Source organism: Bacteroides sp. 41_26 (genome assembly GCF_949740115.1).
Classification (GTDB): Bacteria; Bacteroidota; Bacteroidia; order Bacteroidales; family Bacteroidaceae; genus Bacteroides; species Bacteroides nordii.
Genome location: NZ_CATJGZ010000065.1, coordinates 1 through 101585, shown reverse-complemented (window position 1 = coordinate 101585; position 101585 = coordinate 1). Strand labels below are relative to the sequence as shown.

Here is a 101585-nt window from a genome sequence, read left to right as displayed (position 1 = left end):
CTGCTTTCCTTGGTTAACTTGTTTTAACTACAAAGATAATATTTCAACCTCTATTTATTATGATGCAAATCTAAAGGATAAACGCAGATTAAAAGACTGTGGATCTTTATTATCTATTTGTTTCTCTTTGCGAAAATCTGCGTTCATCTGCGTTTCAATAAATCATCGCTTAGTGTACCTCCCCGTGCGGGAAGTACTCATGTCTATTCAGATCCGAATCAAATAGTATACTAATCTGCATGATTATGGCAAAATAATCATGTATATTTGCGCAAACTAATTATAAGAACAATATGGCAAAATACAAAAGAATCCTGTTGAAGCTCAGTGGTGAGAGCCTGATGGGAGAAAAAAAGAGTGGAATCGACGAGAAAAGACTCGCCGAATATGCAGCACAGATAAAAGAAATTCATGAACAAGGTGTACAAATAGGCATCGTCATAGGTGGTGGAAACTTCTTCCGTGGGCTCACAGGAGCCGGCAAAGGTTTCGACCGTGTAAAAGGCGATCAAATGGGTATGCTGGCAACAGTTATGAATAGCCTTGCCCTTAGCTCAGCCCTCGTTGCCGCCGGTGAAAAGGCCCGCGTACTGACAGCTATCCGCATGGAGCCTATCGGCGAATTCTATAGCAAGTGGAAGGCGATTGAATATATGGAAGCCGGTGAAATCGTTATCATGTCTGCCGGAACAGGAAATCCGTTCTTCACAACCGATACCGGTTCTTCTCTGCGCGGCATCGAAATAGAAGCCGACGTAATGTTGAAAGGTACCCGTGTAGACGGGATATACACCGCTGATCCGGAAAAAGATCCTACTGCTACAAAATTCGATGATATCACTTATGATGAAGTGTTGAAACGCGGTTTGAAGGTGATGGACCTTACGGCTACTTGCATGTGCAAGGAAAATAATCTCCCGATTGTAGTATTCGATATGGATACAGCAGGAAATCTGAAAAAAGTAATCAACGGAGAAGAAATTGGCACGGTGGTACACAATTGACAATATATGTATAAACAAGATAGAAAAGAGGATGTATCCGGAAATTGGACACATCCTCTTATTCTTTACTTATACAAACATGTATATAACTTCTTCTTGAAGATGTTTATTCTTTAACTACCTTGAATGACTTCACATCTTTACCGCCTTTGGTTACTCGTACGTAATACATACCTTGTTCACCTACGGAAAGTTGTTTTATATCACCCATAACAGCATCAACACCTAATGTTTTCACAAGTTGCCCTGCGCTCGTATAAACATATACAACATAATTTCCGCTTTCTGCAAAAACCAGATTAATTACGTCTTTAAATGGATTCGGATACATTCTAAGTTGTACGGTTCCGGTCTCTTCTATACCTGACCCGCCAGTACCAATAACCACACAATCAGAAACAGCCGTTGTTACTTTTCCATATACATTTTCCAATGTAACCTGTGCATCATAAGTACCATCTGTAGCATAAGAAACCTTAGCTGTACCGGCTTCGTCATTTTGCTCTTTCATTGTAGCACCATTCAAATTCCATGTAGTAGCAGAGGTTATCTCCATTACACCAGTTCTGAAAGGAACTCCTGTAGACATTTGAGGAGCGGTAACAGGAACATCGTTGTCGACTTTTTCGATCGTTTTTACAGTAGTCACAGCACCTTTATAAGTACCTTCGGAACCAAAGTTTTCAAAATAGCCTTCTTCGTCAGGATCCGTTTCAAAATTGAAATAGCCCACTAAACCAGCCGGTAATTCATCAATATCAGGATCAAAACCATTCATTGCAGCTACTACTTCATCGTCTGTAACAGCACGATTATAGAACTGGATTTCATCTAAAGAACCAACAAATCCACTACGGCTTGCAGCACTACCTCCGAAACGAGGAGTACCCTTTCCCTCATAAGAGTGTGGGCCTGTGTATTGATCTACTAATTTACCATTAAAATACATTTTAGTTGTATTCCCATTAACACTGAATGCAATATGTGCCCATTTATTAGGAATTACTTTATAGTCTTCTGCTATAGTTCCTTTATTACCTGCATTCCCAAGCAGACGAACCCATATATAATTTTCGGGAGCAATGTCTACCCATACATCTCCCCAAGCATTTTTAGGCCAACCATCTGCATAGTTGCGTTGGCTATACAAAGCTGTTCCTTCAGAAGCGGGTTGTACGTTTTCATCTATTTTCATCCAAAAAGCAATCGTAAACGGGGTCTTATTACAGAGTTCTATCGGAAGAGTAAATGATTGCACATCTGTCAAATGAAGACCTCTTGAAACGGTACCGTCACGTTTTACACCTTCGTAACTGAAAGTTACATCTTCATTTACGGCAGCAACCTTCTTATCAACGTTCAAACCGGTCAATTCATTGATACCCCCTGTTTCCTCAGGGGTAACCTGAACGAAACCGCGATACATAGTTGCTACACCACCAATCGTAACTTCCATATCATAGAAACCAACTTCATTCAAAGAAGTAGTAAACTCTGTAACATCAGCAAATGTACCGGCATCGGTTGCATCCGTAGCTTTCTTCAATTTGAATGTAGCAGGAGCATGAGTTACATCATAGAATTTAACTGTAAATTCCTGACCTGGTTTTATAATCTCTTTATCTATAGTGATTGTCTCAATAGGATCTACTACACGTTCCATCTTTTCGGACCAAACGATAGCACTACGTTCTCCTGCCGGATTGACTGCACAGATACCAACTTGTACCGTTTTGTCTTCAAGAGCAGACGGAGCACCAACAATATAAGCAGCCCATGAAGTAGTTGCAGTACACAAAATAGGTTCTGAACTTTCATTCTCGCGTACATAAACTTCGTAATACCAAGCATTTACATCATCATTGTAAACTGGAGTACCTTCAGCTTCATTGATATCCTTATCACCACAACGCCAAATAACTTTCACATCACTTGAATTGAAATGTCCGCCCAATACTTCTGCATGAGTAATGGTAATATCAGCAGGTGTCATTGTCAGAGCTGGATCAATAATAGACATTTCACCCAACAATAATTCATAACTAGGAGTAGTATTCTGTATGTCCAATGCAATACATGCAATCTTATCACCCGCATTCACACCTACTTCGCTAAGCTTAACTTTGGCAGTAAACCACTCACCAACTTTCGCTACGTCCGGTAATGAATAGGAAACAAAATTATTTTCACTACCCGTTTTAGAGAAACAAAGTGCTAATTTAGGACTTGTACCGCCATTTACCATTTTATAAGTTACACTGACTTCACAACCATCGGTGACATCCAATTCCGTTTTGAAAAGACGAACTTTAGAATTTGCCGTAGCACCATGGATTTTCAATGCAGAACCACCATACCATGCATCGTCAAATGTGAAATTCAGATTAATAGCATCTGCAGGAACCGAAGTAGCTTCAGTCCACGAATTAGTGATCCACCATCTCCATGTCGGCAAGAAGTCTTGCATACCGATATTATACCATTTATTACCGAATGTTGTCACACCTTCATTCTTAAAGAAAGTACCATTACCTAAGTTGAAACGAGTCACAAACGGAAGAGTATTCAACGTACTCTGAGCATTTACAAACGCTGCGATACCATGGAAACCTTCCAGGTCGGCTTTGCCAAAGCCACGGCGTTCATTGTTTATATTCGGACAAATAGCAGGATTACGTTTGCCTCCGGAGAAGAACATCTCAAGTTTTTCCTGATATAAATTCTGGATAGCTAAATCTGAGGTTCCGTTTTCTGTAGAGGCCTGATGGATTACATTATCATCATGAGCACCCCATAACCCGATAGAGAATGGCTGATCTTTCAGTAGTACCCAGTTTCCATCTGCACCTGCATTGTTATGCAAACCTCGTCCTTGAATATCCATACCCGCATATACATCATAAGTATTGCGTTGCAGTTTTTGAGCTGTAGCCAAAGAGGTAGCCAATTTATTCGGATTCCAGTTGTAGTTCAAGAAGTAAGCATCTGTAACAGCCTTCCCATCTTTTGAGAACCACTCATCGTTTCTGTCACTTAATTGGTCTGTCCAGGACACATATCCGTCATTTGTCTGAGATTCATACCAAATCACTTTAAAATGCCAGTCTATTTCTGTAGCAGCATCATGACAGGCTGCAAAAAAGCCTTTCAAATTATCAGCCAAAGGTTGTCCCAGACCTCCTTCAGGATTAACACCTACTCCATCGAGTCCATAGAATTTCAATATCTGAACGAATTTCTTGGCATACTTAAATTCACTCCCCTCCTTCTTAACCAGTTTTTGTAATTCCGGACTTACAGAACCCTCAAAGAATATTAAACAACCCGTCATTACCCCATTTTTATGAGCAACGTCATTGAATACTCCCGGAACACGAATCCAACCATTGGACCAGTTACCATGATAATCCAGATATTGCCACATACTGAAATTATCAGCATTAAAATTGTAACGCGGCAACGGCCCCCATACTTTAGAGTTCTCCCCAACAGGACACCACCATAAAACCTTGCGTTCGTCACCTCTTGTGGGGACAACCTGAGTCTTGTCATTCTTTATACGAGCCTTAGGACGTACACGTGAAACAAAAAAGTTTTCATCAATATATCCCGACTTATCACTGAAAGGTTTTCCTGGCTCCCATGTATCAAGCATTTCACTCCAACTTGCACCCATATCCACCGCATAGTCCAGTGTATAGGCTGGAGCAGTCTGCGCATTAGCTTCTATAAATAAAGAAGCTAAAATACTTGCAAAAAGTACCTTTTTTTTCATTGCATCATTTTTTAATGGTTAATAATTTATTTAATAGCTTTTGTCAGCTCTTTTTCAATAGCCTGAAATACATAAATCCCCGAACGTCTCATCGTAAATCTCCATTTACCTTCATTTGCAGGAGTTTTAGCCTCATCCAGTACCAGTGTATAAATGTGTGTATCCGGATCAAAAAACTCGTTACTTAATGTACGTGTTTCCTTTTTGGTGGTAATAGGAGAAATAATTGAAATTTTATCTTCCTTCTCCTTCACTTGATCTAACTTGAAAAACACTTTGTATTTACCATCAGCATCGGCTGTAATAGGGGCATCATCCAGAAATCCTTTTTTAATAAATTCAAAAGTTGTAAGTTCTTCCTTTAAACCAAACTCCCAGCGTTCAATAAAAAGTTTCCAGGTTCCATCCGATAGGAAATCCTTAGGTAGTTGTATCTGTAAATTCTGAATGACTGCAGGCAATTTTTCATCATCAGCACCAGTCGCCACTTTCACCTGCCGGAAGTCTTGTGATACAAAAACCAGCGAATCGACAGATTGTCCCGACCAACCGCTTGCCTTAATATTCAGAAGATCTGCATAGGTATCTACATCAATTTCCTTATCTGCTAATAATACACAGTTGATTTTCCCTACATTTTCTTCTTCTTTATCACGACGTACAATTAGATCCCATTCGCCTACACTCCATTCATCCGTACGGGATGTTGTTATAAATACATGTTCAGGATCATAATTTAACTCACCCTCGGCAACATCCAATATTTCCGGATAGCTCCAATTCATATACATATTTACGCCATCTTTACGTAGCAGGATTTTGTCAACTGGCTGGATACCGGGGAGATAAACCTTAAATGCGACTTCCTGGCCAATAACCACTTCACTTTTCTCTACTTTAAAATCTGAAACTAAATTAGCCGCTGAATAAGATACTTCTGTATTGTCATTACACGAAAACAAAAATATACTTACAATCACACTTACTATAACAATATATTTTTTCATAATTATATTAATTAAAAATTAGCAATATCTGTATCCCACCATAAACGGGTTGATTGTTGATCAGGACCATTTAATACCGGTATAGCAGAGGTTTCAATGTCCGCTTTATTTTCATTATCTCCTCCCACTGCATAGGGAATACGGCGTATCCCAACCAAAGGGTCAATACTTCCATCACCATCAGCGAACGAACCTTTCACCGGTGCAATCATATGGGGATACCCCGTACGTCTCATATCAGCCCATGCAACAGCCGACATCGGGAAAAGAGCGATCCATTTTTGAGTGATGATCTTTTCAAGCATGACCTCTTTGGAGTCGTTGTTACTCCATTTATTGCAAACATTCATAACTCCTTCTGCATTGTTCCGCAAATCGTAATAATCTCTGTAATCTGCTGATATTACACTCTCTGAAACGATGTATTGATCGTATTTATCACTAAATCCAAATTCTTTAAAACTGGTTCTGACACCTTCGTTATAGAAGTGTTCAGGAGTACCTCCCATTGCCCAACCCCTCAATGCACCTTCAGCACGCAAAAAGTACACTTCGGAAACTTTAAATATTTCCAATGGCTTTTGAGAGAAGTTGGTAGAGAGTTTAGAAAAAGACAAGTAAGTAGGAGATGTATTCGGGTCTTCGGTTAAGGATCCGTTTCTCATAGATAAATAATCAGAATTTGTATCTAATACTTTACGTCCGGATATATCATAGATATCAGCTGAGTTTTTTGAAAAAAACTCTTCTAACATCGGATGTCCTGTACGCTTTAATATATTATGCAAATTCGCGTTCAAACGACTATCTACCCAGTTACTGGATATCTTAAATAAAGGATGTCTGTCCAAATACAGTTTATATACATCAAGCGCTATATCATTATCCGAAGCTTCCAAAACACCTGATTTAATAGCTTCTTCTGCTATTCTTTGAGCCTTATCCGGAGCTGCTTTTACCATATTCATAGCCATCCGTAAGCGCAAGGAGTTTGCAAACTTTATCCAGTTATCTACTTTACCACCCGCAATTTTATCCATGGATGAAATCGTTCTATCCAATTCAGCATCAGGATTCTTTTTGTACTCAAACAAAATGTCAATATCGCGTTGCAAGTCCAAGAAAATGGAGTCGTAAATGTCTTCAACCGAATTGTATGTCAAAGGATGCTCTTCTTTTAATACTTTATAATCATTGTATGGAAAAGGACCATGCACTCCTGAATACAAATGGGCTTCGTAGGAATATAGAATATTGGCTATTGCACCAAGAGGTTCAGCTTTCAACGTTTTTGCAGAAGCCATTACAGGTACTACTTGTTGAGCAACCCAAGTCATGTTTGCTTTAGGGCCAGAAGCAAAATCGTCATTTATTACATAAGTAGATTTGATACGACCCTGAAAATTATGCGGCAAGCACATATACCCACAATAATTATCCATATGCAGGTTAAATTGATATTGGTACTTGTGTTCACGTTTATCAATCAGAAGCTCTTGAGCAGTAATAAGTAACCCGGCAGCGGTGGAAATACTTGAGACCGAATCCGTAGCATGCTCCATCGTAGAATTAGACTTCAAGTTGTCAACTACACCATCATAACATCCTGTTAATACCCAACCGGATATTACTGAAAATAATATTATCTTATTTAAATATTTCATATCTTTATTTATTAAAATGAAGCCTTTAAATTAATACCGAAGCTCCGTGTTGTAGGCAGACTGAAACAGTCAATTCCACCAAATCCGTTACTTGTAGAAACAGATACATCCGGATCAACTGGTGATTTTTTATAAATGAAAAATAAATTACGCCCTACAACAGAGACAGACAGATTTTTACCATTACCAAACAGACTACGGAATGTATATCCCATTGAAAGTTCACGCAGACGTAAGTTAGTTGCATCATAAGTATACTCGGATAATGCAGCCAGTCCACCACCTATTGTTTGATAATAATCTTGTGCTGATGCTATTTGACCATCACCCATAATTATACCAGGAACGGATTGTTGTACAATATTACCATCAACAATAGATTCTTTCATATATACAATTCCCCGGTCACGAGCATCACCAGATCGCTTAGAGACCCCGTAGTAATCAAGTTTGGCCTCTGTTAAAGACACGATCTTGCCACCGACCTTACCATCAATCAAGAAATAAAGTGAGAAGTCCTTATAATTGAAAGTATTGTTCCATCCAAAATTTACTTTAGAGTTTGCATTCCCAATATAGGTACTACAATCATTAGTAATCACAGGAGCGCCATATCGGTCAGTTATGATCTTACCATTCTGATCACGTTTTATGGTATTAGCATATAAATCACCATATGGACGACCCTTCCGATAAATAATCTTAAGACCGGATTCCTGTCCTAAGTCAATCGTAATATCCTTATCATTACCATAAGTTTGTAAGATCTCATTATCATTATATGAAATATTAAAACCTGTTTTCCAGGACCAGTCCTGGTTTATCATCCAATAGTAATTAGTAGTAAATTCAAAGCCACGATTACGAACACGTCCGCTATTTATCGGTCTTGAACCTGCCGTTGCCGATGACACTGTTAAATATTGATTGTGCATAATACTATTATAGAGAGTCAGATCCCAGTCCCATGCATTATTGAAAAAACGTCCTTCGAATCCCAACTCTGTAGATGTCACGGTTTCTGGTCTTGGATCCTCAAATCGTGTAAACTTTTTCGCCCCATATCCTCCTGTATTAAAGTCATAAGGTAGCTCATCAAATAAAACATTTGGAATAGAATTACCGACCTGACTGTATGATAGACGAACCTTTAATAAATTCACCTTATCACTCGTAAACTTAAAAACGTCATTTAACAGGACGTTTCCACCCAGCGCATAATAAGCATAACTCGGCGATGTACCATAAGGTACAAACTGCTGAAATGCTTGCGACCAGTCATTACGAACACTAAAATCAACATAGGCCATCTGTTTATAACCAACAGAAGCCGTTGCATATACAGAATGCTCCCAATTTTTAGATTTATTCAATTCGTTCTTATATAGAGATGGGTTCTTGATATTTTGAGGATCGTAAACATTCGGAATAGCTGTTGTATCTCCCATCGTATAATATAAGGACAACTTCCGATTGTTGATTTCCTGCATACTTCCACCAACATTTACAGACAGATCAAAGTCTTTTGTACTTTTCGCATATGAGATTAACCCGTCAATAAATATCTGTGTATCAGTCTGTCTATCTGTATAATAAACTGAATTATAGAAGTTTTTACCTCTCGTACCGTGATATGTCTCCCCTTCATTACGGACATTATTCACATCATAATTCATACGAGCCTGTGCAGACAACCCCTCCATGATATTCACTTTTGCAGAAATAGAAGTATAAAAACGATCCAGATATGCTGTGTTAATGATACGATTAGCAGTCCAATATGGAGAGTTACCGTTTTCTTCCGTTTGCCAAGGCCATACCTGGATAGGACCTTCTCCCGTTTTACGAGGAGTTTTTGTCCCTGTTGAGTTTGTATACCAATTTTCTGAGTTTAATGCATATAATGCTCCATAGGTTTCTTGATTATCTTTAAAATAGCGAATATCCGCATTACGTGGCATCAAATACAAATTATACAATGGATTACCAAAGTATCCCGAAGAAGGTTTATTCTTGGATTCCTGTTTTACGTAATTTGCAGAAAAGCTAAGTTCCAATTTGTCTTTAAATAATTTAAAATTATTTCTAAAAGAAAAGATGTGTCTGGAAAAAGTATTATTAGGCATCATTCCTTTAGCTTGTGTATTTCCATAAGAAAAGTAACTTTGGGAAATTGCATTTCCTCCCGTTATTGAAATTGTATTATTAAAATTCGTTCCCGTCTTCAGGAAATTCCCAATATTGCTTTGCGCACTGTTGCGTGCATAAGGAATATCTTCTAAAGTTCGATCAGAAAGGCGACCTATAGCCCCTCCCCAAGAGGTGGTAGTTAATCGTCTTGAATAAGTTGGATTTATTATCTGACTGCCGTTCGCAAAATAACCATTTGTGAAATATTCGACTCCTGCTCCATAATTATCCTGAAATTCCGGAGTAACCAAAGGAGTCTCAAACAAAGAACTACTGGATACATCAACAGATACTTTTCCTTCATAGCCTTTTTTAGTTGTAATCAGTAGTACACCATTTGCGGCACGGCTACCATACAAGGCTGCAGCATTTGCTCCTTTTAAAACATTAATACTCTGGATATCATCCGGGTTGATATTAGATAAACCATCACCACCGTCATGTCCGCCACCATAAGCAATATTGCCCTCAATCTGTCCTTGATTATGGTCGGCCATAGGAATACCATCTAATACAATCAATGGAGAATTGGTTCCTAAAATAGAAGCATTACCACGTAATAGAATTTTAGATGAACCACCCGCTCCTGTTGAATTAGGAGTGATCACCAATCCTGCTGTTTTACCTTGCAGTGCATTTATAAAATTTGCATCTTTTGCGCGTGTCAACTCTTTACCGTCTACCTTTTGAGTTGCATATGTCAGTGATTTAGCAGCACGTTCAATTCCCATAGCAGTAACTACCACCTCATTTAGCATTTGGGTATCTTCTTCCATTACGATATCGAAAGATTTAGTATTGGCAACAGGAAGACTTATTTTCCGATAACCGATATAGGAGATTTCTAATACAGCACTGTTATTAGCCACTTCAATAGAATAATCTCCGTTTATGTCGGTAATAGTCCCGTTAGCGGTACCTTTAATCAAGACACTTACACCAATTAGTGGTTCTCCGTGTGTATCGGAGATATGTCCTTTGATAACACGTTTGTTCTGCGTTACAGTATTTACAGTTTCCCCTTTATTTGTAAATAGTACTAAATACTTGTCACGAATAGAATAAGAGGCACCTGAATTCTTTAATAAACGTGTCATCACAACTGATAGCTTTTCATGAGAAGCTCTGATTGTGACCATCTGATCAGGATTTACATCTTTTGTATTATAGACAACAGAAAGAGAGGCTTGATGCCCGATTTCAGTTAAAACCTTACTCAATGAAGCATTTGTAAAGTCTAAATTCAATAATACATCTTGTGCAGAAGCGCTCAACACTGTTGGAGCCAGAAGAAAAAGGAATAATAGCAAGATTCGGCTCTTGCCCTTTGTAATTTTTTTCATTTCATATTCTTTTAACGTTAACAATTCCTAGAATTATCTCAATATCAAACTTCGGTATAGAAAATAGTTTGTGTGTAATCTATAATTCTTTATCAAATTACATATTAATAATTTAAACGTTTTATATAATACAATCCATTTAATAAACTTACTAAAGAAAAAGAAAAAAATCATTTAATTACATTCCATCATTTTCAACGAGATGATAGGACACTTCAGCTTAACTATTTCGATTATCCAACATACTTTATTGACAACCTATGTCTTAATTATATATTCTTTGGTAAGAAACAAACAAACTTATATCCACTCATTTCGTATACTTTGGGGAATCTATATCTATATTACCTAATAGATATAAATCCCGTATCGTGCACTTAAAACATCCGGATGTTTTCCTAAAGAACATGGGGATGTTGTACATAAAAACATCCCCATGTTTTATATAACAACATGCGGATGTTATTGAAAGAGAAGTCTTATATAAAGATGAACAAGAAGCTATGGTACAACCTGGTACATCCATATATTGTTGTACTACAAAAAGCTACGAAATAGCCTGGGTATAAACACCAACCAGTTACCGATCAAACAAGGCTGATTTTTCTGCCTTTTTCATTATTTATAACTAACAGCCTGCTTTCTCTTTCCATTATTGTTGCAGATAAGCAAAAAATAATCTACTTTTGTTCTTCATTCAGTAAATAGTAAACTATATAAAGCAAAAGAATATGATAGACGTAAAGACTTGTATCAACGATTCACAAGAGAAAATGGATATGGCCATTATGTACCTGGAAGAGGCACTGGCTCACATCCGCGCCGGTAAAGCAAGTACCAGATTGCTGGATGGAATCCGTGTAGATTCTTATGGAAGCATGGTACCTATTAGTAATGTAGCTGCCGTAACCACTCCGGATGCACGTAGCATTACTATCAAACCGTGGGATAAAGGTATGTTCCGTATCATTGAAAAAGCAATTATTGACTCTGATTTAGGCATTATGCCCGAGAACAATGGTGAGATCATCCGTATCGGTATCCCTCCTTTGACAGAGGAACGTCGTAAGCAACTGGCAAAGCAGTGTAAAGCTGAAGGTGAGACAGCCAAAGTAAGCGTACGTAATGCCCGCCGTGACGGTATTGACACACTGAAGAAAGCCCTGAAAGAAGGTCTTGCAGAGGATGAACAGAAGAATGCAGAAGCCAAACTGCAGAAAATCCATGATAAGTATATCAAGCAGATTGATGATATGCTGGCTGAAAAGGACAAAGAAATTATGACAGTGTAAATTAGTAGTTAAGTAATCAAGTAGTTAAGTAGTAAGTAGCAGATGTTTCTGTTTGTATCCTACTTAACTACTTGACTACTCACTACTTGACTACTAAAGAATGATGAGAGGACTGGTAATAAAGAATACAGGGAGCTGGTATCAGGTAAAAACTGATGACGGGCAGTTTATCGAATGCAAGATAAAGGGAAATTTCCGTCTGAAAGGAATACGTAGCACCAATCCTGTTGCTGTGGGCGATCGTGTTCAAATCATACTAAATCAGGAGGGTACTGCTTTTATCAGCGAAATAGAAGACAGAAAGAACTACATCGTTCGCCGTTCCTCCAATCTTTCTAAACAATCTCACATCCTTGCTGCCAATCTCGACCAGTGTATGTTAGTGGTGACGGTGAATTACCCCGAAACATCCACAATCTTCATCGACCGTTTTCTTGCCTCGGCAGAAGCCTATCGTGTACCGGTAAAGCTGATATTCAATAAAGTAGACGCTTACAATGAAGATGAACTGCATTATCTGGACAGCCTCATCAACCTCTATACAAATATCGGTTACCCCTGTTTCAAAATCTCAGCTAAAAAGGGAGAAGGGATTGATACCATCAAAGAAGAGCTGAAAGGACGGATTACTCTATTTTCCGGGCATTCGGGAGTGGGGAAATCAACTCTGATCAATGCCATACTTCCGGAACAGGAAGTAAAGACCGCTGAAATATCTGCGTATCACAATAAGGGAATGCATACTACTACTTTCTCCGAAATGTTTGCCGTAGCAGACGGAGGTTATATCATCGACACTCCGGGTATCAAAGGATTCGGAACCTTCGACATGGAAGAAGAAGAAATAGGACATTACTTCCCGGAAATATTCAAATTTTCTGCTGACTGCAAATACAACAACTGTACTCACAGGCACGAACCCGGCTGCGCAGTCCGGCAAGCCGTAGAGCAACATTACATCAGCGAATCACGTTACACTTCTTATCTGAATATGCTCGAAGATAAAGAAGAGGGAAAATACCGTGCCGCCTATTGATTTATTAACTCTTTTTCACTCACTGCGTATTAAACTATCTTCCCAATCGCCTGTCTAAATTAAGACGTTATATACTATACTTAACAGGTACACAACACCACATCGCGTACCTATAATATAAAACATACATGGACAAGAGGATTAAATGGGGTATTATCATCATCGTAGGCGCCGGATTGATAGGAGGTGGCATCTACTCGCAAATGCCTAAACAAAACGCCGAACTGGCAGCAGCCGACAAAGTAACCCAAAATCAAAAGGGAGGTAAAAAGATTCTGAATGTAAATGCACGGATTATAAAGCCGCAATTGCTTACAGATGAAATACGCATCAGCGGTAGCCTGCTACCCGATGAAGAGGTTGACCTTTCATTTGAAACATCGGGAAAGATTGTAGAAATCAACTTTGAAGAAGGCAGTGCCGTAAAAAAAGGCCAACTATTGGCTAAAGTAAACGACCGGCAACTGCAAGCACAACTACAGCGCCTTGTCTCCCAACTGAAGCTGGCAGAAGACCGTGTATTCCGCCAGAATGCCCTGTTGGAAAGAGATGCTGTCAGCAAAGAAGCTTACGAACAGGTAAAAACAGAACTTGCCACACTGAATGCCGATATAGATATTGTCAAAGCAAACATAGCACTGACAGAACTTCGTGCCCCGTTTGACGGCGTTATCGGTCTGCGACAAGTCAGCGTAGGAGCCTATGCCTCTCCCAGTACCATTGTAGCCAAACTAACCAAGATATCTCCGTTGAAAGTAGAGTTTGCAGTACCAGAGCGATATGCCGGGCAAGTAAAAAAAGGAGCAAACCTGACCTTCCACCTCGAAGGGCAACTTGACGGGTTCGATGCCAAAGTATATGCCACCGAGTCAAAAATCAGTGAGATGCACTCACTAACCATACGTGCACTCTACCCCAACAGTAGTGGTAGTGTACTTCCCGGTCGTTATGTAAGTGTTCATTTGAAGAAAGAAGAGATTCCCAACGCAATTGCAGTACCTTCGGAAGCGATTGTCCCCGAAATGGGAAAGGACAAAATATACCTTTACAGAAACGGAAAAGCACAACCGGTAGAGATCTCCACCGGCATACGTACCGAAGCTGAAGTACAGGTACTAAGAGGTCTGCAAGTAGGCGATACTATTATAACTTCGGGAACACTGCAACTTCGTACAGCACTACCTGTCACTCTTGATAACATTGATTAAACCAGCCGCCTTATGAATATATCCGAATTAAGCATACGCCGGCCGGTATTATCGACGGTACTGACAATTATTATCCTCCTCTTCGGGTTCATCGGATACAGCTATCTTGGTGTACGCGAATATCCGTCGGTGGATAATCCCATTATATCGGTATCCTGCTCCTACCCCGGTGCAAATGCTGATGTTATTGAAAATCAGATCACAGAACCACTGGAACAGAATATCAACGGTATTCCCGGTATTCGCTCTCTGTCGAGTGTCAGCCAGCAGGGACAATGTCGTATTACGGTAGAGTTTGAGCTTTCCGTCGATCTGGAAACAGCGGCCAATGATGTGCGTGACAAAGTATCACGTGCCCAGCGCTATTTGCCCCGCGATTGTGATCCTCCTACGGTATCAAAAGCCGATGCCGATGCCATGCCTATCCTTATGGTAGCCCTCCAGAGCGAAAGACGTTCGCTACTGGAACTGAGTGAAATAGCCGACCTTACCGTAAAGGAACAGCTTCAGACAATTGCCGATGTAAGTAGCGTATCTATCTGGGGTGAAAAACGTTACTCCATGCGTTTGTGGCTGGACCCTATCAAGATGTCCGGTTATGGTATCACGCCTATCGACGTAAAGAATGCAGTGGACAAAGAGAATGTGGAATTGCCTTCGGGTAGTATCGAAGGAAACACCATAGAACTGACGATCCGTACGCTGGGTTTGATGCATACGGCAGAAGAGTTCAACGACCTCATTATCAAAGAGGATAAGAATCAGATTGTTCGTTTCAGTGATATTGGTCGCGCCGAACTGGGTCCGGCAGACATCAAAAGTTACATGAAAATGAACGGAGTCCCCATGGTTGGTGTAGTTGTCATCCCCCAACCGGGTGCTAACCATATCAAGATTGCCGATGCTGTGTACGACCGTATGGAAAGGATGCAAAAAGATCTTCCGGAGGATGTGCACTACAACTATGGATTCGATAATACCAAATTTATCCGTGCTTCCATCAATGAAGTAAAACAAACAGTGTACGAAGCATTTGTACTGGTTATCATCATCATTTTCCTTTTCCTGCGCGACTGGCGCGTGACACTCGTACCGTGTATTGTGATCCCCGTTTCACTGATTGGCGCATTCTTCGTCATGTACCTGGCGGGATTCTCTATCAACGTGCTTTCGATGCTTGCGGTAGTTCTGTCGGTGGGGCTTGTGGTGGATGATGCAATTGTTATGACCGAAAACATTTATGTCCGGATTGAACAGGGTATGGCACCGAAAGAGGCAGGAATCGAAGGAGCCAAAGAAATTTTCTTTGCCGTTATCTCCACTACGATTACGCTGGTAGCCGTATTCTTCCCTATTGTGTTCATGGATGGTATGACAGGACGGCTCTTCCGGGAGTTCAGTCTGGTTATTTCAGGATCGGTTATTATATCCTCTTTTGCAGCATTGACTTTCACACCGATGCTTGCTACCAAACTGCTGATAAAGCGTGAAAAGCAGAACTGGTTTTACAGAAAAACAGAACCATTCTTTGAAGGAATGAATCGCCTATATAGCCGTTCGCTGGCAGCATTTCTGCGGAAACGCTGGTTGGCATTACCCGTTATCGCCGTTACTATCGGAATCATTGTATTCTTATGGGACTATATTCCTGCAGAAATGGCACCGCTGGAAGACCGTTCTCAAATCAGTATCAATACACGTGGAGCAGAAGGTGTAACCTATGAATATATACGAGATTATACAGAGGACATCAACGACCTTGTCGATTCCATTATTCCCGATGCAGAATCCGTAACTGCCCGTGTTTCAAGTGGTAGCGGTAACGTACGTATCACACTGAAAGATATGAAGGACCGTAACTACTCACAGATGGACGTAGCCGAAAACCTGTCTAAAGCAGTACAGAAAAAGACCATGGCACGCTCGTTTGTGCAGCAGTCTTCTTCTTTCGGAGGACGACGCGGAGGTATGCCTGTACAATATGTATTGCAAGCTACCAATCTGGAAAAACTTCAGGAAGTACTGCCGAAGTTTATGGCAAAAGTATACGAAAACCCGGTATTCCAAATGGCCGATGTCGACCTGAAATTCAGTAAACCCGAAGCACGTATCAATATCAATCGTGATAAAGCCAGCATTATGGGAGTCAGTACCCGCAACATTGCCCAAACCCTGCAATATGGATTGAGCGGACAGCGTATGGGCTACTTCTATATGAATGGAAAGCAATACGAGATTTTAGGTGAGATCAATCGTCAGCAACGTAATAAACCTGCGGACCTGAAAGCCATCTATGTACGCAGCGACAACGGAGACATGGTACAGCTTGACAATCTGATAGAATTGACAAACGGTATCGCTCCTCCGAAACTCTACCGCTATAACCGTTTCGTATCGGCTACGGTTTCTGCCGGACTGGCAGATGGTAAGACTATCGGACAAGGACTGGACGAAATGGATAAAATAGCCAAAGAGACGCTGGACGATTCGTTCCGTACGGCCCTGACCGGAGATTCAAAAGAATATCGCGAAAGTTCATCAAGCCTGATGTTCGCCTTCGTTCTGGCTATCTTCCTGATTTATCTGATCCTGGCCGCCCAGTTCGAAAGTTTCAAAGACCCATTGATCGTGATGCTGACAGTACCGCTCGCCATTGCCGGTGCCCTGATCTTCATGTACTTCGGTGGAATAACAATGAACATTTTCAGCCAGATTGGTATTATTATGCTTATCGGACTGGTAGCAAAGAATGGTATCCTTATTGTGGAGTTTGCCAATCAGAAACAAGAAAGCGGCGAAGACAAGATGAGTGCCATCAAAGACGCTTCTCTGCAACGTCTGCGCCCTATCCTGATGACAAGCGCATCTACCATATTGGGACTTATTCCACTTGCTTTTGCCACCAGTGAAGGTTGTAACCAGCGTATTGCCATGGGTACGGCAGTAGTAGGTGGAATGCTTATCTCTACGCTGATGACGATGTACATCGTACCGGCCATATACAGTTATATTTCAACGAACCGGAGACTCACGCCTGTCCTTTCCAAAAGCGAGGAAGACGAAACAGCTCCAACGACGCCCCATAATTAAGTAAGAAAGATGGATAAGAAGAAACTTTTAATCTCCCTACTCGCTCTCTGTACCTGCTCTCCCTTCCTTGGGAGAGGCTTCGGAGGTGAGGTATCAGCACAAGAGGTCTATACTTTGAAGTCCTGTCTGGAAAAGGGATTACAAAACAACTATTCACTACGTATCATTCATAACGAAGAACAGGTGAGTAAGAATAATGCTACTCCGGGGAATGCCGGTTATCTGCCTACTCTCGACTTCTCAGCCGGATATAAAGGTACGGTGGACAACACGCAGACCAAAGTACGCGAAAGCGGAGAAACGATCAAAGAAAACGGTGTATTTGACCAGACAATCAACGTGGGACTCAATCTCAACTGGACTATCTTTGACGGATTCAATATCCAGGCAAACTATAAGATATTGAAAGAGCTGGAACGCCAAGGTGAGACCAATACACGTATTGCCATTGAAGATTTCATAGCGAGCCTTGCCGCCGAATACTATAACTACGTTCAGCAAAAGATTCGTCTGGCCAATCTGCATTATGCCGTGAAACTTTCCAAGGAACGGTTACGCATTGTAGAAGAACGTTATCACATCGGAAACTTCTCCCGACTGGACTATCAGCAAGCCAAAGTAGACTTCAACGCAGATAGTGCCAAGTATATGAAACAGCAGGAGCTATTGCATACCTCACGTATCAATCTGAATGAACTAATGGCAAATGCCAATGTAGACCAGCCGCTCTCTATCGTAGATTCTATTATCAGAGTCAACGCCAACTTAAACTTTGAAGAATTATGGGATGCGACTCTGGCTACCAATGCCTCTTTGCTAAAAGCTGATCAGAATACTACGATAGCCCAACTGGACTATAAGAAGATAAACTCCCGCAACTATCCGTATCTGAAACTAAATACCGGCTATGGATATACGCTCAATAAGTATGATATAGCTGCCAATAGTCAACGTGGTAATCTGGGATTCAATGGTGGGTTGACTGTAGGTTTCAATATATTCGATGGCAATCGCCGCCGGGAAAAAAGAAATGCAAGTATTGCCATTAAGAATGCCCGTTTGCAACGTCAGGAAGTGGAGCAGGCCCTACGGGCTGACATCAGTAACCTATGGCAGGCCTATCGCAATAATCTCAAAATGCTGAATCTGGAACGTCAGAATCTTGTTGCAGCCAAAGAGAATCACGAAATTGCCATGGAACGTTATATGCTTGGAGACCTTGCAGGTATCGAGATGCGCGAAGCCCAGAAAAGCTTACTTGATGCCGAAGAACGTATCCTCTCTGCCGAATATGATACCAAACTTTGCGAAATCTCGCTGTTACAGATTAGTGGTAAAGTATTGAAATATCTGAATTAGTGATAAGTGAGTAGTGATAAGTGATTAGTACCATGCGGTATAATTGCGCAGCCAGCTAATCACTTATCACTACCCACTCATCACTAATTACCAATTTTCCCCCTATATAAAACAATTTTTACCGTCCCTTTCTTCCACTTTCCGCTACCTTTGCCTCCATACAATAAGTTTTAAACAATAACAAACCATGAAGAAATTAGTATTGATGGCTTTGTCATGTTTCTGCCTGACAAGCCTTTCTGCCCAAACGGACAATAATTACAAAGAAAAGCATCCTTATAAAGACTGGGTAAAAATTGCACCGCAGTTTGATGACGCTTTCTTCAAAACGCCGGAAGCCACCCGCATTGCCGACAATGTATTACTCTATCAACAAACTACCGGAGGATGGCCCAAAAACATTTACATGGCTGCCGAATTAAACAAAAAAGAACGCGCAGAGGCACTCAAGATGAAAGAAAATGTAAATTTGAGTACCATTGACAATAAAGCTACCATTACAGAGATTAATTACCTGGCCCGCATCTATTTAGCTACTCAGGACAAGAAATATAAAGACGCTGTACTCCACGGATTGCAGTACCTTTTTGAAGCACAATACGAAAACGGAGGCTGGCCACAGTTTTACCCCCGTTCCAAAGGATATTACATTCATATCACGTACAATGATGATGCAATGATCAATGTAATGAAACTCCTGAGAGACATTACTAAAAAGAAAGCTCCTTATACCTTCCTACCCGATTCTATTATTCAAAAAGCCCAGGTAGCTTTAGACAAAGGAGTAGATTGTATTCTGAAAACCCAGGTAAAACAAAATGGAAAATTGACCGTATGGTGTGCACAGCACGACCGCGAAACACTTGCTCCTGCCAAAGCACGTGCCTATGAACTCCCATCACTGAGTGGACAAGAATCTGATGACATCGTATTGTTCCTTATGTCGCTCTCTAAACCTTCACCGGAGGTGGTCACATGTGTTGAAGCAGCAGTAGAATGGTTCAAAGAGTCGGAAATAAAAGGATTGAAAAAAGAATACTTCACCAATGAAGAAGGTAAAAAAGACTACCGGATGGTTCCTTGTACAGACTGTGCCCCTTTATGGGCACGTTTCTATGAGTTGGATACCAACCGTCCTTTCTTTTGTGACCGTGACGGGATCAAAAAATATGATATCTCGGAGATTGGATACGAACGCCGCAACGGATACAGTTGGTACAATAACGGTGGATTGAAAGTATTAAAGAAATACGAGGAGTGGAAAGAGAAGCTGCAGAAATAATACTGCCTTTCAGTTAAGCCTCAAGATAACCGTTCCCATTGTTTGCAATAACACCTTGTAAGTTGTAAGCAATGGGAACGGTTATTAAATAACAGAGCTATCTTCCTCCGCCAAGGTATGAAATAAGCAATATCTCCAATCCTTCGATTTACGATGGAGGGTTATTTATTTCTTTGTATGAGACAAATGAGCACAAAATAGACAGAATTGTATCATTAAGCAGCAAGCAAATGAATTACTTTTGCCTATCGTTTAATAATTCAAAATACAAATCCTTTAAATCAAACAAACCGTATGACACAACTCCCCTCATCAAAACTTGTTTGGAGAAACACATTGCCAGGTCTCTTTTCTCTCTTATTAATCTTCTTGTCGAACTCCCATCTTAGTGCACAAGAGTATCCAAAGCTGATTCTGCCGGGCGATTATCCCGATCCATCTATCATGCGCGATGGTGACGATTATTATATGACACATTCTCCCTTTACTTATAAACCGGGACTACTCATCTGGCACTCGAAAGACCTACTGAACTGGGAACCGATAATCCGTGCCCTACCCGACTTTGAGGGTTCGGCATGGGCCACCGATCTGCTTAAATACAAAGATACCTACTATGTATACTATCCTTCGGCAGGTACAAACTGGGTGATCTGGGCAAAAGATATCAAAGGTCCTTGGAGTACCCCCGTCGACTTGAAAGTTAGTGGAATCGACCCGGGACATATAGCCGATGAAAACGGCAATCGGTATCTGTATGTGGACAATGGAGCAGTCATCCGCCTCACAGACGATGGGTTGGCCACCATTGGTGAGAAAAGGAAAGTGTATGACGGTTGGAAATATCCTAACTCATGGGAAACGGAGTGTATGTGTCTGGAAGCTCCGAAGTTGAACTATCACAATGGTTACTACTACCTTACTTCGGCACAAGGAGGAACTGCCGGCCCGGCAACGAGCCACATGGTTGTTTCTGCCCGGTCAAAGAACATTACCGGTCCCTGGGAAAACTCCCCATACAACCCCATCGTGCATACATATAGCGCGGCAGACGATTGGTGGTCTAAGGGACACGGTACGCTGGTGGATGACGTTAATGGCAATTGGTGGATATTCTATCATGCTTATGCCAAAGACTATCACACATTAGGGCGGTCTACCCTGATGGAACCTATCGAATGGACAGCAGACGGATGGTTTCGTACCAAACAGACCGTTACACCGATAGTGACACGGCAGCAGATAAAGCAAGGCATGGAACTTTCGGACAACTTTAAAAAACCAGAATTAGGTCTACAATGGACTTTCTGGAAAGAGTATGCCCCGCAGGCAGTTTCGATTGAACGGGGTACACTGTGGCTGAATGCCAATGGAGAGACGCCTGCCAATGGACGTACCTTGTTGGTAAACGTAGGAAATAAACAGTATGAAGCGCAAGTGGAGATCAAAGTAGGCAAAGCGAATACAGCCGGATTAATTTTATTCTACAACGAAAAGGCTTATGCCGGAGTCGCTTCCGACGGAATAAAGTTCACCCTCTATCTCAATGCGGAAAAGAAACTGGAAATTCCCAATACATTGGGCAAGCACTTTATCGCCAAAATACGAAATCAAGGTAATCGTGTAACCATCGCCGTTAGCAAGAACGGGAAAAAATGGATTTCGCTAATAGATAATTTGGATGTATCTGCTCTGAACCATAACAATCAAGGGGGATTCTGCTCCCTACGCGTGGCACTTCTCTCGACCGGAGAAGGCAGAGCCGGCTTCAGCAGTTTCCGCTATCGTGACAATTTTTTGTAAGAGCAAGAAGTGAGTTACTTTACAACGGATGAAGGTAGTACATTGATATTATGTAGTCATCCCTTAAAAGTATATTTCAGAGAAACATCTCCTGCAATGAGTGCTTCGCTGATTAAAAATACCGACTATTTATCCATGTAGAAAAGGAACTAAAAGCAATCCCCAAGAACTTGTTTCGCAGTATCCACACAGCCTCCTTCCGGTTCAGCTTGATACGGATTCGTTCTTTTTACCCAAGCTTCTTCCACTGCGTAGAAATCTGTTTCCGGAATCGTTTCCCCTTCCATCTTACGGGAAAGATTATCAAAGTATAGCTTCCAACGCACATAATAGAAATCTTTCAGCAGACCGTTCCACTCCTTATGTGCATAATCCCGAAGACCTCCCCTTTCGGCAGCATTCCGGTTTCCCCAAGTGGTAACCTGTACACGGGCATTCCATTCGTACAACGCTTTCTCTTCAGGAGTAACACCCAAAGCACGAGCGCTGTTAATCCATCCTCCCAACCGAAACTCTGCACGAGTACCCAACAATTGATCCTGCAACAGTATCAGATTCAGGAATTTCTGAGAAGCCATTGCAAAAAGTTCTTTATCACCTGCACGATAAGCAGCCGTAACCGCTTTCTGCATCAGCCTTCCTTTCTCAGCAATAGCCTGACGAACAACATCTACCAAATCGTACTCAAAGTTAGTATTCCCTCTATACCGGTCGGCCACAGAAACCATCAGACGGACAGCCTCTATCACCTCTTGCGGGTCATAATAATCTTTCATTTCCGACCAACTGGAGACCTGATAAACATCCAATCCCGGACGGGCACAGAACACCGACTCATGTGTTCCTTGCTGGGTCAGCTCCTTCGGAGCATTATAGATAGAATTTGCCAGCTTGCCCCAGGCCAATTGCAGAGCCGGTTCGTCTTTACCATAACGTGCTTTAACATATCCTTTCAACCAGTCTTCTTTCGTAAAACGCTCCGGACGCCAAGGCAACTCCATCAACAGTTCGTACATCACAGGATTGTTTTCTATCCCTTCGGGTGTCATGCCTACTCCTTTCAGAGTAGCGCAGGCCCGGAGATTTTCTTTCGCTAAGTAGTAGTTATCGATCACGTTGTCCATCTTCCCATGTAATCCGACATTGGCACCATAATTCAGTAACATACAATATACCCAATTATGCTTTCCATATCCATCTTTACGATACCACTCTGATTCCGGGTCACCCCATTGCGGCCGGCACTCACTTGTGAGATCAAGTATTAATAAATCTCCGGTATCCAAATTCTTAATCAGTTCAGGACGAGGATTTGCCTGCCACGCTTGAATCACCCAGACAGCTTTCGGATTCGCCTTCTTCATGGCTTTCATTACAGCTTTACCTACAGCATCCAAATTAACACCGTCCGTATTACCCCCCTCATGGAAAGGATCCATTGAATAGTAGTTTGCCTTGCCATATAGTTTTTCCAGCTCTTTGTAATAGAGTGATGATATCTCTTCAAAACGCGAATCGTCAGGTTGAAGAAAAGCAGGGCGACGATAACCACACCACACACCGGGATCGGAAACATTCAAACCTAACTTTGCTTTTGCATTGTGAGGCACCATTCCACAATATCCCGGCAGGACGGGTTCTATCCCATACTCATGCATTCGTTTCAGAATTTTCTTCTGAAGTGACACCTGCTGTGTATACCAATGATCCGGATTCGGGCCACCCCATCCTTCAAGATTATTCATCAGCCACCAAGCAAAGAAGCCCGGTCCTGAGATGAACTCATTTATCTCCGTCTTGTTATATCCCAGTTTCTGAAGCACATTATACCATACTGTTTCCGTTCCGGTGATCGCCAAAGGAAGATTGATACCGTGCAATGCCATCCAGTCAATCTCTTTCTCCCACCGTTCCCAGTCCCAGAATGCCATGGAATAGGAGTATGTACAATAATTCAGATCATAACGCCACGGTAATTTCGTCTCATGGCGCTCTTTCTTCATTACAGGAGGAAGAACATCCGGCAGTGTAGCTGTCATCCCGTTCCATGAAAGATGAATACCGGCATAATACTTCAGATACCAGTTCAGCCCGGTTGCTATGCTGACAAAGTTATTTCCCCGAATCACCACCCGGCTACCTTTCTGGTCAAGTTCAAAGAAGTCGGTATCAGACTTCACCTCTTCAATAATAAACTTCTTTGAAGCTCCTCTATCGATACGCTCTAATAAGCCTGAGATGGGAGAAGCTGAGACGATGGTTGTAATCACAGCTAACAGCAATACTACACCAATCCGTTTCATTGTATTCTATAAATTAACCGACAATGTATTTCGCACCTTTACTAAAATACCGATAAATCATCGCTACAAAGAGCCATGAGATACAGAATGCCACCACGGCAGCGAGTGGAATCTGGATACTTATAGGAACGTTCAGGGCTCTCATAAGAAGTACGGAAGGTCCGGTCAGGAAGTAATGAACCATATAGATACCAAAGCCACAAAGTGTAAGATTGGCCAAAGCTTTCCGTACACGTTCCGAACGAATCTCCGCTTTCTTTGCCAGCATAAACACAGGAATCGTCATCATCACCACATTGATAGAACAGTAGGTGAAGAAGAGTTCGTACATTTCGGGCGTACATTCCGGCAATGCAGAGATATGGCGGAAACCAAAGAATGTAATAACATAGCCAACAATAAACATCGGGATGCCGATAGCCAATGTCTTACTCAAAGACCAATCAAGATTTCTCAGATAATGTCCCAGTAACAGATAACCATTGAATCCGGCAAAGGCATAGAGCATGCCAAAGGAATTCCAGGAACAAGTACCCCACAGATATTGAGCTACAAACTGATTGTAGTAAGGCAAGAATAGCGTGATTCCCCATACCAACAGAAACCAGAGTTTGGCACGTTCGGATGCCTTCTCCACCCAGGCTGAGAAAATGGGCATATAAAGATAAAGTCCGATCAGCAGATAGATATACCACATGTGTACAGCCAGAATAGAGAAATTGAAAGGTATCTCCAATATATATTGAACAGCCACAGAGAGCGACTGACGCATTACATCTTCTCCGGCATAAGGGAAGAAATCAAGTACAACCTGAGGGCTAAGTCCCAACAGCCCGGTCACCCACGGAAAAATATTGTAAATAACCGACCAGATAAGGAAAGGGAACAGCACACGCGGAATACGCTTCTTATAAAATACAGAGGCATCGCCACGTACCGGTAACAGCAAAGCGCCGGTAATCATAACAAATAAAGGAACACACGGTCGTAACGCCGCACCATAAACAGCTCCCCAGAATTTGATTTCATCAATATTGGGAGCGTCGCCCGGATAAAAATTGAAAGGGTCCGTGCAATGGCAGCAGACCACGGTAAACATGGCTATCAGTCTTACGACATCCAGCCAGACAATGTGATTCTTTTGTTGCAGTAGTTCAGTCGGTGCTTGTTTCATGATATGTATAAGGTGTTAAATTATAAAAAGGGCACCTGTACTAATCTAAAATACAGATGCCCAAAAAGTTACTCAAATGTTACAGATGATACATAGTCGCGGCATTACTTACCTTCGCAACTACCACCTGCACAACGCGGTTTAATCTGTTTGAAAAAGTCATTGCCTTTATCATCTACCAGAATGAATGCCGGGAAGTTTTCTACTTCAATCTTCCAGATAGCTTCCATACCCAGTTCGGGATATTCCACACATTCAATGCTCTTGATATTGTTCTGAGCAAGGATAGCTGCAGGGCCACCGATAGAACCCAGATAGAAACCGCCATACTTCTTACAAGCATCAGTCACCTGCTGGCTACGATTACCCTTGGCAAGCATAATCATACTTCCACCGTGACTCTGGAACAACTCTACATACGAGTCCATACGTCCGGCAGTAGTGGGGCCCATAGAGCCACAGGCCATTCCCTGAGGAGTCTTGGCAGGACCGGCATAGTAAATCGGATGATCCTTAATATACTGAGGCAGATCCTCACCACGGTCCAAACGTTCTTTCAGCTTAGCATGAGCGATATCACGACCTACGATAATTGTTCCGTTAAGTGACAGGCGGGTAGATACCGGATACTTAGTGAGTTCTTTCAGAATCTCCTGCATCGGACGGTTCAGATCAATCTTAACCGCATCGCCTTCACCTGTATTGCGGAGCTCAACAGGAATCAGGCTACCCGGATTTTCATCCAGTTTCTCAATCCAGATACCATCTTTATTGATCTTACATTTAATATTACGATCGGCAGAACAAGATACGCCAAGACCTACCGGACAGGAAGCACCATGACGGGGCAAACGGATGATACGTACATCATGTGCCAGGTATTTACCGCCGAACTGTGCACCAAGTCCTATGCGCTGAGCCTCAGCCAGTACTTCTTTTTCCAGTTCGATATCACGGAAAGCACGACCGTACTCATTTCCGGTAGTAGGCAGTTCGTCATAATAATGTGTAGAAGCCAGCTTCACGGTCAGCAGATTCTTCTCAGCCGAAGTACCCCCAATCACGAATGCAATGTGATAAGGAGGACAGGCAGCTGTGCCCAACGTCTTCATCTTCTCCACAAGGAAAGGAACCAGCGTACCCGGATTCAGGATCGCTTTTGTTTCCTGATATAAATAAGTTTTATTGGCAGACCCACCTCCTTTGGTCACACAAAGGAATCTGTACTCCATGCCTTCTGTTGCCTCAATATCGATTTGGGCAGGCAGGTTACATTTTGTATTCACCTCATCGTACATGTTCAAAGGAGCATTCTGAGAGTAACGCAGGTTCTCTTCGGTATACGTTTTGTAAACACCGAGTGAGAGTGCTTCTTCGTCACAATAGCCAGTCCATACCTGCTGTCCTTTTTCACCATGCACGATAGCCGTACCGGTATCCTGGCAGAAAGGCAATACACCTTTAGCTGCAACTTCTGCATTACGCAGGAAAGTGAGTGCTACGTATTTGTCGTTATCACTTGCTTCGGGATCGCTCAGAATCTTTGCCACCTGCTCGTTGTGCGAACGGCGCAACATGAACGATACATCACGGAAAGCTGTATTAGCCATAGCCGTGAGCCCCTCTTTCTCTACTTTCAGAATCGGATTTCCTTCAAACTCGCTTACCGATACATAGTCTTTGGTAAGCAGATAATACTCAGTCTTATCTTCTCCATGTTCAAACATGGGTTGATACTTAAACGGAGGTGTTGCCATATCTTTACTTTTTATTACGTAATGTTAGTTAGTGAGGCAAAGGTAATAATAGTTTTCCGAAGTACAGAAAATGGAGGGCTAAAAAAGATAAACAGAAAAAGGCGGTTACCGGGAGAATCTTGTCAAGAGCAGATTTATTGATTCTTAACTGAAAAGAGGACATTTCGGGAGAAAATGGCTGTTACATTGCAACACAATAGCATTTGCATCGCAACATACCGGGAAATGCATCGTAACATAGTAACAAACGAACCGTTACATGCCGAGATATTTTCGGTAAGTACCGGGAAGAATTGTAGAAAACACCCTACTCACAAACGTTCTATTGGCTATATACATAAAAATAAGGAGAAAGCTTAGACTTCCTCCTTATATGTGTAGTTTAACTGAATCTACTTTATAGTTACAGTGACAAAGATACGATATAAAATGTAAAAGTCAAGTTTCCGAAAGTTTATTTTAGGCGAATGGCTCTTATTACTTTCCACAAGACTATAGAAAAATTGACTAATCCTATCAAAATTACAATAGAAAATTCGATATACTGCTCTTTTGCTGGATGAAAAAATATATATAAGAGCGTAAACAAGCATACATATGCTATGGAATATACAAAGAAAAGAATTAAGAATAGTATATTATAAACTTTGTTCTCCCAAAACAGCCGCAAGACGCACAATGCCAATGCAATGGCTGCCGACACAACAACCTCCATCATCCCCATGCCTCTACACAGCAAGAGTAATAAAGCTTGAATCATCCAGTATATAGCCCATATTCGTTCCATAATCAATCTTTGCTAACTTTCATAAATCGCGCTAATTTAATAAGAATAAACGTATATTTACTAATTGGCCCCAAATTAATCAACAAGATTTTCTATCGGCTTTCAATCACAAGAGTAGCTTTCTTCAATCCTTTACCGGTAACTTCCAATACAATTTTCCCTGCATTATCCGAAGATTGCACTATTGCTGTCATCATGCCATTGAAAGCATGCATCTGAGGCAAGTGAAACAAATCCAGACAAGCGGGATCTCCATTGGCTCCTGCACGATAAGTACCTGCACCTTTTACTTTAAAGTTTAACAGATGCCCCGCACCAGGACAAAGGCTACCCTCTTTATCAACAATCCGCACAGTTACAAAAGACAAATCTTTTCCGTCAGCCTGAATTTCTTTCCTGTCGGGAATCAACTCAATATGGTGGGGCACGCCAGCAGTATGTATCTCTTTCTCAGCGACTGCCTTCCCATCCTTATCATAAGCCACAACCTTTATCGTACCCGGCTCGTAACGGGTATCCATCCACATTAACCGATAACGTTTCTGACGTTTGAATTCACGCATAGAAACAGAGTCTTCGCTATTGAATAAGGTGACACTCATGTCTTTGGTACGCTTACCCTGACTTTTACCATTAATAAACAGTTCGGCCGAAGGATAATTGGTATAAACAAAAACCGGAGTTACTTCTCCTTCACGCCCTTTCCAATTCCAATGCGGAAGAATATGTAATGTTTCTTTCTCCCCATTCCAATGGCTGCGATATAAATAATAACGATCTTTAGGTAAACCGGCAAGATCTACTATACCAAACAAAGAAGAGTGGCTGGGCCAATCGGTATAGTAAGGAGTAGGTTCACCTAAATAATCAAAACCAGTCCATACAAATTCACCAATACAATAAGGTAAATCTTCGTGCTGAATGAAATCATCTTCGGGCAGATTGGACCAGGCACAGAATTCTACATCGTAAGAAGAGGCTTGATGATCATCATACTTCTTCATATCCTGACGTACTACCGGGAATTTATAAACTCCCCGGGAACTAACCGTAGAAGCCGTTTCACTACCAAGTATTATTTGTTGCGGTAGCTTTGCATAATTTATCTGATATCTGTGCGGACGATAATTAAAACCGGGAATATCCAAAACAGCAGCCATATTGTTTTTTATAACCACATCCGGTGCATCCATTCCCATAGTTACCGGACGTGTAGGGTCTTCCCGATGGCATATATCCTGTAAATAACGGGTTATTTTTGCTCCTAACTCCGCATTGCTCCACTGCTCGGTAACTTCATTTCCGATGCACCACATAACAATACTCGGATTGTTCCGAAACTGGTGTAACAAGTTAATCATGTCTTTTTCCGACCATTCTTTAAAATTCTGATGATAACCGTTCACACATTTAGCCTCCATCCACTCATCGAAGGTTTCAGCCATCACCATCATCCCCATTTCATCACAAGCTTTTATCAATTCGGGCGCAGGCATATTATGAGAAGTACGAATGGCATTACAACCCATTTCTTTCATAATACGAATCTGCCGACGAATAGCTGCATCGTTTACAGCACCACCCAATGGCCCTGAATCATGATGTATGCAAACTCCTTTAAAATAAGTCTTCTCACCATTCAGAAAGAATCCTTTATCGGGGATAAACTCGAGTGAACGAATACCAAAAGTAGTTACATGTTCATCTAACAATGTTTGCCCGGAATATATCCTGGAATATGCTTTATATAAATCAGGAGTATCAGGCGACCATAGTAAAGGTGATTTCACTATGAAATTCTGTTCGAAAACATTCTCATCACCATATTCTAATAACTTTTCTCCATGATCTATTATCCTGCCATCCTTATCCTTGATTTCTGTAATAATACGATATCCTACTGAGTTTGGCATGCCTGCATCCAATCTCGTTTTCAAATTCACTTTGGCAAAATCTTTATTTACTACCGGAGTAGCCAATTGTGTCCCCCATACCGGAATGTGTACCGGATTATTTATCCGTAAATGCACATTACGATACAAGCCTGCTCCCGGATACCACCGGGAAGATTCCGGCTTATTTTCCAAACGGACTGCTAATGTATTAACGACCTTTTCTTTTAAATAAGGAGTTACATCTAAATAAAAAGAGTTATAACCATAGGGCCAGTATCCGACCTTATTACCGTTAACATAGACCTGAGCATGGCTCATGGCACCGTCAAAAATCAAAGTAGCTTTTTTATCTTTCGTAAATTCAGGAACTTCAAATTTCAGGCGATACCATCCTGTACCTACAAACGGTAATCCTCCTGTCCGTCCGGCATGTGCCATCTCAGTTTCCTGTCCATCCTGCACAATCGCGACCTTCTGCAGGTCATTATTCCTATCGAAAGGACCATAGATAGCCCAATCATGGGGGATTGTAACCGTTTGCCACGAAGTATCATCACAATTGGCAGCACTAAAACCAGCATTGTCTTCACGGGTAAACTTCCAGCCCTTCTCTAAATAATGTTCTGTGCGAACCTGTGCTTCTGCATACCAAAGCTGCACAATTAAAATAAGTAGTAGATTTATTCTTTTCATCATAAGAGTTACTCTTTACAATAGTTATAAACTTTAAAATTACTAATATGGCTCCTGAACTTCCCAGCCTTTTCCAGTGGAAACACAAGCGTCCGGTAATACTCTAATGAATCTTTTCCCTGGTTATAATAATTCATTTGAATATTCATATGATCTATTACTTTGCCATTCACTTTTAACGTAGTAGAACAACTGTCTCCACTGATCTGTATATGATCATTCTCTCCGTCACGAACTTTATATCTGAACGTATTCAAATAGCCATCGCGTGCAAACCCTAATAATCCACAGATCGGATCGGACAAATAAAAAACAGCATTAGGTGAGCGGAACAGTTCTGTTCCTTCTGTTTCATTCATTGATTGAAGGTCAAAAGAAACTGTATAATTATAACCAATCTCAGTCAGCCCGATCGCAGAACCAGGAGTTATCTCTTCTGTTTCATATACCAATGACGTCCCATCTCCCACCCGTGCCAGTTGATTCACTCCGGGTGCTTCACTCAGTATTTTGCGCTTTTTATTGAAATCGGCAAAAGATAAAGATGCCTGATCCCTTGTCCACGTTTTTACTGATAGCGTTTGCATGGCAGGAAATATCCGATGATGAATATCTTTAATAGAAATCCCATTCCCAACATGGTCATTCCATAAAGCAAACATTCCCCCAAGAATAGCCGGATTGTCCTCAGCCAAAGCTTCTCCTCCAATCTGTCCAGGGGTCCATTCTTCATACAACTGCTTCAAATTCAAATAGTCATGGTAATAAGGAGCACCCGGAACAATATATAACAATCTGTCCGGAATACTAATCAGCTGATATCCCTCTGCAATCATGTCTTTGGGGTTGGCAAAACCAATGGACCAGTTACTCATGATAACGTTTTCCGACTTAACCGGGGTTTCTCCTTTGGCATGTGTCAATGCTCCCCATAGACAGGCTTGTTTACCATAACTTTCTACCAGACGAATGTAATGATCGGTAAAATACCGGAATTTTTCCACCACTTTCCGGTCTTCATTAGAATATTCATCCGTACCGATGTGGACACGTTTTCCACAAAACACCGGATCATCTCCTTCCAGATATTCTTTGAAAAGTCCGTCTAAAAAATCATAGGTTTTAGACGAAAAAAGATCCAGATGATCCATCCCATATTTCTCACTACCTATTTCGGGCATATATTGAGAGAAACATAATGAATGTGCAGGTACATCGATCTCCGGAATTATTTCAATTCCATAATTCACAGCCCACTTCTGAAACTCTCGAAACTCAGCCTTTGTATAAAAGCCATCAAAAGCAGTCAAACCCGGATAGGTATCGGACTCCAGTCGGAAAGCAGCATATGTCTTACCCCAGTTATGATCAAAATATTGCTTAAATCCATTATCATTCAAATGAATTTGTAGCGTATTCATTTTATAATAGGACATCACTTTCACCAGATCATTCAGATAAGACATCGGAATAAACTTACGTCCGCAATCGAGCATAAAGCCACGGATAGATGAGTCGGGATAGTCGCGGATAACTCCTCTTGGGATTCGCAGATTATCATTCTGTTCTGCGAGTTGTAATAGTGTACGGGTTCCCCAATAGATACCGATAGCCTCAGGTGCAGATATCACTACACGATCTGATAAAACAATCGAATATCCCTCTTTACCTAAATGTTTATCAGGATGTAATACGATTTCAATATCACCAACCCGGGATGCTCCGGAGACAATCTGTAACTTTCGATTAAACATTTTATAATAATCATCAGATAATTGCTGTGCAATACGTACTAAATCCGGCTGCTTCTGATTATACACAATTCTCGAACCTTCATCGAATGTAAAATAGCCTTTCTTTACCGTCCATTCCTTTAGTTCAGGAATAACAAATGGCTTATCTGTAACTTTTGCTATGCAGAAATCGCATAACAAGCAAAACATAATTAACAGAATATTTCTCAATGTATCAAGCATGGTTCTCTTTCTTTTAATCTTCATCTCAAAACTGTAATTCATTAATAAACAGAGCCTCAGGGGCATTACATTCTGTGCCGAAGAGACTCCATTAAAATATTTACTTCCACAAAAGAAATCTATTAATCATAGTCATATTCATCATTACCTGCAGCCACGCCAGCACTCTTATAAGGCCATCCAGGACTCTGATAAATAGTAGATGTAGAAGCATCTGAGTTTTGAGATGTCATAATAATTTCACTTACAGGTACGGGATCCAAATAATGTGCTTTCGGGAAGTTATAACCGCCATAAGCTTTATCCGAAATATATCTTCGGTGAGGACAAATACGTGCACCATCACTTTCCGGACTAACAACACCTGCTTTGTTTAACTCAGACAGGACATAACGAGTATAAAACTGATCCCAAAGATTGAAACCCCTCATCACATACCCTTCATTATCATCCATTGGATTTTTATTTCCTTTCGCATTCATCATATCCAAAGCTCTCCAACGGCGTAAATCATCCAAACGGAATCCTTCGGCAATAAATTCACATCTACGTTCACGACGGATGTTATACAAGGTCTTATCTATCAATATCCCTTTAGACCACACAGCCAAATCATTCTCTTTATCCAAGTCGGTATGATCGATTGTATATTGATAATTAACATTTACCTTTGCCCGAGTTCGCAAAGCTTCCCAAAAAGTTTTACAATAAGAATCTAATGCATTATGTCTTTCGTAATAAGCTTCCATATAAATCAGATAAGCTTCTGCCAAACGAAATATTGGAGTATCCGTAATTCCTTTGGAAAATTCATTGGCCTGCTCTGGATTCGTAACATGATACTTACGAATTTCATACCCCGTGGGAGAACCTGTTTCAGTAGTGTTAAGGATACGTGGTATCCCCAGATAAGATGCAGCAACATTATCGTAAGCTTCCACATTCAAATCACCAGGTTTATTAACGGATACTACCAAACGCTCATCACGATCTATCATCTCCGTTACAATAGAAGTATCTCTACGTTCTTCCACATATTCATCTGAAGCATAAATTGGTAATCCATCTTTCATTAAGAAAGAGTTCACTAATGCTTGTGTATATCCACAATTATTAGAACCGGCAGCCAATAGTTTTGGTACACTGTGAGCTACCGCCCCAACAGCATATTTTTTCACCAATATCATTTCTGAAAGCTTCTCCGTGCCGGTAGAATTGAATAAAGCCTCATAATTATCGGAGAGCGTTCTACCCTCTGAAGCTTTTTGCGCATATTCAATAGCTAAATCAAAAAAATACTCAATTTCTTTTTCAGCACTGCCACTCTTAAAAGCAAAATCAGGATGTGCTTTCGCGCCAAACCATTTAGGATTACCAGGGACAAACACTGTATTCGCATGGTACTTCTCCCACGTAGCCTCAAACAATGCCACACGTGCCAACATCAATTGGGCGCAAGCTCTATTCAAACGATTCATCTGAGGAGCAGCTGGTTGTAATAATCCACATGCAGTAATTAAATCATCGATAGCAAAACGTGCTACTTCATTACGAGGTTGCCGTATACTAACCAACTTCAATTCTTCTTCATTATCACTTGGAACTTTATTTATAATCGGAGCATCGCCAAAGGATTTCAGTAATCTGAAATGCTCATAAGCCCTAAAGAAATAGAATTCACCCAGATAATGATTAATATCGGCTTCTGGCCCACTTATTACACCAGCTTTCATTCGTTCCTCTATCAAAGCAATAAAGTAATTAATTTCACGGAGATCCCCAAATTTCCATTCACTATTTTCCAGATCAGGTGTAACTCTACTGCCTGGATAAAAATTAGAATCCGACCATCCTCCACACTGATTGTCGCTATTGTTGTCTACAGTAAATAATCCATCTTTCTGGGGTTCATTATTTCCCGGAAAAAGCTCATAAAAGTTATTTGCAGCATCCCGCAAATCAGTGGAAGTATTGAAATAAGTAACCGAAGAACCAAAATCCAGCGGGGTACGTTGCAAAAAGTCATCGCAGGAAGAAAGCAACCCCATTGTAACCAATACTATTATTATATTTTTTTTCATTTCTATAATCCTCATTATTTAGAATGTTGCAGATAAACCAATTGAATATGTACGGAACATTGGATAAGTCATACCCGGCCCCCAAGTTGCCGATGACAATCCGATAGCTTCCGGATCATAAATACGCAAAGGAGAGAATGTCAGAAGATTTTCACCAGATACATAAACACGAAGTTTCTTAATAATTTTGCTCACCCTCAGATTTTGAGGTAAAGTATAACCAATAGTAACATTCTTCAAACGCAAATATGCCCCATTTTGAAGATAATAATCATTCACCTGATTGTTTGCAGCATCCGTCCGGGGACGAGCGTAATAAGCATCCAGATTCTCACCAAAATAGTTATCTGCATACCTGAAATAATCCATATGTTCTTTGGCTATTGGACGGTCATAGGCATCTCCTATACCATCAAAGTTACTAGCTGTAAAATACAAATCTCTTTTACCGATACCCTGCCAGAACATACTGAAGTCGATAAATTTCCACACCAATGAACCACGAAATCCATATTGATATCTGGGAGTAGAATTACCAATCACATCTAAGTCGCCACGATTATCCCAAGTATTAGAACCATTGTCAATTTTGCCATCATTATTCAAGTCCTCATACATAAAGTCACCACCTCCCCATACTTTAGAAAAAGCGCTTTGGTCGTGTCCGGCTGCAATCCATTCATTCATTTCATCATCATTCTTAGCAATACCGTGCACCCGATATCCATAAATATCACCAAAATGTTTACCTGTAAAAAACTTACCTTCTTTCAATGGTTTATCGGCAGAATCATACTTCAGTATCTTTTCAGTATAGTCACTCACCGAAGCGCTAATCTCATAACTCCAATCGGAATTAATACGATCACGCCAAGCTATTTCAAGCTCCCATCCTGTAGTACGAAATTCAGCATTGTTTGTATCAGGCACCTCTGCTCCAAAAACATTAGGCAACGCTTTGGCAGGACCAACCATCTCCTCCGTAGTACGTTGGTACCAGTCAAAAGATGCACTCAAACGATTTGACAATAACGCGATATCAAGACCTAAGTCTATCGTTTTAACTGTTTCCCATGTTATACTGGTAGAAAATGGCTTCGGTGCAAGAATACTCCCTATTTGAGAACCATCAAAAGTATATGAGGGAGTCCCAGTTTCTACATGTTCAAAATATGGATATATATTTTTTGTATTCTGATTACCCAAAGAGCCATACGATGCTCTAAGTTTCAACATATCAAATCCTTTATCTCTCAAGTTTTCAAAAAAGTTCTCCTGAGCAATATTCCATCCGGCCGAAAAAGAGGGAAAGTATCCCCAACGTTGATTCGAAGGAAAACGGGAAGCAGCATCCGTACGGAAGTTTGCTTCCAATAGATAGCGGTCATTCCATGAGTAATTAATACGAGCAAATATACCGAGAGTAGCCCAATCGCCTTTACTATTGTAACCAATAAGATTACTTTCACCAGAAGTTGACGGAAGAAATGGAGTATCATCAAGAATAACTCCCGTGCTTCCCACGGCTACTTTATTCGTTTTATAGTATTCAAGTTGTGTACCCAGCAACACTTTAAAATAATGTTTACCAAACTTTTTCTCATAATCCGTTCTGGCATTTGCATTATAATAAGTTATATGCGTATTCTGCTCCTCATACCAACGGTCTCCAGCAGCCGGTTGTATATCAAAACCACCATCTTTGACCTTATAGTCTCCACTACTAAGTCCCTTGAAAACAGGTATATATCTTTCCTCTCCGTTAGGTAATACTTCTTGTAATTGTTTAATCTGACGAGTATAAGTAGGCGTTTCAATACGGTTAGAAAAGTCAACGTATATTTTCCAGTCCTTTACCGGTTCAATAGTTAACTTAAACTGGTTGTAGAATAATTGATTATTAGAAACCTGCTGCCCTCCATCACGCAACGCCGGAACAAAAGAATATGCATTATAATCACCGTTTGGCATAGTTAGCGGAGTTGTAGGAAACAGTTTACTTAGATTTCTAAAAAACAAATCATTCATAGCAGAAGGTTTGTCAGTAGTTTCAGACGTCAAACGTGTATTCCATGCAAATGAAATTTTATCATTGATTGTGAAGTTAAAGTTACCATTCACAGAAAGTGTATTATACTCATCTTTCATATAGTTATATAAACCGTTTTGTTGGTAATATCGTCCCGAAACATAGTATGTCAACTTATCATTGCCACCACTTAAATTCACATTATGTTCCTGAGAGTAAGATATTTTTTTCAGGTAAACATCATACCAATTTGTATTGGCCCATGTTCCACTTTCCCATTCCCAATCATCCATAATCGTTTCACCACGAGGTCCTGTACCCCATTCTATATGTTTATCATTACCATCTTTATCATACATCTTTTGTCCTTGCTGATAAGCTAAAATCTTGTCCAACATACCCTGTCCAAAAAGAGCACCGCCACCAGCATTCTGATTAGCATCGTTAGAAACCAATGCGTGTGTATATGAATCGACCATATGAGGAGTATTCAACGGATTTTGCATACGGATATTCCCGCTATAAGTGACAGCAAGCCCTTTCTTACCTTTCTTTGTAGTAACCAAAAGTACACCGAACGGAGCACGTGAACCATAAATAGAAGCAGCGGCTGCATCTTTCAACACTGAAATATTCTCAATATCATTCGGATTTACCAGAGACAAATCACCTTCAATACCATCAATCAACACCAAAGGGTCTCCTTTGGACGATGTCCCTACTGTACCCGTACCACGAATATTTATATTCATTTTTTGTCCGGGGGCTCCTCCATTATCATTCGTAATACTCAAACCTGCTACAGCTCCTTGCAAGCCAGAGACGACATTGGTTATCGGGCGTGCATCCAGTACTTTTACATCAACACTTTTCACTGCACCTGTCAGATTCTCTTTCTTCTGCGTACCGAATCCAACTATAACCACTTCATCAATCATCTTTGAGTCTTCAACCAATTTAATACGCAAACTGTTTTTATCTCCTACTGATACTTCTTGTTGGGCATATCCGATAAAAGAAAAAATAAGATTGGATTTTCTACTTGGTACTTTAATCGTAAAATTACCATCTATATCAGTTATTGTACCTGTTGTACCATCCTTTAGAGTAACATTTACACCCGGAAGCCCCATATTCTCACTGTCGACTACTATCCCTGTGATTTTTAATTCTTGTGCAAAAACTGTTGTTGCACAAAACATTAAGCAACACAAAAATAATTTAATAAATAGACTTTTCATTTTGACATAATATTAGATGATGTTTAATAATTTCCCTTCTGAAAAATGACATACTTCTTCACACAGGAAGAGTCACCTGTTGTAAAATAGATATAAGCGCGACGATCCTTAACACTCGTATTTACTTTTACGCTTGAAGTTGTAGTAGAATTACCTCCCCCAAAAGTAGGTTGCGGATTTGCGAGCCAGGTTATTGAACCTGTTGCTGCCCATGCTTTTTGCTTTGAGAGCTTCCAGCTTGCATTGGATGTAATATGGAATATAAAATCAAAAGCCTCTTTATCCAACACAATTGAATCTCCTGTTTTTTGAAGAATCTTTTTAGAACGAAGTAGGGTATCGACATCCAAATTAGTTCTGTCAAGAGGATAAGCTTTGAGAACGACACCTGACGCATCTTTGACTTCAATCTCCATGGTAATTTCTTTTTTAGAATTAGAGTCATCATCGCAAGCCCAGAAAAAAAGAAATAGCATTGCAAAAAATAGTGGAATAATAAATTTGTTCTTCATAATAATTAAAATTAAGTTCACTTCAAATTTGGGAACAAAAGTATGCAGACACTCTTCTTTCGACATCAGACAACGTCTAAAATATATCATAAATCATATATAATGCTCTAAAAGCTAAAAACAAACAATATAATAACAATACCTAACCACATGTTTTATCAGATTTAGCAAATTTCTGACTTCTTTGAGACAATAACGGAGTTCACCCCACGAAACGATTCGGATATTTGCATCCAGAAAAGACAATGATAAACTGTCTTTTTTATAAACCGATTTATTAACCATATTATTTTTTTATTATGAAGAAGATTACATTATTTTCAATGCTAATTTCATTAGCTATCACTAACGCTACATTTGCTCAAGAAAATGTAGACGTAACTCCTGCTAAATTTGTATTTGCTAATCAGGAAGTAGGACCTTTTGTATATGATGGAGTGGCAGAGGCAGAGTATACTACTAATGCAACAGCTAAAAATCCTGTTTATAAAAGTGATGCAGGTGGTTATACCTACCTGATGGGATGGGGAAAGTTTAATGTCAAAAACGGTATAGATCAAGGAAATACTCCTTATATGCGTACTATGAGTAACATTATAGACTTAGGAGGAGAAGTAGGTAAAGTACTGTGTTTTAAAGGGCATGCATGTACGGACGAAGTATTTAAATACGGTATTAAACCGAATGCAAGCCAACTTGTTGGTGATATAGAATGGCCAGCCATGGCACTCTTTTTAGGATATAAAATGAGTGGTGCTAATTATCAAAATAAAGAATATAAAGCACGTTTATCCATAACATGGAGAATTTGTCTCCCGGCAGACGATTATTCAGATGATTCTAAAGCATTTGCAATACGAATGAATGATTATAGTATCAATACCAAACCATTTAATAACTATGGTGACGAATTACTTGCTTATACCTATGAAACGGAAGATGCTGATACATGGTGTACACAAGAAGGGGATTTCACTTTCAATGGTGATGATGAACAAGTGCCCCTCCTCATCAAATTCTCATTCGATAAATTTGTAACTACGAGTGCTTTATTAATTAAAGAAATCAAAATAACAATCAACCCCACCGGAGAGCCCGTCACAGTAGCACACAAAACATTAACGATGAATCCAGCACCAACTGCTATTCAAAATCAAACAGTTTCTTCATACAATTATTCTGTAACTGGTAATAACCTATACATTGGTAATCTGTCTGGTGAAAAGATTACAGTATATAATACTTTAGGAGCAATGATTACTTCATTTACTGCTACGCAATCTACCGAAAATATCTTATTAAAAGATAACGGTATCTTTATCGTGCAAGTAGGTAATGAAAGATTTAAAGTATCTAAGTAAAAACTAGAATTAAAAGAAGTTCGTCAATTCTAAATTCCGGATTGGCGAACTTTTTTCATAATAAACTATATAAAAAAAATGCTTATGAAACGACACATCTTGTTTTTCTTTCTATTATTAAGCGCCGTATCCTCTTTTGCACAAATAGAGAATTATGCATTCAAATTTACGGATTCAGGAAGTATCAATTGCGGTTCTATCACTTCATTAAATAATAAAGATACATACACCCTTCAGTGTTGGATATCTCCTTCAGTATGGACACAAGGAGCCTGCATCTGGAAACGAGGTACTGAAACAGAGTTTATGGGATTGAAATTGGGAAATGAAGGAACCCTTATCTACAAGGCAGGAAATCAAGAATTGCCAATCACATCAGAAGCACTTAAAACTAATGTCTGGACTCAGATTACAATTATGCAATCACAGGAAGGGATCAATGTATGGATCAATAATATGAAAGTAATTTCCAATGCAACGGCTATGAACATTCCCGCCAGTGAAGCAGATGTAGAAATTGGGCACAATTATACAGGACGCATCGATGAAATACGTTTCTGGAATACCAATATTGATACCAACTATCTCTTATGGCAAAACACAGTGAATTCTTTCCATCCTAATTATCAAAATCTGGTAGCATATTATAAAGGAGATCAAAAAAACTGTATACAAAAACTATATGATTATACCAATGTCCATCATGGTAAACTAAATGCAGGAGTTACCCGGGAAAAGGTGACAGACAATCCATATTTTGAATACAAAATATTAACCGCATACACCAATATTACACGTTTTTTTGATCGTAATATCCAAAAAGAAAATTACCTGATGGCTAATGATATTATCATCTTAGGTATTGAAACAAACAACAAAGGAGAAGCCTATTTATCTACCCCTAACAACCATGCAACAATTATCAATGGAACATATCTGAAAGATTTCAAGGAACACTCTGGTGTATTGTCTCTACAAGGAGAAGGTGCACAAATAAATGCTGGTCTAAGGGCCTTACACCCAGAAGACGGATGGTACAAAAAGAAAAATCAATATTCCCTCTTAACATGGATTTATCTTGAAAAATGGACCCAAGGTGCTTATTTATTCCGTAAAGAACGTTCTGCAACGGAAGGTTTTTCTGTACGCTTGGGAAATGAGGAGAAGCATGAGTTAATTGTCAGGTTGAACGGAACAGATTATATTTGGAAAGATTTAGGAACAACAAGTAAACCCTATCTCAAAACCGGCGAATGGATACATATCGGTATAAGTACCTCAACTGCAAGTGCTACCAGTGCTGTTCCGGGAAGAGAAAAGCAATTATTCAGGGTAGGTTTTAATGGAAAATCTCGTTTTCCTGACGAAGGGCCATCAATAATTCTCGATTCTGATCTATCAATTTACAGCGATGTTCCCCTAATTATCGGAGAAAATTTAAATGCCAAACTAGATCAGACCACCGTATGGCATCGGGAATGCAGCTCTGATTATATGAAAAAAGAGATGGAAGAAGGAATGGCAATGCCTTCCATCGGAGGCTATATTGATGAAGTATATGCAGCCTGTGCCACGACCTACTATCAATATGATGATCCGGAATGGTTAGGATATGACTCCTTCTCAACGGACGAATTCATAAAAATTATGCGTTCCGCTTTCGAAGGAAGAACCGGCTATACCATGAGACTGGGTATCTCAGGACATGATAATTGGCAAAACACGTTAGGAGACGCTGCTAAACGTGAAAAAATGGCCAATCAGATAAAAGAGATAGTAGATGCCACCAAAGTAGATGGAGTAGAGACGGATATGGAATGGGCTTACTCTAATCCGGGAGTAACCAATTATTCTAATCTCATCGCTTTATTAAAAGAGAAAATGCCGGATAAAATTGTTTCATCTTCACCTCATGCCGTAGCTTATAACTTAAACCAAAATGCGATTGATGCTGCTAATAGATTCTCATTCCAGGTATATACCAACAGGCAGTTCTTCACAATGGATGGATTCAAAAGTGCATATAATGGTATTAAAAATAAATATCCTAAGAATAAAATTGTACTCTCTTATGGTGCAACTACTTCAACAGGAAGTGCCAGTGGAGTAGAAAATGGCTATAGAAGTGTCATCGGTTATGATCCCCGTCCGGACGTCACAAGTATAACAACTCCCGATGGAAATAATTATCTGGTATGTAGTGTCAACCAGGTAAAAGAACGAGCTCAATTTGTTATAGACAACAATTTGCCAGGACTAATGTACTGGGATATGGGGAATGACTTAGCGGCAACAGACGAATTATCACTGTGTCGCGCCGTGAATTTTGTAATGGCATCCAATGTAGATTACCTCTATACAGATGAGAATATGCCAACTGGAGTAGAAGCAGTGCACCAAAGCAACAAACAGCACATTGTTTATCCTAATCCGGTAAATGATTACTTCACCTGTACATTGCCTAATGATGAACGAATTGTGAACTTGTCTATTTATACGCCCGAGGGAAAGCTCATCACGCAAAAATCATATTCGGAGGAAAACTCTGTAACGCAAAATTGCCAACAATTGGAACGCGGCATTTATATAATCTCGGTTTTGAATAGTAAGGGAAGAAGATATTCTCAGAACCTCATAAAGAGGTAGGATAACAACGTCTTTTTTCTAAATAGGATTAACAGTAGTCAAAGAAATAGTAATTCGGGTTATTACTGTTAATTCTTTTTTCATACATTTAAAACTCTATCAATATACAACTACCATGAAAAGAATCATCCTGTTACTTATGTATGCATTCATTGCAGGAAGAGTAATGAATGCCCAATCTTCACAGCCTCAATTACCCGATTTTATCCACACAACTTATTCAGTAGGAGGATCATTGCATAACACAAAAGAAATAGAATGCTCAGATTATGATACATTTCAGTTTATTTACCTTATGGCTGCTCCACAATGGAATGAAATAGATTTCGATGTATCAATGGATAGCATATATCAACATGCTAACTTATTTGAGTATGAAAAAGCACCTTATGGGATGCCTCTTGTTCCTCAAATGATCAATACTGCTCATGAAAAAGGAACCAGAGTATTACTTTCTTTTGCAGGAGAAGGTTTTAATGCGATTGTTGAGAATACTTCCAGACGAAAAAAGTTTATCAATTATATGATACGGCTAATAGATAAATACAATTATGATGGAATTGAGATAGACTGGGAAACCGGAGTGGAATTAGGCTTGCATGCGATCTTTATACATGAAATTCGCACTGAACTAAACAAACTGTCAATCCTTAAAAATAAATACTATTACTTAACCACCGCTCTTCACTACTTCCAGCGATATGACCAAAAGTTAGCAAATAAGGTCAGTAAAGATGTGGACTGGATTAATATTATGACTTATGATATGGGAGGAGGCATATGGGGAAACACTGCCACTCATAATACTCCGTTAGCAGAGATCAAAACATCATTAGAACATTGGAAAGTGTTCAGCCCGAAACAATTATGTATCGGACTCGCAAACTATGGTTTCCGATACAAAAACATTATGCCTGGGCAGAAGATAGAAGGTAAATTAAATCAGTATGGTCAATACTTCAGCTACAACGATTTTCTACCTCTTCTCAATCAAGGATGGAAAGAAGAATATGACAAGACCGAACAGGTATCCTATTACTTCTCTCCTGATCAAAAAGAATTCATCACAATGGAAAACCCGTCTACAATCTTAGAAAAGATTAAATGGATTACCCGACAAGGTTACAGAGGAGTATTCTGGTGGGAGTTTCACTACGATTTCATACTACCGGATGATTCTGCTACTACGGGTAAACATCATTTAATTGATATCGTTTCCGGTTATCTCAAACCAAAATCATCCGTTCAATAATAACTTAACACGATAAATTATCTCTTCTCTTTTTCCTCCTGAGCATTCTGGCGAAATTGAGAAGGGGTAACCCCCTTTGCCTGTTTGAATACCGAACTGAAATAACGCTGATAACTGAAACCTGCTTGTTCGGAAATCTCTGTTATGCTCAGATCGGTGTTCAGTAGCAAATCAATAGCTTTGTCTATCCTGAATTTGTTGATATAATCATTCACCCCCATATCAGTTAATGCCCTTACTTTATTATACAAACTTGCCCGACTCATTGCCATATTATCAGTCAAGAACTTCACATCTAATTCCGGATTATCGATATTATCACAAATCAACTTATTCAATTTCAACAAGAATCGTTCATCTACGTTACTAATAGTACTCTCTTGGGCAGTTGGTAATAATGAACTGTCTCTATAACGCAGTTTTATCTTTTCCCGGTTTTTAAGAATATTCTTCAATACGGTTACAAGTAGTTCTGTTTCAAATGGTTTTGGTAAGTATGCATCAGCCCCCATCTTATATCCCAGCATATTACTTTCCGTATCATTTCTCGCAGTTAGTAAAACGATTGGTATATGACTAATATCCAAATCATTTTTAACTGTTTGGCACAATTCAAATCCATCCATTTTAGGCATCATAACGTCGCTAACAATAATATCCGGCATGCGGTTTCTGATCACTTCCATTGCTTCACAACCATCCATTGCCGCATAAACATGTAGAAAATGTTCTTGCAGAATTTCCTGAAGAAACTTATTCATATCCAGGTTATCTTCAACAATAAGCACGGAATATTTTTTTGCACCTGATGTCTCCGGTTCTGATTTTACAGGATCTTCCAAATGCAACAACTCATTCAGATAGGGTTTAGGTTGACAATTAATTACGGTTGTCATCCCCTGCAAACATGGCAAATCGAAATAAAATGTAGCTCCCGGAGCTTCACCGTTATCAAATGCACCAATTCTTCCCTTATGCATTTCTATTAATACTTTTGAATAAGAAAGTCCGATTCCGCTACCACTCCGCTCAAAATTCCCCCGGTAGAAACGGGTAAATAATTTATTTGAATCAACATCTTTCAAGCCAATACCCTGATCACTTACTGCGACTCTCACCATTTGTTCCTCACGTAAGAAACAAGTGGAAATAGTAACTAATGTATCCGGAACACTATATTTAAGAGCATTCATTAATAAATTAGACAAGACGATCTCACATTTCGTCCGGTCAAAAGATACTTCAGATATATCATTGTCAAAATGATAATCTATACGGATATTTTTTGCAGAAAACTCATTCAGGAAATCATTTCCAATATCATTGATCCATTGATTCAGATTATGAGATTCAAGTCGTAAAGAATCTTGTCCGACTTCCATCCTACGCACATCCAGAACCATATTAATCATCTCTTTCATTTGGCGGGCACATTTAAAAATCCCAAACAGTTCTCGCTTCAAATCGGGATTACCTATATTTTCTCGTTCTAAAATTCTTTTCAGAGGGGCATAGACCAATGTCAAAGGTGTCCGCAATTCATGACTCACATTGATAAGAAAGCGTATTTTCTCTTCATCAACTTCCTTTTCATGTTCTTTCATTTTCCATTTCAACTGGTTTTTATTTTTGCGGATAATCATATAAGCAATAAAAATGACTAAGAAAATACCACATAAAACACATCCGCCAATAAACCAGCCGGTTTTCCATATTGGTGGAATAACCGATATATGTAGTATGGACACTGGGGTACTCCAACTACCATTTTGAGAACTGCACGATACCATAATAGTATAGTCACCCGGCGATAGAGATACTAAGTTCAAAGAATGATTATAACTTTCAACATACTGATTATTAATTCCTATAATATTGTACTTAAATATTTTCTTTCTGAAAACATCTGTCTCCTTAGTATCCAGTTTTATTTCTATGGAGTTGGTATTCCAAGGTACAGTGATGGAATTTTCATCGCTTCTATTTACTTCACTCAAGCGGGATACTCCATTGACTACAACATCCACCAGTCTCACAACCGGAAGAACATCTGACTCAAAAACTATATCCTCATTAATACAAATCAGACCATTATTCCCTCCTAAATACAAAGTATTACTATCAGACTTATACAAAGTCATAGGAAACAGTTCATTAGGATAAGCACCATCAGATTCACCCAAAATAATAAACTTATTCTCAACCGGGAAATAACAAAACAGCATATTCTGTGCCCCCACCCAAAGACGCCCCCGATCATCATAACGCAAAGAAGAGACACTGTGAAATAAAGCTGTCTCTATTTTTTTCATCGTATGGTCTGAGAGATCAAACTGATACAGCCCCTCGTATGTACCTATCCAAATAATATCTTTCCCATTATAAGCTGCAGATACCAGATTTAAACTTCCATGATTATCATATACAACTTCTGATTTACCAGTATTACAGTCAAGCTTTAAAATATGATATTGTCCAAGAAGGTAAGCAATCGAATCACCGGTTGTTATCTTCTGAAGTAGTTTGCGATAGTAAATATCAACATTATCGGTAGTAGAAAAAGTTTTTGAAAGCTTATCATAAATATAAATATCCTTTCCTAATATCAGGATCTTATCCTGCATACATTGATCTAAATACACGGAACTTCCAGCAAGGCATTCTTCGGCATTTATAACTGGGTCAACAAGAAGAAACGGAGTTAACTGACTTGTCTTCTTATTAAATAAATAAAGTCCCTTTCCAAAGAGAGAAACAAGCAACTCATTTTGAGAATAACCAGTAATGGAAACAACCTTATTAGAATAAGTTCCCAGATGATGAGTAAACTTCCGCACATTGGGGTTATAAGAGTTAATCCCTCCCCCATCTGTACCAATCCATAATGTTTTATCAGTATCTTCAAATAAACTAACTACAACTTCATTACTCAAACCATAAGGTACATTTAACGGAACATTTTTATAAGTCCGGATAAAAACTTCCTTAATCCTTAATAAGCCTCCTCTGATACTTCCAGCCCAAAGAGTATTATCAGCATCATTGTATAAACATAAAATAGAGTTTTCCGGTAAAGAATAGGAATTACCTGGTTCCTCCCTTATAACCTCTATTTCTCCATTTTCCTGATTGTATATATTAATTCCACCACCATCTGTAGCTACCCAGATTTTTCCATCACGCTCAATTATATCTAAAATAATATCATTAGTTAACTTGGAGTTGTTTTGTTTTATATGGAGCACTTGTTGCCCTTCAAAGTTAAAGCAGAATAATCCTTGTTCATATGGTGACAACCAAAGTTGTCCACACTTATCAACATAAATAGCTGTTATATCTTTTTTCTTAATAAATGAAATTTCTTCCAGCATTTGCTTTTCTGTATCATAGACATAAATTCCATCATATCGGCTGGCAAGTATCAATTTATTATTCGTCCATCTCAAGATATGGTTATATTCTATTTGAGGTAGATTGTTTCGTAAAACAAGTTTTTCAAGTTGTTTTGTTTTATATCGATAAAAATATGACTCACCAAACCCTCCAAATATGATTCCGTCGGCATCACAATGAAAGGAATACACTGGAACAGATTTATTATCTAATAAAACCGGGATAAAATTATCATATTCTCTATCATAAATAACCAATCCTTTAGATGTTCCAATCCATATGTTATAACAGGCGTCCTCGGCAATAAAATTAATATAATTATCCGGCAAAGAATTAGCAGATCCCTGATGATAATAACTAATCAATTCATATTGAGTAAACTTATTGAGTCCATTTTTCGTACCGATCCAAATTGTACCATTATGATCATTCAATATACACAAAACCGTTGACTGTGACAATCCTTGTTCAGTAGATATCTGCTTAAAGCAGTAATCTTTAAAGTTACCTTGCGCTTTACAGAAATAGCAAAGCAACAATAAAATCAATGCCAGGATATATTTCATACGTCCAGTAATAACCATAAAAATCTAACAATTAAGTATATATAAAACCGGGAGTTATTTAGATGTCAAAGATACAGAAAATAAATATCATAAAAGCATCTTATAAAATCTAATATATATATTTAAATAATATCATATACTAAAATTTATCCGTAAATAGAGTCTGATCTCAATAAAGCAAATCATTCATCATTGGAAGTATAATATCAAACTAACTACAATATACGACCAAAAACATATAAAGGAGAAAAAGTGTACTTTCTCCTTTATATGTTCCAGCTATGAATCTATTTCATTATAAAAAAGTGACGATATACAATCTTACTGTTTAGGCCTCGGTAAACAATTAATTTATCAAATTAAGATAATAACCCCGTATATATCAAATACAAGTACATAAGAAATATAATACTACTAATAATATACATTCAAGTTCTTTATTATATAACTTTACTCTTTACAATAATTATAGACTTTCAAATTCTCTACCCGGCTCTTAAAATGTCCGGCTTCTTCCAACGGGAAAACCAACGTGCGGAAATACAACATAGAATCCTTCCCACAGCTAAAGTAACGCATCTTCGGCTCCAGCTGGTCAATCAATTTCCCATCTATCTTAAGAGTCGTTGTACGAGATGTGCCTTCTATCTGAACATTTATCTTTTCGCCCTCCCGAATCTTATATCTGAAAGTATCCAGGTAGCCATCGCGTGCAAAACCCAAAAATCCATTGATCGGATCGGCCAGATAAAAAACTGCATCCGGCGAACGGAAAAGTACAGTACCCGATGCTTCTTTCTGACCTGTCAAATCAAAATTCACCGTGTAACCATATCCTATTTCCTGTATCTGATTCTTACTACCCGCCGGAACATCCGTTTTCCGGTAAACCAAAGAACCCGGTTTTCCTACCCTGCCCAACAGATTCACTCCCGGTGCTTCGCTCAATGCAGCACGAGTTTCATTAAAAGTGCTATAAGGTATAGTCGTGTTTTTGCCTGTCCACATTTTCACAGCCAAGGTCTGTAATGCCGGGAAGGTACGATAATGAATATCTTTCACCGTTATGCCATTACCTACAAGATCATTCCACAAAGCGAACATACCACCCAAGATAGACGGATGTCTCTCTTCAAATCTCTCATTTCGGCCTATTTTAGCCGGTGTCCACTCTTTGTATAACTTTTCTTCGTCCAGATAATCATGATAGTAAAAAGCACCCGGTACAATATAGACATCCCAATCGTACATGCTTACCAATTGGTATCCTTCCGCAATCATTTCCTGAGGATTGGCAAAGCCAGGATTCCATAAACTCATGACCACCTGATCTGCCTTGACCGGAGTACTACCTTTTGCATGAGTCAATGCCCCCCATACACAAGCCTGCTTGCCATATTGCTCTACCAGACGAATATAGTGATCTGTAAACTCTCGAAACTTCTCAACCAATTCGGATGTTTCATTGGAATATTCATCCGTACCCACATGTACCCGTTTACCACAGAATACTGGCTCGTCACCCTCCAAATATTCTTTAAACAGGGTGTCTATAAACGGATAGGTCTCCGGTGAGAACAGATCCAGATGATCCATACCATACTTCTTACTTCCTATTTCGGGCTTATAACGTGAAAACGCCAAAGAATGTGCCGGGACATCGATCTCCGGAATAATTTCAATCCCCAGTGCCATTGCCTGTTTCTGCAAATCGATAAATTCTTTCTTGGTATAAAAACCGTCATAGGCCGTCAATCCGGGATACGTATCCGATTCCAACCGAAAAGCCGAATAAGCATTCGTAAAGTCATCATCGAAGAATTTTTTGTGTCCGTTATCATTCAAATGAATTTGCAGGGTATTCATCTTGTAGTAAGACATGATTTTAACCAAATCCTGTAAATAAGACAAAGGAATAAACTTACGTGCACAGTCTATCATGAACCCACGAAGGGGGTAGTCGGGATAATCCCGGATCTGCCCTTTAGGCAAACGATAATTATCATCTTGTTCTGTAATTTGTAACAAAGTACGGGTTCCCCAGTATATGCCTTCAGACTGAGGAGCCGATAAAAGCACTTTATCGGTTATTTTAATAGAGTAACCCTCTTTTGCCAGTTGTTTATCCGGCTTCAATGTCAATGCAATATCACCGGCTTTTGCCCTATCGGCCACGATTTCCGGTCTCCACTGAAACATTCTGAAGCAATCGTCGGCCATCAGTCCGGCAATACGAAGTAACTCCGGTTGTCCGGCATCGTACACAATTCTTGTATGGCTCCCTAAAGTCATATATCCTCCGGATGCTTTCCATTCTTTCAACTCCGGAATTACAAAGGGTTTCTTCTCTCCAGGAGCGGCCATCAATGCAACACTCATTAAGGAACAAAGTAACAACGACATTCCTATTTTTTTGCAAACAATATTCAATATAAGATTTTTCATTCTCTTTTCAATCATCAAATAAAAACTACAATACTTATTTGTTCAAAACACCAACCTTTCCGATAGTAACCAACTGCTTCCCCTTAATCTCTGTCAGCATGATTCCAATCTTGCCCCAGAGGAGCTATATCCATTTTTCTCCTGTAGTAGCTTTTCTCAGTGAAAGTCACATACTTCACATAATAAGTTTCTTAGGGATGCAACCGATTATTCACCGTATCTTCTACCCTTAAAAAAAAACAAACAGTGGGCAATATACGATAATCTCATTATTACTGCCCACCGTTTTCAGGATTTATTTATAAAAACCTATCAGAAAGCCCACTGACAGATCTACCATATTATCCCTACCTATCCTTATTTACTATATCCCGGATTCTGGTCATTAATAGAAATCTTGTCATTAGTAGTTAATTCCATCTGTGGGATAGGAATCAACTGATTACGTATCAGATACGTATTCCAGTCTTCTTCGCCATCACTGGGATACCAGTATTCTCTCCAAGGGGCAGCATAATTGTTTTCAAGACCATAATGATAACAAGCAGAAGTTATATGATGGTTATTATTGCGCTCAAGTAGCTTCTTTCGCCATTCAATACCCCGTCTTCTTGTATCCGTAAATCCGTCAAATTCTGCAGCCAATTCGAAGAGACGTTCATGGAAAATATACTCCCGCACTGCCTCTTTCGACAAAGTTACCGATAAATCTTTCGGATAAGTAGATACCGGCTTAGCCGAATTACGTGCACGCTGCAATACTCTGTTTACCAAAGAAATAGCAGTACCTGTATTACCTAACTCATTTTCAACATCCGCCATCAACAAAAGGAAATCAGCAAAACGGTATACATACAGATTGTTATTAGCATAACGTCCGGAACAATCGTTAGTCATATATTTTCCGAAATAAGGCCAGTCATTAATATTCCAATCCGATGGCCCCTTTGTTTTGCAATATGCTTCACGTAGTAAAGAATCCAGTTCTTCTACTTTCGGATTCGTCGGATCCTCATATCCGCCATTGATATAATCGATAGAATCCACCAATTCTTTATGTGTAGTTACTACCGGTACCTTAATAGGAGGTCTTCCCGGTCTGACAATCGAATCGACCCATGTTGTATCGTTAAAAGATTTTGTTACATAAGGATATGCTGCCTGCCATTCGTCCGATGGCATTTTATTAACATACTTCACCCATTTAGAGATGAAAGTAACCTTCAAACGCGGATCATCCTGATAAGTACCATGTGCCCAGTCATAAAAAGATTTATTAGGTTGCGAACGTCCCCAGGTTTCCCCCTGAGAGGCATTTTGGGGAGAAAATGTCCAGTGCAATGAATTGTATCCTACATTCTCAGTCGTATTTTTAGTAGCATCGATTACAAAGACAAACTCTTTAGAAAAACTGAGACGTGTACCATTATATAAAGTATTAAAATCCGGTTCAAGATCAAAATCACTTTTGTCTAACACCAAGTCACCATATTCCTTTGCTTTCTTAAAATAAACATTGCTGGCTTGCATTTCCGGCCATGTCTGTTTCAAAACACCTGTAGCCCAATAGTCACCGTTTTCAGCAGCCCAGGAATTACAACCCATCACCCAATAAAGCTTAGCTAAATAAGCATAAGCAGAATATTTATTAGGAGCGGTCGGTTTATTACTTGCCAAAGAAGAAGTTTCATCCAAATCGTCAGCAGCTTCCGTCCAATCTTTTATAATCTGATCGATTGTCTGTTGACGGGTAGCCCGTGATACAGCCAGGCTTTCCCGGTCAGACGGTTCCAAACGTAGAGGTACTCCTCCGTAAAAAGAATAAAGGACATAGTAACATACCCCTCGCATAAACTTAGCCTGAGCTACCATGTTGGCTTTCGTACTCCAATCAGCACTCTCACCGTCTTCGCATGCCTTTATAAAAATATTGCAGTTGGCAATTGCCTGATAAAGCGCACCCCATACCAGATTGTTAAATTCATTCTCAGTAGGAATAACTCCTGCAGTATACTGACAACGATTATCGGATGTATTATAAGAGGTCCAGCACAGACCGGAAGCTTCCGTATTAATCTCAGGAAGCAATTGCGCAAAAGATCCCTGTACAGCCATCAGACCATAAATTCCGGTCAGAGCCATTTGAGCAGACTGTTCGTCGCTGTACACTACTTTAGAGTTTGTAGTATACTTCGGATCTTCATCCAAACAAGACCCGAATACAGCCAACATTAAAAACAGATAAATTATATTGATTCTTTTCATAATCAAACCAGAATATTAGAATGAAACATTAAGTCCAAAAATAAATGAACGGGTATGCGGCATTGAACTCGTATCAATACCCGGACGTGTTCCGTCAAAAGCAAAGCTGTTTACTTCAGGATCATAACCGGAATAATTGGTTATTATAAACGCATTTTTCACTGATGCATAAACCCCAATACTATTAAATCCGATCTTTGAAACCAGATTTTTGGGTAAATTATATCCCAATGTAATATCCGAACAACGCAGATAGCTTCCATCCTCCACATATCTGTCCATTATAACTTTAGGAGTTACCGCGCCGGGCGAGGGCATTTCATTTCCATGATATTCTCCTATCCATGGATTATCGTTTCTCCACATTTTCTCAAATGAACTTTTATAAATCATACTGGTCGAATTAGACGGTAAGATAGAATAACGTGCATTCGTATTTAGAATATCATTCCCCTGTACCCCGGTAAATGCCATGGATAGCGATAAGTCTTTCCATCTAAAATCAGTCTGGAATCCATACGTAAAATCAGGGTTAGGATCTCCTAAAATGACCCGGTCTTTTTCATTAATAGCACCGTCACCATTCTGATCTACAAACTTCAAATTACCTGCTTTTACCGTTCCTATAGACTTAGTTGCATCTATCTTATTTATATAAGGATCATTCTCCTGAATAATTCCATCCGTCTGATAACCATAGAACAAACCTGGGGCCTTTCCGGCAATAAATATATTCGCCTCACCGAAATGATCACCCAAACTATTTCCCATATATGCTTTCCAATATTGTCCTGTCCCCCACTCTTCTTCCGGCAATCCGAAATCCAGAATCTCAGGTCGGTTGAAAGCTATATTACCAGAAAGCGACCACGTAAAATCTTTCGTACGGATAATATCTCCATGCAACGAAACTTCCAAACCATTATTACGAAGACTTCCCTGATTGATTGTCATTGATTTATAGCCAGTTGATGGTGGAAGATCGCGCTGTATCAGCAAATCTTTCGTCTTCTTGGAATACAAATCGACAGTACCTCCGATACGATCCTGAAAGAAAGAGAAATCTACTCCGACATTATAAGAAACAGTTCGTTCCCATTTCAACCCGTCATTTTCCATTTTATCGACTACAAGACCTATCAATTTATCACCGCTACCGGTTGCCCCTTGTGCAGGTTTCTCCGCGCCCTGTGGTGTATTCGTAAATTGTGTACCGTAACTTGAGAATGTACTATACGGATCAATAGATTGAGAACCTGTTTCACCATACCCGGCACGGAGTTTCAATTGATTAATCCATGAATGGTCTTTTACGAAATCTTCCTGTTCCAAACGCCAGGCTACTGTTGCAGCAGGGAAATATGCCCATTGGTTACCTTTTTTAAACTTACTGGAACCGTCACCACGAATAGATGCAGTCAGTAAATAGCGCCCTTGCAAAAAACTCAAGTTTGCGCGTGCCAGGAATGACAGTAGTTGATAATCCCGTTGAGCCGGTTGTTTATACTCCACATTACCTGCCATATGCATTCCATTGGAGCGAAAACTATAATTATTAAAATCATTTCCGACAACCAGTGTATTCAGTGAACGATATGCATCATACGTGACACCAGCCGTAGCATTGATATCCACAATCCCCTTTACTTCATGGTTGAACTGGAACACGTTTTCTACCGAATAATTGCTACGGTTAAAGTCCGACTGAGTAATATAGCCGTTCTGTGCTGAACCTGTATAAAGTGTAATGTTGAACCAACGGTCGCGATCTTGAATAGAGATATTACCACCAGCGCGTAGATTATAAGATAAGAATTTAAAGATTTTCCAATTTAAATCCAACGAACCACGAAATGTCTTTTCAATGGTAGTATCATCATAATCATCCACCCATGTCCAGACCGTAGCACGATCAGCAAGGTTCGGAGTAGTCAATTCCATTTCTTCTTCCGACTTTACATAAGGTGCACTCGACAGAGCAACATTAGAGATAGAGCCGGTAGCGCCCCCCGTCGTATTGCCACCGGACATCATGTCATTCTGTTTGATAGACCCATTCACCGAAACAGCCATCGTAATGTTCTTGGCAAGTGTAGAATTCAAATTCAAACGGAAGTCGCCTTGCTTTAAGCCGGTACCTTTTACTAATCCCTCAATATCCTTGTACGAAGCCGAAGCAAAGTAAGTAGTTTTCTCAGAACCACCGTTTACTGTAACAGAATAGTTCTGTGAAAGAGCAGTACTATAGATTTCTTTCTGCCAATCTATCGGACTCAAAAGTGTCCACTTCTCTTTTAACTTAGAGTTTTCACCATTTTTCCTATACACACCACCGTCTTGCAAAAAGAACTGGAAAGTGTCATTCCACTCATTTTTACCTGTTTCCTTATTTATTTTCCACAGATTCCAATCTCCGTTGTCATCCTTTTTATAACCTCCGCCATATACCAACCGGTATTGAGCATATTCCTCAAGACTCATCAAATCTAACATATTGGCAGCATTGGCTACAGTAAAGTTAGCCGATACTCCCACAGTCGTCTTTCCTGACTTACCTTTCTTTGTAGTAATCAAGATAACTCCGTTTGCACCACGAGAGCCATAAATCGCAGTGGCCGAAGCATCTTTCAATACCTCAATACTTTCAATATCGGCCGGATTCAAAGAACTCAATGCATTGGTAGCAATGGTAAAAGTACCATCATTGCCGGAATTGGCAAACTCTCCCGTAGAAGCTTGAGGAATATTATCGATAACATACAAAGGCTGGTTATCTCCACGTAGTGAGTTGGCACCACGAATCGTTACCGAAGAAGCGGCTCCCGGAGCATCGATAGAAGCTCCAATTGAAAGTCCGGCAATTTTACCTTGTAACATATTGTCAATAGAAGCAATTTTACCTACTTCTTTCTCATCGGGACGATAAGAAGAAACAGCACCCGTCAAGTCACTTTTCTTCATTGTACCGTAGCCTACTACCACTACTTCATCCAGCATTTCACTGTCATCTTTCAAAACAACGTCAATGGTGCGCTGTTTGCCCACGGTTATTTCCTGCGTAGACATACCGATGAAACTATAGATCAGTACTGATTTCTCAGATGGAACTGATATACTATAATTACCATCCACATCAGTGATAGTACCATTTGTAGAACCTTTAAGTAATACATTGGCTCCCGGCATTCCAAAGCCGTCTTCTGCTTTCACTGTTCCTTTCACCATTATCTGTGAAAAAGCCAAAGCAGGAAGAAATAACAAACAAAACAACGCGAAGATGCGTCCCTGTGTTTTTCTTTCCATAATACTTAGATTTAATTAATATGCAATTTTTTTGTATAACTACCATTATTAGTACGTACCTGTATCAGATAAGTCCCTTTCTCTAACGAAATCGTTGGAATCACATTGGTTACGGCATTCAGACGACCCTGCATCGCAGTTTTCCCATCCATAGCATAGATTTCATAAAAAGCATTACTTATATATTCTTCTTTAGACAGTGTCAGAACAATTTGCCCTTTTGACGGACTGAGGTAGAATGAGAACACCTCACCTTGATTATTATTATTTTTCACATTCTCTATGCCTACAGGGGCTAAATCAACTTTAGTAATGAGTGTATCCACGTTAGATGCAAGTACATCATTCTGTGCACGTATTAAACTCTTATAATCACTAACGGGTTGGTCATTACCCATATCAAAGTACATTGTTCCGCGGCAATCCTTTTCTATAATAAAATCTTGCTTACGTTTAGTCTGATTGACACCATTATAGTATCTCATTGTGCCACCGCAATCCCATGAATTCAAATCCGGATCAAAATTACTATCATTCATTCCGTACTTTTCAAACAGGTCCTTATATCCCTCTTCACCGTTATTCACAAGTAGTATTCCATAAGACATCAATATTTTGTCTTTAGGAAAGCCGTACCCGGTAAACCAATTATAAGCCTCCGGATAATAATCCCAATAATAAGTTTCTTTGTTAGGCCCATAGAGCTGGAAAGTGAAATAATCAACATCTTTCATCAAATCTTTAGAAAAGCCATTGTAAGATACCTTATGTAAGGAACAGGTAAATGTTTTGTCTTTTCCAGCCATTACTTCATTAATTAAACGCCCTACAATCTTGTTGTATAAAGTCCAGTCAGACGCACTATACATCCATTCCAAATCAACATCCAGACCATCGCAATGTTCCAATAAAACTTTTGCATCACGAATCAGATTATTCGCATATTCGTCATTATTCAAAACACCATATTTCCAGTTTTCACCTTCAGGATAGATAATACCTATACGGATTTTCATTCCACGATAACCAGCATAATAATTACGTATAAAATCAATCATGCCGGTATAACTTTGCGAATCCTTACCTATATTTTCAGGGTCATCCCCTTTCCAATACGCGTTCAGAAAAATATTATTCCAATTTCCAACATTCCATTGATACCCATTTTCTGAATCATTTTTAGCAGAACCGGAACGATCTGTTCCCCAAACCATCACTTCATCAAGTTTTCCATCAAAGTTTTCGCCTAATATGATACGACTTTTCTGAAACGCAGGAACCTTTTGAATAGTCATACTTTTACCGCCCAACTCAACAGGACCATCAGAAGAAAGTCTGTCATGATCTTTATAGTCCACACTAATTAGAAAAGGATTAAATCTTCTGCTAGATACATCTCCTGCCATCGGTTTAAAAGTCACACTTATATAATGCCACTTATCTATTTCTACTTGATTTTTTAATGTACCAATCGTACCACAAAGATTGACAATAATTTCTTTATCAGCTTCTTTTCCAAGCTTTATAGTCATACAATTATCCTCATCCACATAATTGGAAAATATACCGGCACCTTCCACCCAGCTATCTATATATACCCAACCTGCTACAGTAGCATTATTAGGAGATGCAGATTCATAAAAACGTGTAGTAGGGTCAAAAGGTACTCTACCGTCTTCTGATATCATATTAGAACCTACGCCATGAAAATCCATCACCCCATTGCGTCCTTGAAATTCTGCAAGATAAGATACATTGGTAGGAGTGGCCGAATTGTCCGGGTATTCAGGAAACAGGCTACCATCTTTCTGAACCTTTGCAGAAAGCAGAATCAGATCATTCGTCATCAAAAACATGTCACGATCAATATTAGCACGGTCTGTAAATCGCATCAGATTGGTATATCCGGTTACAACACGATAACGCATCACGGCATTATCTTCCACAGCAATCCGTTGGACATTGTTCATCTCTCCATGATGAGCAAAACGATAATCCACCAGATGTTCGCACTGCTCCTGATCGCATTTCCAATAAGATACTAAATCAGTATAATTGGGATTAAACTTATGAAGTGTGTTATTCCAATATAAATCGGCTTGTTCCAATGCCTTTTTCCAAACTCTAATCTCATCAATTTGCCCATTAAAATTCTTTCCTATCAAACAAGGGTTTACAGCATCCGATAATGTTGGCGGAAGAGTTCCTGACACTTCTTTCAATTCATTATTTACATAACACTTTACATTACCATTATTAAAAACTATCGTCAATTGCGACCAACTGTTCAATACAATACCGGTTTCACATATTACAGAGGCTACGCCCGCTTTAATTACCAATGATTGGTTATCGCTCGACTCTATAATAAAATTATCTTGATTGAAAAGTTGAATACCCTTTACCCATGAAGTAGGTTTTATCCACATCTGAACGGTCATTTCTGAAGAACCGTTTAACTCCTGAATCACCGATGTTTTTACATAGCCTGCACCCTCGTTGCTGATTGCATAATTAACAGTTTGCGCATAGGAAGTTAATGAACATCCTATCAGGCATGCCAACATTACTTTTCTCAATACCATACTTTATTGTTTTTAAGTTAAAATTAAATGGGTTAACAAAAAAGGAACGAATCTTTATCCCACAAAGGATACCAAGATTCGTTTCCTATATATATCAAAAATTATAAAACAACTTTTCTACTGCTATTACCCACCTTAACAATATAAACCCCTTTTTCTTTAATAGGAATAGTCGTCAAGTTAGACATAGGAGCTTTGAAAGCCACCAATTCACCAGAGATTGAGTATACAGAAACCGGAGAAGCAGCATCAACAACTGTTATTTCGCCATCTTTACCCCATACAATGGCTCTATCATCTCTCTCCGCATAATTAAGACCGGTAGGTGCATCATTCCAATCTTGATCTACTATCTTACAAGGAACGCGTTCCATATCAATCGCATCAATCTTCTCTAATTTGATATCATCAAGTAATAAAATAGCCTGATCGACTCCATTTAAATACATTTTAACAACCAGTGGTAGCTCTTTATACTTAGGGTCTGTATTATCCTTAATTGTAATATCCATTTCGCCAGTAGCCCAATACTCATTATAAGCTGGGTCAAAGGCCAAATCATACTGACGATAACCATCTCCCAAACCTGTATTCTCATCGATTCCGTCATAATGTGATGTAGCTACCGTCAATGCCAACTTACCTTGACCATTAGCTATCACACGAAAACTAACAGAAAGACGGTAGTTAGAATTAAGGGGTACATCCGTATTCGAGAGCCAGAACAAAGTAGAATTAGGCATTGATTTAGGATTTTTAACAGCTCTAGCATCTACAGCAGTCGATTTATTTCCCTGATAACAGAATATATGACCTAATGTACCACCATCCACTATCTGACAGGAATTATAAAAATCTTCAAAAGCTGCTTTATCGCCTTCACTCATGTCGGCATAACTCTTACCACCGATAGCTATATCCCCTCCTGCGGCGGATGTAAGACCAATAGCACCATCTAAATTATCCGCCAAACGAAAAGGAGCACTCGCATTCCAATCCGTTTTTGCCATTTCACGAATAAATAATCCTTGAGCACTACCTATTTCTTGAGTACTGAATTTCCACGCAGCCGGAGCATAATCCTGAGCCATTGCACCTAACGAAAAAAGACAAACAGCCGAAGCTAAAAGTAAATTTCTTCTCATAATAATAAAAATTAAAGTTAATAAATAAAACATTGAGATAACATCAATCGAATTATCATAATTATATATAATAGTTCAATTTTAATTGTTGCAAACATAGATGATTAAATACAAATTAATGTTCAAAAACAACCGTTTGTTATTCCAAAACTGTCCTAAACATCCTCCTTATAAGAGTTTTGAACATTTTTTGAAAACATATGATTGATTTTGAAAACGGCTAATAAAAATGCATTTTCATATCTATACTTTGTACATAAGTGGATTCTACGCTTCGTAATCTCTAAAAGCTTACATCTCAAATTTTTTCCACTTTCCTTAAGTACATCTATTATATTCATCATAAATAATATGTCTCAGGTTTCGCATATCCAAAACTTAAATAACATTTCATCATTTAAATTTATTGAATCCATTCTGTTATCATTTCCACTGAGGTACATGTGTATAGCCATAGGTTTATATCAATAGATAAGTCACATTTGCATAAAAACAGGTGATACATGGTGATGATAAATTCTATTATCATCACCATGTCATCGCCGCTTAGTTTCATTCTTTTTCAATAAATCAATCATAAAAGACGACAAATTACAATTCTAAATCATTTTTTCAAAATTGATCGTATATTTAATATTTAAATGTCAAAAGTCCTATTGGGAATCTATTAGTATTCCAATCAGCACCATCCTTTTTTACGAAATAGTCGCTCGCTTTTTCATTGGCATGTCGTTCATACCACTTTAACTTATGAGTAGTAAGAGGAGCATATCCATCAATAGGTTTAGATTTCTTTGCACTGAAAAGACTTGGTAATCCAACATTAAATAAATATCCCCAACCATATTCCTGACTTTGTAAATAGTGTCCGTATTCATGTAAATACAAATCATCCAATAATGGATCAAATTTTCCTAAAGCATTTACAGGTTTGCCACCTCTATCGTTTATGTTTATGTAACTACCAAGAGTAATTCCCTTATCCTCAGTAGAATGTTCATTTATTACATAAGTCGCTCCCCTGAAATATTCTACATCATCAACCAAACCAATAGTATTTTTAGCCAACGAAAAATATTCACCAATGGCAGTTTGAGGTAATTGCCATGTAAAACGGCTTAATAATTCTAAAGTCCCTTTCCAGAAGTTATTTGTTTTATCAACAGTAAATAGTCCTCCATATATTTTAGCTTCATTCTTTACAGACTTCCATGCCGTCTTTATCGGATTCTTTCCAGTAAAAATACCTTTCCAAAAACCAATAGCAGCCGCAAGAAAGAATTCACCATCTTCATCTGTATACAATAACGGATTATTCAGACAATAGCTATAGCGATTAAAACTTTGGCTATTTTCCGGCATCTGCACATATGGATCCGGACTCAAAAAACGACCTAATAATGGATCGTATAAACGAGCGTTCATATTTATCAATCCGAACATGGATAAGTGCTCATGTCCTGTATAACCACGATTTAAGAATAAAGACGGTTCACTTCCCGGAGCATATATAGATTGAGTTTCAGGATTACGTAGACGTCCCCAGGCATCATAACTCAATTCTTGTACTACACTTCCAGAAGAATCTGTAATATGTGTAATACTTCCCAAATAATCACGACAGATATAATAAATATTCCAAGAATCATTCCCCCTTACATAAACCGCAGGGGCAGAATATGCATTTCCACCAATATACAGAAAACTTTTTGTTCCATCTTTTTCATAACAATCTCCCAAATAATAACGATACTGGCTATCATTATCACTCCGGTTTATAGTCATTTTGGCACGGTCTCCATTAGCCTTATAGACAAATGTAGCAGTAACGCCATTCTCAATAACCGTTGCCGGACGTTTAAACGAAGTATAAATTACATTTTGGGTATTCTTCGGAACTAAATAACCAGAATAGGAAATAAATCCAGTCACCGCATAAGGTTTCGAAGCATTCGCATAAGATAGCTCACCAATTCCAACAAGCCTAGTAACATTACCTTTCGAATCATAAATATTCTGCTTAGGACCATAATCGACCAAACGTTTCAATTTATCATAAGTAAAATACTCACTGATATTATGAGCTACGTCTGTACGAATTCCTAAGTTACCGGTCCGAACATCAAACATATATTTAAAGTGTTGTATAGAACCCGTTTTACGTTCTGTCACCATACCATAAGTATTATATTCATAGCTACGAGTCAATGAGCCGGTTGTAACAACCGTAGGTTGTCCTAACTCATTTTCACTTACTAATTTCCAGATCGAAGCTGTCCCCAATTTTATTTCTGTCAGATAACCATTCGTATAAATATGGCTCTCCTCCATTACAGAACTATCGTCAGATGTCTCATAGATGATTTTCGAGAGATTATCATCAGTATTATAGGTATAAGTACGTTTCAGCCAAACGCTATCCGGTACATATTCTACCTCTGTAGCAATTCGTCCAAATTTATCATAAGTATAGTACTTTGACGTTCCACTAGTTGAAATCTCTTGTTCAAGAAGCTTTGTAATAGCATTATACTTCCATCTTGTTTCAAATTCAGGTCGCGCTACCCTTACAATGCGCCCATCCAATCTAAAGCTGGATAATATTGTTTTACCATTGGCGTCCGTCTCTCTTACATCTCTTTGATCACCACTAACGTTTTCCGAGTAACTTTGCGTACCAGCGCTCGGATCGATAAGCTTGATTCGCCGCCCATAAGTATCATACTCGAAAGAAGTGACAACATCTCCCGGAGCTATTATTTTCTTAGGTTGTTTATCCGGTCGATATTCATAGGTTATTGTCCCTCCCAGATCGGATACGGTTGTTAACAATCCACTCTTATCGTAGTTCCGGGTGGTAGCCATCCCTCTTGTATCAGTAGTAATCACTTGATTTCCTGAATAATCAGTAGTATTTATTCCACCAGAGACTTCTGTTACGGATATTGTACGATCATAATTATCATAACTATAAGCGGTCCATAGTGAGGGCTGAGTTTTAAATGGTTGAGAAACTCTTTTCACACGTCCATATTCATCATACTCGGTAGCCGTATATTGCCAACTTCCATCAAATCTCTGATTCCCACTCCGAATTTCCCGGTTCAAGGCATCATAATAAGTTTTACGTTGCGGTTGTCCGGCATCAGTTTCCGTTACACAATATAGTCCCACTAAAGAATTCCAATTATATGCAATCGTTTTTTTAACATCAAATCTTGTTGCAGAATTAACATTTAGTACACGAGTCTGCAACAAACGTCCCAACATATCATAAGTATAGAGGCTGTTAATAGACAGATAATCTGTCATAGTAGAAAGATTTCCATGAGCATCATAATTACCATAGTATGTAATCCGGCCGAGCCTATCAGTTTCCTTTTCAACATTACGATGATACATATCATACATATAAGTACTTCCTTGAAACTCCGTATTTGTATATGGTGCACTCATCTCTGTAAGTACATTATTATATTCATCATAGGTCCACCGTACCTCTTCTGTCTTATTACCGTTCGTTTTAGTAATTCTGCTTTCGGGAAGCACAGTAGCTGACTTATAAATTATTTCTTCCGATTGCACCCAAGAAGCCCCGTCACGATGGTTTGTGATCGTTTTTAAAACAGGAAACCCGATCCAATAACGATCCGTCGTAACTTGGTTTTGATAAGTTTGCGTAACATTCGTCTGTATTATATTAGAGGTTTTATCGTCCGTATAAGCGGTAACCTCGGATATAGGATTACTATAGCTATCGTAACCGTATGTTTTTGTAACAGTCGTATTTTTCAGTAAATCTTTCACAGAAACCCGAACCGGCCTAATCGTAGTTTTTTTATTCGATGCAACTCCGACATAATAAGTATAATTGGTTTCTGTTGTAGGCGTAGTTTCTTGTACCGGTACTCCGAATCTCGAAGGATCATTAGTCCGGGAAGAGACAGCCCGGCTGCGCAATTTATCATAAACTTCCATCTTTTTCATTCCGATTAAGCCTAATCCCTGACGATGGTAAATGGCTTCCTTATACGTATATGACAGATTACTTATAAATACACCTTTGAGGAGTGCCTCCTGTGAAATAGCAGCCCACAAGGGACCGTTGAAATCAGTATATGGGAAAGCAGCTTCCGTACCTTTTACATAAAACCAAAAAGGGCTTCCGTATTCACGTCCATTCAAACGCTGATAATAGTTACGATGTACCACCCCGAAACTATTAACCATACCCGTCAGTAAATATTGTTTCGCCCCATTAATCATACTATTTACTTTCACCAACCTCGGCCCTTTCACAGCTAATAAAAAATTATAATAATTGGACGTAGCAACAGAAGAGGGCACAATATAACTATCCTTGGGAATACCCACAAAAGTAAGTCCGATTGAAAAGGAACCATTTTTATTAAGCCAGGCATCTACACTTGCAGCCGTATTGGCCGATTCATGCCTTATCAAATCGACCAAGCCGTCAGCATCCACATCTTGTAATGCATAGTGCTCATCTGTCCGGTATTCCATAAGTTCTTGTTGGGTTTTAACCAAACCACTACCGGTAGAAAGATAAGTATCCCATACTGTTCCATTATGATAGGGTATCGTTGTCGCCACTCGATAAGCAGCACCATGTTTAGGACATTCACCATTAACGAGAGGCTTTCTGCAATTGACGCATTCATTGACATATCCTATGGGATAATGGCACTGCGGACATACATCACTATTCGGATAATGCCAAAGGCATGCCGGGCAGTATTCGGAAGTTTTTGTCAAAACATCCAGATTTCCCCACTCATCATAGGATTTAACCGGAGTAACAACAAAATCCACTTTGCCATCCCCATTCACATCGCCAAGCATTAAGTTTCTATTTCGTAATTTATTAATATTCAAATCCGGATATGTGAATAGTTTATTCAATGAATAGGCCCCATTGGTTATTTTAAAACTATAAACATCCATTCCACTTTCATGCAAATGGCAGAGATCGGTTTTTCCGTCTCCATCCACATCCATTGGAATAACCATATCCTTTTTAACATTAAAATTAAAAACATGGGCATTGAAAAGGGTTCGCCGACCGGATAAATCGAATAGCATGCACTTTGAATCCAACTCTTTCTCGAGGGGATGGTACATAGACACTGCCAACACTTCAATTTTCCCGTCCCCGTTATAATCACCCGGCAGATAGGTTTTAGGCCAAAAACTCTTATTATTTATATGCGTTACAGCATCGCTGGTAAATGTAAAAGTAGACTCCAGACTCATGGAATTTTTTAAATCCGGCTTATAGGTTTTTATCGTAACCACATCCCGGTCGTCAACCAAAGTGTTGTTAATCTTCAAGATTTCATCGCCGGATTTTCCATCCACATCTGCTGACAATAACGCCTGAAAGCCATCCTCGGCCAAAAGCTTGGTAGGTGAAGGAGCAACACTACCCAGATTTTGGTAAACCAACAATTCCTGTTCCGGAGCGAACTCTGAAAAATAGTAATATACAGAATGTTGAAAAGTGCCGCTCGGCTTATAATAAGAAGAACAGGGGCTTTTGTCCGGATAGACTATCAAGGCGTCGTCATCAGAACCATAATCAAACTTTCCTTTACTTACCACAACTGATACAGATTCATCAAAATGTAAAAGTAAACCGGTCTCCTGTTTCTGAAGTTTTTTCGTTGTATTATCGCTATATCCATAATAGAATTTTAGCGGATTCAAATTGTCTTTTCCAATTCCAGTCAATAATGATACCCTATCCGTCTGATAAGTAAAAGTATACTCATGAACATAGTCCCCTTTATCCCAACATTTTATCTTATCAAGCAAACATGACAACTTAAACTCCATGCCATTCTGATAACTGGATATAATATCAGTGCGCGATTTATAAATAAAATCCATCTCTGTGAAATATATATCGGATAAAGAATGGATTCCGGAATAGATTTTCGTTATATAACTATGATTATCAACCGTTTCATATTCATAGGTATTATAATTTCCCAAAGCATCTTCAAATCGTGTGATAGGGAAAGATATATTATTGGTATTGCTGTATATGGCCTTACTCCCATCCGGATATTCCACAGTAAAAGAGTTTATAGTATTTCCGGACACATCGGCCTTTATACGCATATTTCCCTGCTCCGGCTCATAAGTATTTACCTGCCCTGCCACCGGAAGTAATCTCATGCCATCCAAAACAAATGCATCATTTGTATTAAATGTCATAAGTTCAGTCACTCCATCATAATAAATGCTCTTATCAATCCGGGTAATAGATGATAAGCCATTAATACTCCAACCATATCCCAATACATTATTTCCTCCCTGACTATTGTAAGCTATGGAAATTTCCGGATTAAAGCCATTCCGTATAGGAGTAATTTCAATAGGAACATTGTAAGTAATAGCTCCCATAGACGATACTTCAGAAGTAAAAGGTATCTCACCTACCGTATATTTAGTATCGACAGTTACAGAAGTAGGAATATGAGCATGCGTTTCCTCCACCAATAAAGGGGTAACCATTTCAGTTTTGAAGGTATTATTTGTATCTGTATTCCGGACCGGATGTTCAATGCGAATAATAGAATCCGGAACAATAGAACTGAGGCTATCTACAGTAATTCGCCAATGTTTAGACTGTGAACCGATACTATAAGTCTGAGCATTTATATGAGAAACGAAACAAAAACTTAGAATCCCAAAGACGTAACAAGGGTATAAAAATGTATTTTTCACTTTCATAATATTGAGATATTAAAGGCTATTCTTTGATAATTTTCCACGCAGACTGCATCTGTCCGAAAACCAGCTTCATGATATATACACCCGGAATGAATTCCCGCATAGAGGTCACTGTTTCCGTTGTACGAACTGTTTCTTTCAACAACAGTTTCCCCTGCATATCATAAAGTTGTAATGTGCCGACACCCGGTTCCGGTAATCCGGACAAGCTAACAGTTAAATCTGTTATTACAGGAGTTGGATAAACACGAATATTCTCTCTGGATAGTTTATTTTCCCAAGTATCATTCTCTAAAGAATCATTTTCGATAAAAGGAGAAAAAGATCGGGAAGTTACCAAAAGACGAGAAACCCGGTTACCGGCACTGTCATAAGAATACTGTAACTGCACAGTTTGTGCAGAAACATTTGTTCTAACAGCAATAGTTGCTGAAAATAACAAGAAAAGGAAAAAAGTTTTCATAGCATGTAGTATTAATAATGTTAACTCAAAAAGGTATTATCTAATTAAGGTTCTTTATGTTGGGCAATAATACGAAATCAAAAATATTCCGATGTTTCAAATCATTCAACTTTTTTCTAAAATCATTCTTTAAAGGATATTCAGGACAATCTCGGGCATATTTAAACAATTTGAAACATCAAAATAAAAATAAATATGATTCAATAGGAGTATAATATTCTATTTCCAGAGTAATATACGGAATTAAAAATCGATATTCACAAAATACTCATATTTCCAAGGATTCGGCAAACCGATGCAGTAGAATGTAGAACGGTAGTTTACTCCGATTCCGAAAAGCTTGCAGAAATTTCCATAAATATGAAGTAGAGTACCGATTGCATATTTTTTATAACTTAGTTCCTATATGAGAAAAAGATTCCTCAAAAACGACATGGCATATTTTCGGTTCATAAATCACTAATAACCAATACTTTAAAAAAAAATATTTATAAATATTATAAAAGTGTACACTTAAGCATGTGTTAATGGCGCTTCTATTAGATGCTAAAAGTATACACTTATACATACCAAGATTGGTTTCTTTGCCAATTTAGTTGAAAGATTTATTCTTGTACGGTTCTGAGTATTGTACGATAGAAATATACAGTACATGCCTACTTACAATTTGACAAAGTGACATTCCTGATCCTCTGGAATCCTCTAATTACGAGAAGGTTTCTCACAGGTGATAAAAATCTTCGGCATTTCCGATTTTGATTATTCCTATTGTACGATTTTCGGAGAATTATATAACAAAAGCATCTCATTTTTTTCGATCTTCATTACACAATTCAATATCATTAGTTTATTTGATTATACTTTTAATAGTTAAAAATGGAGCGAATTTAGCTATCAGTTAGCGTCCAAAATGTTTTTTAAGGCGGTTTTTATTTTTTCTCGTAGAGTCTCGAATCGTTTCTCTACGAGGTTCGAGTCGTTCCTCGTAGAGAAACCGAACTTATCATACCGGGGAAATTAGGATAACATTCCGGCTGAATGTGCATAGTTATCCAAACAAAGAAAGATTATACGACAGAATGTGCATAATAATTTATATTATTATGCAGTTTATTCTCCAGTTACAGCAATAATTAGAATAAAGGTGTCATAAAAATCAATCATATCGAAACAAAAAGACAGGATAACTGCATTTCTCAAAACCTTTATTAATTTCATCAGGATAGTACATTCAATACACCAACATCAGTTCATTAGGATTACGCTTTCAACTAAATTGATGAAGAACGCTAATAGTATATACTTTGGCATGCTTCAAATATAGAGTTAAAGATATGAGTTAACAATATTAATAACAATACAACAACATTATCTTGTAATTAAAAACTCATTATTATCTTGCACTTTTTGTTTATCTGTTACATTTGTTTTAATTTTGTCCAGACAAATTTGAAAAACCTATTATGAGAAACTATATAAATGTACTAACCAGCTTATGCCGGTTCGTCGGATGTATTCTACTAATACAATGCACCGTTTCTCCTTCATACGCTTTCCCTGACTATTATTTTAAACAATTATCTTTGAAAGAAGGTCTTTCACAGACAACAGTCAATTGTATACTCAAAGATTACAAAGGAATAATCTGGATAGGAACCCGAATGGGCCTAAACCGTTTCGATCAATACGAACTTAAAAATTACTTTTACGATTCGTATTCTCTCAAATCTCTACCAGACAATGATATCTGCTTTCTCAAAGAAGACTCCCAACTCAACCTATGGATAGGAACCCAAGAAGGACTATCGCTATATAACCGGGGAGAAGATAATTTCACTCTATTATATTATAACAATGCTCCGGTACAGGCAAAAGCCGCCTGTTTGTTAGATACTGGAGTTCTATTTGCCGGAACAGGCCTTTGGATATATAGTTATGCCGATCAGCAGTTGCACAGCCTCCCTGTTGTTAATAATGGAAAAGCTATCAGTGACTATTTTACATATATCAAACCCTGGAAAGAAAACATATACATAGTAGGAACACAATGGAAAGGGGTCTATCTATATCATGCAGACAGTCACCAACTAACTCCTTTTGCCCCATGCCAGGAACAACATATCAGTTCCTATTTTCTGGATGAACACAAAAATCTATGGTTATCGCCCTATGGCAAAGGAATTGTATGTTATGACGTAAATGGTCATGAAATCGGCCGCTATTCAACACGAAATTCGGAGTTGTGCAACGATATCATATTAGATATGCTTACTTATAAAGATGAGTTGTGGATAGCTACTGATGGAGGTGGAATTGCACGTTTTCATCTTGCCACCAACACTTTCCGTACAATTGAATACCAGACTGGAAACAGTAACTCACTTCCAGCAAATTCTATAAAGAGTCTATATGTGGATCATTCACAGAATTTATGGGCAGGTACTATCCGAAGTGGACTTCTAAACATCCGTGAAGTATATATGCACACTTTTCAGGATGCACCATTAAACAATATTTATGGACTAAGCAATAAAACTGCTTTATGCTTGTATGAAGAGGATAATTTCATGTATGTAGGAACGGACGGCGGTGGCATTAACCGCTTGAATCAGACAGAAAACACATTCATGCATTATCCTGCCTGCAGCAAAGAGAAAGTAGTATCGATAGCAGGATATAGCCAGCAAGAGTTAGTTGTTTCTTTTTTCGGAAAAGGGCTTTATTTTTTCAATAAAATGACAGGAGTTTGCCGTCCATGTAACTTTATGGACCAAAATCTTAGAGAGCAAATCAATTCTACAGGAATAGGCATCAACATACATCAATTTTCTCCGGACAAATACTACATACTGGCAGAACAGGTATATATCTATAACCTAAAAACAGCCCAGCTTATTCCTCTCCAGATGGAGGGCATAAGAAAAGATACAGATACTCCTATCAGTAATCTGAAAGTGATTGCCTCAACCGACTCGGTAGCTTATCTATGCGGAGTCAAGAATATTTTCAGAGTGGACAATCGGACTCAAACTTTATTCCCAATTTATTATACCAATGTAAACGTCACCATCAATGGGGTATGCAACGATCCTCAAGGGGATTTTTGGATGGCAACCAATCGGGGACTAATGAAATACAACCAGAAAAATAAATCGGTCGACAAGATAGAGACTTCTTTATTCAGTGAAGCAAGAACAGCCATTTACGACCCTACAGGAAGAATATGGGTAGGTGCTCGCAACATGCTGTTTGCTTATTCAATATCAGAGAAGCGATTCACTATTTTTGATGAAAACGATGGTGCTTTAGCCAATGAATACATGTACACCAATAGCCCGATATCCCAGTCGGGAGATATTTATCTATGTGGAGCGAACGGTTTGTTACGTATCTGCAAAGGCTATCCGTTTAAAGACAGTAACACCCCTACCATAAAACTAATGGATGTGGAACTGAACGGAGCAATCATTACAAATCAGGTTTCGGAAACAGGCGAACTGACTATACCCTATCACTATACATCACTTATCATAAAATTAATAAGGAACGAAGAAGATGTATTTCGACGGAGAATATACAGGTTTCACATTTCAGGTCTGGCACGTGATATTGAATCGTATGCACCTTCGTTGGCACTTTATTCGCTCCCTCCCGGCCATTATGAAGTGTCTGTTTCATGTAGCAACCGAAATGGTAGCTGGACAACAACGACGCCGATACTCAGCTTAGAGATCCCTACCCCCTGGTGGCAAAGTCCCTATCTTAAACTGTTATTAATTGTCCTTTTTATAGCTATCTGCATTTGTTATGTTATTTATTACAACCGTAAAAAAGAACGTAAATTGCAATGGAAACTAAAAGAACATAAACAGAATATGAATGAAGAAAAAATACGTTTCCTCATCAATATGAGTCATGAGTTACGGACTCCTCTTATGCTTATATATGCTCCACTCAAACGCGTGTTAAGTAAAGACATAATAACCGACAACAAATTGAAAGAACAACTGGAAAGCATATGCAAACAAGTTCGAAGAATGAAAAATCTAATAGAAATGGTATTAGATGTACGCCGTATAGAAATGGGACAAAATGTATTACATCTTTCTACTGTCCCGTTCAACAAATGGCTGAAAGACATTGCCGGTAGCTTTACAGACGAATTCACCAATAAAGGAGTGCAACTGATATACAATCTGGATAGCCTGATTACTGATTGGACATTTGATACAAACAAGTGCGAAATGATCGTATCCAATCTACTGGTGAATGCTTTGAAATTTACTCCGGAAGGAAGTACAGTCACCTTAACAACACGAAAAGAAAAAGAATATATATGCATTTCGGTAACCGATGAAGGTATCGGACTGGATGAAGAAGATATGAAACATCTTTTTGTGCGTTTCTATCAAGGAAAGAAATCTAAAGAAGGAAGTGGTATCGGATTATCTTATGTAAAAGTTTTAGTAGAATTACAAGGAGGTAAAATTAATGCATATAACAACGAAAGAGCGGGAGCAACTTTCTATTTCGAACTACCGGAAAGAGAAAGTGAGAAAGCCTTAGAACAATCTATAAACATATCACTCAACGATATACTACGCTTTCCCGAGAGAGAAAAGCAAGAAACGAATAAGGAAGAGGAAGCGTTCGACACAAAGAATTACTCTATACTAATAGTGGAAGATAATATAGAACTATGTAATTTCCTCAAAGAGGCCATGAAAGAATATTTCCAGAACACATATACAGCTAACAATGGAAAAGATGCATTTAAGATTGCCACACAGAAATTGCCTGATATCATTGTGAGTGATATCATGATGCAAGGAGGAGACGGATTAGAACTTTGTCAGCAAATCAAAAGAACAGAAAGTACATGTTTCATTCCTGTTATTCTACTCACTGCCCGAACGGATATCGAAAGTACAGCTTTCGGATACAAATCGGGTGCCGATATTTATCTGACAAAACCATTTGAGGTAGAAGAGTTAGTTGTAATAGTACATAACCTATTAAAAAACAGAAAAATACTGCAAAAGCACTATCGTAATCACTCCAATGGCATATCAATAGAAGGAAAAGAACCAAGCAATGCAGATGAACAATTTTTATTCAAATTAAATGGTATTATTATAGAAAATCTAAACAATCCAGATTTAGATGTAGACTTCATTGCTGAAAGAATGGGAATGGCGCGAACCACACTTTATAACAGACTAAAAGCTCTGAACTATATGGGTATCAATGATTGCATCAATAACTTCCGCATAGAAAAAGCAATACAAATGTTACGCGAAACAAATTGCAATATGCTTGAAATATCAGAAGCGGTAGGATTTAGCAGTCAACGTTATTTCAGTACATTCTTTAAAAAAATGGTAGGTTGCACACCTACCAAATACAGAGAAGAAAATCTTCAAAAATAAGTATCTTTCAATATCTATCATCACAGAATATTCTGTGGTGATAGATATCCTATTTTCGTCTTTTACCCCAACTGCCCGATACGATTTATCAATTCATCGCCCAAAGCATTCTTATCATCAATATGTTGCAATACAGCGGTTACAAACGGATTACTCTCAAAATCACCACGCACCTGTTCAAAGTCAAGTTTCATTTCATCATCAGAGCCATCGGCACCAAAGCCAGTCATTGAAGACAGGGAAAACTCCTTGCGTGCATCACTATAGACCATACGATCCAGCCCGATAACAGCTTCTTTCCAGGAACGTACAATATCAATAATATCTTTAGCAGTAATCGTTTCGGGATCGAGTCCGTAAAACTCCTGTATCTTACCATACGCCCACGTCCACTCGTAGGTATAGTAATTATTATGCATCTCAGAGAAACAGGCATTGATTTCTTTCAGACGATTGATTTCTCCACTCTCAATGCCACACATCAGTTTCTCTATCTCACTCTTCGGAGCAATTAATCCGGAAATATCCACCCATTCGCCCGTACCTATTTCAGTATCCGGTTTCAAGCGTTCACGAATATCTTCATTGCTTTGGAAGTTAATACCTTCGAGGCGTTTAATAATAGAGTTACCCAAAAATTTATGAATAGCTATCTCATAAAAACGAATACCACTGTTAAGCGAAGAATTCTTTATTTTAGCACTTTGGTAAGAGTATGTCTCCGAAGTTTCACCCGATACACGCTTCAAATCTTTCAGAATAGTACGTCCTGCAAACATCTTCTGAATGGTATAAGGACTCAATAGATTATAGTTAATATAATCCAGCTTGTTCGGATCCTTTCGTTTATCACGCTTCGGCCATTTCTGAGCGTCACGAATGGTTCCTACACTACGCAAATTAACTCCAGGGACAAGGAAAGTGGTATTCTGTTGTTCTATCAGATAAGAGAACGGCAGATTAGATGTATCCGCATGATTCACGTGACGCCCCATTACCAAAGAGAAAGCTCCTACACGCGCCGGCCAGAGAATATAAGAATCAGAAGTTGTTTTCGCGCCCCGTTCCATTGTTCCCTGATGGATAGGACCTAATTTGTACATATGATTACTTTGATTAGAGCCTGAACCAGCATTCATGAATGAAAACATACCGGCAATCAGTAAAGTTGATTTATGATGTGTCACCGTATAAGGTCCGGCAAAAATAGCACATGCTTCACCGTTTTCTCCCTGACAATTACTGAAAAACAAAGAGTCCGAAGCCGAATAATTATGTCCCAGTCTACAAGCTTGTCCTATAAAACAACGGGTCAACATCGTTCCGTCATCAATATGCGAACCGGAAGAAACAATGAAATCGTCACAAATGACTCCATGCCCGATGTGCACCGGAGCAATTGCATTACTATTAATACTGCCATTTGACAAACGACAAGTCCCGCATATATGACAGCAATCTCCTATCCGCACATTTTTAATAGAACCGGTATTGAGTATCATGACCCGATTTCCGATTGTTCCGACAGTAGAAGCATGCTTATTGGAATAATAATCGGTAATTTCCTTCATACGACTGATTAGTTCCGGGCGATGACGGTACAGAGCCAGAATATAGGCCTGATGTGCCGAAAGTTTGTCATTGATCAGTACTTCCCGTCCACCGGTTTCATTCAATACGGCAACTTCTACTCCATTACCAAAAGTGGTACGACCATCTACAAGAATAATATCAACATTCTCAATAAATGCATCGTCTCCGATTTCATAGTTCGCAATGTAGTTCTGAATGTTTTCAATACAGCAGTTATCTCCTACTGTTACGTTGTGCAAGGTGACATGCCGTAGCCCGGAATGTTTCTTAATTCCACCCGGCAAAATAAACTCCGACTGGAAAACTCCGAGTTTTACCTCGCCTGAGAAGCGGGTATGGTGCACATACTCGGTAGTAAAGTCCTTGGCCACAGAGATTTTTCCCCAATCATCAGCCAGACACGACTGGCTCTTCAACTGAAGCACTTCGTCTTCAGTCAATCTTCTGTAATCTTTTCCCATAAATAAAATAATTTGCCAATTTGCTAATATACCAATGTGCCAATACCTTTCGGTGGCATAGCGCAACCAATTGGCACATTGGCATATTGGTACATCGAATAATTATTCTTCCTCGTAAGTCTGATAAAGAAAATCATTATAGGGATACTTCTGTACGTGTAGTTCTTTTACGCGTTTATAAACAACACTCTTCAGTTCTTCTATGTTGATTCGTTCGCGGGCGGAAATAAAGAGGCAATTATCCTCCATTTTAGCCATCCACGTCTTCATCAGTTCTTCGAGTGTTAAGTTTTCCTTTGTTTTGGGGGTAAGGTCGTCAGCCGCTTTCTCTATATAAGTATAAGCGTCTATTTTATTAAAAATTAATATCATTGGTTTTCCGGCACCACCGATATCAGCCAGTGTTTTGTTCACCACTTCAATCTGTTCTTCAAAACCGGGATGAGAAATATCTACAACATGTAGTAGCAGGTCGGCTTCACGCACCTCGTCGAGGGTAGATTTGAAAGAGTCTACGAGGTCTGTGGGCAACTTACGAATAAATCCTACAGTATCGGACAACAAAAAAGGCAGATTTTCTATAATCACCTTACGCACTGTAGTATCGAGCGTAGCGAAAAGCTTATTCTCTGCAAATACTTCGCTCTTGGCCAAAAGGTTCATGATAGTTGACTTTCCTACATTAGTATATCCTACAAGAGCTACACGGATCATACGCCCACGGTTCTTACGTTGCGTAGATTTCTGTTTATCAATCTCAGCCAAACGCTCTTTAAGCAATGACATACGATTGAGGATAATACGGCGGTCCATTTCAAGCTGCGTTTCACCTGGTCCACGAAGTCCTACCGAACCTCCTTTACCACTACCCGAACCTGAACCACCACCCTGGCGTTCAAGGTGAGTCCACAAACGTTGCAAACGAGGCAACATGTATTTATACTGCGCCAGTTCCACCTGTGTTTTAGCATTGGCAGTCTGGGCACGCATAGCGAATATATCGAGAATGAGCGAAGTACGATCTAATATCTTAATCTTCAGCTCCGCTTCAATATTACGTATCTGTTTGGCAGAAAGTTCATCATCAAAGATAACCATTCCTACTTCCCGTTCGTTTTCTTCTTCGTTTAGGATATATTCCTTTATCTCTTCCAGTTTTCCTTTTCCCACATAAGTTACAGAATTGGCTGTCGGTAACTTCTGGGTAAACTTTTTCACAACTTCCGCCCCAGCCGTCTCGGCAAGGAATTCCAGTTCGTCAAGGTATTCTTTCGTCTTACGTTCATCCTGCGTCTGCGTGATAAGTCCTACGAGTACCGCTGTTTCGACCTGAGCTTCGGAGATTATAAATTCTTTCATTCTTTATTCTTATCTATAATAATGTGCGCAAATATATAGTTATTTTTGCAGAAAGCCTTGTTCTATAAGTTTATTTAATTCAGAAACAATGTTTTTATAATCTGCCCGGCGTCCACACTCATGCCATTCGGTTAAAGGATATTTATCATGAATATGTGTCATCAATTCCTCCATAGAGGGTGCACTGGCCAATTGACTATACTCCTCGTATGTATAGGAAAGAAAGACGACATTCCGGTTAATACCTCTATTGTCCAGCCAATAGCCTTTTTCCAGAAGTGTAGGCAAACACAGTTTGTCACCAATACGAAGGTCACGCGGGTGCGGATAAGAAACAATAGTGGTACGGGCATCATTCATGATAACCGGAACCAGGTGTGAGTAGTCCTCCCTCGTTTTATAAATATACACAGGAGGAGAGCTTACAGAGGCCGCTCCACCTTTAGAAGAAGTCGTTGTAACTATTATCTGGCTATCCATGTTTTGTTTTTTTTGTGGTTGAATACCCGGAGTACGGCAAGCACCTGCCAACAACACAATACACATACATCCTGATAAATAAAGGCTTTGTTTCATACAACTGATTTCACGATTTTAAACAAAAATAGTAATAAAAAGCAAAACCGGCAAGTGAGAATGCCATTTATCTCAAACTTGCCGGTTCAGTATAATCAGAAGTACGCTCTTAAAACAATCACTTTATTACAAATTTATTACTACCAACTCCTTCTGTAGTAATAGCTCTCAAAATATATATACCCGGAATATAATCTTTACAAGACAGGCTAAATTCCATATTTCCATGGCATTCTGCCCCTTCCAACAAATGTCCTTGCATATCATAAATCATCAGTCTGGTCATTGCGACAGAGGATTTCACTATGATTCGATCATCCCTATATATAACTGTAACGGGTACTATATTATCTTGTTCAACATGATTTATTCCTGTCAGATCTTCTTTGACAAGAATCTCCGTAGAGACTTCGCTTCCTCCTTTTACGCTTTCCCACTCAAAATCATTCTGATTATCTCTGGCTCTGTACACCATCCTGATCCGATCGCCTCCAACAAGTGTCTCAGTAATTTTACAAGAAAAAATAACTCCATTACCTGATATTTGCCCTGCTGCATTCATCGCACTCAGGTCAATATTTTTAGAATCCGATATAAGTTGTTTCACCTTTCCCTGTTTATCTACCAAAGCCAAAGCTACGATTCCGGAAAAGTCACGAAGACCGGCATTCGTTATAAATCCGGCTTTCACCTTAAACGAAGTGTTAAGACGAAAATCAGTCTCTGTAGTTGTCAATCCGGCAAAAGCTTCTCCGGAACTTGTTGTTCCATCAAAAAAATATAGCAAATCACGATAACCGGAACCGGATTCGGCTTTCTTTATGCCGACTACAGCATCCTGCCCTATCGAAAATCCTCCCCCTGAATTACCTCCGATACCCTGCTGATCGGGCTCCAAAGTAGATAATAAATAATATCCATTGGCCATGCCGCCCCATCCCCAATTAACATGATATCTATTAGCCTTGTAACCATCAAAAACGAACTGATGTCCTTCTCTTTTGGAATTACTGCCACCATAGATCACAAGCCGTCCTTCGTCCAACTCTTGTTTCAATAAAGCGTCCCACTCATCATCCGTATACCACTCCCGTTGCAATACAGCCATACTTTTATCATATTTCATATACTCTATCATTCCCCTGGCTGCTATCAAAGTAAAGGCTCCACTTCCATTTGGCGCATATTCCATATTCGACAACACCCCACAGTGATACATCAATGTTGCTACAGCAGCAGCATTGGATTCTACATACTTTCCTATCTCATATACATTCAACATTTTATCCCACTGATATGGAACATTATAGGTTACAGATAACTGACTTCCATATCTGGAAGGAGTATAAGTACATGTCCCGCCGCTTCCCTGATCCGGCCAACGATTGTATTTCATTACAATAGCCAGTGCAGTTGCAACACAACCTGTAGGAGTAGAACTTCCGGATATTTTGGGGCATAAGTTATTATAAGGAGCATTCTGATTCCAAAGAGCTGTATTCAATAAAACCTCTTTTTCTGCATCATCAGCCAAAGTCCCGCGTTGCAATTGTTCCCAAAGTTTCATAACCGATTCAGACGGAGTTATATGCTGTTCTCTGGCCCAGTTAATCTGTTCACGGTAATATTGCATCCACCCCTGTAGATTGGAAGGCATATTTTCTACTTCAAATTCTCCGGCATCACTATAAGCCAGTACAGGAGATGCTACATCATCACCCGCAATAATGATAAAACCTCCTTCCGGTATACGATTAAAAACATGAAAGGCTGGTGATGAGGTCGTTGCACGTGTTTGTACATCCTCACCATCCCAGACATACTCCAGTTGCATACTACCACCTGCCCGGGTAGTTTCGTGAATTCCAAAGAAGTTACGAGCCAGTTGTTCTGCTTTTGACACAGGCACATTGTCTGCCCATGATAAAGAGAAAGTGAATAAAAAGAGCCAGAATAGATTACGTTTCATAAACACTTTATTTTGAGAGTGGTTTGTAACGCCACAAATATAATACATTAATTTATTTAAGCAGAATATCAATCCTATATACTTTTGCATTAGGTAAGGAAAAATAGAGGTCATTCTTTCACAAGAACGACCTCCCAAAACACTTTATTTATAATTATAGCCACCTTATTATATATGGCTAGAATTCCAACTTAATTATACTCCGGATTTTGCTGAATATTTGTGTTAGCATCTATTTCAGCTTGTGGTATCGGCATAATGGTACGATAATCATTCCAGTTAACTGTCACCAAGTCAGTCGCATTCAAGAAATGATTTCCACCTTTACGGGTGATTTCGATACCTTGACGAAGTACATCATATAAACGGTGTCCTTCTAATACCAACTCTTTACGACGCTCTTTCATTATCAAATCCAAGGTAGCTGTAGTTTTTACAGTTGCAGAATTAGCACGACTCTGAATCTTATATAAGTAATCGTCTGCCAATGTCTGATCCGGAGCAGATTTCTTCAATGCAGCTTCAGCACCAATTAAATAGATATCAGATAAACGAATGACACGTACATTATTAACAGCTACTGAACCTGCACGTCCCGGATATTTATTAATAGTACGTTTCGTGCCATTTTTATCCGTAACCAATAAACCTAAACGCACATCATTAGGATCCTCATTCAACAAATCAAGAAAATCCTTAGTGGCCACAACAGCTCCGTACTCAGAAGGAGCAACCACAGCTCCCCAAAGTTCACGGCCTCCTGCATAAGTGGTACTGGATAAAGCCAAATCAAAAATAGACTCACTCGTTTCTTCCAGTTTCCACGAATCTACATAATCTGAATTTTTAATCAGTTCATAAGGCCCATTCTCCACTACGTCTTTCGCATAGCCATAAGCAGCTTCATAATCACCTTTATAAAGATTGACACGAGCCAACAATGCTTTTACAGCCCATCTATTAAAGTGACCGTAATTTTTGTTCTCATCAATAAAGCTCAATGCATCTGTTAAATCCTCTAATACAGCTGCATACCCTTGAGCTACAGTCTGACGCGCAGGAAGTTCTGCAGCAGTTAATACCTCCTTCACAACCGGAACTCCCAAAGAAGCGCCATTATCTTTCAGATAAGGAGCTCCGTAGGTTATCAATAAGTTAAAATGAGCCAATGCACGGATGGCTAAGGCTTCGCCTTTTGAATTCTTAACCACATCAGACATTGGAACTTCCCCTTTATCTATTGCTTCCAGTAATACATTGACACGGTTGATAACTGCATAAGGAGGAAACCAAAGATCGTCGGGAGCATTATTCTGACGATACGTGTATCGATAGTATTGTTCTGTACGATCACTTGTTTTGTTCGTCTGCGTATCGTCTCCTCCTACTTCTGCACGTGCTATAAAATCAACTCCATAATAATAATAGCTGGTGTTATCTTTATCAGATACGCTTATCAATCCTGCATAGGCTCCATTCAAAGCTGTTTTTGTATCCTCTGCAGTAGTAATGGCTCCATCACTAACCAAAGAATCAGAAGGTAATGTAGTAAGGTATCCATCACAGGAAGTGAGGCATACGGAAGTCGCTACAATGACCGTCGTAAAGATTGATTGTATATTCAATTTTTTCATCATTTTCTTTTTTTGCATTAATAATTATAATCCAATTTCAATACCGAATGTCACACTTCTCAAAGTAGGAAATGCAAATGTCGGAATACCATCAATCGGTTGCTCCGGATCTACATTTTTATAAGAAGTCCATGTCAGCAAGTTACTTCCCGACACAAACAGACGTACATTTTCCATTTGTGCTTTGCGGGTCCATCTTGAAGGAAGTGTGTAGGAGAGACTCAAGCTCTTCAAACGAAGATAATTAAGATCTTTCATAAAACGTGAACTTCCATAATTACCGTACTGATAGTTATTGATACGTCTTGGAACATCCGTTTTATCACCGGGCTTTTGCCATCTGTCTAACTGATCAATAGAAGAGTTATAGAAAATTGTATAACCATCTGTATCAGTAATACTTGTTCTCATTGTATCGAATACCTTTCCTCCGAGTGAGAAGTTAAAGAGCATATTCAATTCAAGTCCATTCCAAGAGAAACTATTTCTCCATCCACCGGTAAGTTTCGGATCGGGTTTACCTATAATAACACGCTGAGCTTTAGCGGGATCCGTAGTCAATTCTTTATTCAAACTACCATCAGCATTTTTCGTATTCAGCACCCATAATTCTTCACCTGTTTGCGGATCTACACCTGCCCATTCACGGCTCCACCAGGAATAATAAGATTCGCCTTCGCGCAGTATACTCGTACCATCAATAATATCTTTACCTTCATACAATTTGGAGATTTTGTTACTGTTGTGTGATAGAGCAAGCCCGGAAGTCCATTTCACAGATGTATCTTTGAAGATATCTACGTTGATGTCCACCTCAACACCTTTGTTGGTCATCTCACCCACATTTTTCAGCATCGTTTTAAATCCAACGACCATAGAAGTAGGTACATCTTGCAACAAATCGGTTGTCTTACGTGAGTAATAGTCAAAACTCACACTTACCCGATCAAAGAAACGACCATCAAAACCAATATTAAAGTTTTTATTCTTTTCCCATGACAAATCCGGATTGGGAACAGATACAGGAGCAGAACCGGCAATATCCTGGTAGTTATAACCGTAACCATACAAACTCAGATGTTCATACAGAGAATTGGGTAATGTTCCATTAATACCATAAGAAGCACGTACTTTCAGGTCATTGATCTGATGTATGTCCTTCATAAATTTCTCTTGCGTTAATCTCCATGCTGCAGATACAGACCAGAAGTCAGCCCAACGATTGTTGGCACCCAACCGGGAACTTCCATCACGACGATAGTTTGCCGAAACATAATACTTATTATCATAGTCGTAGTTGACACGTGATAATAAAGACAACAAATGGTCTTCTGTATAATAAGCCATACCTTCTGCCGGAGTAGAAGCATTAACAGACTCAGGCAATTTATCATGAGGATAACCGGTAGAAGCTGCTCTAACCGCTTCCTTTTTGCGATCATCTACATCCCAACCCACAAGTACATCAAGATTGTGTTTTTCTTTGAATGTTTTAACGTAATTCAATGTAGTTGAAGAATATACATTATGATACTGATACGGATAAGTTGCTCCAAGTCCATTTAGCAACTGTCCATTATTAGAATTTACCGGCCAATAAGTTATAGATGTATTATTAACATAGTCATAACTTACAGTTTCTTTAAGAATTAGTCCATCAATAATTTCGTAAGATGCCCATAAACTATTAAAGCTTCTGAATACTTTCGACTGATTTTTATCCAGATTAATATCTTCTACAGGGTGCGTATGCGGAAAGACTTGCTGTAAAACCGGATGCAGATAATAATTCCCGTTTTCATCATATATAGGCATATTAGGTGTACAAATGAAACTTTGTAAAAAGAAAGGATTAGCATAAGCAGTACCTTCGCTTGTTACCGAAGAATTCTGTTTAGACAAAGAAATGTTAGCTCCCATCTGCAATTTGTTATCAGCCGATTTGTGAGTTGCATTTACACGTCCGATAAATCCATCTATGGATGAAGTTTTGGATTTTCCATCTTCCTTTTTGTATGCCAATGATGCAAAGAATGAATTACGTTCGTCTCCACCCTGTGCCGAGAATTCATAATTTTGCGAGGAACCATGTTTCCGGAAAAAAGCATCTTCCCAATCTACATTATAATTAGAATCTGCAAAATATTCAGCAAATTCCTGAGCATAAGCTCTTGCCTCTTCATCCGAAGCCGGACCGTTATAGTTTCCATTTTCATCGGGTATACCGTACAGAGTAGCCTCATTATAACATGCTTCATATGTTAACTCATGACGTTGCTGTCCATTCACATTCTTTCTGTTTTTCATTGCCCAATCAGAGAATCCCCAATTCGCTTTAAAGTTAATTCTTGTTTTACCCACTTTACCATGCTTGGTAGTAATCAAAATAACTCCATTAGCTGCACGTGAACCATACAATGAAGCAGCTGCAGCATCCTTTAACACAGTAATATTTTCAATATCACTCGGATTAATAGAAGCCATTACATTAAATGCTTTAGAGTCACCATCTACAGCTGACACAGCAATATCACCAGAAACGACAGGAACTCCATCTATTACATACAACGGATCATTAGAAGCATTCATTGAACCCGTACCACGAACTCTGATTTGTAAACCAGCTCCCGGCTGACCACTTGTTGAGTTCACCGTAAGTCCCGGGGTTGATCCTGCTAATGCCTCTTCGAATGAAGTTACAGGAATATCTTTTAATACTTTATCTCCACTTACCGTAGAAGCAGCTCCCGTAAATGATGATTTTTTTGTAGTACCATAAGCAACTACCATTACTTCGTCAATCATCTGTGAATCAGACTTAAGTATAACTCTCAGATTCGGTTTAATAGCCACCTCTTGCGTCTGCATTCCGATGTAAGAAATTTGCAAAGTCTTTGCAGAACTATACATCGTTATAATATTATAATTATCAGTATGTTATGATTACTTGTGTGAACTTTGCGTTATAGTATTCATGCTATATTATTGCTTGAAAATCAATAATATATATATTGTCGTGAAAAAATATAAGTATATATGAGATACCAGTTTGAGATTTAAATATGAGTTTAATCAATTAGTAATCAGATGGAAATAACTCATGCAAGCAATAATTTGAAATACTATTTCCTTGCTTTGCAATTAACAATCTCCAATAATGTCAATCATTATTGCGGTTGTGAGATTATTTTATGATAAAAGAGATTAAGAAAAGATGTTATAATGACATCGATTAAATATGTAATAATATATTATCGAATTAACACCTTTATAATTGCCTTATGATGTGTGTATAAAATATACCGATATTTAATCTACGAGACAAGAATCACAAGCATGATAAAATGTTAACTTGAAATTGCAATTACATTGATTATTACTACTTTTACCCAGTAGTTTATTATAGCATTTGGGATTCAATCATCCATTATAGCAAACATAAGGGACAGCTAAGCTTTGATCAGCCCCTTGTGTTTGTTATAATATATGTTCCGGCTTAGTTACTTTTATTGATTATGGAAATATATTTCTACTAATTCATAAATGATGTTTTATGATCCGTCTACATTCATGTAATTGGATGACAGGACATGGTATGGGTTGTTAACTTCTCCATAGAGTTTTCTCTTGATAAAGAAAACGCGGATACCGATAAAATGAAATACTCTCAAAATTCCGAATGGAATCCAAACAAGTTTTTATTCTGTTTACTTTATTATTACCTTAGCACTACTCATTCCAGCAGATGTGACAACTTGTACAATATATGTCCCACCAATACAATCGGAATATGATAATGTATAATCTACACTTTCAATCCCCTTCTTTTTTTTGATTATTCGCCCCTTCATGTCAACTAAAGAAAACTCAAGGATAGGTATTGGAGATTTTATATAAATAGTTTTAGCCATGTCATTTGCAACAGCAATAAGATTTACATCTGAAAAATCAACGTTTTCAATCACAGAAACAGGCAACTCTTTTACTATAATTTCTGCTATCGTATCTCTATCCCCTCGTACTCTCTTCCATTCATTCCCATCTTGACTTTTATACATCATCCAAATCCGATCGCCCTCTTCAGGAATATTAGCTATTGAACATGAAAATACATTTCCGCTTCCATAGCCTATCTTTAAACCATTCACAGAAACTTCACGAGTAATGAATTCTTTTATGTTCCCATGCTTATCGACTAAAGCCAAAACAATCGCGCCAGAAAAATTGCGTATACCATAATTTATATAAAAACCGGCTTTTACAGTAAATCTAACTCGAGGGATAAAATTCGTCTCTGTAGTCGTCAGCCCGGAAAACATTTCACCAGATTCCGTAAATCCAGACATAAAAGCTAAATTATCACAATAACCGGATCCCTCTTCGCTTTTTTTTACTCCTATAACAGCATCCTGTCCTACAGTGAACCCTCCTCCTGTATTACCTCCTACTCCTTGAGAATCAGGATCCAGTGCCGACAGTGAATAATAACCATTCGCTGTGCCACCCCATCCCCAATTGACGTGGTAATCATTCTGTTTATAACCATCTAACACAAACTGGTGTCCTTCCTCTTTGTTATTACTACCACCATATATGACAAGACGTCCTGCGTTAAGTTCCTTCTTTAAAAGACCATTCCACTCCGCTTCCGTGTACCATTCACGAGATTGCAAAGTCATACTTTTATCATATTTCATATACCGAACCATTCCACTCATTGCCGTTAGGGTTAGAGCTCCGCTTGATCGGGGAGTATAGTCCATCTCCGAGAATACCCCACAGTGATACATTAGTTGTGAAACAGCTTCTGCCTGATCAGCCGAATAATTTCCTTTTTCATATTTATTCAACATATTATCCCAATCATAAACAATATTATAAGTAGCAGAAAGAGTCTGTCTATATTGTTTCGTTGTATACTGAAAAGTCATTCCGCTTCCTTGATCAGGCCATCGATTATATTTCATGACAATAGCCAGGGCTGTTGCTACGCAACCGGTTGGGGCCTGTGTACCGTTTATAGTCGGACACAACAAATTATAAGGTGCTGTCTGATCCCACAAAGCGGTTTCAATCAATACCTCTTCCGAATTCTTTGCTGAATCTATTTCATCCCTTAATCTTTCCCAAGCCCAAATCGTTTCTTCATCAGATACAATATTTTCCTCACGTGCCCAATTAATTTGCTCACGATAATATGCCATCCAGGCTCTTAGATTATCCGGCATATTTTCTACATGGAAACTGTTGACGTAACTATATGCCAATATTGGTTTTATTATATCATCTCCAGAAACAATAACAAACCCATTACCACCAACTTTATTAAATACATAATAAGCCGGAGAGTTATTCATTCGAGTACACACATCTTCACCTGTCCAAATCAAACTTACATCTATTTCATTACTCCTTGTTTGTGTATCGACACCGGTCAAAACAAATTTTGCTATTTTCTCTGCTGTTATCACATCGACATTTTTTGCAAAAAAAGAAAATGGAATACAACAGAACACTAAAAATAAAAAACATTTCATAACTCTTTATTTTTCTAATAATGAAAACTGTGATTATTTATAGAGACAAAAGTCCTCCTACATAAAATGTAAGAGGACCTTAATATTATTCTAAATAATCACTTACCATGTAAATGAGTCATCCTTCCAACCAAAATTACCGGCATCTACATAATAATAATGGTTAAAACATGCCGTTTTCGTAGTTTCTACAAAAAAAGAATAATTAATATCCGGATCCAAATATAAAGATACCATATCGTAAGTAGGATGAATATATCCAGTTACAAAATCATATAAACCATTAGAATTCAATCCACCAAACAATGAAATACTACCATTCTCTGCAACAGAAAATTTGTAATCATAACCTTCGGCAAATAATTCCGGAAATTTATATTTGTTAAATCCTTCCGCTTTATATAATTCTTGTGACCACGAACCAAATAATCCGGATGTAAAAGTTCCAGTTGCAAAAAGTTGCCAATTATAATCTCTATTTATTGTCAAAGTGAATGTTCTGATTTTTCCCTGAATCGGATTTTCCGGAACGTTTAATTTTATAGAGTAATCTTCTCCAACAGCTAATTTGGTTCTATCAAAAGACACTTTTATAGCAGCTTCATAAGCACCATCAGCAAATTCCACATTAGTAGGAACTGTAAATAATCCGCTAACGTCCTCCTTCACCAACGGAATGGTTGCTGCCCCAATAGAATTAGCACGGAGCAGTAACACTTCGAATTCTTCCGGATCATCCGTACCAAATGTATAATTAGCGGAGGCCTCATTAAAAGCGACCTCTGTATTAGTAGCATTGTATATAGTACCATCTGTTGCATTTTGATCACATGCGATCAAAAAGAGCATTATAAAACCAATGGCACCAAAATATTTTATTTTTCTCATAATTTCATACTTTAAAAAATCTCTTATATTAAATATAATATCTCGTTATCTAGGATTTTGATCGGCTATATTTATATTGGTATTACCATCAAACTCTTTTTGAGGGATCAAAGTAACGAACAGGTTGTCGCCAGGTTTTAATGCTTTCTTTGAAGGGTGATTAGTTCCATTATAATTACGATCATAACCTAAGTTTAATCGACAAAGATCAAAAGCACGTCCCATACCTTCACTCCATAGTTCAACACGACGTTGAAATAATATCTCATCCATTAGTGTCATAAATGCTCCGTGAGTATCTGTATTATAAGTTGCTGCATTAGTACGGGCTTCCAATACAGTACCATAATTGGTATCACGCTTATCTCCCAATTCTTTCAACAAATTACGGGTAGTCGGGTAATCATTTTGCCGACATGCAGCTTCGGCTGCGATTAATACCAACTCCTCCGCACGCAAATAAATAACATCTCCCAAATAAGTTGAAAAATCAGAGTAGCGGAACTTAACTTGGCCATAAGGATAATATTTAGAAGTTTCCGGATCTTCCCACCAAGTTCTTTTACGGATATCAGTGTCTGGAATAATTCTCCAAAGCCATGCATCAATACACTGTTGAGCTATTTTGCCATAACCACCCTCCGGGTCCATATGTGACAAAAATGCTCCGTAAGGTCCAGTCTGGTCAGCTATAACCTGGAATCCCCACATAACACTTGGAGCTTTACAATTATTAAACTGGCCAAGATCTGTCATAGAAGCAACTCGGGTCAATCCTGGTTTTTCAAGAGCGGCATTCGCATATTTGGCAGCCGCCACCCAGTCCTCCTGAACTTGAGCAGCCCGTGCCCATAAACCATAAGTAACATAGAGATCGACATTCGTCGGATTCGCCTGTGCTACACCGGCAGCCTCAAATAAATCAACTGCAGTCTGATAATCATTGTTAATTCTTTCAAAAACATTTTCAACAGTTCCACGAGGTTGTCCTACAGTATTAGCAGAAGTAGCCTCCGTGTAAACAGGTACTCCTGGAGTCTGTTTATTCACAGGATAATTTCCCTTACAGAAAAAATGGTACAGACAAAAATAGGCAAAACCTCTGACTGTATACGCTTGTGCCAATACAGACTGCCCTTTTGCACCAAATGATTTTAACTGATCAGCGGCGTCAATTACATAGTTTACCTGTGATATTATGGTATAATAAAAATTCCATTGAGCATATTGACGACCATCAGTTGTTGTCCAGTCACCATCTGTCGAGAATGAATAATCATAGAAAAACCAACCTTGTCCCTGATTAGCCATTAAATGATCCTCTCCTTGAATATCCTTAACCAGAGTCATTGCCATAAGACCAGGATTTTCATGACTCCAATTGCCAGACCAACCATTAATAAATAAACTCCGATAAACTCCGTTCATAGCTACCTGTGCAGCATCGGCATTCCCAAAAATAAGACTTCCGGATACTTTATCCGTAGGATTTGTATCAAGCGCATCGCTGCAAGAGCTAAACGAGCAAATCCCTACTAAAGTCAATATATATAATATTTTTTTCATCTTTGACATTTTTATAGTTTCAATCATTTGATTTACATTAGAATTTCACATCAACACTAAAAGAAATAGTACGTGAAGGAGTGTAAACATACGTAGTACCGCCAGTCATACTATATTGAGGATCCATGCCTTTTAAATGTGTAAATACATATAAATTATCAGCAGTTACTGCAAATCGCAAATTCTGAAAACCTATTCTTTTAACAACTTTTACAGGAAGTGAATATCCCAATGTAATATTCTTAATGGAGAAATAAGAAGCATCAATCAACATATCATCTGTCGAAGCATAATTTTTACCGATTTGATAACGCGGTATATCTGTTACATCTCCCGGTTTCTTCCATGCTCTTTCCAAGTTGATATGTTTAGCTTGTCCTGCATAATAAAAGCTCATAAGATTTTGATAAACACCATCAATCATCTCTCCACCAATAGAGTAATTGGTTGCAATTGACAGGTCAAAACCTTTATATTGCAATTGCGTACTAATAGATCCAAATAAATCCGGAATTCTACTACCGGCAACAACGCGAGAAGCTTGAGCATAAGTTTCATTTGTCGTGATATAAGGTTCAACGGTATTGCCTTTACCATCAACCGTAGCCCAATAAAGTTGATCACCCGTCATCGGATCAACACCTGCTGAACGAGAAACATAATAAGAATAGATAGGCTCACCTTCACGAATAATCTGACTACCGCTAAGTATGTCTTTTCCGTCATCCGTCAATTTCAACACTTTGTTTTTTAATGTGGAAGCCATAACCGTCAAATCCCACTGAAAGTCATTGGTTTTTATTAAACGCCCTGTTATACTTGCTTCAAAACCACTATTTCTCATGCTACCCGAATTTCTGTAATATCCCTCAAAACCGGATGACATCGGAAGAGGATAGTAAAGTAACATGTCTGTAGTTTTACGTGTATACCATTCGAGTCCCACTTGCAATCTTTGATCCCAAAAAGCAGCTTCCACACCAATGTTAAAATTATGATTGTTTTCCCAAGAAACTTCTTTATTGGCCACAGAACTTACAATTGCCCCCGACTCACTACCATTAGAATAGCTTAGGTCATAAAGAGACTGCCATGCATAAAAATTACTATAGCCATCAGCATCCAGAAGTCCATCATTACCTTGCACACCATAACTCGCTTTTACAGAAAGATTATTCAACCAAGTGAAATCTTTCATGAACTCTTCCTCTGAGATACGATAATTAGCACCAACTGACCAAAAATCTCCCCAACGATTATCTTTATAGAAACGTGAAGAGCCATCACGGCGATAACTGCCAGATAGATAATATTTATCCGCATAATTATAGTTTATACGTCCAAAATATGACTCAATACGATACTGTTTACTTGCCCCACTTGTGCTGTAAACTGTTGAAGCAGCATCCAATTCATAAAGCCCTCCAAAAGGGAAACCGGTTTTTGTTCCACTTAAAGTATTACTCTCATATGCATACCATTCATGAGCAACTAAAATATCAAAATTATGCTTATCAAAACCTCTGTTGTATGTTAATATCTGATTGAAGGTATATCCTAACGAATTAGAGTTCTGCTTAATAGCGCGCCCTTTGGAAGTAGCCGCATTTCCAAAAAACGGATTATAATAAACCAAAGCATTTGCATTGTAGTAATCAAGACCAAAATTAAATGATAATTTGAGACCTTGAGCCCATCCATCCTTTAAATCACCAAAATCTAAATGAGTACGTGCTGACAAATTATCTGCAACTGTACTGTATTTATCATCATATAATGTAGCGACAGAGTTAAAGTTCTGCTGCTGTCCGGTAGGACGGTTATCACCATAGTCAAACTGTTTATTTCCGTCGGCATCCAAAATAAATGCTCCACCGTTATTCTTATCTCTCAGATACACGGGAAAAATAGGTCCCATAAGAGAAGCTGAGTACCATACATTACTGGAAGAACTTGTAGCGGTTGCTGCGGTATTAGATATGTTACGTGCAAAATTTGCCCCCAAACCTGCACTTAACCATTCGACAGGTTTAGTTTCAATATTAGTTCTCCCTGAATAACGTTGAAAGTTTGTTGTTTTTAATATCCCATCTTCATTTACATATCCCAGTGAGAACATATATTGTGTTTTTTCCGTACCTCCGTTCAAATTGAAAGTATATTCATGACGCAATGCATTATTACGAGTTACCTCATCCATCCAATCGTCTTCCCACATTAAGGTAGCATCATTACGTATTTTACCTGTATTAATATCAATCAAATCAGAAATAGCATAGTTAAAAGGATTATATTGTTCTTTTTCTCCAAATATTTTAGTTGCGCCAGAAGCCATTTCTTGCAAAGCAGCCATTCCCGCTTGTCCAGATGGAGTTCCGTCCGCTATTTGTTGATTGTAAAAAGCCGAATATAAAGCTTCAACATATTGTTTGGAATCCATTGTTTCATATCTGGGAAGCGACCGACTCGATAAGCCGACAGAAGCTTTGAAATTAACTTCCGTCTTACCTTTTACACCTTTTTTGGTCGTTATCATAATAACTCCATTCGCTCCACGTGAACCATATAATGCAGCAGCAGAAGCATCCTTCAAAATAGTAATATTTTCGATATCATCAGGACTAATAGCCGCAATAGAACCGTCATACGGTATACCATCCACTACATAAAGAGGGGTTTTACTAGCATTGATAGATCCCATACCACGAATATAAATAGAAGATGAAGAACCCGGCTGTCCACTACCCGTTGTTGCTTGAACACCTGGTGCTAATCCGTCAATTGCTTTTGTCACATTGGACATCTGACGTTTTTTTAATTCACCCGATTTTACTGTTGCGGCAGAACCGGTAAATGATGTTTTTTTTGCAGTACCGTAAGCTACTACCATCACTTCATCAATTGCCTGTGCGTCAGATTTTAATATTACTTTTACAGTTGGTTTAATAACCACCTCTTGCGTCTGCATTCCGATGTAAGAAATCTGCAAAGTCTTTGCAGAACTATACAATACTTAATTTGTTTATTTTCAGAACATTATGCATCTTATATGAACTGCGTTGTATCAATTCAATATGAATATAATACGTTGGTTATAAGAAATATACAATATTAGACTGACAAAAAAGAATATATATGTGATACTTAAATGTTATCTGAAATATAGTATAACAACTTGATAGCCATTATATTGAAATATTTATGACTCATTGTAGAGCTACTATTTTCTCTACTACACGCATATTTAGATGCCCAAAAAGCAAGTATTATTGTGGTAGCAATACTTTTAATAGTAGCAAATAAGAAGTCCATCAACTATATTCCTATGCTTTGTTTATGTAACTATTTATGAGTAAAGAACGGATTCGGTAGAGATAAGAAAAAATGCTTGGCGAGGTAAAAACAAACAACAATTTGCCTGTTTTATAAATATTTGTTAATCAATTTGTTACGTATTATACTTTTTTCTCTACGGAGATTGACTCGATTCTCTACGATGATCGGTCCGATTCTCTACGAAGAACGCATTGATTCTCTACGAGCAAAGCACTGATAGTTTCTAAGATTTGACAAAGATGATAATAAGTGATGATAATTATTGCTTTTATGTCATAAATATGTTGAGTAATATTACGAGAAAAACCGGTAAATACGAAAGCAGTAGATGCCCAATTTACCGGTTTGAAACACTTCAATAAGTATTCTTCTTAATGATGTATCATTTCTTTATGAATTTATTACTGATAACTCCTTCTGTAGTAAGAACCTTTAGTATATAAATACCAGGAGTATAACTCTCGCAGGAGAAAGTAAATTGTTTTAGTTGAGGACATTCTATCTTTTCCAACAAACGTCCTTCCATATCATAGACTGTAAGCATTTTCATTGTTACAGGAGATTTTACGGTAATTTGATTATTGTTATTCAAAACAATAATATCCAATGCACTATCCTGTTCTATGCTATTCAATCCTGTTACCTCTTTTCTGACAATGATTTCAGTAGTTACATCTCGCCCACCTTTCACCTTATCCCAGGTACTGACATCATTGGCTTTATACATTAACCAGATTCGATCACCCGGTTCAGGAGTTTGAGTAATAATACAACGAAGTCCGATTCCGGAACCCGATATACTTCCGTTACTATTCATTGCTTCCAGTTTGGAAAATGTATACTCATTAGATATAAATTCCTTCACATTTCCAGCTTTATCTACCAGCGCCAAAGCTGCTACTCCTGTGAAATTACGAATACCATAATTTGCTATGAATGCAGCAGTTACATCAAAACTTGTTCCAGGAAGAAAATCTGTTTCTGTAGTGGATAATCCCGAATAAGTAACTCCCCCTGAAGTACCTTTGAAGAAAGCTAACATATCACGGTAACTTGAACCGATTTCAGCTTTTTTTATACCAACGATTGCATTTTGACCAATGGAGAATCCTCCTCCTGTATTTCCTCCGATGCCTTGTTGGTCGGGTTCCAGGGTAGACAATAAATAGTACCCATTAGCCATGCCGCCCCATCCCCAATTGACATGATATCTATCGGCTCTATATCCATCGAAAACAAATTGGTGTCCTTCCTGCTTCGCGTTACTACCTCCATAGATGACAAGGCGTCCGGCATTCAACTCATTTTTCAAAATTTCATCCCACTCATCATTGGTATACCATTCCCGTTCTAATACAGCCAGACTTTTATCATATTTCATGTAGTCTACCATTCCCCGGGCAGCTATCGGGGTATAAGCTCCGCTCTCTTGTGGGGTATAATTCATTTGAGAAAGCACACCGCAATGATACATCAATCGCCCTACCGCATTGGCTTGTGTTGCCGTATAGCTACCTTCCAGGTAAACATCAGGCATATCGTCCCAGGCATAAACCTTGTCATAAGTGACAGAAAGAGTTCTTTGATAAGTCCGTGTAGTATAGGTACAGGTTGCTCCACTTCCCTGATCGGGCCAGCGGTTGTATTTCATTGTAATAGCTAAAGCTGTTGCTACACAACCCGTAGGGGCAATTACATTATCTATATTAGGACACAACTTATTATAAGGAGCATCTTGATTCCAAAGGGCTGTTGATAGCAATACTTCTCCCTCTGTATCATCTGAAAATGTTCCCCGCTGCAACTGATCCCAAAGGGCTGTAATTGATCTGGAAGGCACAATATCTTGCTCTTTAGCCCAATTAATTTGTTCACGATAATACCCCATCCAGTCTCGCAGGCTGGAAGGCATATTTTCTACTTCAAACTTCCCGGTATAACTATAGGCCAATACCGGAGTTACTGCATCGTCGCCCGCAATGATAATAAAACCTCCTTCGGAAGTACGATTAAAAACATAGAAAGCAGGGGCGATATTGGTACGCGTTTGTACATCTTCGCCATTCCATACATATTCCAGACCTGTTTCTGCAGAACGGGTTGTTACCCGGCCTCCAAAGAAATTTCGGGCTAATTGTTCTGCTTGTGATATTGTTACATTATCTCCCCACAAGAAAGAGGAGAAAAATAAAAAAAGCCAAAACAGATTACGTTTCATAAATATATTTTTTAATAAAATGGTTGCAATATCTGACAACGTTCAATTTTTAAATAAAAAATCCCCTTACTTTTTCTTGGAGCAAGGGGATTTCATTCTATCATAGCTCAGCTATTGTATAGCTTCTTTTGTTACTGAAGACTTGCTTTATAAGCATCAATACTGAGGTAGAGTTTCGTTTCATTCTTGCCGGCCGGAGATGCCCCGTCATTATCCTGAATAAAGAGAGAGTTGAGCGGGAAAGTTATTACGTCACCTGTAATTGTACCTAATGGGTAGGTCTTTATATCATTCGACAAGTTTCCGTAAACACTTCCGATAACCATTTCTCCATAATTCAGATCCAAGCCCGTTTTTGCAACTTGCATAGATACTCCGTCAATCGTTGATGTCAATACAAACAAACGATCCCCTAAGAAAGTTTCGTTATAAGGATACCCATCATAAATAACAGGATCTTTACTTATATAGTTCTCAGCAGGTGCATAAGCATTATAGAAACGATATTTTATTGAACTACCTAAATCAGCCTTTTCTATTTCAAGTCCTACTGCCATAGGGCTCACTCCAAAGAATGTTGAAACGGTACCATCAATATAAACTCCCATACCAATGTTTTCCCATTTGATGCGTTGCATAACAGTTCTGGATAAACTTGCTCCCTTATATGGGTTAATATATTCAGAATCAAAAGTTATCTCAAAGCTGTATTCTGTTCCCATTTCTGCATTTGGGAAAGTTACTTCCAACGTTGTTTCAGATTCACCGGCAGCAAAAGAAACAGATTCAGGGATTACAAAAATATTGTCTGAATTAGATAGTACTTTCACCGGTACAGTAACTGCTGCATCGGACTTGTCACGACCTACTGTCAGGGTTATTGACGTTATAGCCGGATCAAGTTCATAATTATAAGTATTGGTTTCAGAGAAATATGCGCCAACACAGTCCGGACTTACCGTTGGAGACGGGTCTCTCTCTACACTGTCAGAGCAAGCGCCAAGAGCCCAAGATAGAACTCCGAATATTGCTATTTTGATATATTTTTTCATATTCTTCTACATTATTAAAAAATCGATGATTATTATCAGTCTGTTACGCCATCTTTCAATCCGGCACCATCTCCTGGCTGAGGTTGACGGCCGTCATTATTATTCGCAGACAAAGGAATACCAGCATTACTGTTAGTTTCGTCTTGTGGTATACGCATCAGTAACCAACCGTCATTGGATGCCATATTGAATGCAAAGTTATTGGGAAAGTTTGTAGTTACTGCACTGCTAACGCGTACAATATTCTTACCTAAACGCATGATATCAGCCATAGAGAATCCTTCACCCCAAAGCTCTACGCGACGCTGGAACCAAACTTCATTCTGGAAAGCAGTTGCATCTGCAGCAGTACATACATAATTAGGATCACGTTCAGCCTTTACAAAATTTTCCAGAATTGTTTTACCTCCGGGCAGGTCCCCTGCCATGGCTGTAGCCTCTGCCTGAATCAATAACATCTCTTCATAACGCATCATGCACCAGTCGCCGGCATTCTTGTCATTACCCACTCCACCATATTGCGCAAACTTTACATTAGTATAAGGAATGAACGGAACTTTTACATCCGGAATAGCCAGCGTGGCTATTTCATCGCCAATAGCATCTCCCCAGTTCAAACTGGCCAGATTATCTGAATGCAGATTTTCGTCTACCCACCAGCCTTTACGTACATCAGTATGTGATATTTTTCTGTACAACAAGTTGTTAATAGCTTTATAGCATCCCTGTCCGGTAGCATAACCTTTGGCCGAGAAAGAACTGTATGCTCCTGGCCAGCTTGTGAGCTGACGGAGAATATTGGTTTCTGTTATAATAGCTGCCCATATCCAGTTGGGATCCTTGTGATCAATAAATGCAGGCTTTGAAACATCTTCACGGCTGTAAGGAGTGTAACCTTTCATAGCTTCTTTCGCATCAGATGCAGCGTCAGCCCAATTCTCCATATATAAATTAGCGCGTGCACGAAGACCGTAAGCAACATTCAAATCCACTTCCGATTTTGAAGAACGGGTATAGTTCAGATCCTTCAAGATATTAATAGCATCTGTTAAGTCATCCATGATTAACTTGTAGGCTGCCTCTGCAGTTGCACGTGGGTTGCTGGAAGGGTCTCCTTCCATAACATCAGTTACCAATGGAACTGTTGGTTTATCTTCATTCCCTTTATATTTAAATTGGAAATAAGGAACTAAACATAAGTAGTCGAATGCACGGACTGCTTTAGCCTGTGCTTTGTAACGAAGCAATGTTGTATTCTCTGTATCAGCAGGAATAGATTTCAATATATCATTTGCCTGCTTTATTTGATTGTAGAACAAAGCCCAGCGCATATATGGATTGGCATATGTATCACTACGATCAGAAAACTCGCTACATGTACTAAACCAGTTATAGTCCGAGTTACTTGCCACCATATCCGGTCCGTTCAAATCTTGAGAAAGACATACTGCCGGATAACCAAAGTCATCATCACGTGCAGAAGTGAATACATTTTTATAAGCAGCCGCTATACTTGAAAACATACCGGTTACATCGGCTTGCAGGCGTTCGGGAATCATCTCAACAACTTCCTGCTTCTGCTCAGTTGTAAATGTTCCGCCTTCGGGGATAGTATCAAGATCAGCACAGGACGCGATCATTGTACCTCCTAAGATAAGGACTAAATATTTATTTGTCATTTTCATAATTTCATTGTTTAGTTATTAACATTAGAATTTCAAAGTAATACCACCGGAAATGGTTCTCAAAGCTGAATAATTAAAACTACCAGAAGTAGTAGAGCTACCCAATCCCCAGTATTGACGTGGATCGAGACCTTTTCTTGCAGAAATAACAGCTAAATTCTCGCCGGCAACATACAGACGTAAACTTGAAACGCCCAATGTGTTCAACCAACGTTTAGGGAAAGTATATCCTAACATTACACTATTCAGGCTTAAATAATCCGAGCTGGTCAGGAATCTTGACGATTGCTTTTGATTGGTATTATCTGAAGCACAGAGGCGTGGATAATTTGAATTTGGATTTTCCGGTGTCCATGCCTTCAATACATCCTTGTGGAAGTTTGTTCCTGCCATATCACCACGATGCATCAATGCCTCGTAAGTTCCATCGTACAATTTACCGCCAAGCTGGTAGGAGAACTGAACAGAGAAATCTACACCATAAGCATTCAATTGCGTACCAAAACCACCATATACTTTAGCTAAAGTGCTTCCTAAGTCAGATTGCTTTGCTTTTGAATAATCATTTGTAGTTGTATAATCACCATTGTCAGGATCTACATAATACAACGCCTGGCCATCATTAGGATCTACACCTGCATATACGGGTAAATAGGAGTTATATAAAGAACCGCCAACACGATAAATAGCATTACTGTATTTTATACCACCGTTTCTTTTAGCAGACTCGGCAAGATCAGTTATTTTGTTTTTGTAATGAGTTGCATTGATGTTAGCAAGCCATTCTATATTATTATTTTTATAAAGAACTCCATTCAAGTCAACTTCAATACCTTGATTAACGATAGAACCAACGTTCATCGGAATAGTCGCATATCCCATAGAGATAGGTACCGGCTGATTGTAGAGCAAATCAACTGTTTTACGATTAAAATATTCTACCGTACCATTCAAGCGGTTACCCAAAAGTTCGAAATCAAAACCAGTATTGAATGCATATGAAGTTTCCCAAGTAATGTCTTTGTTTCCTTTATAGCTAAATGAAACAGCAAAATCTCCATTACTATTGGTTACTGAATATTGATCGGCATATGCATAGTAATTTCCTAAATTATCATTACCCTGAATACCATAACTTGCTTTAAATTTCAGCATATCTATCCAACTCACATTGCTCATAAAGTTCTCTTTATTGATGAGCCATGCAAGACCCACACTACCAAAGTTACCCCAACGATTGTCCGGATGGAAACGGGAAGAAGCATCACGACGATAAGAGGCACTAACAAAGTACTTTTCATCATAATCATACTGAATACGAGCTAAGTAACCCATAGTGGTGTATTCATTGGTAAAAGAGGCTACACGAGGAGGAGATGCAATTGCATTATTCAATTCACCGATAGTCGGATTATAGATTTTCGTATTACTACCTTGTAACTCTTGGAGTTTCAGATTGTAAGATTCATAACCCGCCAAAACGTCAAAGTTGTGCAGATCTGCAAAAGTTCTTTTATAAGAAGCTAAATACTGTTGATTGATTGCAAATTCACGGTAATGAGCCACATAAACAGCTCCACCACTACTTACACTTGAACCATAGAACGGATTTGATAACTCGTTACTACGCTGGTTACGTACGTTTGCACCAATATTAGCCGTGATAGATAAGCCCTCGATCGGGGTTAATATTGCATACCATTTGCTGTTTATTACGTCAGTATAAGCATTTTGCTTATCCAGATCCAGTGTACCCAATGGATTACCAGACATACTTGGACGCACAAAATTGGTAGAAGAGCCAAAGTCATAAACAGTTAATCCACGATGATCTACCTGGATACTTCCATCTGCGTTACGTACGTATACGGGATAAATAGGAGCAATCATATTAGAAAGCTGGAATAAGTTACCACTTGATCCCCATGTAGTCTGTCCGGAAGGTGATTGTATATTATAATAAGTGTATGCTACATTGGCACCAACTTTCAACCATTTTTTTGCCTGATAATCTGCTTTTGCACGTCCAGTGAAACGGGTAAAGCCTGAACCTGGGATAATACCGGAATCATCCAGATAACCGGCAGACATATAATAATTCAACTTATCCGATGCACCTGCAACAGACACATTGTATTCCTGTCGAAGGTTTGAATTACCGAAAGCTTCATCATACCAATCATCCGGTCTATAATAATACGTTCCGTCCGAATAACCCAAAGTTGCATTCGGATTAAGTTTAAAGTTTGTACCAATCAGTTTTTCTCCATCCGGAACGGTATACACCAAATAGCCCAAACCACCATTCTTATCATCAAGCAATGCCGCATCGGCATGTGCATAACCTTCAGTTGCACTACCACCATTATATACTTTTGAATTATACAATGCACGATACATTGTTTCATAATACATAGCCGGGTCACTCATTACATCATAATTAGGAACCGCACGGCGGTTGGAACCCCATTTGGCATCGACTGTAATAACCGCTTCCTTGGAATCAGCCTTTTTGGTTGTAATCAAAATAACACCGTTAGCACCACGTGCACCATAGATCGCATTTGCAGCAGCATCTTTCAGTACAGTCATGCTTTCGATATCTTGTGGATTGATAGAAGAAATACTCCCGTCAAAAGGAATTCCATCTACTACATACAATGGAGAGTTACTTGCACTCATAGAACCAATACCACGGATACGAACAGTTGCAGCACTACCCGGCTGACCATTACTTGAAGTGGTTTGTACTCCAGAAACCTGACCAGCCAATGCATTCGTAACATTTGAAACAGAACGTTCAGCCAGTTTATCAGCTTTCACAGTAGATGCAGATCCGGTAAAAGATGATTTTTTCGCTGTACCATATGCTACTACCATTACTTCATCAATCATCTGTGAATCCGACTTCAGGAATATTCTCAGAGAGGGTTTAATTGCGACCTCTTGTGTTTGCATACCAATAAACGAAATCTGCAAAGTTTTTGCAGAACTAAATATTTTATAATCATCTTATTATAAGATGATTATAAAATATACTTAGGACTTGGCTTTATTAAATCAAATACATACATATATCGTTGATAATCAGAAATATATAAGTTTTAAATATCACCTTTTATCATCTATTTGAAATACTAATTTATTATCAAATTATGAATTTAATAATTTGATATACAAGTACAAATATTCAATACACAATATTGTCTGAGATACTATTATAGTACTTTACAGTTATAAAATTCACTTAAGGTTAATTTTTATTGTACTCATAACATGTTTATTTGCAGTAAATTATAAAAGCATTATAATAATGTAAGTTTCTTAATTCATGTAAGGATATATTGATTCAGTGAAGACATTTCCGCTCACTTATTGATTAACATTGTTAATCAATATTTTAAAGCATATTGCATAAAGTAGCAAACTATGCATTGTTTTATCATATAACAATGCATAGTTTTGTGTAGAAAAGTACGTATTTAAAGCATTATTAAATACGTACTTTTGATATGAATATAATACATTGTTTTCAGAGTGCTGATAACTATGTGTACAACCCATTTTTATATATTGGACACTGCATCTTACTCTATTTTATTAAGTTCAAAACAGTAAGATAAACGTTATTTTGATAAGCTTCTCATATTGAAAAGAAACAGGCATATAAAAAGTTAAAATATTTTTTGCACAAAGCCCTATACATACAGCATAGTTTCTTTATAAGGAAGTTTTTGATTCTCGGGAAGTGAGATTTAGTTTTTCGTAGAGAGTCGTGGTGTTTCTCATAAAGTGACTGCACTGTGTTGCCAACGTTTAACTATTGAAACAGTAATATTTATCTTTGCACAAATATCTGTTGACTGTTTCGTAACCAATGAACGCCTTTTATCTAAATAACTGTTTACTTAAAACGTCATCTTATACCCCATACATTCTCATAATGGAGAACGTTTTGTACTCTTAGCTTTCTCCAGATCCCTCACAATCGTCATATCCATAACATTTGTATAGACTTGGGTAGTCTTAACACTTTTGTGGCCTAATAATTTCTGGACAGTTGTAATATTTACTCCATTGTATATTAATAAAGTAGCATTCGTATGTCTGGCTGTATGAAAAGATACTTTTTTGTTTATCTCTGCCAGCCTTGATATAATAAGTAATTCCTTATTCACATTTGAATTATCTCTGAGTTTAAAAAAATCAGAAAGATTATCCTGATATTTATTCAGAATCTGAAGTCCTTTGCCTTTAAATAACAGATATAAGGGAAGTCGTACTTCTATACGAGTTTTGATTGTCTTATATATAAGCCAGGTATCTTTTTGTATTTTTACAATGTTTTCAGCAGTCAAATTTACAAAATCGGAATATCTCATTCCAGCATAACAGCAAAACAGAAAAGCGTCTTTTGTTTTTTCCAATCGCTCATATTTATCTCCCAAGTTTAATTTTTCAATCTTGTAAAGTTCATCTGGCGATAAATGAGTATGTTTATTTTCCACACTCTTTATTTTATATTTTCTGAAAGCGTATTTTTGTACCTCCATATATTCTTTATTTATAGCTACATTAATGTGCCTCTTCAGATGCTTCATGTGCTTAGCTATTGTATTTACATGGTATCCCTTGCTTTGTAAATACTGATCAAAAGAAGATATAAATTCGAAAGTTAATTCTGTGAATGAGATGTCCTTTTTATACTTTCTCAATAGTTCAAGCGTCGAAAGATGATTCTGTTTAGTACTTTCTTTCAATCGGGAGTTTAGAATTTCTTTACGAAAAAAAGCAAGAAAAGATTCTTCTTCTCCTGGTGAGGTTACTAATGCATCTTTTAGGGCATCCAATGATATTGATTTGTTTTGTTGCCACATGCCTAACTCTTTTTTCTCTATTTCGGCCATGTATTCATAAATCATTCGGTTAAGTGCTTCTGCATTCGGATGATTCCGAACCCTTCTCCTTTTAGCGTCCCACTGATCCGGTTTTAAATAAACCTTAGTTGAGAAGTATTTTTTCTTTCTATTCAGATAAGCTTCTATCTGAACTAATGCCATTCCCCTCTTATTTAGGTTTTTCTTTCTGTTAAACACTAAATTGTAGATAATTTTCTCCATAAATTTGATTTTGTATTAATACTATAAACAAATAAGACGTATATATGTGCAATATAAGAACTGAATAAGTTTTAATATCTGCTAAAAGCCAGCAAAGCCAGTTAGATAATTATCTATGGTCGTTTAAAAAAAATGCGGAATTTTTGTTTATAAAGCTTTCTCTTCGATCAAAAAGGATTCTTTTTAGCTAAATTTAGTGGTAAATAACAGAAAATATACAGTTAGAACGTACTTTTTGTCAGTGCAACATGTTAGTTATAGGTGTGCTATTTAGGTTTTTTAAGCCGTGATTATATGCTGTTAAGCATTATTTTGCGCGCTTTGATAACAATTTGTTATTAACACATGGTTTTTTTACAAAAACAATTGCTTGTTTCATATTTATTAATATATTTGCATTTTGTTAGAGTAAAGAAACAATTAATGTAAAGTTAAACTTTAAGAGAGAATTTATGAAAAGAAAATTAATGCTGTTATT

Annotated in this window: 46 protein-coding genes and 1 pseudogene; 12 read left to right on the top strand and 35 right to left on the bottom strand. The window is 38.6% G+C overall.

What is annotated here, in order from left to right; genetic code table 11:
* Positions 1-293 precede the first annotated feature (293 nt).
* Positions 294-1004 carry a UMP kinase gene (pyrH, locus tag QX565_RS08450; RefSeq protein ID WP_002559227.1) on the top strand — a complete coding sequence of 237 codons (711 nt, stop codon included), beginning with the start codon at positions 294-296 and terminating at the stop codon, positions 1002-1004.
* Between the two features lie 106 nt (positions 1005-1110).
* On the opposite strand, the gene QX565_RS08445 is transcribed toward pyrH, so the two are convergent.
* From QX565_RS08445 to QX565_RS08430, 4 genes are read right to left on the bottom strand one after another with little or no spacing between them, the layout of a single operon-like run.
* The gene (locus tag QX565_RS08445; RefSeq protein WP_289292455.1) at positions 1111-4779 is read right to left on the bottom strand and encodes an endo-beta-N-acetylglucosaminidase; all 3669 of its coding nucleotides are present in this window, start codon (positions 4777-4779) and stop codon (positions 1111-1113) included.
* A gap of 26 nt (positions 4780-4805) precedes the next feature.
* Positions 4806-5786, bottom strand: coding sequence for a hypothetical protein (locus QX565_RS08440; RefSeq protein WP_289292453.1), 981 nt, complete (start codon positions 5784-5786; stop codon positions 4806-4808).
* Positions 5787-5797: 11 nt separating this feature from the next.
* Positions 5798-7450: a SusD/RagB family nutrient-binding outer membrane lipoprotein gene (locus tag QX565_RS08435; RefSeq protein WP_289292451.1), complete on the bottom strand. Its 1653-nt coding sequence runs from the start codon at positions 7448-7450 to the stop codon at positions 5798-5800.
* An 11-nt stretch (positions 7451-7461) separates the two neighbouring features.
* On the bottom strand, positions 7462-10983 hold the full coding sequence (locus QX565_RS08430) for a SusC/RagA family TonB-linked outer membrane protein (RefSeq protein WP_289292450.1): 3522 nt from the start codon (positions 10981-10983) through the stop codon (positions 7462-7464).
* A gap of 731 nt (positions 10984-11714) precedes the next feature.
* Between QX565_RS08430 and frr the strand changes: the two genes are divergently transcribed.
* The 7 genes and pseudogenes from frr to QX565_RS08395 form a co-directional block, all read left to right on the top strand.
* Positions 11715-12275 carry a ribosome recycling factor gene (gene frr / locus QX565_RS08425; RefSeq protein ID WP_002559226.1) on the top strand — a complete coding sequence of 187 codons (561 nt, stop codon included), beginning with the start codon at positions 11715-11717 and terminating at the stop codon, positions 12273-12275.
* Between the two features lie 103 nt (positions 12276-12378).
* Positions 12379-13311, top strand: coding sequence for a ribosome small subunit-dependent GTPase A (rsgA, locus tag QX565_RS08420; RefSeq protein WP_221650910.1), 933 nt, complete (start codon positions 12379-12381; stop codon positions 13309-13311).
* Between the two features lie 128 nt (positions 13312-13439).
* Positions 13440-14519, top strand: coding sequence for an efflux RND transporter periplasmic adaptor subunit (locus tag QX565_RS08415; protein ID WP_221650903.1), 1080 nt, complete (start codon positions 13440-13442; stop codon positions 14517-14519).
* Positions 14520-14531: 12 nt separating this feature from the next.
* A complete protein-coding gene (locus tag QX565_RS08410; protein WP_289292447.1) occupies positions 14532-17609 on the top strand; it encodes an efflux RND transporter permease subunit in 3078 nt (1025 codons plus the stop codon).
* A gap of 9 nt (positions 17610-17618) precedes the next feature.
* Positions 17619-18968 (top strand): TolC family protein, encoded by a 1350-nt coding sequence (locus QX565_RS08405; protein ID WP_289292445.1) that lies wholly within the window; start codon positions 17619-17621, stop codon positions 18966-18968.
* Positions 18969-19155: 187 nt separating this feature from the next.
* Positions 19156-20250: a pectate lyase gene (gene pelA, locus QX565_RS08400; RefSeq protein WP_289292443.1), complete on the top strand. Its 1095-nt coding sequence runs from the start codon at positions 19156-19158 to the stop codon at positions 20248-20250.
* 336 nt (positions 20251-20586) lie between these two features.
* Positions 20587-22041, top strand: a pseudogene (locus tag QX565_RS08395) (family 43 glycosylhydrolase); the annotation flags it as partial.
* A 161-nt stretch (positions 22042-22202) separates the two neighbouring features.
* On the opposite strand, the gene QX565_RS08390 reads toward QX565_RS08395, so the two are convergent.
* The 8 genes from QX565_RS08390 to QX565_RS08355 all read right to left on the bottom strand — a co-directional run bounded on the left by QX565_RS08390 (position 22203) and on the right by QX565_RS08355 (position 38501).
* Complete coding sequence (locus tag QX565_RS08390) at positions 22203-24356, bottom strand: alpha-N-acetylglucosaminidase (protein ID WP_289292441.1); 2154 nt, start codon at positions 24354-24356, stop codon at positions 22203-22205.
* A 13-nt stretch (positions 24357-24369) separates the two neighbouring features.
* Complete coding sequence (locus QX565_RS08385) at positions 24370-25530, bottom strand: acyltransferase (protein ID WP_289292439.1); 1161 nt, start codon at positions 25528-25530, stop codon at positions 24370-24372.
* Positions 25531-25634: 104 nt separating this feature from the next.
* Positions 25635-27287 carry a fumarate hydratase gene (locus tag QX565_RS08380; RefSeq protein WP_221650896.1) on the bottom strand — a complete coding sequence of 551 codons (1653 nt, stop codon included), beginning with the start codon at positions 27285-27287 and terminating at the stop codon, positions 25635-25637.
* An 879-nt stretch (positions 27288-28166) separates the two neighbouring features.
* Positions 28167-30665 carry a beta-galactosidase GalB gene (gene galB, locus QX565_RS08375; RefSeq protein ID WP_289292437.1) on the bottom strand — a complete coding sequence of 833 codons (2499 nt, stop codon included), beginning with the start codon at positions 30663-30665 and terminating at the stop codon, positions 28167-28169.
* A 5-nt stretch (positions 30666-30670) separates the two neighbouring features.
* Positions 30671-32662 (bottom strand): beta-N-acetylhexosaminidase, encoded by a 1992-nt coding sequence (locus tag QX565_RS08370; RefSeq protein WP_414429716.1) that lies wholly within the window; start codon positions 32660-32662, stop codon positions 30671-30673.
* 98 nt (positions 32663-32760) lie between these two features.
* Positions 32761-34719: a RagB/SusD family nutrient uptake outer membrane protein gene (locus QX565_RS08365; RefSeq protein ID WP_221650894.1), complete on the bottom strand. Its 1959-nt coding sequence runs from the start codon at positions 34717-34719 to the stop codon at positions 32761-32763.
* A gap of 18 nt (positions 34720-34737) precedes the next feature.
* Positions 34738-37989 carry a SusC/RagA family TonB-linked outer membrane protein gene (locus QX565_RS08360; protein WP_221650893.1) on the bottom strand — a complete coding sequence of 1084 codons (3252 nt, stop codon included), beginning with the start codon at positions 37987-37989 and terminating at the stop codon, positions 34738-34740.
* A 23-nt stretch (positions 37990-38012) separates the two neighbouring features.
* On the bottom strand, positions 38013-38501 hold the full coding sequence (locus tag QX565_RS08355) for a hypothetical protein (RefSeq protein ID WP_221650892.1): 489 nt from the start codon (positions 38499-38501) through the stop codon (positions 38013-38015).
* Positions 38502-38800: 299 nt separating this feature from the next.
* Between QX565_RS08355 and QX565_RS08350 the strand changes: the two genes are divergently transcribed.
* From QX565_RS08350 to QX565_RS08340, 3 genes are all read left to right on the top strand, one after another.
* On the top strand, positions 38801-39862 hold the full coding sequence (locus QX565_RS08350; protein ID WP_221650891.1) for a hypothetical protein: 1062 nt from the start codon (positions 38801-38803) through the stop codon (positions 39860-39862).
* An 84-nt stretch (positions 39863-39946) separates the two neighbouring features.
* Entirely contained in the window at positions 39947-42508 is a 2562-nt protein-coding gene (locus QX565_RS08345; RefSeq protein ID WP_289292434.1) for a LamG-like jellyroll fold domain-containing protein, read from the top strand.
* 115 nt (positions 42509-42623) lie between these two features.
* Entirely contained in the window at positions 42624-43760 is a 1137-nt protein-coding gene (locus tag QX565_RS08340) for a glycosyl hydrolase family 18 protein (RefSeq protein WP_289292433.1), read from the top strand.
* Between the two features lie 17 nt (positions 43761-43777).
* Here the strand turns inward: QX565_RS08340 and QX565_RS08335 are convergent, their stop codons facing one another.
* The 8 genes from QX565_RS08335 to QX565_RS08300 form a co-directional block, all read right to left on the bottom strand.
* Entirely contained in the window at positions 43778-47719 is a 3942-nt protein-coding gene (locus QX565_RS08335; protein WP_221650888.1) for a hybrid sensor histidine kinase/response regulator transcription factor, read from the bottom strand.
* A gap of 450 nt (positions 47720-48169) precedes the next feature.
* Positions 48170-50122 carry a beta-N-acetylhexosaminidase gene (locus QX565_RS08330; RefSeq protein ID WP_289292458.1) on the bottom strand — a complete coding sequence of 651 codons (1953 nt, stop codon included), beginning with the start codon at positions 50120-50122 and terminating at the stop codon, positions 48170-48172.
* 399 nt (positions 50123-50521) lie between these two features.
* The gene (locus tag QX565_RS08325) at positions 50522-52429 is read right to left on the bottom strand and encodes a RagB/SusD family nutrient uptake outer membrane protein (RefSeq protein ID WP_289292430.1); all 1908 of its coding nucleotides are present in this window, start codon (positions 52427-52429) and stop codon (positions 50522-50524) included.
* A 15-nt stretch (positions 52430-52444) separates the two neighbouring features.
* Positions 52445-55732, bottom strand: coding sequence for a SusC/RagA family TonB-linked outer membrane protein (locus QX565_RS08320; protein WP_289292428.1), 3288 nt, complete (start codon positions 55730-55732; stop codon positions 52445-52447).
* Positions 55733-55743: 11 nt separating this feature from the next.
* Positions 55744-58317: a LamG-like jellyroll fold domain-containing protein gene (locus QX565_RS08315; protein ID WP_289292427.1), complete on the bottom strand. Its 2574-nt coding sequence runs from the start codon at positions 58315-58317 to the stop codon at positions 55744-55746.
* Between the two features lie 101 nt (positions 58318-58418).
* Complete coding sequence (locus QX565_RS08310; RefSeq protein ID WP_221650884.1) at positions 58419-59462, bottom strand: T9SS type A sorting domain-containing protein; 1044 nt, start codon at positions 59460-59462, stop codon at positions 58419-58421.
* Between the two features lie 630 nt (positions 59463-60092).
* Positions 60093-66221: an RHS repeat-associated core domain-containing protein gene (locus QX565_RS08305; protein WP_289292425.1), complete on the bottom strand. Its 6129-nt coding sequence runs from the start codon at positions 66219-66221 to the stop codon at positions 60093-60095.
* Positions 66222-66240: 19 nt separating this feature from the next.
* Positions 66241-66684, bottom strand: a complete 444-nt coding sequence (locus QX565_RS08300; RefSeq protein ID WP_289292424.1) for a T9SS type A sorting domain-containing protein — start codon at positions 66682-66684, stop codon at positions 66241-66243.
* Between the two features lie 1463 nt (positions 66685-68147).
* Between QX565_RS08300 and QX565_RS08295 the strand changes: the two genes are divergently transcribed.
* On the top strand, positions 68148-72113 hold the full coding sequence (locus QX565_RS08295) for an ATP-binding protein (protein ID WP_289292422.1): 3966 nt from the start codon (positions 68148-68150) through the stop codon (positions 72111-72113).
* 62 nt (positions 72114-72175) lie between these two features.
* On the opposite strand, the gene QX565_RS08290 is transcribed toward QX565_RS08295, so the two are convergent.
* The 15 genes from QX565_RS08290 to QX565_RS08220 form a co-directional block, all read right to left on the bottom strand.
* Positions 72176-74167 carry a DUF4954 family protein gene (locus QX565_RS08290; protein WP_289292420.1) on the bottom strand — a complete coding sequence of 664 codons (1992 nt, stop codon included), beginning with the start codon at positions 74165-74167 and terminating at the stop codon, positions 72176-72178.
* A gap of 102 nt (positions 74168-74269) precedes the next feature.
* Positions 74270-75526 carry a GTPase HflX gene (gene hflX / locus QX565_RS08285; protein ID WP_289292418.1) on the bottom strand — a complete coding sequence of 419 codons (1257 nt, stop codon included), beginning with the start codon at positions 75524-75526 and terminating at the stop codon, positions 74270-74272.
* A gap of 39 nt (positions 75527-75565) precedes the next feature.
* Positions 75566-76102 carry a hypothetical protein gene (locus QX565_RS08280; RefSeq protein WP_289292416.1) on the bottom strand — a complete coding sequence of 179 codons (537 nt, stop codon included), beginning with the start codon at positions 76100-76102 and terminating at the stop codon, positions 75566-75568.
* 118 nt (positions 76103-76220) lie between these two features.
* Complete coding sequence (locus QX565_RS08275) at positions 76221-78071, bottom strand: C10 family peptidase (RefSeq protein WP_289292415.1); 1851 nt, start codon at positions 78069-78071, stop codon at positions 76221-76223.
* A gap of 191 nt (positions 78072-78262) precedes the next feature.
* Positions 78263-79708 carry a RagB/SusD family nutrient uptake outer membrane protein gene (locus tag QX565_RS08270; RefSeq protein ID WP_289292413.1) on the bottom strand — a complete coding sequence of 482 codons (1446 nt, stop codon included), beginning with the start codon at positions 79706-79708 and terminating at the stop codon, positions 78263-78265.
* 21 nt (positions 79709-79729) lie between these two features.
* Positions 79730-82615, bottom strand: a complete 2886-nt coding sequence (locus QX565_RS08265; protein WP_289292411.1) for a SusC/RagA family TonB-linked outer membrane protein — start codon at positions 82613-82615, stop codon at positions 79730-79732.
* 797 nt (positions 82616-83412) lie between these two features.
* Entirely contained in the window at positions 83413-85242 is a 1830-nt protein-coding gene (locus QX565_RS08260; RefSeq protein WP_354003813.1) for a C10 family peptidase, read from the bottom strand.
* 102 nt (positions 85243-85344) lie between these two features.
* Complete coding sequence (locus QX565_RS08255) at positions 85345-86130, bottom strand: hypothetical protein (RefSeq protein ID WP_007483983.1); 786 nt, start codon at positions 86128-86130, stop codon at positions 85345-85347.
* A gap of 45 nt (positions 86131-86175) precedes the next feature.
* Positions 86176-87696: a RagB/SusD family nutrient uptake outer membrane protein gene (locus tag QX565_RS08250; protein ID WP_007483981.1), complete on the bottom strand. Its 1521-nt coding sequence runs from the start codon at positions 87694-87696 to the stop codon at positions 86176-86178.
* Positions 87697-87733: 37 nt separating this feature from the next.
* The gene (locus QX565_RS08245; protein ID WP_262894122.1) at positions 87734-90685 is read right to left on the bottom strand and encodes a SusC/RagA family TonB-linked outer membrane protein; all 2952 of its coding nucleotides are present in this window, start codon (positions 90683-90685) and stop codon (positions 87734-87736) included.
* Positions 90686-91414: 729 nt separating this feature from the next.
* Positions 91415-93250: a C10 family peptidase gene (locus tag QX565_RS08240; RefSeq protein ID WP_007483967.1), complete on the bottom strand. Its 1836-nt coding sequence runs from the start codon at positions 93248-93250 to the stop codon at positions 91415-91417.
* Positions 93251-93381: 131 nt separating this feature from the next.
* Positions 93382-94302, bottom strand: a complete 921-nt coding sequence (locus QX565_RS08235) for a hypothetical protein (protein ID WP_007483969.1) — start codon at positions 94300-94302, stop codon at positions 93382-93384.
* A gap of 35 nt (positions 94303-94337) precedes the next feature.
* Positions 94338-95987: a RagB/SusD family nutrient uptake outer membrane protein gene (locus QX565_RS08230; protein WP_007483971.1), complete on the bottom strand. Its 1650-nt coding sequence runs from the start codon at positions 95985-95987 to the stop codon at positions 94338-94340.
* Between the two features lie 24 nt (positions 95988-96011).
* On the bottom strand, positions 96012-98966 hold the full coding sequence (locus QX565_RS08225; RefSeq protein WP_122202409.1) for a SusC/RagA family TonB-linked outer membrane protein: 2955 nt from the start codon (positions 98964-98966) through the stop codon (positions 96012-96014).
* Positions 98967-99925: 959 nt separating this feature from the next.
* A complete protein-coding gene (locus QX565_RS08220; protein ID WP_007483977.1) occupies positions 99926-101107 on the bottom strand; it encodes a site-specific integrase in 1182 nt (393 codons plus the stop codon).
* Positions 101108-101585 lie beyond the last annotated feature (478 nt).

Coding starts and splice junctions, on each gene's coding strand:
- pyrH (WP_002559227.1), top strand. CDS start 294: ATGGCAAAATACAAAAGAATCCTGTTGAAGCTCAGTGGTGAGAGCCTG.
- QX565_RS08445 (WP_289292455.1), bottom strand. CDS start 4,779: ATGAAAAAAAAGGTACTTTTTGCAAGTATTTTAGCTTCTTTATTTATA.
- QX565_RS08440 (WP_289292453.1), bottom strand. CDS start 5,786: ATGAAAAAATATATTGTTATAGTAAGTGTGATTGTAAGTATATTTTTG.
- QX565_RS08435 (WP_289292451.1), bottom strand. CDS start 7,450: ATGAAATATTTAAATAAGATAATATTATTTTCAGTAATATCCGGTTGG.
- QX565_RS08430 (WP_289292450.1), bottom strand. CDS start 10,983: ATGAAAAAAATTACAAAGGGCAAGAGCCGAATCTTGCTATTATTCCTT.
- frr (WP_002559226.1), top strand. CDS start 11,715: ATGATAGACGTAAAGACTTGTATCAACGATTCACAAGAGAAAATGGAT.
- rsgA (WP_221650910.1), top strand. CDS start 12,379: ATGAGAGGACTGGTAATAAAGAATACAGGGAGCTGGTATCAGGTAAAA.
- QX565_RS08415 (WP_221650903.1), top strand. CDS start 13,440: ATGGACAAGAGGATTAAATGGGGTATTATCATCATCGTAGGCGCCGGA.
- QX565_RS08410 (WP_289292447.1), top strand. CDS start 14,532: ATGAATATATCCGAATTAAGCATACGCCGGCCGGTATTATCGACGGTA.
- QX565_RS08405 (WP_289292445.1), top strand. CDS start 17,619: ATGGATAAGAAGAAACTTTTAATCTCCCTACTCGCTCTCTGTACCTGC.
- pelA (WP_289292443.1), top strand. CDS start 19,156: ATGAAGAAATTAGTATTGATGGCTTTGTCATGTTTCTGCCTGACAAGC.
- QX565_RS08390 (WP_289292441.1), bottom strand. CDS start 24,356: ATGAAACGGATTGGTGTAGTATTGCTGTTAGCTGTGATTACAACCATC.
- QX565_RS08385 (WP_289292439.1), bottom strand. CDS start 25,530: ATGAAACAAGCACCGACTGAACTACTGCAACAAAAGAATCACATTGTC.
- QX565_RS08380 (WP_221650896.1), bottom strand. CDS start 27,287: ATGGCAACACCTCCGTTTAAGTATCAACCCATGTTTGAACATGGAGAA.
- galB (WP_289292437.1), bottom strand. CDS start 30,665: ATGATGAAAAGAATAAATCTACTACTTATTTTAATTGTGCAGCTTTGG.
- QX565_RS08370 (WP_414429716.1), bottom strand. CDS start 32,662: ATGAAGATTAAAAGAAAGAGAACCATGCTTGATACATTGAGAAATATT.
- QX565_RS08365 (WP_221650894.1), bottom strand. CDS start 34,719: ATGAAAAAAAATATAATAATAGTATTGGTTACAATGGGGTTGCTTTCT.
- QX565_RS08360 (WP_221650893.1), bottom strand. CDS start 37,989: ATGAAAAGTCTATTTATTAAATTATTTTTGTGTTGCTTAATGTTTTGT.
- QX565_RS08355 (WP_221650892.1), bottom strand. CDS start 38,501: ATGAAGAACAAATTTATTATTCCACTATTTTTTGCAATGCTATTTCTT.
- QX565_RS08350 (WP_221650891.1), top strand. CDS start 38,801: ATGAAGAAGATTACATTATTTTCAATGCTAATTTCATTAGCTATCACT.
- QX565_RS08345 (WP_289292434.1), top strand. CDS start 39,947: ATGAAACGACACATCTTGTTTTTCTTTCTATTATTAAGCGCCGTATCC.
- QX565_RS08340 (WP_289292433.1), top strand. CDS start 42,624: ATGAAAAGAATCATCCTGTTACTTATGTATGCATTCATTGCAGGAAGA.
- QX565_RS08335 (WP_221650888.1), bottom strand. CDS start 47,719: ATGAAATATATCCTGGCATTGATTTTATTGTTGCTTTGCTATTTCTGT.
- QX565_RS08330 (WP_289292458.1), bottom strand. CDS start 50,122: ATGTCGTTGTTACTTTGTTCCTTAATGAGTGTTGCATTGATGGCCGCT.
- QX565_RS08325 (WP_289292430.1), bottom strand. CDS start 52,429: ATGAAAAGAATCAATATAATTTATCTGTTTTTAATGTTGGCTGTATTC.
- QX565_RS08320 (WP_289292428.1), bottom strand. CDS start 55,732: ATGGAAAGAAAAACACAGGGACGCATCTTCGCGTTGTTTTGTTTGTTA.
- QX565_RS08315 (WP_289292427.1), bottom strand. CDS start 58,317: ATGGTATTGAGAAAAGTAATGTTGGCATGCCTGATAGGATGTTCATTA.
- QX565_RS08310 (WP_221650884.1), bottom strand. CDS start 59,462: ATGAGAAGAAATTTACTTTTAGCTTCGGCTGTTTGTCTTTTTTCGTTA.
- QX565_RS08305 (WP_289292425.1), bottom strand. CDS start 66,221: ATGAAAGTGAAAAATACATTTTTATACCCTTGTTACGTCTTTGGGATT.
- QX565_RS08300 (WP_289292424.1), bottom strand. CDS start 66,684: ATGAAAACTTTTTTCCTTTTCTTGTTATTTTCAGCAACTATTGCTGTT.
- QX565_RS08295 (WP_289292422.1), top strand. CDS start 68,148: ATGAGAAACTATATAAATGTACTAACCAGCTTATGCCGGTTCGTCGGA.
- QX565_RS08290 (WP_289292420.1), bottom strand. CDS start 74,167: ATGGGAAAAGATTACAGAAGATTGACTGAAGACGAAGTGCTTCAGTTG.
- hflX (WP_289292418.1), bottom strand. CDS start 75,526: ATGAAAGAATTTATAATCTCCGAAGCTCAGGTCGAAACAGCGGTACTC.
- QX565_RS08280 (WP_289292416.1), bottom strand. CDS start 76,102: ATGAAACAAAGCCTTTATTTATCAGGATGTATGTGTATTGTGTTGTTG.
- QX565_RS08275 (WP_289292415.1), bottom strand. CDS start 78,071: ATGAAACGTAATCTATTCTGGCTCTTTTTATTCACTTTCTCTTTATCA.
- QX565_RS08270 (WP_289292413.1), bottom strand. CDS start 79,708: ATGATGAAAAAATTGAATATACAATCAATCTTTACGACGGTCATTGTA.
- QX565_RS08265 (WP_289292411.1), bottom strand. CDS start 82,615: ATGTATAGTTCTGCAAAGACTTTGCAAATTTCTTACATCGGAATGCAG.
- QX565_RS08260 (WP_354003813.1), bottom strand. CDS start 85,242: ATGAAATGTTTTTTATTTTTAGTGTTCTGTTGTATTCCATTTTCTTTT.
- QX565_RS08255 (WP_007483983.1), bottom strand. CDS start 86,130: ATGAGAAAAATAAAATATTTTGGTGCCATTGGTTTTATAATGCTCTTT.
- QX565_RS08250 (WP_007483981.1), bottom strand. CDS start 87,696: ATGAAAAAAATATTATATATATTGACTTTAGTAGGGATTTGCTCGTTT.
- QX565_RS08240 (WP_007483967.1), bottom strand. CDS start 93,250: ATGAAACGTAATCTGTTTTGGCTTTTTTTATTTTTCTCCTCTTTCTTG.
- QX565_RS08235 (WP_007483969.1), bottom strand. CDS start 94,302: ATGAAAAAATATATCAAAATAGCAATATTCGGAGTTCTATCTTGGGCT.
- QX565_RS08230 (WP_007483971.1), bottom strand. CDS start 95,987: ATGAAAATGACAAATAAATATTTAGTCCTTATCTTAGGAGGTACAATG.
- QX565_RS08220 (WP_007483977.1), bottom strand. CDS start 101,107: ATGGAGAAAATTATCTACAATTTAGTGTTTAACAGAAAGAAAAACCTA.